This is a genomic window from Hoeflea marina (genome assembly GCF_003182275.1).
Lineage (GTDB): Bacteria > Pseudomonadota > Alphaproteobacteria > Rhizobiales > Rhizobiaceae > Hoeflea > Hoeflea marina.
Window position 1 is genome coordinate 229,877 of the sequence record NZ_QGTR01000003.1, and the last position, 112,763, is coordinate 342,639.

General features: G+C 64.9%; 109 protein-coding genes, 1 tRNA gene and 2 pseudogenes (2 of these 112 running past the window's edge). 61 read left to right on the forward strand and 51 right to left on the reverse strand.

The features are described 5' to 3' along the window. A protein-coding gene (locus DFR52_RS12305) for a UxaA family hydrolase (protein WP_110032276.1) crosses the window boundary here: on the reverse strand, positions 1-843 show its 5' portion. 684 nt of this gene lie to the left of the window's left edge; the window shows 843 of its 1,527 coding nt (coding positions 1-843); its start codon is at positions 841-843; the stop codon falls past the left edge of the window. Between the two features lie 82 nt (positions 844-925). On the opposite strand from DFR52_RS12305, the gene DFR52_RS12310 reads away from it, so the two are divergent. From DFR52_RS12310 to DFR52_RS12320, 3 genes are all read left to right on the forward strand, one after another. Then, positions 926-1,660: a GntR family transcriptional regulator gene (locus DFR52_RS12310; protein ID WP_110032277.1), complete on the forward strand. Its 735-nt coding sequence runs from the start codon at positions 926-928 to the stop codon at positions 1,658-1,660. Positions 1,661-1,785: 125 nt separating this feature from the next. Continuing rightward, positions 1,786-2,769: a TIM barrel protein gene (locus DFR52_RS12315; RefSeq protein ID WP_110032278.1), complete on the forward strand. Its 984-nt coding sequence runs from the start codon at positions 1,786-1,788 to the stop codon at positions 2,767-2,769. Next, positions 2,766-3,671 carry a ribokinase gene (locus DFR52_RS12320; protein WP_110032279.1) on the forward strand — a complete coding sequence of 302 codons (906 nt, stop codon included), beginning with the start codon at positions 2,766-2,768 and terminating at the stop codon, positions 3,669-3,671. The genes DFR52_RS12315 and DFR52_RS12320 overlap by 4 nt, the downstream gene beginning before the upstream one ends. Here DFR52_RS12320 and DFR52_RS12325 read toward each other — a convergent pair. Next, positions 3,653-4,492 (reverse strand): amidohydrolase family protein, encoded by an 840-nt coding sequence (locus tag DFR52_RS12325; RefSeq protein ID WP_210205827.1) that lies wholly within the window; start codon positions 4,490-4,492, stop codon positions 3,653-3,655. The two genes, DFR52_RS12320 and DFR52_RS12325, sit on opposite strands and share 19 nt — an antisense overlap. Before the next feature lie 10 nt (positions 4,493-4,502). Further along, complete coding sequence (locus DFR52_RS12330; RefSeq protein ID WP_170132281.1) at positions 4,503-5,522, reverse strand: aldo/keto reductase; 1,020 nt, start codon at positions 5,520-5,522, stop codon at positions 4,503-4,505. Positions 5,523-5,697: 175 nt separating this feature from the next. Between DFR52_RS12330 and DFR52_RS12335 the strand changes: the two genes are divergently transcribed. Next, entirely contained in the window at positions 5,698-6,243 is a 546-nt protein-coding gene (locus DFR52_RS12335) for a phosphoheptose isomerase family protein (RefSeq protein WP_110032281.1), read from the forward strand. Between the two features lie 19 nt (positions 6,244-6,262). On the opposite strand, the gene DFR52_RS12340 is transcribed toward DFR52_RS12335, so the two are convergent. The 3 genes from DFR52_RS12340 to DFR52_RS12350 are packed head-to-tail and all read right to left on the reverse strand — an operon-like array spanning position 6,263 to position 10,066. After that, on the reverse strand, positions 6,263-7,180 hold the full coding sequence (locus DFR52_RS12340; RefSeq protein ID WP_110032282.1) for a carbohydrate ABC transporter permease: 918 nt from the start codon (positions 7,178-7,180) through the stop codon (positions 6,263-6,265). 55 nt (positions 7,181-7,235) lie between these two features. After that, the gene (locus DFR52_RS12345; protein WP_110032839.1) at positions 7,236-8,354 is read right to left on the reverse strand and encodes a carbohydrate ABC transporter permease; all 1,119 of its coding nucleotides are present in this window, start codon (positions 8,352-8,354) and stop codon (positions 7,236-7,238) included. Positions 8,355-8,398: 44 nt separating this feature from the next. After that, a complete protein-coding gene (locus DFR52_RS12350; RefSeq protein ID WP_110032283.1) occupies positions 8,399-10,066 on the reverse strand; it encodes an extracellular solute-binding protein in 1,668 nt (555 codons plus the stop codon). A gap of 261 nt (positions 10,067-10,327) precedes the next feature. On the opposite strand from DFR52_RS12350, the gene DFR52_RS12355 reads away from it, so the two are divergent. The 5 genes from DFR52_RS12355 to DFR52_RS12375 are packed head-to-tail and all read left to right on the forward strand — an operon-like array spanning position 10,328 to position 14,472. Beyond that, on the forward strand, positions 10,328-11,392 hold the full coding sequence (locus DFR52_RS12355) for an ABC transporter ATP-binding protein (protein ID WP_110032284.1): 1,065 nt from the start codon (positions 10,328-10,330) through the stop codon (positions 11,390-11,392). 38 nt (positions 11,393-11,430) lie between these two features. Beyond that, the gene (locus DFR52_RS12360; protein WP_110032840.1) at positions 11,431-11,883 is read left to right on the forward strand and encodes an RbsD/FucU family protein; all 453 of its coding nucleotides are present in this window, start codon (positions 11,431-11,433) and stop codon (positions 11,881-11,883) included. Positions 11,884-11,893: 10 nt separating this feature from the next. Next, on the forward strand, positions 11,894-12,814 hold the full coding sequence (locus DFR52_RS12365; RefSeq protein ID WP_110032285.1) for a ribokinase: 921 nt from the start codon (positions 11,894-11,896) through the stop codon (positions 12,812-12,814). 53 nt (positions 12,815-12,867) lie between these two features. Next, positions 12,868-13,602: an SDR family oxidoreductase gene (locus DFR52_RS12370; protein WP_110032286.1), complete on the forward strand. Its 735-nt coding sequence runs from the start codon at positions 12,868-12,870 to the stop codon at positions 13,600-13,602. A 24-nt stretch (positions 13,603-13,626) separates the two neighbouring features. Next, on the forward strand, positions 13,627-14,472 hold the full coding sequence (locus DFR52_RS12375) for a fumarylacetoacetate hydrolase family protein (protein WP_110032287.1): 846 nt from the start codon (positions 13,627-13,629) through the stop codon (positions 14,470-14,472). A gap of 101 nt (positions 14,473-14,573) precedes the next feature. Here DFR52_RS12375 and DFR52_RS12380 read toward each other — a convergent pair whose 3' ends face one another. Both DFR52_RS12380 and DFR52_RS12385 read right to left on the reverse strand, forming a co-directional pair. Next, entirely contained in the window at positions 14,574-14,864 is a 291-nt protein-coding gene (locus DFR52_RS12380) for a putative quinol monooxygenase (protein WP_158284951.1), read from the reverse strand. A gap of 118 nt (positions 14,865-14,982) precedes the next feature. Beyond that, the gene (locus tag DFR52_RS12385) at positions 14,983-17,055 is read right to left on the reverse strand and encodes a bifunctional aldolase/short-chain dehydrogenase (protein ID WP_110032289.1); all 2,073 of its coding nucleotides are present in this window, start codon (positions 17,053-17,055) and stop codon (positions 14,983-14,985) included. 85 nt (positions 17,056-17,140) lie between these two features. On the opposite strand from DFR52_RS12385, the gene DFR52_RS12390 reads away from it, so the two are divergent. After that, positions 17,141-18,121: a sugar-binding transcriptional regulator gene (locus DFR52_RS12390; protein WP_110032290.1), complete on the forward strand. Its 981-nt coding sequence runs from the start codon at positions 17,141-17,143 to the stop codon at positions 18,119-18,121. A gap of 16 nt (positions 18,122-18,137) precedes the next feature. Here the strand turns inward: DFR52_RS12390 and mtnA are convergent, their stop codons facing one another. After that, complete coding sequence (mtnA, locus tag DFR52_RS12395; protein ID WP_110032291.1) at positions 18,138-19,241, reverse strand: S-methyl-5-thioribose-1-phosphate isomerase; 1,104 nt, start codon at positions 19,239-19,241, stop codon at positions 18,138-18,140. Then, positions 19,238-20,512, reverse strand: coding sequence for an S-methyl-5-thioribose kinase (gene mtnK / locus DFR52_RS12400; RefSeq protein ID WP_110032292.1), 1,275 nt, complete (start codon positions 20,510-20,512; stop codon positions 19,238-19,240). Before mtnK ends, mtnA begins: the two co-directional genes overlap by 4 nt. Positions 20,513-20,629: 117 nt before the next feature. On the opposite strand from mtnK, the gene DFR52_RS12405 reads away from it, so the two are divergent. From DFR52_RS12405 to DFR52_RS12415, 3 genes are read left to right on the forward strand one after another with little or no spacing between them, the layout of a single operon-like run. Continuing rightward, positions 20,630-22,156: a sugar ABC transporter ATP-binding protein gene (locus tag DFR52_RS12405; protein WP_110032293.1), complete on the forward strand. Its 1,527-nt coding sequence runs from the start codon at positions 20,630-20,632 to the stop codon at positions 22,154-22,156. A 2-nt stretch (positions 22,157-22,158) separates the two neighbouring features. Then, positions 22,159-23,235: an ABC transporter permease gene (locus DFR52_RS12410; RefSeq protein WP_110032294.1), complete on the forward strand. Its 1,077-nt coding sequence runs from the start codon at positions 22,159-22,161 to the stop codon at positions 23,233-23,235. Positions 23,236-23,265: 30 nt separating this feature from the next. Next, positions 23,266-24,321 (forward strand): substrate-binding domain-containing protein, encoded by a 1,056-nt coding sequence (locus DFR52_RS12415; protein ID WP_110032295.1) that lies wholly within the window; start codon positions 23,266-23,268, stop codon positions 24,319-24,321. A gap of 245 nt (positions 24,322-24,566) precedes the next feature. On the opposite strand, the gene DFR52_RS12420 is transcribed toward DFR52_RS12415, so the two are convergent. Next, the gene (locus tag DFR52_RS12420) at positions 24,567-25,055 is read right to left on the reverse strand and encodes a MarR family winged helix-turn-helix transcriptional regulator (RefSeq protein ID WP_110032296.1); all 489 of its coding nucleotides are present in this window, start codon (positions 25,053-25,055) and stop codon (positions 24,567-24,569) included. A 313-nt stretch (positions 25,056-25,368) separates the two neighbouring features. On the opposite strand from DFR52_RS12420, the gene DFR52_RS12430 reads away from it, so the two are divergent. Both DFR52_RS12430 and DFR52_RS12435 read left to right on the forward strand, forming a co-directional pair. Beyond that, positions 25,369-25,782: a hypothetical protein gene (locus DFR52_RS12430; RefSeq protein WP_110032298.1), complete on the forward strand. Its 414-nt coding sequence runs from the start codon at positions 25,369-25,371 to the stop codon at positions 25,780-25,782. Between the two features lie 147 nt (positions 25,783-25,929). Further along, the gene (locus DFR52_RS12435) at positions 25,930-27,327 is read left to right on the forward strand and encodes a bifunctional enoyl-CoA hydratase/phosphate acetyltransferase (RefSeq protein ID WP_110032299.1); all 1,398 of its coding nucleotides are present in this window, start codon (positions 25,930-25,932) and stop codon (positions 27,325-27,327) included. 149 nt (positions 27,328-27,476) lie between these two features. Here the strand turns inward: DFR52_RS12435 and DFR52_RS12440 are convergent, their stop codons facing one another. Then, positions 27,477-28,037 (reverse strand): hypothetical protein, encoded by a 561-nt coding sequence (locus DFR52_RS12440; protein WP_110032300.1) that lies wholly within the window; start codon positions 28,035-28,037, stop codon positions 27,477-27,479. A 314-nt stretch (positions 28,038-28,351) separates the two neighbouring features. Between DFR52_RS12440 and DFR52_RS12445 the strand changes: the two genes are divergently transcribed. Continuing rightward, positions 28,352-28,753 (forward strand): rhodanese-like domain-containing protein, encoded by a 402-nt coding sequence (locus DFR52_RS12445; RefSeq protein ID WP_110032301.1) that lies wholly within the window; start codon positions 28,352-28,354, stop codon positions 28,751-28,753. A gap of 86 nt (positions 28,754-28,839) precedes the next feature. Continuing rightward, entirely contained in the window at positions 28,840-29,568 is a 729-nt protein-coding gene (locus DFR52_RS12450; protein ID WP_110032302.1) for a type 1 glutamine amidotransferase, read from the forward strand. Positions 29,569-29,584: 16 nt separating this feature from the next. Here DFR52_RS12450 and DFR52_RS12455 read toward each other — a convergent pair whose 3' ends face one another. Continuing rightward, positions 29,585-31,366, reverse strand: coding sequence for a glucan ABC transporter ATP-binding protein/ permease (locus tag DFR52_RS12455; RefSeq protein ID WP_110032303.1), 1,782 nt, complete (start codon positions 31,364-31,366; stop codon positions 29,585-29,587). A 1,068-nt stretch (positions 31,367-32,434) separates the two neighbouring features. Between DFR52_RS12455 and DFR52_RS12460 the strand changes: the two genes are divergently transcribed. After that, a complete protein-coding gene (locus tag DFR52_RS12460) occupies positions 32,435-33,517 on the forward strand; it encodes a Fic family protein (RefSeq protein ID WP_110032304.1) in 1,083 nt (360 codons plus the stop codon). A 92-nt stretch (positions 33,518-33,609) separates the two neighbouring features. On the opposite strand, the gene DFR52_RS12465 is transcribed toward DFR52_RS12460, so the two are convergent. The 4 genes from DFR52_RS12465 to DFR52_RS12480 all read right to left on the reverse strand — a co-directional run bounded on the left by DFR52_RS12465 (position 33,610) and on the right by DFR52_RS12480 (position 37,597). After that, positions 33,610-33,686, reverse strand: a tRNA-Arg gene (locus DFR52_RS12465). 198 nt (positions 33,687-33,884) lie between these two features. Continuing rightward, complete coding sequence (locus DFR52_RS12470; protein WP_425351175.1) at positions 33,885-35,363, reverse strand: sensor histidine kinase; 1,479 nt, start codon at positions 35,361-35,363, stop codon at positions 33,885-33,887. Positions 35,364-35,384: 21 nt separating this feature from the next. After that, positions 35,385-36,815: a dihydrolipoyl dehydrogenase family protein gene (locus tag DFR52_RS12475; protein ID WP_110032305.1), complete on the reverse strand. Its 1,431-nt coding sequence runs from the start codon at positions 36,813-36,815 to the stop codon at positions 35,385-35,387. 35 nt (positions 36,816-36,850) lie between these two features. Continuing rightward, positions 36,851-37,597 (reverse strand): TVP38/TMEM64 family protein, encoded by a 747-nt coding sequence (locus tag DFR52_RS12480; protein ID WP_110032842.1) that lies wholly within the window; start codon positions 37,595-37,597, stop codon positions 36,851-36,853. A 455-nt stretch (positions 37,598-38,052) separates the two neighbouring features. Between DFR52_RS12480 and rpmH the strand changes: the two genes are divergently transcribed. From rpmH to DFR52_RS12510, 6 genes are all read left to right on the forward strand, one after another. Beyond that, a complete protein-coding gene (gene rpmH, locus DFR52_RS12485; protein ID WP_110032306.1) occupies positions 38,053-38,190 on the forward strand; it encodes a 50S ribosomal protein L34 in 138 nt (45 codons plus the stop codon). A 55-nt stretch (positions 38,191-38,245) separates the two neighbouring features. Then, complete coding sequence (rnpA, locus tag DFR52_RS12490) at positions 38,246-38,671, forward strand: ribonuclease P protein component (RefSeq protein WP_110032307.1); 426 nt, start codon at positions 38,246-38,248, stop codon at positions 38,669-38,671. Between the two features lie 3 nt (positions 38,672-38,674). Further along, positions 38,675-40,489, forward strand: coding sequence for a membrane protein insertase YidC (gene yidC, locus DFR52_RS12495; protein WP_110032308.1), 1,815 nt, complete (start codon positions 38,675-38,677; stop codon positions 40,487-40,489). A gap of 12 nt (positions 40,490-40,501) precedes the next feature. Next, positions 40,502-41,179 carry a ribosome biogenesis GTP-binding protein YihA/YsxC gene (gene yihA, locus DFR52_RS12500; protein ID WP_110032309.1) on the forward strand — a complete coding sequence of 226 codons (678 nt, stop codon included), beginning with the start codon at positions 40,502-40,504 and terminating at the stop codon, positions 41,177-41,179. 196 nt (positions 41,180-41,375) lie between these two features. Further along, entirely contained in the window at positions 41,376-42,281 is a 906-nt protein-coding gene (gene argB, locus DFR52_RS12505) for an acetylglutamate kinase (RefSeq protein WP_110032310.1), read from the forward strand. Positions 42,282-42,369: 88 nt separating this feature from the next. Further along, on the forward strand, positions 42,370-42,597 hold the full coding sequence (locus DFR52_RS12510; protein ID WP_110032311.1) for a toxin-antitoxin system YwqK family antitoxin: 228 nt from the start codon (positions 42,370-42,372) through the stop codon (positions 42,595-42,597). Positions 42,598-42,604: 7 nt separating this feature from the next. On the opposite strand, the gene DFR52_RS12515 is transcribed toward DFR52_RS12510, so the two are convergent. Next, positions 42,605-43,381: an isocitrate lyase/PEP mutase family protein gene (locus tag DFR52_RS12515; protein ID WP_110032312.1), complete on the reverse strand. Its 777-nt coding sequence runs from the start codon at positions 43,379-43,381 to the stop codon at positions 42,605-42,607. Continuing rightward, positions 43,378-43,863 (reverse strand): annotated as a pseudogene (locus tag DFR52_RS12520) (methylated-DNA--[protein]-cysteine S-methyltransferase); the annotation flags it as partial. The gene DFR52_RS12515 and the pseudogene DFR52_RS12520, both read right to left, overlap by 4 nt. Positions 43,864-44,164: 301 nt before the next feature. On the opposite strand from DFR52_RS12520, the gene DFR52_RS12525 reads away from it, so the two are divergent. The 3 genes and pseudogenes from DFR52_RS12525 to DFR52_RS25050 form a co-directional block, all read left to right on the forward strand. Next, a complete protein-coding gene (locus DFR52_RS12525; RefSeq protein WP_110032314.1) occupies positions 44,165-44,551 on the forward strand; it encodes a MerR family transcriptional regulator in 387 nt (128 codons plus the stop codon). After that, positions 44,548-44,709 (forward strand): hypothetical protein, encoded by a 162-nt coding sequence (locus DFR52_RS25045; RefSeq protein WP_342587904.1) that lies wholly within the window; start codon positions 44,548-44,550, stop codon positions 44,707-44,709. The genes DFR52_RS12525 and DFR52_RS25045 overlap by 4 nt, the downstream gene beginning before the upstream one ends. A 21-nt stretch (positions 44,710-44,730) precedes the next feature. Beyond that, positions 44,731-44,967: pseudogene (locus DFR52_RS25050) on the forward strand (carboxymuconolactone decarboxylase family protein); the annotation flags it as partial. 42 nt (positions 44,968-45,009) lie between these two features. On the opposite strand, the gene DFR52_RS12535 reads toward DFR52_RS25050, so the two are convergent. Both DFR52_RS12535 and DFR52_RS12540 read right to left on the reverse strand, forming a co-directional pair. Then, positions 45,010-46,275 carry an alpha/beta hydrolase gene (locus DFR52_RS12535; protein ID WP_110032843.1) on the reverse strand — a complete coding sequence of 422 codons (1,266 nt, stop codon included), beginning with the start codon at positions 46,273-46,275 and terminating at the stop codon, positions 45,010-45,012. Positions 46,276-46,443: 168 nt separating this feature from the next. Continuing rightward, on the reverse strand, positions 46,444-47,346 hold the full coding sequence (locus tag DFR52_RS12540) for a DMT family transporter (RefSeq protein ID WP_110032315.1): 903 nt from the start codon (positions 47,344-47,346) through the stop codon (positions 46,444-46,446). A gap of 101 nt (positions 47,347-47,447) precedes the next feature. Here DFR52_RS12540 and DFR52_RS12545 point away from each other — a divergent pair, with 101 nt between their 5' ends. Next, on the forward strand, positions 47,448-48,161 hold the full coding sequence (locus DFR52_RS12545; RefSeq protein ID WP_110032316.1) for a pyrimidine 5'-nucleotidase: 714 nt from the start codon (positions 47,448-47,450) through the stop codon (positions 48,159-48,161). A 63-nt stretch (positions 48,162-48,224) separates the two neighbouring features. Here the strand turns inward: DFR52_RS12545 and DFR52_RS12550 are convergent, their stop codons facing one another. Continuing rightward, a complete protein-coding gene (locus DFR52_RS12550; protein ID WP_110032317.1) occupies positions 48,225-49,079 on the reverse strand; it encodes an LOG family protein in 855 nt (284 codons plus the stop codon). A gap of 143 nt (positions 49,080-49,222) precedes the next feature. On the opposite strand from DFR52_RS12550, the gene dapD reads away from it, so the two are divergent. The 4 genes from dapD to DFR52_RS12570 are packed head-to-tail and all read left to right on the forward strand — an operon-like array spanning position 49,223 to position 52,337. After that, the gene (dapD, locus tag DFR52_RS12555; protein ID WP_110032318.1) at positions 49,223-50,077 is read left to right on the forward strand and encodes a 2,3,4,5-tetrahydropyridine-2,6-dicarboxylate N-succinyltransferase; all 855 of its coding nucleotides are present in this window, start codon (positions 49,223-49,225) and stop codon (positions 50,075-50,077) included. Between the two features lie 3 nt (positions 50,078-50,080). Continuing rightward, positions 50,081-50,470: a DUF805 domain-containing protein gene (locus DFR52_RS12560; protein WP_110032319.1), complete on the forward strand. Its 390-nt coding sequence runs from the start codon at positions 50,081-50,083 to the stop codon at positions 50,468-50,470. Positions 50,471-50,524: 54 nt separating this feature from the next. Next, positions 50,525-51,721: a succinyl-diaminopimelate desuccinylase gene (gene dapE / locus DFR52_RS12565; protein WP_110032320.1), complete on the forward strand. Its 1,197-nt coding sequence runs from the start codon at positions 50,525-50,527 to the stop codon at positions 51,719-51,721. Positions 51,722-51,734: 13 nt separating this feature from the next. Further along, positions 51,735-52,337: a hypothetical protein gene (locus DFR52_RS12570; RefSeq protein WP_146215609.1), complete on the forward strand. Its 603-nt coding sequence runs from the start codon at positions 51,735-51,737 to the stop codon at positions 52,335-52,337. Between the two features lie 219 nt (positions 52,338-52,556). Here the strand turns inward: DFR52_RS12570 and DFR52_RS12575 are convergent, their stop codons facing one another. The 5 genes from DFR52_RS12575 to def form a co-directional block, all read right to left on the reverse strand. Further along, positions 52,557-53,024, reverse strand: coding sequence for a chemotaxis protein CheW (locus DFR52_RS12575; protein WP_110032322.1), 468 nt, complete (start codon positions 53,022-53,024; stop codon positions 52,557-52,559). Continuing rightward, positions 53,024-55,411, reverse strand: a complete 2,388-nt coding sequence (locus DFR52_RS25000) for a methyl-accepting chemotaxis protein (protein ID WP_158284952.1) — start codon at positions 55,409-55,411, stop codon at positions 53,024-53,026. The genes DFR52_RS12575 and DFR52_RS25000 overlap by 1 nt, the downstream gene beginning before the upstream one ends. A gap of 177 nt (positions 55,412-55,588) precedes the next feature. Continuing rightward, the gene (truA, locus tag DFR52_RS12585; protein ID WP_110032323.1) at positions 55,589-56,338 is read right to left on the reverse strand and encodes a tRNA pseudouridine(38-40) synthase TruA; all 750 of its coding nucleotides are present in this window, start codon (positions 56,336-56,338) and stop codon (positions 55,589-55,591) included. Beyond that, entirely contained in the window at positions 56,338-57,282 is a 945-nt protein-coding gene (gene fmt / locus DFR52_RS12590; protein ID WP_110032324.1) for a methionyl-tRNA formyltransferase, read from the reverse strand. Before fmt ends, truA begins: the two co-directional genes overlap by 1 nt. 40 nt (positions 57,283-57,322) lie before the next feature. Next, entirely contained in the window at positions 57,323-57,841 is a 519-nt protein-coding gene (def, locus tag DFR52_RS12595; protein ID WP_110032845.1) for a peptide deformylase, read from the reverse strand. Positions 57,842-57,954: 113 nt separating this feature from the next. Here def and DFR52_RS12600 point away from each other — a divergent pair, with 113 nt between their 5' ends. Together DFR52_RS12600 and DFR52_RS12605 are read left to right on the forward strand one after the other, a co-directional pair. After that, positions 57,955-59,217, forward strand: a complete 1,263-nt coding sequence (locus DFR52_RS12600; protein WP_110032325.1) for a DNA recombination protein RmuC — start codon at positions 57,955-57,957, stop codon at positions 59,215-59,217. Positions 59,218-59,244: 27 nt separating this feature from the next. Further along, a complete protein-coding gene (locus DFR52_RS12605; protein ID WP_110032326.1) occupies positions 59,245-60,156 on the forward strand; it encodes a ribokinase in 912 nt (303 codons plus the stop codon). A gap of 165 nt (positions 60,157-60,321) precedes the next feature. Here the strand turns inward: DFR52_RS12605 and DFR52_RS12610 are convergent, their stop codons facing one another. Continuing rightward, a complete protein-coding gene (locus tag DFR52_RS12610) occupies positions 60,322-61,257 on the reverse strand; it encodes a nucleoside hydrolase (RefSeq protein ID WP_110032327.1) in 936 nt (311 codons plus the stop codon). Between the two features lie 164 nt (positions 61,258-61,421). Here DFR52_RS12610 and DFR52_RS12615 point away from each other — a divergent pair, with 164 nt between their 5' ends. Then, the gene (locus tag DFR52_RS12615; protein ID WP_110032328.1) at positions 61,422-61,853 is read left to right on the forward strand and encodes an Hsp20 family protein; all 432 of its coding nucleotides are present in this window, start codon (positions 61,422-61,424) and stop codon (positions 61,851-61,853) included. Between the two features lie 52 nt (positions 61,854-61,905). Then, positions 61,906-62,163 carry a BQ00720 family protein gene (locus tag DFR52_RS12620; protein WP_110032329.1) on the forward strand — a complete coding sequence of 86 codons (258 nt, stop codon included), beginning with the start codon at positions 61,906-61,908 and terminating at the stop codon, positions 62,161-62,163. 210 nt (positions 62,164-62,373) lie between these two features. On the opposite strand, the gene ptsN is transcribed toward DFR52_RS12620, so the two are convergent. The 6 genes from ptsN to lptC all read right to left on the reverse strand — a co-directional run bounded on the left by ptsN (position 62,374) and on the right by lptC (position 67,492). Continuing rightward, complete coding sequence (gene ptsN / locus DFR52_RS12625) at positions 62,374-62,835, reverse strand: PTS IIA-like nitrogen regulatory protein PtsN (RefSeq protein ID WP_110032330.1); 462 nt, start codon at positions 62,833-62,835, stop codon at positions 62,374-62,376. Between the two features lie 60 nt (positions 62,836-62,895). Beyond that, positions 62,896-63,468, reverse strand: coding sequence for a ribosome hibernation-promoting factor, HPF/YfiA family (gene hpf / locus DFR52_RS12630; RefSeq protein ID WP_110032331.1), 573 nt, complete (start codon positions 63,466-63,468; stop codon positions 62,896-62,898). Positions 63,469-63,704: 236 nt separating this feature from the next. Continuing rightward, positions 63,705-65,255: an RNA polymerase factor sigma-54 gene (gene rpoN / locus DFR52_RS12635; protein WP_110032332.1), complete on the reverse strand. Its 1,551-nt coding sequence runs from the start codon at positions 65,253-65,255 to the stop codon at positions 63,705-63,707. A gap of 170 nt (positions 65,256-65,425) precedes the next feature. After that, positions 65,426-66,232, reverse strand: a complete 807-nt coding sequence (lptB, locus tag DFR52_RS12640) for an LPS export ABC transporter ATP-binding protein (RefSeq protein WP_245415323.1) — start codon at positions 66,230-66,232, stop codon at positions 65,426-65,428. A 2-nt stretch (positions 66,233-66,234) separates the two neighbouring features. Next, the gene (locus DFR52_RS12645; protein WP_110032333.1) at positions 66,235-66,789 is read right to left on the reverse strand and encodes an LptA/OstA family protein; all 555 of its coding nucleotides are present in this window, start codon (positions 66,787-66,789) and stop codon (positions 66,235-66,237) included. Position 66,790: 1 nt separating this feature from the next. Continuing rightward, complete coding sequence (lptC, locus tag DFR52_RS12650) at positions 66,791-67,492, reverse strand: LPS export ABC transporter periplasmic protein LptC (RefSeq protein ID WP_110032334.1); 702 nt, start codon at positions 67,490-67,492, stop codon at positions 66,791-66,793. Between the two features lie 266 nt (positions 67,493-67,758). On the opposite strand from lptC, the gene sppA reads away from it, so the two are divergent. The 3 genes from sppA to DFR52_RS12665 all read left to right on the forward strand — a co-directional run bounded on the left by sppA (position 67,759) and on the right by DFR52_RS12665 (position 69,501). Next, positions 67,759-68,724, forward strand: a complete 966-nt coding sequence (gene sppA / locus DFR52_RS12655; protein WP_110032335.1) for a signal peptide peptidase SppA — start codon at positions 67,759-67,761, stop codon at positions 68,722-68,724. A gap of 12 nt (positions 68,725-68,736) precedes the next feature. Further along, complete coding sequence (locus tag DFR52_RS12660) at positions 68,737-69,027, forward strand: integration host factor subunit beta (protein WP_110032336.1); 291 nt, start codon at positions 68,737-68,739, stop codon at positions 69,025-69,027. Between the two features lie 114 nt (positions 69,028-69,141). Further along, positions 69,142-69,501, forward strand: a complete 360-nt coding sequence (locus tag DFR52_RS12665; protein ID WP_110032337.1) for a LapA family protein — start codon at positions 69,142-69,144, stop codon at positions 69,499-69,501. A 76-nt stretch (positions 69,502-69,577) separates the two neighbouring features. Here DFR52_RS12665 and DFR52_RS12670 read toward each other — a convergent pair whose 3' ends face one another. Continuing rightward, the gene (locus tag DFR52_RS12670; RefSeq protein WP_110032338.1) at positions 69,578-70,030 is read right to left on the reverse strand and encodes an SRPBCC family protein; all 453 of its coding nucleotides are present in this window, start codon (positions 70,028-70,030) and stop codon (positions 69,578-69,580) included. Positions 70,031-70,258: 228 nt separating this feature from the next. Between DFR52_RS12670 and DFR52_RS12675 the strand changes: the two genes are divergently transcribed. The 6 genes from DFR52_RS12675 (at position 70,259) to olsB (ending at position 77,375) form a co-directional block, all read left to right on the forward strand. Further along, positions 70,259-71,434 carry a class I SAM-dependent rRNA methyltransferase gene (locus DFR52_RS12675; protein WP_110032339.1) on the forward strand — a complete coding sequence of 392 codons (1,176 nt, stop codon included), beginning with the start codon at positions 70,259-70,261 and terminating at the stop codon, positions 71,432-71,434. Next, a complete protein-coding gene (locus DFR52_RS12680) occupies positions 71,431-72,294 on the forward strand; it encodes a TrmH family RNA methyltransferase (protein WP_110032340.1) in 864 nt (287 codons plus the stop codon). The genes DFR52_RS12675 and DFR52_RS12680 overlap by 4 nt, the downstream gene beginning before the upstream one ends. Beyond that, positions 72,291-72,806 carry a signal peptidase II gene (gene lspA, locus DFR52_RS12685; protein WP_110032341.1) on the forward strand — a complete coding sequence of 172 codons (516 nt, stop codon included), beginning with the start codon at positions 72,291-72,293 and terminating at the stop codon, positions 72,804-72,806. The genes DFR52_RS12680 and lspA overlap by 4 nt, the downstream gene beginning before the upstream one ends. Positions 72,807-72,867: 61 nt before the next feature. Then, the gene (gene acuI, locus DFR52_RS12690) at positions 72,868-73,863 is read left to right on the forward strand and encodes an acrylyl-CoA reductase (NADPH) (protein WP_110032342.1); all 996 of its coding nucleotides are present in this window, start codon (positions 72,868-72,870) and stop codon (positions 73,861-73,863) included. A gap of 333 nt (positions 73,864-74,196) precedes the next feature. Continuing rightward, positions 74,197-76,350, forward strand: coding sequence for an ATP-binding protein (locus tag DFR52_RS12695; protein WP_158284953.1), 2,154 nt, complete (start codon positions 74,197-74,199; stop codon positions 76,348-76,350). A gap of 155 nt (positions 76,351-76,505) precedes the next feature. Further along, entirely contained in the window at positions 76,506-77,375 is an 870-nt protein-coding gene (olsB, locus tag DFR52_RS12700; RefSeq protein WP_110032344.1) for a l-ornithine N(alpha)-acyltransferase, read from the forward strand. 63 nt (positions 77,376-77,438) lie between these two features. Here the strand turns inward: olsB and DFR52_RS12705 are convergent, their stop codons facing one another. Next, the gene (locus tag DFR52_RS12705; protein ID WP_110032345.1) at positions 77,439-79,721 is read right to left on the reverse strand and encodes an NADP-dependent malic enzyme; all 2,283 of its coding nucleotides are present in this window, start codon (positions 79,719-79,721) and stop codon (positions 77,439-77,441) included. 177 nt (positions 79,722-79,898) lie between these two features. Here DFR52_RS12705 and mutS point away from each other — a divergent pair, with 177 nt between their 5' ends. The 3 genes from mutS (at position 79,899) to DFR52_RS12720 (ending at position 84,423) form a co-directional block, all read left to right on the forward strand. Further along, positions 79,899-82,631 (forward strand): DNA mismatch repair protein MutS, encoded by a 2,733-nt coding sequence (gene mutS / locus DFR52_RS12710; protein ID WP_245415324.1) that lies wholly within the window; start codon positions 79,899-79,901, stop codon positions 82,629-82,631. Positions 82,632-82,781: 150 nt separating this feature from the next. Further along, positions 82,782-83,774 carry an adenosine kinase gene (locus DFR52_RS12715; RefSeq protein WP_110032346.1) on the forward strand — a complete coding sequence of 331 codons (993 nt, stop codon included), beginning with the start codon at positions 82,782-82,784 and terminating at the stop codon, positions 83,772-83,774. A 16-nt stretch (positions 83,775-83,790) separates the two neighbouring features. Further along, positions 83,791-84,423: a LysE family translocator gene (locus tag DFR52_RS12720; RefSeq protein ID WP_110032347.1), complete on the forward strand. Its 633-nt coding sequence runs from the start codon at positions 83,791-83,793 to the stop codon at positions 84,421-84,423. Between the two features lie 65 nt (positions 84,424-84,488). On the opposite strand, the gene DFR52_RS12725 is transcribed toward DFR52_RS12720, so the two are convergent. The 3 genes from DFR52_RS12725 to hrcA form a co-directional block, all read right to left on the reverse strand. Next, entirely contained in the window at positions 84,489-85,124 is a 636-nt protein-coding gene (locus tag DFR52_RS12725) for a trimeric intracellular cation channel family protein (protein WP_110032348.1), read from the reverse strand. Positions 85,125-85,197: 73 nt separating this feature from the next. Then, on the reverse strand, positions 85,198-85,818 hold the full coding sequence (gene grpE / locus DFR52_RS12730; RefSeq protein ID WP_110032349.1) for a nucleotide exchange factor GrpE: 621 nt from the start codon (positions 85,816-85,818) through the stop codon (positions 85,198-85,200). Between the two features lie 117 nt (positions 85,819-85,935). Then, positions 85,936-87,018: a heat-inducible transcriptional repressor HrcA gene (gene hrcA, locus DFR52_RS12735; protein WP_110032350.1), complete on the reverse strand. Its 1,083-nt coding sequence runs from the start codon at positions 87,016-87,018 to the stop codon at positions 85,936-85,938. A gap of 174 nt (positions 87,019-87,192) precedes the next feature. Between hrcA and rph the strand changes: the two genes are divergently transcribed. From rph to hemW, 3 genes are all read left to right on the forward strand, one after another. After that, on the forward strand, positions 87,193-87,909 hold the full coding sequence (gene rph / locus DFR52_RS12740; RefSeq protein ID WP_110032351.1) for a ribonuclease PH: 717 nt from the start codon (positions 87,193-87,195) through the stop codon (positions 87,907-87,909). 61 nt (positions 87,910-87,970) lie between these two features. Beyond that, positions 87,971-88,621: a non-canonical purine NTP pyrophosphatase gene (locus DFR52_RS12745; protein ID WP_110032352.1), complete on the forward strand. Its 651-nt coding sequence runs from the start codon at positions 87,971-87,973 to the stop codon at positions 88,619-88,621. After that, positions 88,618-89,820 (forward strand): radical SAM family heme chaperone HemW, encoded by a 1,203-nt coding sequence (gene hemW, locus DFR52_RS12750; RefSeq protein ID WP_170132262.1) that lies wholly within the window; start codon positions 88,618-88,620, stop codon positions 89,818-89,820. Before DFR52_RS12745 ends, hemW begins: the two co-directional genes overlap by 4 nt. Here the strand turns inward: hemW and DFR52_RS12755 are convergent. Together DFR52_RS12755 and DFR52_RS12760 are read right to left on the reverse strand one after the other, a co-directional pair. Then, the gene (locus DFR52_RS12755; protein WP_110032353.1) at positions 89,817-90,377 is read right to left on the reverse strand and encodes a GNAT family N-acetyltransferase; all 561 of its coding nucleotides are present in this window, start codon (positions 90,375-90,377) and stop codon (positions 89,817-89,819) included. The two genes, hemW and DFR52_RS12755, sit on opposite strands and share 4 nt — an antisense overlap. Continuing rightward, positions 90,374-90,715 carry a type II toxin-antitoxin system TacA family antitoxin gene (locus tag DFR52_RS12760; protein WP_425351176.1) on the reverse strand — a complete coding sequence of 114 codons (342 nt, stop codon included), beginning with the start codon at positions 90,713-90,715 and terminating at the stop codon, positions 90,374-90,376. Before DFR52_RS12760 ends, DFR52_RS12755 begins: the two co-directional genes overlap by 4 nt. 197 nt (positions 90,716-90,912) lie before the next feature. Here DFR52_RS12760 and rsmI point away from each other — a divergent pair, with 197 nt between their 5' ends. From rsmI to DFR52_RS12785, 5 genes are all read left to right on the forward strand, one after another. Next, on the forward strand, positions 90,913-91,839 hold the full coding sequence (rsmI, locus tag DFR52_RS12765; protein ID WP_110032354.1) for a 16S rRNA (cytidine(1402)-2'-O)-methyltransferase: 927 nt from the start codon (positions 90,913-90,915) through the stop codon (positions 91,837-91,839). Continuing rightward, entirely contained in the window at positions 91,836-92,216 is a 381-nt protein-coding gene (locus DFR52_RS12770; RefSeq protein WP_110032355.1) for a YraN family protein, read from the forward strand. Before rsmI ends, DFR52_RS12770 begins: the two co-directional genes overlap by 4 nt. A 472-nt stretch (positions 92,217-92,688) precedes the next feature. Then, positions 92,689-93,714: a TRAP transporter substrate-binding protein gene (locus DFR52_RS12775; RefSeq protein ID WP_110032356.1), complete on the forward strand. Its 1,026-nt coding sequence runs from the start codon at positions 92,689-92,691 to the stop codon at positions 93,712-93,714. Positions 93,715-93,776: 62 nt separating this feature from the next. Further along, positions 93,777-94,355 (forward strand): TRAP transporter small permease subunit, encoded by a 579-nt coding sequence (locus DFR52_RS12780; RefSeq protein ID WP_110032357.1) that lies wholly within the window; start codon positions 93,777-93,779, stop codon positions 94,353-94,355. A 2-nt stretch (positions 94,356-94,357) separates the two neighbouring features. Then, a complete protein-coding gene (locus tag DFR52_RS12785) occupies positions 94,358-95,671 on the forward strand; it encodes a TRAP transporter large permease (RefSeq protein WP_110032358.1) in 1,314 nt (437 codons plus the stop codon). 116 nt (positions 95,672-95,787) lie between these two features. On the opposite strand, the gene DFR52_RS12790 is transcribed toward DFR52_RS12785, so the two are convergent. Genes DFR52_RS12790 through DFR52_RS12805 form a run of 4 tightly spaced genes read right to left on the reverse strand, consistent with a single transcriptional unit; the run spans position 95,788 to position 101,820 of the window. Continuing rightward, on the reverse strand, positions 95,788-96,975 hold the full coding sequence (locus DFR52_RS12790; RefSeq protein ID WP_110032359.1) for a hybrid sensor histidine kinase/response regulator: 1,188 nt from the start codon (positions 96,973-96,975) through the stop codon (positions 95,788-95,790). After that, positions 96,972-97,544 carry a chemotaxis protein CheB gene (locus DFR52_RS12795; RefSeq protein ID WP_110032360.1) on the reverse strand — a complete coding sequence of 191 codons (573 nt, stop codon included), beginning with the start codon at positions 97,542-97,544 and terminating at the stop codon, positions 96,972-96,974. Before DFR52_RS12795 ends, DFR52_RS12790 begins: the two co-directional genes overlap by 4 nt. Continuing rightward, positions 97,541-98,374 carry a CheR family methyltransferase gene (locus DFR52_RS12800; RefSeq protein ID WP_110032361.1) on the reverse strand — a complete coding sequence of 278 codons (834 nt, stop codon included), beginning with the start codon at positions 98,372-98,374 and terminating at the stop codon, positions 97,541-97,543. Before DFR52_RS12800 ends, DFR52_RS12795 begins: the two co-directional genes overlap by 4 nt. Beyond that, a complete protein-coding gene (locus tag DFR52_RS12805) occupies positions 98,371-101,820 on the reverse strand; it encodes a response regulator (protein WP_110032362.1) in 3,450 nt (1,149 codons plus the stop codon). The genes DFR52_RS12800 and DFR52_RS12805 overlap by 4 nt, the downstream gene beginning before the upstream one ends. A gap of 691 nt (positions 101,821-102,511) precedes the next feature. Here DFR52_RS12805 and DFR52_RS12810 point away from each other — a divergent pair. Then, complete coding sequence (locus DFR52_RS12810; protein ID WP_110032363.1) at positions 102,512-102,856, forward strand: hypothetical protein; 345 nt, start codon at positions 102,512-102,514, stop codon at positions 102,854-102,856. Here DFR52_RS12810 and DFR52_RS12815 read toward each other — a convergent pair whose 3' ends face one another. Further along, a complete protein-coding gene (locus DFR52_RS12815) occupies positions 102,857-103,072 on the reverse strand; it encodes a hypothetical protein (RefSeq protein ID WP_146215610.1) in 216 nt (71 codons plus the stop codon). A 111-nt stretch (positions 103,073-103,183) separates the two neighbouring features. Between DFR52_RS12815 and gshB the strand changes: the two genes are divergently transcribed. Continuing rightward, positions 103,184-104,131, forward strand: coding sequence for a glutathione synthase (gene gshB, locus DFR52_RS12820; protein WP_110032365.1), 948 nt, complete (start codon positions 103,184-103,186; stop codon positions 104,129-104,131). A gap of 35 nt (positions 104,132-104,166) precedes the next feature. Here the strand turns inward: gshB and DFR52_RS12825 are convergent, their stop codons facing one another. Together DFR52_RS12825 and DFR52_RS12830 are read right to left on the reverse strand one after the other, a co-directional pair. Then, positions 104,167-104,865 (reverse strand): RES family NAD+ phosphorylase, encoded by a 699-nt coding sequence (locus DFR52_RS12825; RefSeq protein WP_110032366.1) that lies wholly within the window; start codon positions 104,863-104,865, stop codon positions 104,167-104,169. Beyond that, complete coding sequence (locus tag DFR52_RS12830) at positions 104,859-105,269, reverse strand: MbcA/ParS/Xre antitoxin family protein (protein ID WP_110032367.1); 411 nt, start codon at positions 105,267-105,269, stop codon at positions 104,859-104,861. The genes DFR52_RS12825 and DFR52_RS12830 overlap by 7 nt, the downstream gene beginning before the upstream one ends. 422 nt (positions 105,270-105,691) lie before the next feature. Here DFR52_RS12830 and DFR52_RS12835 point away from each other — a divergent pair, with 422 nt between their 5' ends. Further along, the gene (locus tag DFR52_RS12835) at positions 105,692-107,224 is read left to right on the forward strand and encodes a YifB family Mg chelatase-like AAA ATPase (RefSeq protein WP_110032368.1); all 1,533 of its coding nucleotides are present in this window, start codon (positions 105,692-105,694) and stop codon (positions 107,222-107,224) included. Positions 107,225-108,181: 957 nt separating this feature from the next. Then, the gene (locus tag DFR52_RS12840; protein WP_110032369.1) at positions 108,182-108,940 is read left to right on the forward strand and encodes an SDR family oxidoreductase; all 759 of its coding nucleotides are present in this window, start codon (positions 108,182-108,184) and stop codon (positions 108,938-108,940) included. 92 nt (positions 108,941-109,032) lie between these two features. Here DFR52_RS12840 and cysK read toward each other — a convergent pair whose 3' ends face one another. The 3 genes from cysK to dut all read right to left on the reverse strand — a co-directional run bounded on the left by cysK (position 109,033) and on the right by dut (position 111,583). After that, positions 109,033-109,992: a cysteine synthase A gene (gene cysK, locus DFR52_RS12845; RefSeq protein ID WP_110032370.1), complete on the reverse strand. Its 960-nt coding sequence runs from the start codon at positions 109,990-109,992 to the stop codon at positions 109,033-109,035. A gap of 167 nt (positions 109,993-110,159) precedes the next feature. After that, positions 110,160-111,104 (reverse strand): proline racemase family protein, encoded by a 945-nt coding sequence (locus tag DFR52_RS12850; RefSeq protein WP_110032371.1) that lies wholly within the window; start codon positions 111,102-111,104, stop codon positions 110,160-110,162. Next, positions 111,101-111,583 carry a dUTP diphosphatase gene (dut, locus tag DFR52_RS12855; RefSeq protein ID WP_110032372.1) on the reverse strand — a complete coding sequence of 161 codons (483 nt, stop codon included), beginning with the start codon at positions 111,581-111,583 and terminating at the stop codon, positions 111,101-111,103. Before dut ends, DFR52_RS12850 begins: the two co-directional genes overlap by 4 nt. Before the next feature lie 92 nt (positions 111,584-111,675). Here dut and DFR52_RS12860 point away from each other — a divergent pair, with 92 nt between their 5' ends. Continuing rightward, positions 111,676-112,763, forward strand: partial view of a peptide chain release factor 3 gene (locus DFR52_RS12860; protein ID WP_110032373.1) — the 5' portion only. 502 nt of this gene lie beyond the right edge of the window; only the first 1,088 of its 1,590 coding nucleotides appear in the window; it begins with the start codon at positions 111,676-111,678; the stop codon falls past the right edge of the window.

Consider the following 112,763-nt stretch of genomic DNA (forward strand, 5'->3'; position numbering starts at 1 on the left):
GCCGGAATAGCCATCGGAGCCGCCGCACTGCATGCCGATCATCAGTTCGCTGACCGGCGCAGGGGCGCGCGCCGTCTCGTTCACCCTGGCCGCCATTTCGACCAGCAGCTCGACGCCGCGCTCGATCGAGCGGCGGGTGCCGCCGGTCTGCTGGATTGTCATGTACTTGAAATTGCCGTCCGGGCGCATGCGGCCGCGCCCGACGATGTCCGGGATCTGCATGACCTCGCAGCCGAGGCCGATGAGCAGGATGGCGCCGAAATTCGGATTGTGGGCATAGCCCTGCAGCGTCCGGAACAGGGTCTCGTAGCCTTCGTCCTTGCCGGACATGCCGCAGCCGGTGCCGTGCACGATCGGCACCACGCCGTCGACATTGGGGAACCGGTCGAGCAGCCCCTGCTTCTCCACTGCCTCGGCGATGAAGCGGGCCACCGACCCCGAACAGTTGACCGTAGTGAGAATGCCCAGATAGTTCCGCGTGCCGACCTTGCCGTCGGCGCGGTGGTAGCCCATGAACGTGCGGGCCTCGTTCGGCGCCGGCAACTGGCGGTGCTCAGTGGCAAAGGCAAAATCCTGGCTGTGGTCGCCCATGCCGAGATTGTGCACATGAATGTGTTCGCCAGGGGTGATGTCGACCGTGGCGGTGCCGATGATCTGGCCGTAGCGGAAGGCCTGCTCACCCCTGGCAATGGCGCTGGTGGCGATCTTGTGGCCGCGCGGAATCGCTGCCGGCAAGGGTGCCGCCAGCTCGGCAAGGACTTCGCCGACGGCCAGATCCTTGAGCGCGATAATGAGATTGTCGTCGGCGTGCAGGCGTATCGTGGTGGGCTGTACGGTTGTCATCGAGCTTTCCATGAGTGTAATAGCCCAACCCCGCAAGCCGGCATCGGCTTGACAGAATGCAGGCGCTAGCTAACATATTAGTATGCTACAAGGTGAGGATACTCCTCTGCAAGAGCCAATTCCCCGCAGACCCCTGCTTTCCCCGCTTGATCAGTTCCCGGGGTCGCTGTCCAACAAGGTCTATCTGTCGCTCAAGCAGGCGATCCTGTCGCTGGTTTTCCGCCCCGGCGAAGTCCTGCAGAAATCCGAGATCTGCGATGAACTGGGCGTTTCGCGCTCGCCCGTGGCCGAAGCGGTTGCGCGGCTGGGTGCCGAAGGCCTGGTCGATATTGTGCCGCAGGCCGGCACCTTCGTGGCACGATTCTCGATGCAGGAAATCCGCGAAGGCGCCTTCCTGCGCGAAGCGCTGGAGCTTGCCGCAGTCGAGACGGTGGCCGAGACTATCACCGAGGAGCAACTGGTGCTGCTCCGGCGCAATATCCGGCTCCAGGAGGTGCTGCTGGCCGACGGGGACGTTCCCGGTTTCTACCAGACCGACGCGCAGATGCACGAGCTGATCCTTTCCTTCACCGGCTTTCGCCGGCTTGCCTCGCTGGCGGACACATCCTGGGTCCATGTCAACCGCGCCAGGCGTCTCAACCTTCCCTCGCCGGGCCGCATCCAGGCGACGCTCGAGGAGCACCGGGCCATCGTCGCCGCACTGGAGGCACGCGATCCGCAGGCAGCACGCGAGGCCACCCGGCACCATCTGCGGCAACTGATCACCTTCCTCGAACCGCTGATCAACGAGCGTCCGGAGCTATTCGCCGCCGGCTAGAACATTTCCGGAGAACGTGAATTTCATTTCGTCGCAGGACAATGCGACGAATCAGGAACCTGGAGAGCTTCTGCGGTTCAGTGAAAAGCAGAAGCGCTCAAGACTGAAGCCATCGAAAGGCGCCGATGACCGACATCCCCAATCGCCCCCGCTATGCGGCCCGGCTGAACGCCTTCAAGGTCGGCCTGCCGGGCAGACCGACCGTGGAGGACATGCTGGCGCGCGCGGCATCGGTGCCGGGACTGGATGCGGCGGACCTGAATTTTCCCGATCATTTCGAGCACCACACCCCGGCGGAGCTGTCACGGCTGCTGGCCGGTCACGGCATGGCGCTCAACGGGCTGGCGATGCGCTATTACACCGACCCCGGCTTCCGGCTCGGCGCCTTCACCCATCCCGACAGGGCCGTGCGGCAGGCGGCGCTGGACATCACGCGGCGTGGGCTGGATGCCCTGGCATCGATGGGCGGCAGCCTGATGACCCTGTGGATGGGACAGGATGGGGTCGACTATTCCTTTCAGGGCGACTACGGGCGGATGTGGGACGATACGATCGAGGCCCTCGCCGCGGTCGCCGACCATAATCCGGCGCTTTCCATCGCCATCGAGTACAAGCCCAACGAGCCGCGCGCCTTTGCCTTGATGCCGGATGTCGGGGCGACGCTGCTGGCCGTCGGCGAAGCCGGCCGGACCAATCTGGGCGTCACGCTGGACTTTGCCCATGTGCTGTATGCCGACGAAATCCCCGCCCAGTCGGCCAGGCTGGTGGCGCGGCATTCGAAGCTGATGGGCGTGCATCTCAACGATGGCTACGGCAAGCGCGACGACGGGCTGATGGTCGGCTCGGTGCATCCGGTGCAGACGGTGGAACTGCTCGTCGAATTGGAGCGGATGGGCTATGACGGGGTGATCTATTTCGACACGTTCCCCGATCATGGCGGGCTCGATCCCTGCGCGGAGGCGGCGACCAACATCCGCATGACCGACCGGCTGCGGGCGGTCGCCGCGCGCCTCGTCGACGACCCCGACCTTGCCGCGGCCATGGCCCGCCAGGACGCCACCCGGAGCCTCGCGATTGTTTCCGCGGCCCTGTACGGACGCGCCAGGTGAGCGTCTTCGTCTGCGGCTCGCTGCATCTCGACATCATTATTGATGCGCCGCATCTGCCGCGGCTCGACGAGACCGTGACCGGCGAGGCGGTCCGCTATGCCTTCGGCGGCAAGGGCGGAAATCAGGCGGTGGCGGCGGCGCGCATGGGCGCCATGGTGCAGATGGCCGGCCGGGTCGGCAGCGATGAATTCGGCACCACGCTGCTGGCCGGGCTGGCGGAAGCCGGCGTGGATGCATCAGCGGTGAGCCGGGATCCAGGCGCCTCCGGGATGAGCGTGGCCATCAGCGCGCCGGACGGAGGCTACGGCGCGGTGATCGTCTCCGCCGCCAATCTCAGGATCGACCCGGCGGTGCTCTCCCTTCCCCCGCACACGACGGTCGTGCTGCTGCAGAACGAAATCCCGGAAGCGGTCAATCTCGCCGTCGCCCGCAAGGCGCGTGCCAGCGGCAGCAGCGTGGTGCTCAATGCCGCACCGGCGCGCGGCATCGGCGCCGAGCTGATGGACTGCGTCGATGTGCTGGTTGTCAACCGTGTGGAGGCCGCGGACATGCTCGATCTGCCGGAGCCCGATCTCGATGCCGAGTCCGCGGCCAGGGCGCTTGCGGCATCGGGTCCGGCGAGCGTCATCGTCACGCTCGGCGGTCAGGGGCTGGTTGTCAGCGACAGCGAGGGGACGCATCGTTTTGCTGCCCATGCGGTCGGGGTGATTTCGACCCATGGGGCGGGGGACGCGTTTCTGGGGGCATTTGCCGCCGAGCGGGATCGCGGCGCATCACTCAGCGCCGCCGCCGCCTTCGGCCAGGCCGCCGCCGCACTGCATGTGTCGACGCCGGTGGCCGAACGCGGCCGGATCAGCCAAGCCTGCGTCGATGCATTGCTGGATCACGGCTCAAGGCGATAGAAGGCCGCAGCCGTGCCGCCGAAGATCAGCTCCTGCGCGTCCTCGCCAAGCCCGGACGTCAGTTGCCGTGCGGCGGCATGCCAGTCTTCGTAATCGGCGCGCAGGCGGCACACCGGCCAGTCCGATCCCCACATCACCCGCCTGGGTCCGAAAACATCGAGAATGTGGTCGGCATAGGGGCGGAGATCATCGACGGTCCAGTCCGCGCCGGCCTCGGTGATCATGCCGGAGAGTTTGCAGAAGGCGCCGGATTCGCCCGCAATGCGCGCCATGCCGTCGGCCCAGGAGGCGAAGCTGTCCTCGCTGTGATTGCCGATCTCGGGCTTCATGCCGTGATCGACCACCACGCGCAGCTCGGGATACCGCCGGATGAGGGCGAGAAAATTGGCCATGTGGCGCGGATAGCCCAGCGCATCGAGGCTCAGCCCGAGGTCGACGAGGGTTTCGAAGCCCCACTGGACGTCGGGCCGCAGCATCCAGCCCAAATCCTCGATGTCCTGGATCATCGGTCGGACCCCGAGGAATTTCGGGTTCAGGGACAGCCTCTCCAGTTCGGCACGGTCGGTGGCGCGCTCGAAATCGACCCAGCCCACGACACCGGCCACGAAGGGGGTCGTATCGGCGATGCCGAGCATGTATTCGGTCTCGTCCACCGTCGGCGCCGCCTGCACCAGCACGGTGCCGTCAATGCCGAGCTTTCGAAGCACCGGCTCGAGGTCCGCCGGGCGATAGACCTGCGAGAGCACGGGATCGTCCTCCGGCATCCAGCCGTAATCGCCGCGGGCCGGATTCCAGAAATGCTGATGGGCATCGATTTTCACGGTCATGTCCTCATACCGGCGCGTCGCCCGCAAGCAGGCCTTCAGATTTCAGGTCGATCCACAATGCCGGCGGAATTTCGGCTGCCGCGGCGGCAAGGTTGGAGGTCATCTCGTTGACCCCCTGTCCGCCCGGGATCACCGAGACCACGGCCGGGTGACGCAACGGGAACTGGAAGGCGGCGTCGACCAGCCGCACGCCGTGACTGGCGCAGATGGTCTCGATGCGGGCGACGCGATTAAGAACGGCTTGCGGCGCGGGGTCGTAGTTGTAGAAGGCGCCGGGGCGGGCGCCGGTGGCGAGCACGCCGGAATTGTAAGGCCCGCCGATGACAATGCCGATGCCACGGCTCGCCGCCAGCGGGAGAAAGCTCTCGAGCGATTCCTGCTCCAGCAGCGTGTAGCGGCCGGCCAGCAGGAACAGATCGAAATCGCCGCGTTCGGTCAGCCACTGACAGGGCTGCCATTCGTTCACGCCGGCGCCGAAGCCCTTGATGACACCCTGATCGCGCAGCGACAGCAGCGCCCTGTACCCTCCCGACATCAGTTCCTCAAGTCTCGCCTCAAGTGCCGCCTGGCTGCCGTGATTGAAGACATCGAGGTCGTGGGCGAAGAGAATGTCGATGCGTTCGACGCCGAGCCGCTCGAGCGAAAACTCGACCGAACGCATGACGCCGTCATAGCCATAATCGTAGACTTCCTTGCGCGCAGGCACCTCGAACCACTTTCCGATGCCGTCGCGCTCCTCCGGCCTGCAGGCCTCAAGCAGTCGGCCGACCTTGGTGGAGAGCACATAGGCGTCGCGCGGCTTGCCGCGCAGGAAGCGATTGAGGCGGGTCTCCGACAATCCCAGGCCATAGAGCGGCGCGGTGTCGTAGTAGCGCACGCCGGCCTGCCAGGCGAGATCGAGGATGGCATCCGCCTCGTCGTCGGAAATCGCCCGGTAGAGATTGCCGAGCGGCGCGGTTCCGAAGCCGAGTTCGGTGAAATCCAGACCGCCATTGCCGATCCTGTCCCAGTGACGCGTCCTGATTTGCATGGGATCCTCCAGTGACTAACATGCTAGTGTGATTCATGCAGTCGTCCACCCCCCTTGGGGAACCGTCCCGCGATTTCGTGCATGACATGAACAGTTTGGACCGGCAACGGTTCCAGTCCGAGGCTCGGGGATCGTCCGCCCCGGCCCCCGCCTATCGAGAGGAGACGTCATGGGACAGTACACGCAGGCGCTCAACGAGCTGGGTCGGGTGGCGGAAGCCATCGACCCTCGCGCCGTCGACCGGAGCCTCGGCCTGATCGCCGGCGCGGGCAGGATCCTGGCCTATGGCTGCGGCCGCGAGGGCCTGCAGCTGCGCGGGCTGGCGATGCGGCTCCACCATCTCGGCCTGAGCGTCGCCATGCAGGGGGACATGGCGGCCCCGCCGCTCGGACCAGGAGACCTGTTCCTGTGTTCGGCCGGTCCAGGGGACCTGTCGACGGTGACGGCGCTGATGCGGGTGGCCCATGACGCAGGCGCCCAAGTGCTGCTGCTGACGGCCGAGCCCGACAAGGCGCCCGGAAGGTGGGCCACGCAGATCCTCACCATTCCCGCCCAGACCATGGCGCGCGATGTCGGCGGCGCTTCGATGCTGCCGATGGGCTCGCTCTACGAGGGCGCCCTTTTCCTGCTGTTCGAGATCATGGTGCTGGAATTGCGCGACCGTCTCGGCGAGACAATGGAAACGATGCGGGCGCGGCACACCAACATGGAATGACCGACACCGGTCGCGGCAGCTACTTGACCGCGCCGGCGGCCATGCCCTTGATGATGTAGCGCTCCAGCACGATGCCGATGACGATCAGCGGCAGGATGGCGGCAAACGAGAGGGCCGCCATCGACCACCAGCTGATGCCCTGGCTGCCGGTCTGGCTCGCCACCATCACCGGCAGGGTATTGGCATGGGTGGAGGTCAGCAGCGCCGCGAAGAAATACTCGTTCCAGGTCAGCACCAGCGACAGGATGAAGGCGGCGACCATGCCAGGCAGGGCGATCGGCAGCACGATCGAGACGAAGGCACCCCAGATCGACAGGCCGTCGACAAGGGCCGCCTCCTCGAGTTCCGTGGGGATGCCGGCGAACTGGTCGCGCATGATCCAGATGACGATCGGCAGCACGGTCAGCGTGTAGAGCAGAATCAGCCCGATCTGCGTGTCCAGCAGGGCCAGCGAGCGGTAGAGCACCAGGAAGGGCAGCGCCAGCACCACCGGTGGCAGGATCAGCTGGCTCAGGAAGAAGAAGGAAATGTCGGAATTCTTCATGTAGCCGAAGCGGTAGGAAAACCGCGACAGGCCGTAGGCGGCGAGACTGCCGAGGACGACCGCCAGCGCCGAGGACGTCACCGAGGTGACGGCCGAATTGTAGAAGCGCTTGAGGAACTCGTCGCGCACGGTCGATCCGGCGCCGATGGTGTCCGGCGACAGGCCGAGCGACTTCCAGCCCAGCCATTTCGGCGAAAAATCCCACCACGGCACCATGTTGCCCTTCATGACATCGGGCGCCATCTTGAACGAGGTGGTGATGGTCCAGTAGATCGGGAACAGGCAGATGATCGCCCACAGCACCAGTGCGCCGTAGACGGCGATGCGGCCGGTCCACCACCTGGCCCGGTGCGCCAGATCCGTATTGGAATCGCGAAAGATCTGCTCGGTCATGTCGGTCCGTCGGTTGGGCCGGGATCTCGGCCGTGTCGTTGAGCTCGCCCGGTCGTCAGTATTGCGGCCGCATCCAGCGCTCGGCGATCTTCATCAGGATGGTCATGGCGATCACGATCAGCACCAGATAGACCATAGCCAGAAGCGTGCCGTAGCCGACATTGGAGCGGTCGCGGTATTCGCGGAAGATGAAACTCGTGACGCTGTCGGTGGCCCCGCCCGGCCCGCCCGACGTCACAGTGATGATGATGTCGGCAAGCTTGAGCTTGAAGATGATGCGGATCAGGATGGCGGTGATCGAGACCGGCAGCATCAGCGGGAACGTCACCTCCCAGAAGCCGCGCCAGGCATTGGCGCCGTCAACCTTGGCGGCTTCCTGGACCTCCTTGGGAATGGCCTGCAGCCCGGCCAGGATCATGATCATCATGAAGGGGATGAAGGTCCATGCGTCCATGATCATGATGCTGGCGCGCGCCAGTTCAGGACTGCCGAAGAAGGAAGGCTGCTCCCAGCCCAGTTCGCGCGCCAGACGCGCCACCGGGCCGAAGCGGACCTCCATCATCGACTTGCCGATCATCCAGCTGACCGCCACCGGTGACAGCATCAGCGGCATGAGGAAGGCGACACGGAAGAATTTCCGCGCCCGGATCTGGGAGTTGAGCAGCAGCGCCAGGCCGAAGGCGATGGCGTATTCGACCAGGATGGCAAGCGAGTACCAGACCATGTTGGTCAGCGCGTTCCAGTAGAACGGATCGCGCCACATCTGGCGAATGTTGTCGAGACCGTTGAAGGTGCGGCCGGTGGGCGAGGACAGGTTCCAGTCCGAGAACGCGATCACCAGTCCGAACAGCAGTGGAAAGACCACCATGGAAATGACGAACAGGGCCGCCGGCAGCACGAACAATGTGCGCTTGCCCTGCTCGCCGCGGATGAGAACCTGCGACCAGCACAGGCAGACCGCCCAGAGAATGTAGGCATAGAGCGTCGGCCGCCAGTTCGAGTATCCGAAACCGGCGAGGCCGGTTTCCTGCAGGGTTTGCGTGAGCCCGGTCAGCGCCAGGACAGCGGCGGAGCCCCAGACGATCGCGCGGCCGAAGGCGATGCGGCGGGTCGAGATGTTGTCGTTGGTGACGACGTGAAGAAGATCGCCTTCGTTGGCCAATGCCTGCCCCATGCTCAAACGGAGAAAGGCCGGCGGTTGCCCGCCGGCCTCGATGATCACATGCCCAGCGAAGCCTTGTAGAGCTTGACCTGGCTGTCACGGCCGATCTGATCGGTGATCTTCTCCCAGGCCGCGGCGATCGCGTCGGCGGTTTCCTGCGCCGACTTGTACTGGCCGGCAAATCCCTTGGCCAGTTCGTCCTCGGCCACCGAGTAGTACTGGAAGATGCCGGGAATGCGCGGTTCGATGGCGGCGTTGGGATGGTTGTAGCTGTCGAGGTTGGAGCCGAGATAGTCCTCGACGAAGGCCTCGTCGTAGCCCGCCGCAACCCATTCCGGATAGTTGAACTGCGAATTGCGATAGGGCTGGAAGCCCGACGGGTAGGCAGCCATCCAGAGCGCGATGTCCTTGCCGCCGAGATGGGCTGCGCAGGACCAGGCGGCCTTGTGCTTCTTCTCGTCGCTGTCGACCCGCGACATGACATAGACGCCCCAGCCGATATAGGCCATGTTCGGCGCATAGTTCGGTCCGGACGGCAGCGTGTCCCACTGGCCGGTGGCGTTGTTGTAGACATCGTCGGATCCGGGCAGGATCGAGAAGCCGACGACATCGCCGACGACGGAGCTGTCCGATGTCCGCGCGTTGGAACCGACATCGCCCCACCAGCTGATCATCGACCCGGTGCCGGCCAGGAACTGCTGGAAGGCGGTCGTGCCGGGATCGGCGTTGATCTGGTCGGCCGGCTGGGCTGGCATCACGTCCATGACGTCCTGGATGGCCCGCACGAAGGCCGGATTGTTGACGTAGGGCTTCATGGTGTCCGGATCGAACAGCCAGGCGGCGTTGTCGGGGTGCTTGGCATAGGCGGTGGCGCGGCTTTCCAGGAAGTAGAAGCCGAAACCGCCCCAGCCCTTGAGCGGATCGAGATAGCCGTGCGCGTCAAGTCCGGTGAGCGGATCCTTCTTCCCCTTGAGGAACTTGGTGGTGGCCTGCACCTGCTGCCAGGTCGCCGGCACGCCGAAGTCGCCGGAATTGCCCTCCGACGTCCAGGCGGCCTTGAAGTCGGCGTTGTCGAAATAGTCCTTGCGGTAGGCGAAGGTGTGGCAGTCGCCATCGATGGAGATGCGATAGGTCTTGCCGTCCCAAGTGCCGACCGGAGCCTTGAGATAGCCCACATAGTCGTCCATATCGATCTGCTGCTTGACCCAGTCCGGCATCTCGGAGAGCAGGCCGCGACCGGCCGTGTCGCCCTCGAAGGGGGCTCCCATTTCAATGACGTCGAAGTCGACCGTGCCCGTGGCGATCGATTGCTGCAGGCGGGCATTGTAGTCGGCCTGCGCCAGGTCAACCCAGTTGATCTTGGCGCCGGTGTAGGTTTCCCATGCCTTCAGGAACCCGCGGAAGAGCACGTTGTGCTGGTTCTGGTTGTTGAGCCCCATGAAGGTCAGTTCGACGCCAGCGAACTCGCCCTCGGCAACATTGGCCCTGGTCGCTCCAAGGCACATCTCGCCGACCTTCTGCCAGTCGGCATCGGTTGGCGACCCGGCACCGACGCCGGGTATCTTCAGAATTTCGGCCCGCAGATTGTCCTGGGCAAAGGCCATGCCTCCGCCAAGACCCAGTCCGCCCAGGGCGGCAACTCCGCCGATACCCGCGGCGGTCTGCAACAGGCGCCGCCGGGTCATACCCATGCTGACGGCCCGATTGTAATCCTCGATTTTCATGCAACTCCTCCTCCCAGTAGAGTTTCCGCCAAATGCTTCTGGCGGTCCGGCCAAAGCAGGCGTCAGCTCCGCCAGCGGAGCATGGAAGCCTGAAAATCCAAAGAACCGGGTCCGGATCCAACCCGGACTAAAGTTGAACATTTCAGCCTTGTTGCATGCTGTCAAGCATCTAACATGCTAGCATGCCCAGGCGATGGACAGGGGCTGCCGGCTGGGCTACCAATTGCATTGCGTGCCAGAATTTCGGCGACAGGGGGGAAGATGGCAGACGTCAGTATCCATGCGTTGCGCAAGGCCTATGGCGCGCTCGAAGTCATTCACGGCGTGGACGTCGAGATCCCCGACGGCGAGTTCGTCGTGCTCGTGGGGCCGTCGGGATGCGGAAAATCCACCCTTCTGCGCATGATCGCCGGGCTTGAGGGCATCAACGGGGGGACCATCAGCATCGGCGGCCAGGTGGTCAACAATCTGCCGCCGGCCGAGCGCAACATCGCCATGGTGTTCCAGAACTACGCCCTCTATCCCCACAAGACGGTGGCGGCGAACATGGGCTTCGCGCTGAAGATGCAAAAGATGGACAAGCCTCGGATCGAGGAAGAGGTCAACCGCGCCGCCGACATCCTCGGCCTCAAGCCCTATCTCGGCCGCTACCCGCGTGAACTCTCCGGCGGCCAGCGCCAGCGCGTGGCCATGGGCCGGGCCATCGTGCGCAACCCGAAGGTCTTCCTTTTCGACGAGCCGCTGTCCAATCTCGACGCCAAGCTCCGGGTGCAGATGCGCGCCGAGATCCGCGAACTGCACCAGCGACTTTCGACCACGACCGTCTATGTCACCCATGACCAGATCGAGGCGATGACCATGGCCGACCGCATCGTGGTGATGCGCGACGGCCATATCTCGCAGATCGGCGCGCCGCTGGAGCTCTATGACCGGCCAGCCAATGCCTTCGTCGCCGGCTTCATCGGCTCGCCGTCGATGAACCTGATCCATGGCGCGGTCAAGCGCTCCGGCGGACAAGTCACGGTCGAGGCCGAGGGCCTGTCGCTCCCGGCGCCCGACCTTGAGGGGATGACCGAGGGCCGCAAGGTGATCTTCGGCATCCGGCCCGAGCACCTCGATCTCGACAATCGCGGATTTGAGGCTTCGGTCGCCGTGGTCGAGCCGACAGGCGCGGAAACCCACGTGGTGCTTCGCGTTCCGGGCCGCGAAGTGGTCGCCGTGTTCCGTGAACGCCATGCCTTCCGGCCCGGCGATGTGGTTCGGCTGCTGCCGCAGCCCGCACTCGTGCACATGTTTGACGCAGACAGCGGCGCCCGAATCGGGTGAAGTCGGCTGCAATGAAGGCCAACGAGGAGGAGGACAGAATGCTCAAGGGGGTCGACCCGCGACTGAATGCCGAGGTGCTCTACGCGCTTCGGGCGATGGGGCATGGCGACACGCTGGTGATCGCCGACACCAACTTTCCCTCCGAATCCGTTGCACGCCAGACAGTGATCGGCGACCTGCTGCGGATGGACAACCTGACGGCTGCCGAAGCGGTCGAGGCCGTGCTCTCCGTGCTCCCGCTCGACACCTTCGTCGATGATTTCGCAGGGCGGATGGAGATGGTCGATGCGCCGAAGGAGATTCCGGCCGTCCAGGGAGAGGTGCAGAAGGCGATCGACGCGGCCGAAGGACGGCCGAGGCCGATGATCGCCATCGAGCGGTTTGCCTTCTACGACAAGGCCAGGGAGGCCTTTGCTGTCATCCAGACGGGCGAGCGCCGCTTCTACGGCTGCTTCATCTTCCGCAAGGGCGTCATTCCGCCAGAGGCCTGAGGAGACCTTCATGTCCCGTGTCGTCATTCTCGGCGTCTTCGTCGCCGACACCGCCTATCGCGCCGACCGCGCCCCCAGAATGGGCGAGACCATTCTCGGCCAGAGTTTTGCGCTCGGTCCCGGTGGCAAAGGGTCGAACCAGGCCGTGGCTGCGGCCAGGGCGGGGGCGGACACCCATTTCATCACCCGGCTCGGGCGCGACACCTTCGCCGACATGGCGCTCAAGACCTGGGCGGAGGCCGGCGTGACGCCCGCCGTCACGCAGCATGACGACAGCTATACCGGAGCTGCCTATATCTTCGTGGAGGCCGCGACCGGCAACAACGCCATCATCGTCTGCCCGGGCGTTGCGGGCCTGATCTCGGAAGACGACATCGAGGCGCGCCGCGATCTGATTTCGGGCGCCGCGGTGTTCGTGACCCAGCTGGAACAGCCGCTGCCGGCGGCGATGCGGGCCTTGCAGATCGCCCGCGAGGGCGGCGCGAGAACGGTGCTCAATCCCGCGCCCGCGGCCCCGCTGCCAGACGGCATGCTGGCGCTGTGCGACTATGTGACGCCGAACGAATCCGAGGCCGAGGCGCTGACCGGCCTTCCGGTGACCACCATCAACGAAGCCATCGAGGCGGCGAAGGCTCTGGTAGCCGCCGGCGCCGGTGCCGCCATCATCACGCTGGGCGAGAAGGGCGCGCTTTATCATGATGGCGGTGTGACCGTGCATGTGGACGCCTACAACGCGGGGCCCGTGGCCGAAACCACCGGAGCGGGCGACGCCTTCAACGGCGGCTTTGCCGCGGCTCTCGCCCGCGGCGAGCAGCCGGTGGACGCGGTGCGCTACGGCTGCGCCACCGCCGGAATCTCCGTGACCCGGCGCGGCACCGCGCCGTCGATGCCCTCGGCGGACGAAATCGCGGCGCTGATGGCGCGCGGCTGAACTGCAACCCCAGATATGGATCCCGGTCGACGCCGGACAGGAGACGGACAACCATGACAATGACGCTCTCGGGAAAGACCGCTCTGGTGACCGCCGCCGGCCAGGGCATCGGCCGAGCCACGGCGCTGGCCTTCGCCAAGGCGGGGGCCATTGTGCACGCCACCGACATCAACGAGGCGCTTCTCTCCGCCTATGCTGGGGAAACCGGCATCACCACCCGCAAGGTCGATGTGCTCGATTCCGCCTCGGTCAACGCCGCGGTGGCCGGGATCGGCGCGGTGGATATCCTGTTCAACTGCGCCGGCTTCGTCCATTCCGGCACGGTTCTGGAAGCGTCCGACGAGGATCTCGATTTCGCCTACGACCTCAACGTTAAGTCGATGGTGCGCACCATCCGCGCGGTGCTGCCGGGCATGTTGCAGCGCAAGAACGGCGTCATCATCAACATGTCGTCGGTGGCCTCGAGCATGACCGGCGTGCCCAACCGCTTCGCCTATGGCATGAGCAAGGCCGCGGTGATCGGGCTCACCAAATCGGTCGCCGCCGACTATGTCGGCAAGGGCATCCGCTGCAACGCCATCTGCCCCGGCACCGTCGAAAGCCCCTCGCTGCAGGACCGCATGCGGGCGCAGGGCGACTATGACACGGCGCGCGCCGCCTTCATCGCCCGCCAGCCGATGGGCCGGCTGGGCCAGCCGGAGGAAATCGCCGAGCTGGCGCTTTATCTCGCCGGCGCAAGCTTCACCACCGGACAGGCCTATGCCATTGATGGCGGCTGGACGATCTGATTTTCAAGGACGGGAGAGAGACGCATGAAATTCGTACGATACGGGGCCGAGGGCGCCGAGAAGCCGGGCATGATCGATGCATCGGGACAGTTGCGCGACCTGTCGGGCCACATCGCCGATCTGTCGGGCGCGACGCTGGATCCCTCGCGTCTGGCCGAGATCGGCGAGATCGATGCATCCAGCCTGCCCAAGGTCGACGGCATGCCCCGCCTCGGGCCCTGCGTCGCGGGCACTGGCAAGTTCATCTGCATCGGGCTCAACTACTCCGATCACGCCGCCGAAACCGGGGCCACGGTGCCGCCGGAGCCGATCATCTTCATGAAGGCCACCTCGGCGATTTGCGGTCCCAATGACAATCTCGTCATTCCGCGCGGCTCCGAAAAGACCGACTGGGAGGTCGAGCTCGGCGTGGTCATCGGCAAGACCGCCAAATATGTCAGCGAAGACGAGGCCATGGACTACGTGGCCGGCTACTGCACCATCCATGACGTGTCCGAGCGCGCCTTCCAGGCCGAGCATTCGGGCCAGTGGACGAAGGGCAAGTCGGCCGACACCTTCGGCCCCACCGGCCCATGGCTGGTGACCAGGGACGAGGTGGCCGATCCACAGAATCTGGGCATGTGGCTGACGGTCAACGGCGAGAAAATGCAGAACGGCTCGACCCGGACCATGGTCTACGGTGTGAAGTTCCTGGTTTCCTATCTCAGCCGCTTCATGTCGCTCAGGCCGGGCGACATCATCTCCACCGGCACGCCGCCCGGCGTCGGCCTCGGCATGAAGCCGCAACGCTTTCTCAAGCCAGGCGACGTCGTCGAACTCGGGGTCGAAGGCCTCGGCACCCAGAAGCAGACCTGCGTCGCCGACACATAGCCGCCCCTGAGTGGAAACGGACGGCCCGGCAGCGCAACCGCTCGCCGGGCCTCTTCATGCCCGCAATCGGTTCAGCAGTCGGTTCGGACCGAGATGCCCGCTCACGGCCGCGCGCCGTCCCAGGTCACGAGATTTCGGCCGACGATCATCGGCGCGATGGTGGCGCGGCAATCGGCCATGTGGGCGGTCCTGCCATGAGCCTCAAAGGCGGCAAGGTCGTCATAGACCTCGTGGAGATGCACCTGGCCGGGACGGGTGGAATCGGTCCAGACCTCGAAGGCCCGACAGCCAGGCTCCAACGCCAGGCAATCGGCGGAATGCTTCCCGATGCGGGCGAGAAAACGGTCGAACTCTTCCAGCCTGATCTCGAATGTGACACTGACGCAGTACATGGTGGCGCTCCTCAATGTTGTGCCTGTGACGGTGGCCAGCGACTGGCCGGATCGGCGGCAGGATTGCAGCAAACCCGCCCGGGCAAGCCCGGGCGGCCTGTTTCCGTCCGGCTCGGGTTCAGCGCAGCGCCGCCTCGATGTTGCCGCCATCGACGGTGATCACATGCGCGGTGGTGCGCTCGGACCGGGCCAGCGCCACGAAGGCGTCGGCGACATGGCTCGCCTCCACCTCGGCCTTCAACAAGTTGCCCGCCATGTAGGTGTCGACGCTGATGCCGCGGGCCTTGGCGCGCGACTCGATGAAATCGTCGGTGAGCAGGCCCGAGCGGATGCGGTCGGCATTCACCCCGTTGACCCTTATGCCCCGGTCGCCAAGTTCGAGCGCCAGTTGCCGGACAAGGAAGAATGTCGCAGCCTTGGGCAGGCCGTAGGCGCCGAAGCCCTTGCCGGGATTGACCGCCTGCTTGGAGACATTGAACAGCATCTGGCCGCCCCTGCCCTGGGCAGCAAACAACCTGGAGGCCGCGCGCGCCAGGGAGAGATGCGAGAAGAAGTTGAGCTCGAAGCTCGACCGGATGGCCGCCTCCTCCATCTCGAGGATCGAGCCGGCGATGGCAGCACCCGCATTGGAGACCAGGATGTCGAGACCGCCGAAGCGGGCCGCCACCTTCTGCAGGATTTCGTCGGCCGCGCCCGCGGCCGTGAGATCCGCCTCGATTGCCAGTGCATGGCCGCCAAGCCTTGCGGCAGCCTTGCGGCAGGCCTCGCCGTCCCGATCAACGACCGCAAGGGTGGCGCCGAGACCCGCGAAGGCCCTGGCGATGGCAAAGCCGATGGCGCCGGCGCCGCCGGTGACCAGCACCACCCGGCCGGCGAATTCCTTCGACTTGGCGCCCGCGAGCTTGGCCTGCTCGAGCGACCAATATTCCATCTCGAACAGTTCCTCTGAACTGACGGGACGGAATTCGCCGATTGCCTCGCCGAAGGTCATCACCTCGATGTTCTGCTCGAGAATGTCGGCGGTGGCCGATGCGATGTTGGCGTCCTTGCCGATGCCGACGACACCGACGCCGTAAATCCAGGCAGCACACGGATGTGGCTCCAGCATCACCTTGACGCCGCCCAGCCGTTTGTTCTGCGCTTCGAAACGATCCCGATACCTGGCGACGAAAGCATCGACCTTGGCCTCGATCGCCGTCGCGCCGCCCTCGACATCGGCGCGGTCCAGATTGAGCATCTCACCCTTGGCGCGGATGACATGGTCGGGGGAGCCAACCCCGCGGGTGGCGAGTTCGTCGAGATCGGTGCGGGCGAGGAATTCCTCGACCACCGGACCGCTGCGCACGTCCATGATCACCGGCATCGGGCCGGTGCCGTGATGGTCGCCGCGCACCCGGGCGACAGCGCCGCGCAGCACCGGCAGCACGTCCGCGGCGATGTCGGCGTCGATCGGCGCGCGCAGGCGGTGCACGGAGGTGGCGAAGCCGCGCCCGCCGGCCCGTTCGGCAAGATAGGCCTCGACCTCGTTGGTGTGGCTGATGACACGGTCATAGCTCTCGCGCGCCGTGGGACCGAAGGTGAAGTGACCGTGCTGGAGCAGCACCAGGCCCTCGACGTCCGGATTGGCGTCATAGATCTCCGCGGCTTTCCGCGCCAGGTCGAAGCCCGGCATGATGAAGGGCACGACCGCCAGGCGGTCGCCGAAGATCTCGGCGATCACCTCTTCCGCATTGGGCAGGTTGGCGATGGCCAGGAAGGCGCTGGCATGGGTGTGGTCGACATAGGTGTGCGGCAGATAGGCATGCAGCAGCGTCTCGACGGACGGATTGGGGGCGCCGGAATCGATCAGGTTGGCGCGCTGGATGTTGACCATGTCCTCGTCCGACAGCCGGTCGAGCTGGCGCAGTGCCATCAGCGGCTCCATGCGCACGCCGGGAAGGCCGGGCGCCAGGAGCGAATCGAGGTCCCAGCCCGACCCCTTCACATGCAGCACCCGGATCGGCTCGCCAAAGAGGTTGCTGCGGGTGAGCTTGACAGACGTGTTGCCGCCGCCATGCTGGACGAGGTCCGGGTCGGAGCCGATCAGGCGGGACGAATAGACCCTGAGCGCCAGTTCCCTGTCGGCCGGATCCCCCCCCGCCTTTTCCATCCAGCTCTCAGCTTCCTCAACATTCCACTTGTTCTGACGCATTGCGCTCTCCACTATCGATCTCAATTCGAATTTGACAAATGTCACTATGCATTGTCAAATGTGAAATCGGAGTGACGGAGCGAAAATGGCATCGACTGTGACAAGGCGATCCTCGAGACAGCTCAGCGGCGAAGACATCGTCGTCGAGACCGCATGGCTCTACTACCACGACGGCATGAACCAGAACGAGATCGCCACGCATCTGCAGGTCTCTCGCGCCACCGTGGTCAACTATCTGCAGGAGGCGCGGGAGCGCGGCTTCATCCACATCAGGCTGGCGCCGGAAGCCTTCACCGGCCACAGGCTGGCCACCGAGCTGTGCAGCCGGTTCGCGCTGAAGGCCGCCTATGTGCTGCCGGAAGGCGTCGAGAGGAGCGAGGACCAGGCGCAGCGCGTCACGCGCGGCGCCGCCGGCTGGCTGCCGGGACTGCTCGAGCCCGGCGACCGGCTCGGCGTCGCCTGGGGCAAGACCATCTACGATCTGGCCGAACAGCTTGAGCAGACGACCATTCCGGCGCTCACCGTGATGCAACTGGTCGGCTCCATGGCCACACCCTACGGCTTCTCGGCCGATGTCTGCTCGTCGGAAGTGGCACGCAAATTCTCCGCCACCTGCATCAACCTGCATGTGCCGGCAGTGCTGAGCACGGCGGAGATCGCCCAGACGCTGCGTCAGGAAGCCACCATCGCCCATCAATTGAGCGCCATCAGGACCTGTAACAAGACGCTGTTCGCGGTCGGCTCCTGCAAGCACGACAGCCACGTGGTCTCCAGCGGCGTGGCGACCGACGCCGAGCTCGACGACTATGTGGCGCGGGGCGCCGCCGGCGTGCTCTGCGGCCGCTTCATCGATGCCTGGGGCAAGCCCATCCACGGACCGCTCGACGAGCGGATGATGGGCATCGAGCTCGAGGAACTCACCGGCAAGGACATGGGCCTGCTGGTCTCCGTCGGCGTCGAACGGGTGGTCGCGGCGGTGGCGGCGCTGCGCGGCGGCTACGCCACGCATCTCGTCACCAACCTGTCCTCGGCGCAGGCCATTCTCGAGCTGTCCGAGCCGGCCTGAACCCCCACGGCCCGCTTCAGGCAGCCGTGCGGCGCTCGGGAAACAGCTTGAGCAGACCCTCGCGGCTGGCCTCGGCGACGCCGCGCTCGGTGATCAGTCCGGTCACCAGCCGCGCCGGAGTGACGTCGAAGGCGGGATTGGCTCCGCGGGTGCCGTCCGGAGAGATCTGCACCGAGGCCACCGAGCCGTCATCGAGCTTGCCGAAGACCTTCGTCACCTCGCCGTCGTCGCGCTCCTCGATCGGGATCTCGCGCACGCCGTCATTGACGGTCCAGTCGATGGTGCTCGAGGGAAGCGCCACGTAGAACGGGACATCGTTGTCGCGGGCGGCAAGCGCCTTGAGATAGGTGCCGATCTTGTTGCAGACATCGCCGGAGGCGGTGGTGCGGTCGGTGCCGACAATCACCATGTCGACCTGACCGTGCTGCATCATGTGGCCGCCGGCATTGTCGACGATCAGCCGGTGCGAGATGCCGTGGCTGTTCATCTCCCAGGCAGTCAGCTGGGCGCCCTGGTTGCGCGGCCGGGTCTCGTCGACCCAGACATGGATGTCGAGACCCGCCTCCACCGCCTGGTACATGGGCGAGGTCGCAGTTCCCCAGTCCACCGTCGCCAGCCAGCCGGCGTTGCAGTGGGTGAGGATGTTGACCGGCTCGCCCTTCGGCTTGCTGCGCGCGATCTCGCGGATGATCTCGAGCCCGTGCAGGCCGATGCGGCGGTTGGTCTCCACATCCTCGTCGGCCACGGCGTGCGCCCGCCGGATGGCGGCATCGGCGCGCGCGGCGGGCGCCAGCGGCGAAAGCAGCCCGCGCATGTCATCGAGCGCCCAGCGCAGATTGATCGCGGTGGGCCGCGTCTCGTGCAACACCTCCCAGGCATGATCGAGCGAAGCATCGGACGGATCGCGGGCCATCTCGATCGCCATGCCGTAGGCGGCGGTGGCGCCGATCAGCGGCGCGCCGCGCACCCACATGTCGCGGATCGCGGTGGCAAACTCGTCAAGCGTCTTGAGGCTGACGACGCGGAACTCGTGCGGCAGCCAGCGCTGGTCGATGATCCTGACCTCGCCGGTTGCGGACTCGACCCAGATCGAGCGGAATGCGGTATCTCCGACCTTCATGCCTGGTCTCCGGTTTCGCCCCTGCGGGCCAATGCGATGATGGCGCCGATGCCGGACAGCGACGCGCGGTTGTTGACCAGCGTCTGGCCGAGCTTCAGGCACCTGGCCTCGCAGGCTGCGCGGATGTCCGGGTCAGCGATGGTGTCGAGTTCAGCGACATGCGCAAGGCCCAGAATCCGGCGGTGCATCTCGATGCCGGCGAAGCCCGACAGGTCAACGAAGATCTCCGCCAGCAAGCCCTGCAGTGCCGCCTCCGAAGCCAGGCCGTGCCCCTGATCCTCATAGAGCGTGCGGGGATAGAGGATGCCGGTGCGCTCGGTGTGCCAGAGCAGCGAGAACTCGGCCACGAATGCGGCCCAGGTGTCGGCGATCACCTCGAGGATCCAGTCCTGGAACCCGGCGCAGGCGGCCGGATCGGCGATGTGGGCGCCGGCGGCGTGATAGGCCATCAGATAGTTGCCGACGAGCATGCCGATGTCGAAGCCGAACGGACCGTAGAAGGCGAATTCCGGGTCGATGACGCGGGCCTCGCCGTCGGTGACCATGATCGAACCCGCATGCAGATCGCCGTGGCACAGGGTCTCGCCGCGCGAGGTGAAGGCGCGCTTCATGTGCTGGGCGGAGATCTTCAGCGCCTCGTCGCGGCGCAACTCCGCCACCAGCCCGTCGAGCTGCGGACTGGTGTGGCGGTTGCGGGGCGCATCGAAATAGGGATCGGTGAAGACCAGCGATTCGGTGATGTCGCAGAGTTCGACATTGCCGGCGAACAGCGCGGTGTCGGCCTTCTTCTCCGGAGCGGTCATCGACAGGTCGGAGCCGCGGAAGGCGGTGCGGGCGGCAAATTCGCCGATCACCCGGCCGAGATCCGTGACCCGGCGGCCGGCCATCAACTGCTGGCGCAGGATGATGTGCGGCTGCAGCCGCTCCATGATGATGAGCGCCTGGCTCTCGTCGAAATGCAGGACCCGCGGCGTGCGGCCCGGATCGCGATCTTCCTGGCGGATGAGAGCGTTGTATTCGAAAAAGGCGCGCTTGAGCGGCAGCGGCCAGCTGTCGCCGACCAGTCGCACATAGGGCAGCGCCTGCTTGACGATGACGCTGCCCTCGCCGCCTTCGACGATGAAGACCAGATTGAGATTGCCGTCGCCGACTTCACTCACCGACCAGTCTGCGGCATTGCCGCCGATGGCGCCTCTCAGCGCCTCGACGCCCGCCAGCCGGGTTCCCAGTGTTTCGGGCGACAAAGCCTCATATTCGCTGCTCAAAACCATCCTCCCCGATCAAGTCCAAGCCTGTGACAACAGGACCGTACCGACCTAATCACTCATTTGTCAATCTATGTTGACTTTTGTCTTGCGGCCTGTTCTCATCACTTCAGGGAGGACATCATGCCAGCACTGTTGTGCCGATTGCAGGCGGTTGAAAAGTCGTTTGGCGCCAATCGCGTGCTCAAGCGGCTCAATCTCGACCTGCCCGCAGGCGAGGTGACCGTCCTCATGGGAGCCAACGGAGCCGGCAAGTCCACGCTGGTCAAGATCCTCTCCGGCGTGCACGGGCTTGACGCCGGATCGGTGGAGCTGGAGGGACGTCCCTATCAGCCGGCAACCCCGTCGGAGGCGATCCGCGCCGGCGTGGTCACGGTGCACCAGAGCATCAATGACGGCGTCATCCCCGATCTCGACGTGGCCTCCAACCTGATGATCGACCGGCTGGCGGAGAAATCCTACGGCTTTCGGCTCAACCGCACGCGCCTGTTCGCCGAAGCCCAGGCGATCGCCGATCGCATGGGGCTGGCCTTGAATGTGCGCCAGCCGGTGCGCGAACTCGGCGTCGCCGACCGACAACTGATCGCCATCGCCCGCGCCATGGCGCACCAGCCGAAACTCCTCATCCTCGACGAGCCGACGTCGTCCCTGTCGGCAGCCGAAGCCGAGCGCCTGTTCGGCTTCATCGAGCAGTTCACCGCACTTGGTGTCGCAGTCCTCTACATTTCGCACCGGATGTCCGACATCCGGCGCATCGGCGACCGCATCGTGTCGATGCGCGACGGCGAGGTTTCCGGGCTCTTCGAGGGCGAAGACCTCGATTACGAGGGCGCCGTCCAGGCCATGCTCGGCCACCGCATGACCGACGTCGACATCCGCATTCCCGATCCGAACAGGTGTGTGGTGGAAATCGACGCGCTGCGGCTTAAGGCAGGCAGCCGGCCGATTTCACTGGACCTCCGGGAGAACGAAATCGTCGCCGTCACCGGTCTGCTCGGCAGCGGCAAGACGGCGCTGGCGCAGGCGCTGTTCGGCATGAAGCCGGCGCAATCGGGCGGCGTGCGCCTCGACGGTCGGCCCTACGCGCCGACCAGCCCGCAGCAGGCGATCGCCAGCGGCGTGTTCATGTCTCCCAAGGACCGGGCAAGCAATGCCGTCGTGCCGCAGTTCAACCTGCTGCGCAACATGACGCTGCCCTTCCTTGAGCGCTATTCGCGGTTCTCCTTCGTAAGCCGGAAGGCCGAGAAGGCCACGGCCAATGCCATGATCGAAGCGCTGGCCATCGTCTGCCGCAGCGATGCCGACGAGATCGGCACCCTGTCGGGCGGCAACCAGCAGAAGGTGATGCTGGCCCGGTGGCTGGCGCAGGACTGCCGGCTGCTGCTGCTCGATGAACCGTTCCAGGGAGTGGACATCCGCTCGCGCCGCGACATCGGTCGCAAGATCCGCGAGACCGCGGCCAACCGCGCCACGCTTGTCTTCGTATCGGAACTCGACGAGGCGCTGGAAATCGCCGACCGGATCATCGTCATGTCCGAGCATGCCGTCAGCGCCGAGTTCCGCAACGAGAATGTCGACATCAACGAGATCCTGACCGCCGTGACCGGAAGGGCACCGGCGGCCCCGTCCCCCTCCACACAGGCCGCATGAGCATGAGTTTGGACCAGACCGAAACCGGACGACAGCAAGACCCGGGCGACAGCGGCGTTGCCCGCGCGCAGCGCAGCAACCGTATCCTTGACCTGGCCATCCGCTACGGCTTCCTGACGCTGCTTGTCGGACTGGTGATCTTCTTCTCCGTCTTCGCCAACGGATTCGCAGGTCCGCGCAGCGCCGTGTTCGTCTTCCAGTCGGTGGCGATCACCGGCATCCTGGCGCTCGGCGTCACCTGCACGCTGGTGGTCGGCGGCTTCGACCTTTCCATCGGATCGGTGGCGACCTCGGCCATGATGCTCTCGGCCTACATGATGGTGGTGCTGGGACAGTCGGCGGTGGTGTCCATCATCGCCTGCCTGGCGATGGGCGCCTTCATCGGGCTGATCAACGGGCTGCTGATCGTCAAGACCAGGGTGCCGGACCTCCTCGCCACGCTCGGAATGATGTTCCTGCTGGTCGGCCTGCAGCGCATCCCCACGGAAGGACGCTCGATCGCCACGGGGATGACGATGCCCGACGGCTCGACAGCCGACGGCACCTTCTCGCCGCTGTTCCTGCAGCTGGGGCGCCACCGCTTCGACTTCTTCCTGGAGAAGCTGCTGCCGGTGCCGGTGCTGTTCCTGATCGGCATCGCAATCCTGGTCTGGGTCTTTCTCGAGCTCACCCGCCACGGCCGGCTGATGTACGCCATCGGCTCCAACGAGCGCGCCGCCAGCCTCGCCGGCACCAATGTCAACCGCTACAAGATCCTGGCCTATGTAATCTCGGGCGTGCTCGCCTCGATCGCCGGCATGCTGCTGTCGGCGCGTCTTGGACGCGGCGACATCGCTTCGGGGACGAACCTCCTGCTGGATGCAGTCGCCGCCTCGCTGATCGGCTTCGCGGTGCTGGGTGCTGCCAAGCCCAATGCCTTCGGCACGGCCATTGGCGCCCTCTTCGTCGGCATCCTGCTGCAGGGCCTGACGATGATGAACGCGCCCTATTACACCCAGGATTTCGTCAAGGGCGCAGTGCTGGTCATCGCGCTCGTCTTCACCTTTTCGCTTTCGGCGCGACGAACCGGAAGCCACTGACGTCGACATCATGCAACAGGAGGATAAAACATGAAGCTTCTTCGCAGAACCACACTGGCGCTGTTTGCCGGTCTCGCGGCTTCCGCCGCCATCGGAGCTGGCGGCCTCGCCCACGCCGCCGACATGCCCGCCCCGTTCGACAAGCCCGGCGATGTCAAGATCGCGCTGGTGCGCTATCTGTCGACCGGTGACTTCTTCCAGGCCTATCTCTCCGGCGTCGAGGCCCAGGCCAAGGCGCTCGGCGTCGATCTGCGCGTGCTCGACAGCCGCCAGGATGCGGCGCTGCAGGCCGACATGGTGGACCAGGCCATCGCCCTCGGGGTCAACGGCATCATCATCCAGCACGGATTGACCGAATCGATGAAGGAGGCCGCCCAGCGCGCGGTCGACGCGGGCATCAGGGTCGTGGCCTTCGACGTCAATGTCGAGAACCCGAAGGTCCCGCAGATCGAGCAGTCCGACCGCGACCTCGCCCGGCTGGCGCTGGAGCAGGCCGTCGCCGACAACGGCGAAAGCTGGAAGGCCGGCTATGTCTACGTCGCCGGCATCGCACCGCTCGACCGCCGCGACGAGACCTGGAAGATGTTCAAGGAAAAGTATCCCGGCATCGAGGAAAAGGCGATGTTCGGCACACTCGACAACCCGATCGCCAACTCGGTGGCCAACCAGACCCGTTCGGTGCTGCAGGCCAATCCCGACATCCAGGTGATGTTCGCCCCCTATGATGAATTCGCCAAGGGCGTGAAGATCGCCGTCGACGAGGCGGGCCTGACGTCCGACATCAAGATCTATTCGGCCGACGTGTCGACCGCCGACATCTCTGCAATGCGCGAGCCCGACAGCGCATGGGCCGCAACGGCCGCCACCAACCCGGCCGTGGTCGGCGAAGTGTCGGTCCGCGCGCTCGCCATCCTGCTCACCGGCGGTGAACCGGGCGCCAGCGTCATCGTGCCGCCGACGCTGATCACCCAGAAGATGCTCAACGACAACGACATCAAGAACATGGAAGATCTGTCGGCGAAGCTGCCGCAGTTCGCCCATGCCGATGCCGCCATGACCGACTGGATGCCGCTGCCGCCGCGCTGACGCTGTCCGGAAGAAGTCAATTCCACTTCGTCGGCAGGATAATGCGGCGAAGCATCGCTCAGACAAGGAAGGGCCGCCCGGCGGGCGGCCCTTCCTGCAACGGACATGACACAATCACACCGGAAGACGATCACCGAGCTCGCTTGACGCCCATGAGCCGCGGCGGGTGCCTCGAAGCCCGCGCCGCTCCCTCACCGTCGGGACGCATCGCGCCTCTGATGGCCGTACAACCACCGCTGACTGTTTCAGTCGAACTGAGCCGTGATGCGGCGCAACAGGTCGAGAAGCACGTCCTTGTCGCTGCCGGCGATCTCTTCTATTTCGCGGTCATGCTGGATGGCATGAGTGGCGAGCACGGCCAGTTCGCATTTGCCTTTCGCGGTCAGGGAAAGGGTATAGCTGCGCTTGTCGCCCTTCAGCTCCTGCCTTTCGATCATGCAGTTGGCTGCCAGCTCGCGCAACACCGGGGTCAATGTGGACTTGTCGCGCCCGCTGGCCCGGCTGAGCGCCATCGGGGTGATGCCCGGATTGTCGCCGATCAGACTGAGCAGCGCAAACCAGCCCGGCTTGAGACTGCAGTCGCCGCTCCGGCGCTTGAAGGCCTTGAAGGACGCACATTGGGCCATGCGCAGATGAAAGGCGAGATAATGCTCCAGACTGCCCAGGCGGACGGACTCGTGCTGGTCCGGTGCCTGCGTGGCCACGGTATCTGGTCTGTTGGTGTCACTGCGCATTGGAACCTTGATTCACGACATTTCTCCTCCGGCGATCATCTCCTGATTAACAGGCCTCCGTTCAATTATCGAACCTTTTATTCAAATTGATCGCGGCGGCGAAAAAACCACCGGGTTTTCCCCAGTCTACCGACAGCAGAACCGGGCATAGCCGCCGAACGGCTCCAGTTGAGTGTCGACCATTTGCGCTCGGGATGCAATCGTGACCCCCTGCGCCGCGGCAACCGGCTGCCGGAACATAGAAGCCTTGCCGGCGTTGACTTGACTGCAGGCATTCAGCCCGTTGTCCAGAACGCCCAGACAGGAGCTATGCATGAACGATCCCGTTTCCCCAGAGGATACTGCACCTGACATTGTCGGGACGCTTGCCGGACAAGCGCCGGACTTCGGTTCCGATGCCGACGCCACCCTCCATGTCTACCGTCTTACCCCCAGCGCGCAACCGAACGACCCGCATTGGGACATCGCGCCCGACCACGGCGTCGTCATCGTCCGGGCGCTGTCGCCGGCGGATGCGCGCATTGTGGCCGCCGGGTCGGAAATCGACTTCCTCGACATCGAGGCCAAGCCCGGCGACGATGCCACCACGGACTTCGCCAGCGCCTTCCGGAATGAGAAGATGTACCATGTCAGCGAAGAGCCCGATGGCCGTTACTCCACGGTGGGCAAGCGGGGCGTTATCGATCAGCTTGGCGCCTTGACGGACGGGCCGCCGGATACGGAGTGAGGCGTCGGCTCCCGGCAGACACCTGCCGCGACCGCAGAACGCGCGGCGGGTGTCTGCCTCGTCTTTAGACCTGACAGCCCCGCATCGTCTTGCGTCTTGACAGACAAGAGCGCAACCGGCGTGATGTGGCCGCCAAGGGGACCAGCCATGCGCTACATCGAGAACCGGACTTTCGACGAGATCAATGTCGGCGACATGGCGGAGCTGTCCAGAACGCTTCAGCCGGAAGACATCGAGCTCTTCTCCGCCTTGTCGGGAGCGGTCAACCCCGCGCATGTCGATGCCTCGTCCCTTGGCGCCGACGGCTTCATCGGCCTGATCGCACACGGCATGTGGGGCGGAACGCTTATCGCCACGCTGCTTGGCACCGAACTGCCAGGCCCCGGCGCCATCTATCACAGCCAGAACCTGATTTTCGGAGCCTCGCTCGGGCCGGGCGACACCGTCCACGTCGAGGTCAGAGTTGCAGAGAAGCATGCGGATACCCGCATGCTGGTTCTCGACTGCCGCTGCACCAACCAGTCCGGCGACATCGTAATCAACGGCCGGGTCGAGGCAGTCGCTCCAAGCGAGAAGATCCGGCGTCCGCAGGCGGTGCTCCCGGACATGAAGCTCAGTCCGCAGGGTGCGCAGTACCAGAAACTGATCGGGGCAACGGCGCGGTTGAAACCGATCCGAACGGCCGTCGCCCATCCCTGCGACGATGCCTCCCTGACGGGCGCGCTGGAGGCCTCCAGCCAGGGTCTGATCGTCCCGGTGCTGGTGGGACCGCGCGCCAGGATCGAGGCTGCGGCGCTCGAGGCCGGACGCAGTCTCGACGGGATCGAGATCATCGACGTGGCGCACAGCCATGCGGCGGCGGCGCGATGCGTGGAGCTGGTCCGCGCCGGTCAGGCCGACGCCATCATGAAAGGCAAGCTGCACACCGACGAACTGATGTCGGCTGTGGTTGACAGCACCCTCGGCCTGAGGACGGGGCGGCGGATGAGCCACATCTTCGTTCTCGACGTGCCGCACCACCCCAAGCCGCTGCTGATCACCGACGCGGCCATCAATATCTATCCCGATCTCGACGCCAAGCGCGACATCGTCCAGAACGCCATCGACCTGGCTCATGCGCTCGGCATCGCCATGCCGAAAGTCGCCATCCTGTCGGCCACGGAAACGGTCGATTCGAAGATCGTATCCACCACCGACGCCGCCTCGCTGTGCAAGATGGCCGACCGCGGCCAGATCACCGGAGGCCTGCTCGATGGCCCGCTGGCTTTCGACAATGCGGTTTCGAAGGCGGCGGCTGCGACCAAGGGGATCGTCTCCCCCGTGGCGGGCGATGCCGATATTTTGGTGGCGCCAGACCTCGAGGCCGGAAACATGATGGCCAAGCAGCTGATCTATCTCGCGGGCGCGGAATCGGCCGGTATCGTCATGGGCGCCCGGGTGCCGGTGATCCTCACCAGCAGGGCGGACAGCACGCTGGCGAGGCTCGCGTCCTGCGCACTGGCGCAACTCTATATCGAACACCTGAAGGCAAAAGTCCGCCCCTGACGCAGAACACTTCCGGCGATGGCGGGATCGCCTGGGCGCGCCGGAACCTTCGAGACCTTGGGATATTGTGGACGAGACGGCTGTTGCCGGCCCGATGCTGCGGGCAACCGGCTCGCTGACGGCGCGCGGCCGGTTTAGGCCGTCCGCTGTCAGGCGGCCTTCATTGCCGGGACTTCCTCGCCCCGGACAGCCTTGCCGACTGCCTGGCTGGCCCATTCGCGGATCTGCCGCTCCAGTTCCTCGTTTCGCAGCCGCAGCGCTTCCATCTCGCCACCGACCTTCTCACGCTCGGCCTGGTGGATGGCGTCGAGTTCGGCCTTGAGTGCCCGGTTTTCCTCGAGAAGAGCCGCCTGATCCTGGCCGCTGAAGGAATCGATCTGGTTCTGCAGCGCGGAGAACCTGGAGGCCGCCTTGCTCTGGAATTCGACCAGCGCATCGAGCCGTGCCTCGTCGGCCGCCGCCGCGGTGACGGCGGCAGGCTTAGGACTGAGGACCACAGCCAGAATCGCCCCCAGACCGAAGATGGACACAGGGACGATGGAAAAGCCGTGAAGCAATTCGCCGAGACCCAGATGCATCGTGTCGTAGAGACCTGCAAGCAACGCCGTCCCGGCGAGGGCGGAGAGGATGGCAAGGCTCTTGGACACCAGGCCCATGACGCCGCCGCCGCTTCCGGCCTTCTTCACCTTGACCTTCTTGTCGCCCGCCATGGTCGTCTCCTGCATCAACGGCGCGCATGCGCCGTTCTCGTTGATAGGATTGGGACATGCCGGGATCAGCAAGATCGGACCGGCTTTTCGAGGCGGCATCATGCAGCCCGGAATATACGTCCCTGCACCCTATCCATCCGTGCTTAAGGATCGGTAAAACCGGCCGCACAATTCTTGCTCCGCCGCCCTGCAGGGGAACGTCTCCGGCCGTGCCAGGAAATTCTGGAACGTCCTTCAAGGCACGCCTGGCAGCTTGAGCGTCGAACACGATCATGCCAAGACTGGGCAAGATTTAGCAGCCGGGAGTCGACATCATGCCAAAGCTCAAGACATCCGCCGCCGAGATGGTCGCCGCGGCGCGCGCGCGGGTGGAGGAAATAGAGACCGCGGATGCCATCGGGATGGTCGGCAAGACCGATGTGGTGTTTGTCGATCTGCGCGACCCGCGCGAACGGGAGCGCTCCGGGTTCATTCCCGGCAGCTTTCACTGCCCGCGCGGGATGCTGGAATTCTGGGTCGATCCGGAAAGTCCCTATCACAAGGAGATCTTTGGAGAGGACAAGCGTTTCGTGTTCCACTGCGCGTCGGGCTGGCGATCGGCGCTTTCGGTGGCCACGCTGCAGGACATGGGCTTCAAGGCCGCCCATCTGAAGGAGGGTTTCTCCACCTGGGCCGCCCAGGGCGGTCCCGTGGCCTTTCCCGAGCAGAAGGACTAAGCCACTCCTACGGTCGCACGGCATCGGTCGCGTGCCCGCAAACGGCGGCCCGGCTGACTGGCGTCCCCCCATGACAGGACCCGACCATGGTTCGCATCGCCATCCTTGATCTGTGCAAGTATTCTCCGCCGCTCGACGACTGTGCGCCGACCAGCTCGGCCATCGCGGACTGGCTGCAACCGGCGATGCCGGAAGCAGAGCTCGTCCCGGTCATGGTCTGCGACGGCGCCGAGATCCCCGCGGCAGGCGAGTTCGACGGCTTCGTGCTCAGCGGCTCGGAGCAGGGCGTCTATAACGAGACCGAGTGGATGGAGCCGATGCGCGCCTTTCTGCTGCAGGCCAAGCTCGCCAGGGTGCCCCTGTTCGGGATCTGTTTCGGCCATCAGCTGATGGCCGACACCTTTGGCGGCAGGGCCGAAAAGGCCGATCTGGGCCATGTGATCGGGGCCCGGCGCTTCGACATCGAAGGCCAGTCCGTCACTGCGCTGGTCTGGCATCAGGACCAGGTCACGCAGGTTCCACCGGGCGCGGCGGTCATCGGATCGTCCGACTATTGCCCTGTCGCAGTGCTGGCCTACGACTTTCCCGCCCTGTCGGTGCAGTTCCACCCGGAATTCGCACCAGATTTCGTCATCGAAGCGGTCAACAGGCTCGACGGAGCCGAGCTCGATCCGGCCGAGGCGCAAAGAGCCCGAAAGTCGCTCGCGGGTGTCGGCGTGGCGGAAGACCTGATGGCGGCCCGGGTCGCGAACTTCTTCACACGGACACTGGCCGCCCGCAAGCACCTGGCGACCGCGCCGGGATTGCCGGCCTAATGGCCGGCGCGCGGGGTCAGGCCGACTCCGACAACAGCCGCTGACTGTCGACGGCGTGCAGCCGGTCCTTGCTCGCCAGCAGGCCGCTGGCCCGCAGCAGCGCCGCAAAGCGTCCATTGTCACGATCGGCAAGCTGCTGGAACTCACCAAACTCGACAATGCGGCCGTGGTCGACGAAGATCACCAGATCGGCGTCGCAGACCGTCGACAGCCGGTGCGCGATGATGAAGGTCGTACGGTCCTTGCGCAACCGGTCGATGGCGCTCTTGACCATCTGCTCGGTCTCGACGTCCAATGCACTGGTGGCCTCGTCGAGCACGAGGATCGGGGCATCCTTGAGCACGGCGCGGGCGATGGCGATGCGCTGGCGCTCGCCGCCCGACAGCTGGGCGCCGCGTTCGCCGACGACCGTATCGTATCCCGCGCGCTTGGACAGGATGAAATCCATGGCGGCGGCAGCGATCGCCGCCTGATGGACCTCGTCATTGGCCGCGTCGGTCTTGCCGATGCGGATGTTGTCTTCGATCGTGCGGTTGAGCAGGCCCGCATCCTGGAAGACGGCCGCAATCTGGTTGCTGTGCGACCGGCGGGTCATCTCGCGGATGTCGATGCCGTCGATGCGGATGGTGCCGCTGCAAGGATCAAAGACGCGCTGCAGCAGATTGATCATCGTCGTCTTGCCGGCACCGGTGGGGCCGACGATGGCGACGGTCTTGCCGGCGGGCACGTCGAAGCTGATGTTGTGCACGCCTTCGCCGCTGCCGGGGAACTGGAACGAGACATTGTCGAAGCTGACATGGCCCCTGAGCCTTTCGACGCTCAGGCTGCCGCTGTGATCCAGGTTCTCCGCGACCGAATCCTTGAGCGCGAAGAACGGCTCCAGCCGCGCACGGGCCTCGAAGATCTGATTGAAGAAGCCGGTGACCTGGTCGAGACGCCCGATCAGCAGGCCGGCAAAGCCGGTGAAGGCGACGATGTCGCCGATGCGCAATTCGCCGCGCTGCACCAGCAGCGAGCCGATGACGAGTACGATCATCATCGAGAGCGTCGCCGCCAGGCGCTGCAGCGCGCTGCCGAGCGCCCACCAGTTGAGGACGGGATACTGGGCATTGATCAGGTCGTCGGTGAAGCGCCGCAGCGCTTCGGCTTCCTGGGCGACGCGGCCGTAGCTCTGCATCACCGATACGTTGCCGATGGAATCGGCGACATGGGAGAAGACCCGATGGTAGTGCTGCTCGACCTGGGCCTGTCCGGCCTTCGTGCGCTTCATCACCAGACGGTTGATGGCCACATAGGAGACGCCGAGCCCGCCGAGCACCAGCGCCATCCGCCAGTCAAGCGTCAGCGCGGTGGGCACCAGCAGCACCAGCGTCACAACCGTGGCCAGATGCTGCCGCATGAATTCGAGCCAGAGCGTGAACAGGGTTTCGATGGCGCGAAGCAGCGTGTGCAGGACCTGCGACGTGCCATGGCCATGATGCCAGGCCATCGGCATGGACATGACCTCCTCGAAGGACTGGGTCAGCACCGATGCCCGACGCTTGTGCGCCAGCCTGTCGGCGCCGCGCGCCACCAGGACCAGCGCGACGATGTTGAAGCAGCCCAGCGCTGCCCAAAGCGCGATACGCGTCGCCAGTCCCTCGCCGCTGGCGATGGATTGGATGATTTCGCCGAACAGGATCGGCTCGGCGATCATGACGACCGCCAGACCGACATTGGCTGCGCAGATCGCGGCAACCTTCCAGCCTTCCGCAAAAAGCTGCCGCATCGCCCGCATGTAGATACCGAAGAGAGACAAGAAAATATCCTATCGTGCGCCGCACCATTGATTTCAGAAATTGCTGCATTGCGATTGAGGCTTAAACGCGGCCAACGCAAGTGGGGTTCATCAGGCTTTCGAAACTTTGGAAGAATGGCCGTTACAAAGCGTGATTAAACCGCCGAAAACCGGCTGTTTGGAAGCCAACTGCTTGTTTCTTGTGCAGGAAATTCCAGCCCTTGGTTCAACGCGGATCAGGGACAGGAAATGTAAGGCTCGAGCCATTCAAGTCCTTGGCGCAAAGCCTCGCCCGGGATCCTGTCGATGCAGGCCCCCCGTGGGGAGGAGATGGGGTGAGCGATCAGCTGCGTTGGAGGGTCGTCAGAAGATCGGCGTCTGCTTCCACACGATGCCGGCCACAGTCTGGTTGTAGGCATCGGCGAAGACGGCGCGCAGATAGTCAGGGTTGAACGGATCAAGCATCCTGTAGGGAATCTGCCGGTTGATCGATGCAACCCGCAGCCGGCCGCCTGTCCTCTCGCTGTGGGTATAGAGCGCCAGCAGACCCTGTTTCGTCTGCGATTCACCATTATCGCATAGGAACGGCCGACCACCGAAAGCGCAGAGTTGTTCGTGGTCGCGAACTCCGGAATGAGGGCGGTATTGATGATGACATAGATGTGGCATCCGTCAGGTCGATGGGTGCACCTTTACGGCTTGCGATGCAGCGAGGCGACAGCCGCGGTCACTCCGTACCACTCTTCCCGGATCTTTCGGGGTTCATCCCCGCTGGACCCTTGCCCCTCGGCGAGAATGGGAGTGGCGCGGGCAAGGATCCGCGCGGCGGGGCAAAGCCCCCTATTCGATTTATGAAGGAAGGCAGCAGCCGGAGCATCAGCATAGCGCCGGCCAAGGGCCGGGATGAGAAAGCTTCCGCCCGGGCTAGGGGTCGAAGCCCTAAGGACCAGACCTTCGGCTCGGTTTAAGAGAGCCCGGCCGCTATGGGACGCACCAAACAGAGCCATTTTTTGGGTATTTATGGGTATTTTTTTGGGTACTCACCGCCAATCATTGTCTATATGGGTATTTTCGGGTATATTTTTGGGTATGGCACTGAAGACCGACTCCCTGCAGCTCACCCATGAAATCCTGGCCCTCGTCTCCGAGATCGACGAATTCAAAGGCGCATGGCGAGCCCTTGGCACTCTGGCACCCGAGCGGCTATCCGCGCTGCGCCGCGTCGCCACGATTGAAAGCATCGGTTCATCAACCCGCATTGAAGGCAGCAAGCTGACCGACACCGAAGTCGAGCGTCTGCTTGCCAATCTTGAAATCAAATCATTCGACTCTCGTGACGAGCAGGAGGTCGCGGGATATGCGCAGGTCATGGAAACCATCTTTGCGCATTTCGCCGCAATCGACATCACCGAAAACCACATCACGCAACTGCACCGCGACCTCCTGGCTTTCAGCGATAAGGACGAGCGCCATCGCGGCGCGTACAAGACACTCGCCAATCATGTGAGCGCGTTCGATCCCGACGGAAAGGAAATCGGCGTTATCTTCGAAACGGCAACTCCCTTCGATACACGCGGCAGGATGCAAGAGCTTATCCATTGGACCCGAAGCGCGCTGAATGAGCAAAGCCTCCATCCACTGCTGGTCGTCGCCATCTTCACCGTGGTGTTTCTGGAGATCCATCCCTTCCAGGACGGCAATGGCAGGCTGTCGCGCGTTCTGACCACGCTCCTGCTGATGCGCTGCGGCTATGCCTATGTGCCCTACTCTTCGCTCGAAAGCGTGATCGAGACCAGCAAGGAGGGCTATTATCTGGCCCTGCGGCAAACCCAGCGAACAATTCGAAGCGCGAAGCCGAACTCGCAGCCGTGGGTGGTTTACTTCCTGCGCGCATTGCAGCAACAAAAGCGCCGCCTGGAGAAAAAGATCGAACGGGAGCATCTTGTCCTTGGCACCTTGCCCGAACTGTCGCTTCAGATCATCGAGGCGGTCAAAGAGCGCGGGCGCATCACGATTGGCGAGATCGTCAGCCTGACCGCTGCAAACCGCAACACGGTCAAGAAGCACCTGGCCACCTTGGTCGGCGCAAATCATCTAACCCAGCATGGAACGGGCAAGGGAACCTGGTATGGCCCAAAGTCACCGCGTGGGATAAATCATGGGAAATCGTAACGGGTTAGATTTCGCCGAAGCAGATTCCTTGTGGATCAAACACCATTTTGCGTAGAAACACCGAGAAACATGGCGGCCTGGTGAAAACAAAATGGCGCGCCCGAAAGGATTCGAACCTCTGACCCCCAGATTCGTAGTCTGGTGCTCTATCCAGCTGAGCTACGGGCGCGCATGCAAGCCAAATTGGCTGCGAGGCGCTCTCCTAAAACGTCGGCCGGCCGATTGCAAGCCGCATTGTCGAAAAATCGGCGTTTGCTCCGAACTTAATGCCTGACGCCTCTTGGCATCCGCCCCTGCCGGCCTGGCCCCCGACGGGCCCACCCATGTCGTTCCCGACAAACGCAGACAGCCGGCACAAGGGCCGGCCTCAGGCCCTGACGCGAAAGCGGCTCAGCGGCACGGGCTGATCCGGCAGTTCGATGCGGAAGGTGGTGCCGTGCGAACTGGTCTCGGCCAGCTCGATGCTGCCGCCATGGGCGATGACGATCTCGCGGGCGATGGCGAGCCCCAGGCCGGTGCCGCCGGCGCGCACGGCGCCGCGAAACGGCGCGAACAGGTTTTCGCGCGCCTTGGGCGGCATGCCGGGGCCAGTGTCGATGACGAAGATCTCGGCGACGCTGCCGGCGCGGCGGGCGGAGATGATGATGCGGTGGATGAGCGCCCTGTCATCGACAGGATCGCTCCTGAGCGCCTCCACGGCATTGCGGCTCAAATTGTAGAGCACGCGGAACAACTGCTCGCTGTCGGCCTCCACCTCAAGCTCCGGCGCCACCTCGACGGTGAAATCGATCGTCGGGCCGGCCTCGTCGACGAGAAGCTCCCGCACCTCCGAGGCCAGCTGGGCCAGCCGGATGAAGCGGCGCTTCGGATCTGCCTCCCTGGCCTTGCCATAGGCCAGCACCGCGCCGGAATAGGCGGCGGCTCGGTCGATGGTGCGCAGCAGTTTGGGGGCGAACAGCTTGACGCGCGGATCATCGACCATGGCCAGACGGTCCGACATCAATTGCGCCGAGGCCAGGATGTTGCGCATGTCGTGATTGATCTTCGACACGGCGAGCCCGAGGTCGGCCAGATGGCGCTGCTGGCGCAGCGTCGACTGCAGCTGCGTCTGCATGGCGGCAAGATGGCCCTCGGCGATGCCGAGCTCGTCGCCGACGGGGCGCGGCTTGATGATCCGGCCGGGATTTTCCGGGTCCGAAGAGAAGGCGCGCATGTTCTCGGTCATGCGCCGGACCGGATGGATCATGATGCGGTTGATGGCGAAGAAGACGAGACTGGCAGTGATCACGGAGATCAGCACCGAGAGCAGGAAGACATTGCGGCCATAGGCGAGCATGTACTGGCGCAGCGGCGCGTCCTCGAGCACCAGGTCGATGACCGTGTCGGCGTAGCCTTCCACCGGGCCGTAGACCCGGATGACGCGGTCGCCTCCGAAGAAGATGGTGTCGAAGGCGTCCATGATCGCACTGAACGGCGACATGTCGGCGAGATTGTACTGGTGGCTGACGGTCGGCGGCATGTCGGAGACGGCAATCAGCCGCGACATCCCGTCCTTCATCAACGCGATCGCCTTGGTGCCGGTGGCCATCAGAGCGTCGTCCTGGATCGGCTGCGGCACGTCCATCTCGTCGAGCCCCTGAATGACGACGCTCGCCGCCGCCGCGGTGCTCAATCGGTTCTCAAGCCAGCGCAGCCGCGTGTTGGCGATGGAGGGGACGAAGATGAGCACCTCGGCGATCATCACGAACAGGATGGTCAGCCACAGCAGCTTTGCCGACAGGCCGTTGAGGCGCAGGCGCCTGCCGGCGCCCTCCACGGTGTCATCTGCCGGCGGTGGGGTGTCCAAGAGCGAGCCTGCCTTCCAGCATCATCCGAATATGCGAAGCCAGCGCACCAGCGTTCGCACGAGCGGCTTTCGAGTCACCGGGCCATAATAGGAGATGGCGGCGCGTTTTCCAATCTCGCTCATTGTTGGATAGGGCGGCACGTAGCCGCGTACATCGCCGAGCTTCAGGCCATTGGTGATCGCCAGCGCCCACATATTGATCATCTCCGAGGCGCCTGCCCCGACAATGGTGACCCCGATGATGCGTGCCTTCCTGTCGACCACCATCTTGATCAGTCCGGTGGTCTGGCGCTCGGCCTGGGCGCGATCGTTCTCGGCATAGGGCCAGCGCAGGATGGAAATCCTGTCGCCGTGACGCTTGCGGGCGTCAGCCTCTGCGAGGCCGACATGGGCCAGTTCCGGGCTGGTAAAGGTGGCCCAGGGAATGATGTCGCGGTTTTCCTTCGCCGGAAGCCGGAACAGGATCTGCTGCACCACCAGACCGGCGTGGTAGCCGGCGACGTGGGTGAACTGCAGGCTGCCGGCGACATCGCCGATGGCGTAGACGCGGGAGTTGGAAGACCTAAGATTGGCGCCGACGGTGACGCCGCGGCGATCATATTTGATGCCGGCCTTGTCAAGACCGAGTCCCTCGACATTGGCGCTGCGACCGGTGGCGACCAGAATGTCGCTGCCATCGACTTGTCCCTTGTCGTTTTCCGATTCCCAGCAAACCCTGACGCCGGATGCGCCCTGTTTCTCAACGCCGGTCACCTTGGCGCCCTCGATGAGGGTAACGCCCTCGGCGCGGATCTGGTCGAGGACGATGGCTGTGAGCTCCGGATCGTCCTTGCCCAGCGCCCTTTCACCCTCGATGACGGTGACCTCGGCGCCGAGACGGCGATGGGCCTGCGCCATCTCCATGCCGATGGGGCCGCCGCCGATGACAATGAGATGCCGCGGCGCACTGGTGCGCTCGAACAGAGTCTCGTTGGTGAGGTAGTCGACCGAGTCGAGGCCGGGAATCGGCGGCACGAAGGCGGAGGACCCGGTGGCGATGACGAAGCGGCGGGCGGCGATCTCAAAGTCGCCGGCCACAACGGTCCTGCGGTCGGTGAAGCGGCCTTCGGCCTCGATCACAGTGACGCCGAGGGCGCGGAAGCGCTCGACGGAGTCATTGGGCGCGATGGCGGCGATCACCGAATGGACGTGATCATGGACCTTCCGGAAGTCGACCTTCACCGCGCCGGCGCTCACGCCGAAGTCCGGGGCCTCGGCGATGGCGCGGGCATGCTTGCCCGCCGCGATCATCGCCTTGGATGGCACGCAGCCGTAATTGAGGCAGTCGCCACCCATCCTGCCCTTTTCGATCAGCACCACATCCACGCCAAAGGCCGCCGCCGCGGCGGCCACGGTCAGGCCGCCGGAGCCGGCGCCGATGACGCATATGTCGGGTGTCAGTCGCCTGGTCATCAATCGTCCCCCATCTGGAATGGTCGCCATGCGGCTCAACGGGCGCGCTGTCGCCATTTGCGTATCACGGTCGGGATGGCGGCGACCAGAGCCAGCGCAGCAAAGGCGAGCGTGATCTGCGGCGTCACCAGATCGCCGATCGAGGCTTCTCGTCCGGACTCCGCAGCGGCGACCAGCACGCTATCCAGTCCCTGACCCAGCCAGGAATAGGCGAATGTGCCGGGAAGGATGCCGAAGAAGGTCGCCAACACATAGGTGCGAAGGCGAACGTCGAAGAAGGCCGGCGCGATGTTGAGGATGAAGAAGGGCAGCACGGGCGCCAGCCGGAGCACCAGGAGATAGCCGAAGGCGTTCTCGGCGAAACCATCGGCGAGCCGGGACAGGAAGGGCCCGGCCCTCCTGCGCAGCACGTCGCCGAAGGCGGTGCGGGCGACGAGGAAGATGATGGTGGCGCCGATGGTGGCCGCCACCGCGGTCAGGGCGCCACCCAGCAGCCAGCCGAAGAGAAAGCCGCCGAAAACCGTCAGCAACGACGCCGCCGGCAGCGAAAAGGCCACGGCCAGGATGTAGGCGAACACGTAGACACCGGCCGCCGCCAGGCGGTTTTCCGCCACCAGCCCAGCAAGCGCGTCGCGCTTGTCGGCGAGCACGGACAGCGACAAATAGTCCTGCAGTCCGAACCAGTAGCTCAGCGCCAGTCCGGCGGCGACCACCGCCAGAGGCAGATAGCGCCGCAACTGACCGCCGGCCGAGACCTCCGTCCTGCCTTTCGCGTTCTCCATTGCGACATGTGCTCCGTTCGTTGCGGTCCGGGTGGCCATGGGTCTCCGTTCCTTCTGCGTCTGCGTCTGCGTCACAGACCATCTAAACTGCCCGGATGCCAAGAGCCAATGACGATGGCTCGCGGTTTCCCAACTGTGCGTGATGACGGCGGGGACGGCGTTCACGCTGCCGTGACACCGGCACGGGCTGGTCGGGCCGACCGACCATCGCCGTCCCGCTCAGCCGATGGTCCGCCGCGCAGGCGGGGCGCCATTCGCGGCAGAACCGTCACCGCCAAAGCGGCAGCCCGCCTGAGTCGGATCGCCGCCGCCGGCGCTGATTGACTTTGCCGTCCGATCGCGTCTATAAGCCCCCCGTCCGCAGGCGTTCCTGTTTCGGGAGCCCACACATGCGGATTGAACGCTCCAATCGAAGATTGTTCCAAGAAGGGCCGCACACCGCGGTATTAAAATAAATGCCAAAGCGTACTTACCAACCGTCCAAACTTGTCCGCAAGCGTCGCCACGGCTTCCGCTCGCGGATGGCTACTCCTGGTGGCCGCAAGGTCATCGCAGCCCGCCGCGCCCGCGGTCGCAAGCGTCTTTCGGCCTGACCGTCGACGCCTGCCCGCGAAAAGAGGCAGTCGCGTGGCTCAACAAGACCCGAACATGAAACCCGGGCGGCTTCTCAGCCGGCCGGACTTTCTTGCTGTGCAGAAAGGACTGCGTCTCCGCGGCCCGCTGTTCCTGCTGGAAGCCATCAACCGCAATGAGCCCTCGCAGGCTCCCCGCATCGGCTTTACCGTCACCCGCAAGCAGGGCAATTCGGTGGAACGAAACCGCATGCGCCGACGCCTCCGCGAGGCGGTGCGCGTGACGGTGGGGGTTTCTTTCCTTCCCGGACACGACTATGTCGTTGTCGCCCGACGCGACATGCTGAACGCTCCCTTTGACCGCATCGGGATTGCCTTGGCTGCCCGGCTGGCCGAATGCCACCGCAAGCTGGCCGACCCAAAGACCCGCGCCGCCGACACGGCCCGAGATCTGCCCAACCCAAACGCGCCGAGCGAAAGCAGCAAAGGCGCCCAGGAATAAGTGATGGAAAACAACCGCAACTATTTCGTGGCAATCGCACTTTCGGTGCTCGTGCTGATTGGCTGGCAGTTTCTCTACATATCGCCGAAGATCGAGCGGGAGCGGGCCGCCGCCCAGATGGAACAGGCCGCCCAGCCGTCAACACCGGCCACCACGCAGGCGGGTGATGGCGCGACGCCGGGAAGCGTACCGGCCGCATCCTCCGGCACCTCGCTTCCGGCCGGCGACACCGCCGCTGTCGCTGCCCAGACCCGCGAGCAGGCGCTGGCGAGCAGCGGCCGAATCAGCATCGACACTCCGTCGCTCTCCGGCTCGATCAATCTGGCCGGTGGAAGGCTCGATGATCTCATGCTGAAGGAATATCACGAGCAGGTCGATCCCTCGAGCCCGCGCATCCGGCTCTTCAACCCAGCTTCGCAGGCTGACGGCTATTTCGCCGAAGTCGGCTTCGTCAGCGAAACGCCGGACATGAGGGTCCCCGGGCCGGACACCGTCTGGCAGGCGGCGCCGAACCAGACGCTGACGCCGTTCAATCCGGTCACGCTCACCTGGGAAAACGGCACGGGCCTGACCTTCACGCGGCAGATCTCCGTCGATGAGCACTACATGTTCAGCTACGCCGACACGGTTGCCAACACCGGGGACGCACCGGTCGATGTGTCCACCTATGGCCGCGTGACGCGCTTCTACAAGCCCAAGATCGCCGGCATCTATGTGTTGCATGAAGGCCTGATCGGCGTCGTTGGCGAAGAAGGCCTGCAGGAAATCAAGTACGCCGCCGTCGAGGAAGAGCCTCTCATCCAGCCAGGCCACGCCACTGCGGGCTGGATGGGCATCACCGACAAGTACTGGGCGGCCGCCGTGATCCCGCAGGGCGGCACCGGCTTCAACACCCGCTTCGCCCATTTCACCGACGGCCGCGCCCGTTACCAGACGGATTTCAAGGCCGACGCGCAGACCATCGCCCCAAGCGCCTCCGAGACCATCACCACACGGGTCTTCGCGGGTGCCAAGGAGGTGCCCGTCATCGACGGCTACAAGACCAAGTTCGACATCCTCAAGTTCGACCTGATGATCGACTGGGGCTGGTTCTTCTTCTTCACCAAGCCGATGTTCTGGCTGATCGACTTCTTCTACAAGCTGTTCGGCAATTTCGGGGTCTCGATCCTGATCTCGACGGTCATCGTCAAGACCCTGTTCTACCCGCTCGCCAACAAGTCCTACCGCTCGATGGCGAACATGAAGAAGGTTCAGCCCAAACTCGAGGAACTCAAGACCAAGCACGCCGACGACCGCATGGCGCTGCAGGCGGCGATGATGGAGCTGTACAAGAAGGAAAAGATCAATCCGGTGGCCGGCTGCTGGCCGGTGCTGCTGCAGATCCCCGTCTTCTTCGCGCTCTACAAGGTGCTCTACATCACCATCGAGATGCGGCACGCACCGTTCTTCGGCTGGATTCATGACCTTTCGGCGCCTGACCCGACCACGATCTTCAATCTCTTCGGCCTGCTGCCCTTCAGCGTGCCGGCGGCCATGATGATCGGTGTCTGGCCCATCATCATGGGCATCACCATGTTCCTGCAGATGCGCATGAACCCGACCCCGCCGGACCCGACCCAGGCGATGATCTTCACCTGGATGCCGGTGGTCTTCACCTTCATGCTGGCGACGTTCCCCGCCGGTCTGGTGATCTACTGGGCCTGGAACAACACGCTGTCCATCGTGCAGCAGGGCATCATCATGAAGCGCCAGGGCGTGAAAGTGGAACTGTGGGACAATCTTGCCGGCCTGTTCAAGCGAAAAAAGAACCCGGTCTGATCGGATCGTCTGATGACAAGTCCAGAAAACAGCGGCCTCGCCGCAGCCCATGAGGACGGCCGCTATGCAATGTTCACCCGCGGCTGGGTGTTCATCCGCGGCGTACCGGCGCTCAAGTTCCTGCCGCCGGAAGGCCCGCCGGAGATCGCCTTCGCCGGTCGGTCCAATGTCGGCAAGTCGTCGCTGATCAATGCGCTGGTGGAGACCAACGGACTCGCCCGCACGTCCAATACGCCGGGCCGGACCCAGGAACTCAACTACTTCGTGCCCGACGGCCACAGCGGCGAAGGCGACGACCTGCCGCCGATGGCGCTGGTCGACATGCCCGGCTACGGCTACGCCAAAGCCCCGAAGGACCAGGTCGACAAGTGGACCAAGCTGGTGTTCGACTACATGCGCGGCCGCTCGACGCTCAGGAGGGTCTACCTGCTCATCGATTCGCGCCACGGCATCAAGAAGAACGACGAGGAGGTGATGGCGCTGCTCGACCGGGCGGCCATGTCCTACCAGGTGGTGCTCACGAAGACCGACAAGATCAAGGCCGCCGGCGTGCCGAGGCTGATGAGCGAGACGCTGGCTGCCCTCAAGAAGCACCCCGCCGCCTATCCCGAAGTGCTGTCAACGTCGTCGGAGAAGGGTCAGGGCCTGACCGAACTGCGCGCGGCCATCATCACTGCCATCACCACCTGATCTCCTGCGGCATCCGGTGCCGCCTCCGACCGCGCCCGGGGCCGGGGGCCGGGTTTTTGCCGCGCGCCGCGCCGCGCCCGATTGATGCTGCGCCCGAATGCCGCTAGAGCAGTGTCCGTTGCATCGCCGACGTCCGCTTTCAATCGGCTGAGTTTCATCCACGCAGCGCCGGACCCGCAAACAGGACACCCGCCCCATGTCTGACAGTTCCACCGACCGCAAGAATGACGCCGCCACCCAGGCCAGCCTGCTGGCGCAGGCCCTGCCCTACATGCAGCGCTATGAAAACAAGACCATCGTGGTGAAATATGGCGGCCATGCCATGGGCGACACGGCACTCGGCAAGGCCTTCGCGCAGGACATCGCGCTGCTCAAGCAGTCGGGCGTCAATCCGATCGTGGTCCATGGCGGCGGCCCGCAGATCGGCGCCATGCTGTCAAAGATGGGCATCGAATCCAAGTTCGAGGGCGGGTTGCGCGTCACCGACCAGAAGACCGTCGAGATCGTCGAGATGGTGCTGGCCGGCTCGATCAACAAGGAGATCGTGGCGCTGATCAATGCCGAGGGCGAATGGGCCATCGGCCTGTGCGGCAAGGACGGCAACATGGTCTATGCCGAGAAGGCCAACAAGACCTTCATCGACCCGGATTCCAACATCGAGCGGGTGCTCGATCTCGGCTTCGTCGGCGAACCTGTGGAAGTGGACCGGACGCTGCTCGACCTGCTGGCCAAGTCGGAAATGATCCCGGTGCTGGCGCCGGTCGCGCCCGGCCGCGACGGCCACACCTACAACATCAACGCCGACACCTTTGCCGGCGCCATTGCCGGCGCGCTCAACGCGACGCGGCTGCTCTTCCTCACCGACGTGCCCGGCGTGCTCGACAAGGACAAGAACCTGATCGATGAACTGACCGTGGCTGAGGCGCGCGCGCTGATCAAGGACGGCACCATTTCCGGCGGCATGATCCCCAAGGTCGAGACCTGCATCGAGGCGCTCGATCGCGGCGTCGAGGGCGTGGTCATTCTCAACGGCAAGGTGCCACATGCCGTGCTGCTCGAGATCTTCACCGAGCACGGAGCGGGAACACTGCTGGTTCCCTGAGCCGGTTCAGCCCCGCCACAGCAGAAATTGATCGTCATCGCGTTTCTTGATAGTCTTCATGACCAACGCGCGGTGGAGACCCGTTGCCATGGCTGATACGATCGAGCATCTGCAGTATCACAGGGACGGCAGCCTGTGGGCGCGTGGCCAGATGATCGATGGCGTTGCCACCGGCCACTGGGAATGGTTCCGCAAGGACGGCACCAGAATGCGTTCGGGCACGTTCGTCAACGGCGAACAGGCAGGCGAGTGGACCACCTATGACCGGAACGGGGATATCTACAAGGTCACGCGGATCAAGCCGAAGGCTGGTTGAGACCGGTTCAACCCTTGGCAGCATTGAGGGCCGTGCGGGCTCCGTCCGTCAGCCATTCTATCATCGCACGATAGGGAAACGGTCCATGGCTGATGCGGCTGACGCCCAGGCTCGCCAGCGTGGCAGCGTCGGGTGCACCGGGCACCATGATGATGTTGACCGGCAACGGCGTGGACGCGCACAGCTCGCGTATCAGATCGCGATCGACGAGGCCGGGGGCAAAGAAACCGCTGGCGCCGGCCTGTGCATAGGCATCGGCCCGCTCGATCGCTTGGGGCAGCAACGAAGGATGGACGCTGCGATCCTTCTCCTTCAGGAACAAGTCGGTGCGGGCGTTGATGAACAGCTCGATGCCGCGCTGCCGTGCCATCGCCCGGATGGCTGCGATCCGCGCGGCCTGCTCGGCGACCGGATGCAGACCGCTGCCGCCGACCACCTGATCCTCAAAATTCAGCCCGATGGCGCCGGTTTCAACCAGCATGGCGACATTGCGAGCCCCCTCTTCCGGGTCGGTCGAATAGGCACCCTCGAAGTCGACGCTGACCGGCAGCTCGGTCGCCCCGGTGATTGACCGCGCCACGTCCAGCAGACGCTGCATCGGGATCTGCTGGCCATCGGCAAAGCCATTGGCGCTTGCCACCGGGGCGCTGCCGGTGGCAAGTGACCTGGCGCCCGCGGCAACGACGGCCCCGGCGCTGCCCGCATCCCAGACATTATAGAGGATGACGGGGTCGCCCTTTCTGTGCAGGCTGGAAAAGAGACGTGCTTTTTCATTCTGGTTCAATGTCGTTCCTCCGCGAACAATCCGACGGGCCGCATCCGGCCTTCATGCCGCAACAGCCATTTCTTGCGCCACAGGCCACCGCCGAACCCGATGAGCGATCCGTCCGAGCCGATGCAGCGGTGACAGGGAATCACCACCGGAACTCGATTGGTACCGCAATACCGGGCGATCACCCGCACGGATTCGATGTGGCCGACGTCGCGGGCAATGTCGCCGTAGGAGCATGTCTCTCCCAGCGGCACGCGGGCGAGCCGCTCCCAGACCTTGCGCTCGAGAGCATTGCCGCCGATCCTGAGCGGGGTGCGGAAGTCGGCGCTCTCGCCGGCGAAATAGGCCCGCAGTTCGGATTCGATCTGCCGCAGCGGCTCGGCGGACGCAGTCCCGGCGGTCGCGCCGGACGGCGGCTCATCATGGAACTCCAGCGCATGCAGGTGGGTCGCGTCGGCCAGCGCGCGCATCGGGCCGATCGGCGTGTCGAGCCACAACTCGGACAGTTCCTGGCACTCTCGGTCCATGCAACCCTCCTGGGTGAGGCCGGTTCATCCGCCCATGCTAGCCGCATCCGTCATGGCGCTCAATCCGGCCCGAGGGACCTCACTGACCGGCCCGGCCGGACCGGTCGACATATCCCTCCCGCACCGGGAGGCTTAAGATCCGGAAAAACGCAAACCCGCGCTTGACCTGGACCGTACTCCAGCTCGTAGGCTTCAACCCAGTTGCAATTGGAGACCAGGCGATGGCGCGGATTGAAACCGCAACAGGGACGAGAGAAGGCACAGCTGCATGAAGATCGGCAGGCTATCCGAACTGACCCGGCTCAGCATCGACACGCTGCGCTACTACGAAAGGCTGGGGCTGATCGATCCGCCCTTTCGCAAGGGCGGACAACGGCTCTACGATCCCGACGCCGTGCGCTGGATTGAATTCCTCAAGGCGCTCAAGGCAACAGGCATGAGCCTTGAGGACATGAAGCGCTACGCGCTGATGCGGGCCAGGGGTCACGGCACCGCCGCAAACCGCCGTGTCATGCTGGAAAACCAGCATGCAAAGGTGCTCAGCCGCATAGCCGAGCTGAGCGCGTGCGCGACACTGCTCGAATACAAGATCGCCAATTATCATGACATCGAGGCCAGCCACGAGCTTGCCGACAAGACGAGGCACGCGAAATGACCATGCAGACCACCACATCCTCGGCCACACCTGAAACTGCCCTCGAGCGCGGACGCACCATCGTTGCCGCAATCAACCCCGGCCTCGAAGAGGCTCTGGCCGCGAAATACGACACACTGGTCCCGGGTTTCGCCGAAACCCTGGTCGAATTTGCCTAAGGCAGGCTCTATGCGCGGGATGGACTTGACCTGAAGACCCGGCAGATCGCAACGGTCGCCGCGCTGTCCGCGCTCGGCGGACAAACCGGCCCGCAATTGCGCGTCAACCTCGAACACGCGCTGGCGGCCGGCGCAAGCCGGCGCGAACTGCTCGAGGTCATTCTGCAGATGTCGGTCTACGGCGGGATGCCGGCGGCCATCAATGGCATGAACACCGCCATGGAGCTGTTTGCCCACCAGGATGCGCAGGCCTGTTGACCCGCCTCCAGGCCGCCCGGAAGGCCGAACAGATGCCCTTCCTCAACGGGCCAGGACGGCGCCCGGGCACGCCTCGCCCTTCCGCGTGCAGCGGCGGGTGAGGTCCAGCTTCGGATCCACGAGTCCCTCGACCGAATTGCCGAGATTGCGGCCGAAGCGATCTGCCTGGGCTTCGAGCGTCTCGCGCGTCGAGGGATCGAGAATGGCGATCGGGACCGACACCGCCAGCCCCGCCGCCGAGCCCACCGTGTTGGTCACCGACAACGCTGTGGCGCCCAGTTCGGCGCCCAGGCCGATGTCCTGGTCGGTCACGGCCTGGCCGGCGATGAGGCGCTCGCCCAGGAGCCGCACCACTTCCGGGCTTTCGGCAAACTTCGAATGATTGAGCTTGTCACCGACCCGCAGCTTGGACAGGTCGAGCACGGTGATGCCTTCGGCTTCGAGCAGCTGACGGATTTTCGGGTCGTTGATGTCGACCTGGCCGAGCCGGTCGATGTTGCCGGAGATCCGGCGAGAGACTGTCAGCGCCCGGTCGTCGCGCGAGACGAAGACGGTGAATTTGGGCCGGTCCGGGCCCATGTCGGCCAGTTGCTGGCGAAACACATCGATGTCGAGGTCAGGGGCCGCCAGGATGACGTTGGAAATCTTCGGCGGGATGCGGCCGTCGCGGATCGCCATCTGCCTGAGCGATTCGATCGTCAGCCAGGTGCCCATCGAATGGGCAAGCACGGTGATGTCCTTGACTTCGCCGGCGCCGGCGGCGGCGGCGAGCACGCTTTCAAGCGCGGTGCGGGAATAGTTGGTGCTCTCCTTGTCGTAGCCATAGGCGAACACCGAACCGCGTGACGGCCAGGTGAACAGCAGGGGTGCCGCCCCCGTGCCGCTGTCATGGGCGATCTGGGCGAAGCGGTAGACTGCCTTTTCGTAGCGGTTGTTGAAGCCGTGCACAAAGACCAGCAGCCGGCCGGAGCTGCCTGCATGGCCCGTGAACCAGGTCCTGGCCGCCGGCGCGCCGATCAGCGGGCTCACCGAGAGGGTGGCGAAGTCGCGCGCCGGGTTGGGCGGCAGCTTTTTTGGCCACTGCACCTCGCCGACAATGCGGTTCTCCTCCGGCGGAATGGACACCACCACCTCGTTGAAATCCACGCTGGCACCGCGTTCGCCGGAATAGAGAAGGCCGGGATTCTCGGAGCTGGCGCGCGTGGTGGCCACCAGCATCGAGACCCGGGATGCATCCGGCAGGCCTGCGCCGATCGGACCCATCACGCCCTCCGGCGGGCTGGCGCAGGCGGCAAGCAGCGCGACCATGACGGCAAGGCCGCCGATGCACCGGCGCGTCAGTCCTGCCCGGGCGGCGGCGGAGTGCAAAGGCGCTGGCAAGGAGGCGAAGAGGTGCAAGCTGGACTTCCAAGGTGTTGGGCGAGACGGGCGGCCGAGGGAGACCGATGCGAGGCACTCACCATAACACAGGCGGCTTCAGGTCAACAGCAACACCAGGATCCCGGCGACAATAAGGATGCAGCCGATGATCTCGAGCCTGTTGATGTGCTCGCGGAAGATCAGCACCGACGATGCGAAGGTGAAGATCATCTCCACTTGCGCCAGGGCCTTCACCACCGCCGCCGTCTGCAGCGTCATCGCCATGAACCAGCCGAAGGACGCAGTGGCGCCGACGAGGCCGACCATGGCTGCAATCTTCCAGGCGGCACGGATTCGCGCGAATTCCTCCGGTTTCTTCCAGGCCATGAACACGAGCATGATCACGGTCTGGAAGATGATGGTCGTCAGCAGCGTGACGGCCGCCTGCATCATGAAGTTGGGCTGGCCCAGCGCCAGCGAGGCTGCACGGTAGGCCACCGCGGCAATACCGAAGGCCGTGCCCGAGGCAATGCCGAGACCGGCCGTGCGGCTGAAGATCGAGGTGATCAGCGCCCTGGGGCTGATCGGAGACCGCGCCACCGATATCAGCATCACGCCCAGCAGTGAAACAGCGATGGCAATCAGTGTCCTGATGCCGATCCTGTCGCCGACGAAGATCAGCCCGAAGAGCGCCGCCTGCGCCGGTTCGGTGCGCGAATAGGCCGTGCCGACGGCGAAATTGCGATGGCCGAACATCTGGATGAGCAAGGCCTGGGCGGTGATCTGGGCCAGGCCACCGACCACCACCCAGATCAGAAACGGCGTATTGAGCGGCGGCACAGGATAGCCGGCGCCATAGGCGAGCAACGCCACGAACATCGCCGCGAAGGGCACGCCAAAACCGAAGCGGACGAAGGTGGCGCCCGTCACACCCATCCTGCCCTTGATGTGTTTTTGCAGGACAGAGCGCATGTTCTGCAGAAAGGCGGCGCCAAGAGTGATGAGAATCCATGTTTGCATGCAGGGCGATTAGCACGCGCCGCCGCGGCGCGCATCCGGCTTTTTGCCTCACAAGGACGCTCCACCCTTTCCTTTCCGCGTCCGGTTGCCTATGCCGGGGCATGACCCAGAAAACAACCGCTCCCGATGCCGCAGCCTTTGCAGATGTCACCGAATGGGTGTTCGATCTCGACAACACGCTGTATCCGCGCCACACCGACCTGTTCTCGCAGATCGACAGGAAGATGACCCAGTTCATCCGCGACCTGCTCGATCTTGGCCATGACGAGGCGCGTGCGCTGCAAAAATCCTACTACCGGGACCATGGCACGACGCTCCAGGGCCTGATGATCCATCACAAGATCGATCCGAATGTCTTTCTCGAGCAGGTGCACGACATCGACTATTCCTGGGTGAAGCCGGATGAGGCGCTCGGCGAGGCGATCAGGGCGCTGCCCGGCCGCAAGTTCATCTTCACCAACGGCGACACCACCCATGCCAGGCGGGCGGCCACAGCGCTCGGCATCCTCGACCATTTCGATGACATCTTCGACATCATCGCTGCCGACCTCACGCCCAAGCCGGCGGCCGCCACCTATGACCGCTTCCTCGCCCGCCACGGCGTCGATGCGCGACGCGCCGCCATGTTCGAGGACCTGCCGCGCAATCTCAAGGTGCCGCATGACCTCGGCATGCGCACGGTGCTGATCGTGCCGCGCAATCTCGACACCGTGCTCGATGAAGTCTGGGAGCACGAGGGCCGCGACGGCGATCACGTCCAGCATATCACCGATGATCTATCCGGCTTCCTTCAGGCGGTGCTTCCGGGAGCGTGACCGCGTCGAAATGTTGGGCGACAATGCGCGTTGCGGAGGCTTTCAGCACCGTGGGCGAACTGATCAGCCGCCCTGGTCGAGGCCGTAGAACTCCGCAATCGCCGCCCAGGCATCCTCGGCGGTGTCAACGAAGCGAATCAGGTCGAGATCGGACGGCGCTATGGTGCCGAAATCGGCCAGCGCCTCGAAATTGATCATGGTCTTCCAGAACTCGGTGCCGAACAGCAGCAGCGGCACCGGCGCCATGCGGCCAGTCTGGATCAGGGCCAGCGATTCGAACAGCTCGTCCATGGTGCCGAAGCCGCCGGGAAAGATGGTGATCGCCTTGGCGCGGATGAGGAAATGCATCTTGCGGATGGCGAAGTAGTGGAAGTTGAAGCTGAGCTCGGGCGTGACATAGATATTGGGCGCCTGCTCGTGCGGCAGCACGATGTTGAGACCGATGGAGCGTGCGCCGACATCGTGAGCGCCGCGGTTTCCCGCCTCCATCACACCCGGGCCGCCACCGGTGACGATCACGAATTCCTCGCCCTTCATCGACAGCGAGTGCTCCGAACAGAGCGCAGCAAACTTGCGCGCCTCTGTGTAGAAATGTGACGCTCCGCGCAAGCTCTTTGCCTGGATCTCGTTCTTGGCCGCCCAGGGATCGCCGCCAGGTTCCGGGATGCGGGCTCCGCCGAACATCACCACGGTCGAACGGATGTTGTTCTCGGCCAGGATTGTTCCGGCCTTCAGCAATTCGAGCTGCAGCCGCACCGGGCGCAGCTCCTCGCGGCACAGGAAGTCATCATCGGTGTAGGCGAGCTGGTAGGATGGCGAAAGCGTCTGCGGCGTCCTGGGCTGGCGCCTGGCTCGGATCTTGTCCGAGCGGTTGTCGGCCAGCGGGTCCCATGTGTCCTTGTATTGGTCGGCAGTCATCAGTTTTTCCCCAGTCGTCCTCAAGCCGCATGCCGGAATTGACCCCGCCATCCTCCTCGCTTAGGACAAAGTCCATGTCGGATCTGGCGCCGTGTGCCATGCTCCTGTCCACGATAGTTGTCGAAACTTAAGGAATCGCCACGATGAAGCACGACCTGGCCCAATTGGCCGCAACGATCGAAACCGCCTTCGACAACCGCGACACTGTCTCCAGCTCGACCAAGGGCGAGATCCGCGATGCCGTGGAAACCTCGCTCAACCTGCTCGACCGCGGCGAGGCACGCGTCGCCGAACGCGGCGCCGATGGCGCCTGGACGGTCAACCAGTGGCTGAAGAAGGCAGTCCTGCTGTCATTCCGGCTCAATGCCATGGAGGTCATCAAGGGTGGACCCGGCGACGCCGTCTGGTGGGACAAGGTGCCGTCCAAGTTCGACGGCTGGGGCGCCGGCGAGTTCGAGGCGGCAGGTTTCCGTGCCGTTCCCGGCTCGGTCGTCCGCCGCGGCGCCTTCATCGGCAAGAACGTGGTGCTGATGCCGTCCTTCGTCAATCTCGGCGCCTATGTCGGCGAAGGCTCGATGGTCGATGGCTGGGCCACCGTCGGCTCCTGCGCCCAGATCGGCAAGCACGTTCACCTGTCGGGCGGCGTCGGCATCGGCGGCGTGCTCGAGCCGCTGCAGGCCGGCCCCACCATAATCGAGGACAACTGCTTCATCGGCGCCCGCTCCGAAGTGGTCGAAGGCTGCATCATCCGCGAAGGCTCCGTGCTCGGCATGGGCGTCTACATCGGCCAGTCCACCCGCATCGTCAACCGCATGACCGGCGAGATCAGCTACGGCGAAGTGCCGCCCTATTCCGTTGTTGTCGCGGGCTCGATGCCGACCACCAGCCTGATGGGCAACGGAGCCGCGGCGCCGAACCTCTATTGCGCCGTCATCGTCAAGACGGTCGACGCGCAGACGCGATCGAAGACCGGCATCAACGAGTTGCTGCGGGACTGAGCGATGGCAACAAGACCAGCCAGGCACATGCGCGGGGACATGCGCTGGCTGCTGTTCAGCGGGTCGGGACGGATCTGCCGGCGAACCTATCTGCTCGGCATCGCATTCTGGATGGCGGTGCTGGCCATTCCCGTGACGACGGCGGTCAATGCCGGCGAGAGCACAGCGCGGGCCGTCGCAGGCTTCGGCATCATCCTCGCACTCCTGCCGGCGATCGCCTCACTGGCAACGCTGAGCGTCAAGCGGCTGCACGATATCGGACTGCCGTCCGGGTTGGTCTTTCTGCTGCTCGTGCCCGGGATTGCAGTCGTCGTGCTCTTCGGCCTGGTGGTCTGGCCATCGGCAATCGGACCCAACCGCTACGGCCCGTCACCCGACAGGCCGGGCTACTGACCGCCTGCCGCGCGCCATGGTGACAGCCGGAATTCAATGAGCTAACAAATCAGCATGACCCTTACAGATCCCGTTCAGGTGTTGTCCGCCCTCATCCGCTGCCCCTCTGTCACCCCGCTGGAAGGCGGCGCGCTGGCAACGCTGGAATCGCTGATCTCCCCCCTCGGCTTCGAGGTTGAGCGGGTCACCTTTCGTGATCCCGATACCCCCGACGTGGACAATCTCTACGCCCGGTTGGGCGGCGGTGGGCCACATCTGATGTTTGCCGGACATACCGACGTGGTGCCGCCCGGCGACACCGCTGCCTGGAGCCGCGGACCGTTCTCGGCCGACATCGCCGACGGAATGATGTACGGCCGCGGCGCGGTCGACATGAAGGGCGGCATCGCCTGCTTCGTCGCCGCGCTGGCCCGCCATGTCGAGGCCCACGGCGCCCCCGCCGGATCGGTGTCGCTGCTCATCACCGGCGACGAGGAAGGCCCCGCCATCAACGGCACCGAAAAGCTGCTGGCGCATGCGGCCGCCAAGGGAGAGCGCTGGGATGCGGCGATCGTCGGCGAGCCGACCAATCCCGACGCGATGGGCGACATGATCAAGATCGGCCGCCGCGGCTCGCTGTCGGGCACCGTCACCGTGCAGGGCGTGCAGGGCCACGTCGCCTATCCGCACCTCGCCGACAACCCGCTGCGAAGCCTCATTGCCATGACAGCGGCGTTGTTGGACCCTCCGCTTGATTCCGGCAATGAGCGATTTCCGCCGACCAATCTGGAAATCACCTCCATCGATACCGGCAACACGGCCACCAATGTGATTCCGGCGCGCGCCACTGCGCAGTTCAATGTCCGCTTCAGCGACATCTGGGACGGCGACAGCCTGGGCGCGGAGATCCGCGCCCGCCTCGATGCTGCTGCAACCGCCTCAGCGCTGCGGCCCGGGCGCGGCGCGGCACACTACGAGATCGAGTTTCGCGAACGCCCCTCGCCATCGTTCCTGACGCGCGACCAGGCGCTGATCGATTCGCTTTCGGCGGCCGTTGCCTCGGTCACCGGCCGGACGCCCGAGCTCTCGACCACCGGCGGCACTTCGGATGCGCGCTTCATCAAGTCGCACTGTCCCGTCGTCGAGTTCGGCCTGGTGGGCAAGACCATGCACATGGTCGACGAGTGCGTGGCGCTCGACGATCTCGAGATCCTGACCCGGATCTATCAGGCGTTCCTGCAGGGCTGGTTCCATCGGGCCGGGGCGAATTGACTTGGGCCGGGACTTGATCCCTTCCTCCGACGAGGCGGCACGGTCGGTCGCCGGCGTCCTGATGCTCCTGCAGCGCCGCCCGCAGGGATTTGCCCTGCTCGATATCAGCCGTGACGGCTTCTTCCGATCCTTCGGCGCGTTCCTGTGGTGCTGGCCGGCACAGACATTCCTGTGGACCCTGGTCTGGCGCGACGCGCCGGAAATCCGTCCGGAAGGCCTGGCTGACTATCTGCGTTTCTTCGCAATCGTCGGCCTGTGCGACATTGCCGCCTGGATCGTGCCCGTGCTGGTGCTGATCCCCGCCGCCCGCATCTTCGGCTTCGGCAAGCGCTTCACGCCGCTGATCGTGGCGACCAACTGGTTCGGGCTGGTGGCGGTCTACATCGCCTTCATCCCGGGCGTCCTGCGCCTCTTCACCCCGATCCCGGTGGAAGCAGGTCAGCTTCTCGCCCTCGTCTTCTACGGCATGGTCATCGGACTGTACTACCGGGTGGCGCGGATGAGCCTCGGCAACGACCCGATGCTGGCGGCACTGGTGACCATGATCACACTGATTTGCGGGCTGTTCATCTCGGAATTCGCCTATCGACTGCTCGGCGCGGGGCTGGGCTCGTGATCAGATGCTCAGGGTCCGGGTTGCCCCGCGGCTGCCCTCATGCATGTCGCCCGAAAGTGTGCGGCGGTTTCGGGATCACGACATGCATACAAAGAGCTAAAGCACATCGCGTGAATCTGAATTCCCGCGATGTGCTTTAGACGGGCATTGCCGCGGTGCAAGACACCGGTTGCCTGACAGATTCCCGACTTCCATTGCCGAGCGGGGGCGGATGCCGTGTCAGGCCGCCATTTCCTCGCTGTCGGGGAACAGGGCATCGAGATCAAGATAGCAGATCATCTGATCGGCCACCGGGATGATGGCCTTGGTCAGGCCACGCTCCGCCGTCGGCATCACTTCCGGCGCCGGCTGCAGGTCCTCGCCCTTGACCGTGATCATGTCCGACACGTTTTCCACCAGCAGGCCGACGAGCTTGCCGGCGATGTTGGTGACGATGATGGCGCTGCGCTCGGTCGGCTTGATCGCCGGCAGGCCGAGGCGGATGGCCATGTCGATGACCGGGATCACCGAGCCGCGCAGATTGATCACGCCCAGAACATGCGGCGGCGAGTGCGGCAGCATGGTCGAGGGCGCCCAGCCGCGGATTTCGCGCACCGACATGATGTTGACGCAGAACACCTGCTCCCCGAGGTGAAACGAGATGATCTCGAGTGTTCCGGCCATCTTTGCCCCTGTCTTGTCGTTCATCAGAAATTCTCCCAGCCGTCATTCGAAGCGGCAGTTGCTGTTGCCGTCTTGCCGGCGCCGAAGGCGCGGGCGACGGAATTGACCATCTGCCGGGCGGGCGAAGGCACCGCTGCAGTGTTGGGCGTGATCGAGCGGACGCCGGTGACGGCTGCTCGCTGTCCCGCAAGGGTGAACTGGCCCACCAGTTGGGCCAGATTGGCCGCCTCGCCTGCCAGACGGTGAGTGACCGCGGTGGTCTCCTCGACCATGGCCGCATTCTGCTGGGTCATCTGGTCCATCTGATTGACGGCGGAATTGATCTCCTGCAGTCCGCTTGACTGTTCACGGGCGGACTTTTCGATCGAGACGATGTGGTCGTTGATGTCGACCACATGGGTGGCGATCAGTTGCAGTGCCTCCCCGGTCGCCATCACCAGGGTCACGCCGCTGGCCACCTCGGCGCCCGACTTGGTGATCAGGCCCTTGATGTCCTTGGCCGCATTGGCGGCGCGCTGGGCAAGCTCGCGCACCTCCTGGGCCACGACTGCGAAACCCTTGCCGGCCTCGCCCGCACGAGCCGCCTCGACGCCTGCATTGAGCGCCAGAAGATTGGTCTGGAAGGCGATTTCGTCAATGACGTTGATGATCTTGGAGATCTCGTTGGAGGCACTCTCGATACGCCCCATCGCATCGACCGCTTCGGAGACGACCTGACTCGACCGTTCCGTCGACGCCTTGGTCTCGCCGACCATCCTGGTCGCCTCGGTGGCGCGGTCGGTCGAGCTCCTGACCGTCGCGGTGATCTCGTCGAGAGCTGCGGAAGTCTGCTCCAGCGAGGCTGCCTGCTGCTCGGTGCGGGTGGCCAGACTGTCGGCGGCCGTGCGCATTTCGCCGGCGTCGCCGTTGATGGCCGCGATGTTGAGGCGGACCTCCGACAGGGTCGTCGAGAGCTTCTCGACCGACGCGTTGAAGTCCAGCCGCAGTCGATCCAGGCTGTCCATGAAGGGAGTGTCGATGCGGGTGGTCAGATCCCCTTCGGCGAGCCGGGTCAGGCCGCCGGCCAGCGCGTCGACGGCGGCCTGCATACGGGCGGCTTCGTCGGCCTTGAGGCGTTCGCGCTCGAAGCGCTCGCGTTCAGAGAGCGAAAGGGTCTCCTCCGCCTGGCGCTCGAGTTCGATCTTCTGAATGACCGCGTCGCGGAAAACGCCAACGGAGCGGACCATCTCGCCGATTTCGTCCCTGCGGTCCTCGCCCGACAGTTCAATGGTGGTGTCGCCGGCGGCAAGACTGCGCATGTCGGCGACCAGGGCGTCGATCGGCCTGGTCAGGCTGCGCGAGAACCAGATGCTCAACGCCATGGCTGCCAGGAGCAGCGCCAGCGCCAGTCCGAGAATTGTGTTGCGCATCATCACCATGCTGGCGCCAGCCTCGTTCTTGTCGATCAGCGCCGCCACCGTCCACTCCGCGCCATCGAAATCGACGCGTGCCATCGCCACATTGCTGTCCATCCCGCGATAGCCCCGCAAACTGCCAATGACGGCAGCTGCGCCGCTGGTCCTTGCGAGAAGATCGGTGTCGAGTTTGACGGCGAGGGTGTCGACCGCGGGCGTCCGGGCCGAATCGCTGATCAGGTAGCCGTCGGCGTTGAGCAGGACGGTTTCACCGGTGTTGCCCAGGCCGGACGTGTTGGACATGATTTCGGCGATCCGAGCGCTTGGCATGCGCACAATGACGACCCCGACGATGCCGGTCTCGGAATTGAGCGAATGACCGATGAAGGCTGCCGGAGCGCCGGCGGAGGCGGCATAGGGCGCGTAATCGGCGAACACCGTGCGGTCCGATACATTGCCGCCGACAATAGAGGTGAACACCTGGCCGAGGCCGGTGTCCTTGAACGGTCCGTCCTTCAGGCTGGTGGCGTAGTCGGGGTTCTTGTTGACCGAATAGATGATGTTGCCGTTCAGGTCGATGAGGAAGAAATCTTCCCAGCCGCGGCTGTCGGCCATGTCCCTGAACTGGGCGTGGTACCGCTCGTGCGTCTGGTCATAGGAACTGACCTTGGCCGTGTCGAGCTTGGCCTTCTCGCCCTCGGGATTGGGATTGTCGATGATGTAGCGCTTCTTCAACTCCTCGGTCACGCCGTCGCCGAGAAAGCCCCAGTCGAACTTGAAGCCTTCGAGCGCCATGCGGAGCAGGTTGTTCTGCGAGGTCGCGATCACGTCCTGCTCGACATTGCCCAGATAGGTCTGCACCTGATTGCGGCGACCGTCAGCGATTGCCACCAGGGTCTCCGAGGTCTTGGCGCCAAGCGCCCGTCCGGCAATTTCCAGGCTGGCGATGCTCGCCACTCCGATGGAGACAATGGTGAGCAAGGCTGCGGCAAGCGGCAGTTTTCGGGAAAGAAGCATGATGGGCCTGGCGTTCTTGTGTTTGCTGACATGCCAAGCGGCGTCAGGAAATCGCTTCATGCAGACCGCGTCACAGCGCAGCTTCCCGATCCTGCGAATCTGACCAAATTCAGTTACGAATAGGTTAAGTAACCGCGGCAAAATGGCTGCAGTTTCCTAAGGTCCGGATCGGACTCTTCAATAGTCGACAGAGAGGAAATACAGTCCTTGCGGCGGCGCCACCGGGCCGCATCTCTTCCTGTCCCTCGCCTCCAGTGCGACGGCGACATCATCGGGCGTCCATTTGCCGTCGCCCACCATCTTCAGCGTGCCGGCAAAGGAGCGGATCTGGTTGTGCAGGAAACTGCGCGCGCTGGCGCGGATCTCGATGGCGCCGTCATGGCCGCAGACCGAGACATCCAGTCGATCGAGTGTCTTGACCGGAGACCTGGACTGACAGCTCGTCGACCGGAAAGTCGAGAAGTCATGGTGCCCGACCAGCCGCTGGGCGGCCTCGTGCATGGCGGCGGCATCAAGCGGGCGCTTGACCCACCAGGCCCGCTCGCGCTCAAGCACCAGCGGCGTCCAGCGGGTGATGATGCGGTAGAGATAATGCCGTCGGAGCGCGGAGAAGCGGGCATCGAAATCCGGCGCGACAACGCTCGCATCGAGAATGGCGATGCGGGCGCCCATGGACTGCAGATGGGCGTTGACCGCGTCGCGGACCTTGTAAGTGGGCCAGTCGCGATCGACATCGACATGCGCCACCTGGCCCAGCGCGTGCACGCCGGCATCAGTCCGCCCGGAGCCGTGCACAGCGACGTCCTCGCCGCAGAAACGCTTGAACGCTGCCTCGATCGTGCCCTGGACGCTCTCGGCATCATCCTGGCGCTGCCAGCCGACATAGCCGGTGCCGGCATATTCGACGGTGAGGCGGTAGCGCGGCATCAGCCGATCACCGTTCCGGCGGCGACGGGCGTGCCGCGCAGGAAATCCGCCGCGGAAAGAGGCTTGCCGCCCGGCTTTTGCAGCCGGATGAGCCGCACCGCGCCTGGCAGGCAGGCGACCGTCAGCCGATCGTCGAGCAGTGCTCCCGGCGCCACGGAGCCGCCCCCTGCCTCCACAAGCCCGGCCTCGAGCACCTTGACCCGTTCCGGCCTCCCGGAAATCGGCATCTCGACCCAGGCTCCAGGAACCGGCGTCAGGCCACGGATATGGTTGCGGACATGCGGTGCCGGGGCGCCGAAGACGATCCTGGTCTCGGCCTTGTCGATCTTGGCGGCATAGGTGACCCCCTCATCGGATTGCGGCGTCACCGGCAGGTTGCCGTCGGCGAGCCTCGCCATGGCGTCGGTCATCAGCCTGGCGGTAACCGCGGCAAGCCTGTCGTGCAGTTCGCCTGCAGTCACGCTGTCCGAAATGGCGACCGTTTCTGTCAGGGCCACGGCGCCGGTGTCGAGGCCGCGGTCCATCTTCATGATCATCACCCCGGTTTCGGTGTCGCCCGCCATGATGGCGCGCTGGATGGGCGCCGCGCCGCGCCAGCGCGGCAGCAGCGAGGCATGGCCGTTCCACGCACCCAGCCGGGCGCCGTCGAGCACTGCCTGCGGCAGGAGCAGCCCGTAGGCGACGACAACGGTGGCGTCGGCGCGATGGGAGCGGAAGCAGGCCTGCTCCTCCTCCGATTTCAGACTGGTCGGGGTGAACACCGCAAGGCCGTGGGCGAGTGCCGCCCGATGCACCGGCGACGCGATGGTCTCGAGGCCACGGCGACCAGCAGGGCGCGGCGGCTGGCTGTAGACGGCGACGATGTCGTGACCGGCAGCAATCAGCGCCTCGAGCGTGGCGACCGCGTAGTCGGGTGTACCCATGAAAATGATGCGCAATGGCAGCTCCTGGGCGGCCCCTGTGGGCGACCGGGTTGACGCAGAATCATGCGGTCACGCGTGATCTGGCGAGCTTGGTGAACTTGCGCACCACCATGTCGCGCTTCAGCTTGGAAATGTGATCGATGAAGAGCACGCCGTTGAGGTGGTCGATCTCGTGCTGCAGACAGGTGGCGAACAGCCCGCTGGCCCGGGTCTCGTGCTCCTTGCCGTCGACATCGAGGTGGCGGAAGACCACCTCGGCCGGGCGCTCGACCTCGGCGTAGTAGTCCGGGATCGACAGGCACCCTTCCTCGTAGACGCTGACGGTGTCGCCCGTGGACAGGATCTCCGGATTGACGATCACCTGCGGATTGGGCACCTCGTCCTTGCCGGCGAGATCGAGCACCAGCAGGCGGCGCGGCTCGCCGACCTGGATGGCGGCCAGCCCGATGCCCGGCGCGTCATACATGGTTTCAAGCATGTCATCCGCGAAGCGGCGCAGCTCGGCGTCGAAGCGCTCCACCTTCAGCGAAGGCTGGCGCAGGATCGGGTCGGGCAGGAAGACGAGCGGCTTGATGGTCATGACGGTGAAATAATCATTCGGGCGCGGATCGTCAATTGCCCAGAGACGCAGCCAGGCGGCTTCGTTCCCGTTTTGATCTGACATTGCGTCAAGAATCAGTTAGTTGATCAGCGATGGACGCAACCGATCTTCCGCTCGAGACCAGATTGTTCGATCTCAACGGCTTGCCCGTCACCATCGGCCTGGCTGCCTCGGCATTGCTTGCGGTGCTGCTGCTGGCGCTGCTGCTTGCGGCGATCTCGCTGTGGCGCGCCGCCAGGACCCGGGCGGAGGAGCATGCGGAGGCGCGCCGCCGCGCCGAGCAGGCGGAGGCGCGGCTTGCCGAGATCGTGCGCTCGCAGGCCGAGATGCAGGGCCGAATGGGTGCGATGGCGGAGCTGTTCGGTGCCCGCCAGGCCGAGCTCAACCAGTCCATCAGCCAGCGCATCGACGGCATGACGCAGCGGCTCGGAACATCGATCACCGAACAGACGAAATCGACGCACGACAATCTCGCCAGGCTGCAGGAGCGGCTGGCGGTGATCGACACGGCGCAGAACAACATCCAGACGCTCGCCCGCGACGTCGTCGGTCTCCAGGCGATCCTGTCCAACAAGCAGACCCGCGGCGCCTTCGGCCAGTCGCGCATGGAGGTGATCGTCAAGGACGGGCTGCCCTTCGGCGCCTATGCGTTCCAGCCGACACTGAGCAACGGCAACCGGCCCGACTGCACCATCACCATGCCCAACGGCGCCCCGGACCTGGTCATTGACGCGAAGTTCCCGCTTGAGGCCTGGAACGCAATGCGCGAGGCGTCGGCGGGGGACACGGCGGAGGCGTCGGCCGCGCAGCAGGCGGCGCAGCGCTTCCGGCGCGACATGGACGTCCACATCAGGGACATCTCGGAGAAGTACCTGGTCAACGGGGAAACCCAGCAGACCGCCTTCCTGTTCGTGCCGTCGGAATCGATCTTCGCCGAGATCCACGAGAACTTCGAGGCCATCGTCGAGCGCGCCCACCGCGCCCGGGTGGTGATCGTCTCGCCATCGCTGCTGATGCTGTCGATCCAGGTCATCCAGGCGGTGCTGAAGGATGCGCGAATGCGCGAGCAGGCGCATCTGATCCAGGGCGAGGTGATCCGGCTGATGCAGGATCTTGGCCGCCTCGACGAAAGGGTGCAGAAGCTGAACACGCATTTCGGACAGGCCCAGAAGGACGTCGAGCTGATCCTGACGTCCACCGACAAGCTGGCCAAGCGCGGCGCGCGGATCGAGGAGATGGATTTCTCCCGACCGCTGGCCAGCGACATGCCGGAGGCATCCGGAAGCGAGAAGCCGGAGCCGCCGCGCAGCGGATCCCTGAAGCTTCGCATCGTTGACGATGACGACGGCGTCTAATACCACCTCCGCACGGAGGATTCGGTCATGATCATCACCATCGGTTCACTCAACATTGATCTCATTGCCGCCACGCCCAGGCTGCCGCGGCCGGGCGAGACCGTGCCGGGAACCGACTTCTCCACCGCGGCCGGTGGCAAGGGCGCCAACCAGGCCCTGGCTGCGCGGCGCGCTGGAGCGACAGTGCGTATGGCGGGCGCGGTGGGCAACGACCAGTTCGCCGCCCCGGCGCTGGAGCTTCTCAGCGGTGCCGGTGTCGATCTCGTCCATGTCGCCCACAGGCCGGTGCCGACGGGCACGGCGCTGATCCTGGTGGGCGGCGACGGCGAGAACATGATCACTGTCATCCCCGGCGCCAATGGCACAGTGACGCCGGACATGGCGCGCGCGGCCCTCTCCGGCGCCGGAACCGGGGACACGCTGCTGCTGCAGATGGAAATTCCCGCGGCGGCCATAGAGGCCGCCCTCGCAGCCGCCCGGGCGCAAGGCGTGCGCAGCATTCTCAATATCGCGCCGCTCACCGGCGAGGTGACGGGGCTGTCGGCGCTGGCCGACATCGTGGTGGCCAACGAGACCGAATTCGAAATGCTGTCGGGAAAGCCGGCAGGCAGTCCGGCCGAGATCCGCGCCTGCCTTGAAGCGCTGCACGGTGCGCGCGGCCAGACCTTGGTGGTCACGCTGGGCGCCGACGGAGTGCTGGCTGCCCACGACGGCGGGATCATCGCCGTGGCGGCCATTCCGATCAGCCCGGTGGACACGGTCGGCGCCGGCGACACATTCTGCGGTTATCTCGCCCAGGGGCTCGACGCCGGACTGGATTTCGCCTCGGCGCTCGGGCGGGCATCGGTTGCCGGAGCACTCGCCTGCCTCAGGCATGGGGCCCAGCCGTCGATCCCGCTGTCCGCCGAGGTGGATCGGCGGCTCGCCACCGCTGGCTGACCCATGACTCACCCGACGAAGCGAAATCCGCTCCGGCACGGAACAATGCGACCGCCGGTATCCTAATGCATGTCGCCCGAAAGTGTGCAGCGGTTTCGAGATCACCACATGCATAATTCAAAGAGCTAAAGCACATCGCGGAAATCTCAATTCGCGCGATGTGCCTTAGAGCCGCGCCACCCGTTCTATGAACAGGTCGAAGAACCCGTCGGCATCAATGTCGCCGGCGACGAAGGCGTTGGCCGGTCGTCCTGTCACGCGCCACCAGTCCACCACCGTGGCGCCGCGGGTCAGCTCGGAGACGGTCTCGATCTCGACATTGCACTGGCGGCCGGTGAACAGATCCGGCCGCAGCAGCCAGGCGATCACCGTCGGATCGTGCAGCGGGCCGCCGTCGGTGCCGTATTTCTCCTCGTCGAAGCGCTCGAAGAAGGCCAGCATGCCGGCCATGGCGATGGCGGGCCGGTTGCCGACTGAGCGGAGCCGGGCGCAGCGCGCGGCCGTGGTGAGGACCTTGTGGGTGACATCGAGCGGCATCATGGTGAGCTTGACCCCGGAGGCGAAAACGATGGCCGCCGCCTCGGGATCGACGAAAATGTTGAACTCGGCGGCCGGCGTGATGTTGCCGCCTTCGAAGTAGCCGCCGCCCATCAGCACGATCTCGGCGAGCCGGCCGGCGATGTCAGGAGCAAACTCAAGTGCTGTGGCGATGTTGGTCAGCGGACCCAGCGCGCAGAGCGTGACTGCGGCCTCAGGCTCGGAGCGTATCGTGTCGATGATGAAGTCGACCGCGTGGCCGGCTTGCCGCGCAACCGCCGGCTCGAAGAGCTCGATGCCGTCGAGACCGGTCTTGCCGTGCACATGCTCGGCGGTCACCAGTTGCCGGCGCAGGGGCCGCTCGCAGCCGGCGTAAACCGGAATATCGGGGCGACCGCAGATTTCCAGCACGATGCTGGCGTTCAGCGACGTCCGCGCCAATGGCACGTTTCCCGCGACGGCGGTAATGGCAAGGACGTGCAGTTCCGGGCTTGCCAACGCAAGCATGATCGCGGCTGCGTCGTCCTGGCCCGGGTCGGTGTCGATGATGATCTTGCGGCGCATGCATGGCTCCAGTGCGACGAATCGTCGGCGAACACGGGACACTACGGGCCTGACCATGCCGAGGGCAAGGTTCTTGCACCTGGGGTGACGAGACACCATATTGAATTCGAGACGGATGCCTTATCGGGTCCGGAACCTGTCGCTTGATTACGAGGACACACGGAATGTCGCGGATGACACCTTTCTCGAGCCCGCTGTTGTTGGGCTTCGACACCATGGAAAAGACCCTGGAGCGCATCACCAAAGGTGCCGAGGGATACCCGCCCTACAACATCGAACGCATCCGCGGATCCGAGGACGGCTCGGTGGGCGAACGGTTGCGCATCACCCTTGCCGTGGCAGGATTCTCCGACGAGGACCTCGATGTGAGCACGGAGGAGAACCAACTGGTGATCCGCGGCCAGCAGGCCGAGAGCGAAGACCGGGAGTATCTTCACCGCGGAATCGCCGCCCGTCAGTTCCAGCGCGTGTTCGTGCTGGCCGATGGAATGCATGTCATCAGCGCGGAACTGCGCAACGGACTGCTGTCGGTGGACCTGGTGCGGCCCGAGCCGGAGCGCATGGTCAGGAAAATTAACATTTCGGTCCGAGACTGAATGACGAAGGCAAGTCCGCTTGCATTCGCGCCCCTCGAAGGAGCAATGGACTATGATTGAAAAATCAGGAAAACAATCGCTGTCGGCGGCTGACCTCGCCCTGCTTGGCTCAGGCAAAATCGGCTATATCCGCAAGATGAGCTCGGAAGACGTCACCGCCCGTTTCCCGGAAGCACCGGCACTGGATCCGGGGCTGGAGCTCTGGGCGCTGTTCGGCGCGGATGGCACTCCCATCCTGCTGACCGACAACCGCTCGAGCACGTTCTACCGTGCCGCCGAGGACGAGCTGAAGACCGTCAGCCTGCACTGACCCAAGGTTCGTTCTGTCTGCCGCGCGGCGGGTCGCGCCGACGTCAGCTTGCGAAAATGCCGCCCATCCCCATGGATCGCGCGGCATTTTTCTTGAGGGCCGCCGATCTAAAGCACATCACGTGAATTCAGATCCGCGCGATGTGCTTTAGCTCTTTGATTTTGCATAACGTGGTCCCGCAACCGCTGCACGCTTTCGGGCGACATGCATTTAGGCAGCGTTGGACTGGGCCTGTGAAAAGAAGGCGTAGAGCGAGGCGGCATCGTCGGTCGCCCGCAGCTTTGCCACCATGTCGCTGTCGCGCAGCACCCGGGCGATGCGCGACAGGGCCTTGAGATGGTCGGCACCTGCGCCTTCGGGGGCGAGCAGCAGGAAAACCAGATCCACGGGCTGGTCATCGAGCGCCTCGAAATTCACCGGGTGGTCGAGGCGGGCGAAGATTCCGACGATTCGTTCCAGGGTCGGCAATTTTCCGTGCGGGATGGCAATGCCGTTTCCCACGCCGGTAGAGCCAAGCCGCTCGCGTTGCAGGATCACATCAAAGATTTCGCGCTCGGGAAGTCCTGTGACCTCCGAGGCTTTTGATGCGAGTTCCTGAAGCAGCTGTTTCTTGGAGTTTGCCTTGAGAGCAGGCAGAACGGAGTTCTGCGCAATCAGGTCAGCAAGCGCCATGATTCGTGTCCTTTTGGTCGTGCCCCAGGCCGGCGTCCACCCTCACCGGCCAGTTTGACATCAGGATTTCACACCACCGGCATCAATCCAGCCGATGTTGCCATCGTTGCGACGGTAAACGACATTGAGCGTGTCGTTGCCGGCGTTGCGGAACATGAGGATGCGATCATCCGTCATGTCGAGGGCCATGACCGCATTGGCCACGCTCATGGTCACCAGTTGTTTCGTGCTTTCGGCAATAATGGCCGGCGCGTAATCCTCGGGAACTTCGCCGTCTTCATCGGAATCGGTGTCAACGACGGAATAGGCAATCTGTGCCGACATGTTCTGCGCGTTGCCATGATGGTCCTTGAGCCGGCGCTTGTAGCGGCGCAAACGCTTCTCGACCCGTTCTGCGGCCGCGTCGAAGGCGGCCTGCGGCTCCTGGGCCTCCCCGGCGGCGTGCAGCACGATGCCGGTGTCGAGATGGATCTTGCAATCGGCAGCAAACCGGGAGCCGGACTTCTCGACAATCACCTGGCTGGAGAAGCCGCCATCGTAATATTTGCGGATGGCATCGCCCACATGATCTTCAATCCGGCTGCGGAACGCATCGCCGATTTCCATATGTTTTCCCGAGACTCGCACGTTCATGGGTTATCCCTTCTTGTTGTCGATTTGGGGATTCAGTCTAAGCCAAGCCGCACCTGCATCCAAGCGCCTGACCGAAGTCATTTGCCGGTACGAACGGAATAAATCTCTTGACAGGAAAGCCTTGGCCAATGTGGTCCTTTTACCCTGCCAATGCGGCCCGGCTTCTACGCCCGGCGTCCACGAATGTCAAGTTTGGCAGGCATTTGCTGCATATTTCGGCAAAATCACATGGGTTTTCATGCCATTGCGCTTCGCGCCCGCGCCCGCTTTTCGCGCCGGCGCTGCACCGAAGACGGGATCGACATGGATTCACGGTACTTGGCCACGGTGCGGCGGGCAATCTCGACATCGCCGTTCTTGAGCATGGTGACGAGGTCATCGTCCGACAGTACGGCGTCGGGCGTTTCCTGCTCGATCAGCGCCCGAATGCGATGGCGCACCGCCTCGGCGGAATGGGCATCGCCGCCCGATTCCGAGGAGGCAATGGAGACAGTGAAGAAATATTTGAGCTCGAAGACCCCGCGCGGCGTCATCATGTATTTGTTGGATGTGACCCGACTGACCGTGGATTCGTGCATGCCGATGGCTTCGGCCACGCTCTTGAGGTTGAGCGGCCGAAGATGATCGACTCCGTGCATCAGAAAGGCATCCTGCTGGCGGACGATCTCGGTGGCCACCTTGATGATGGTGCGGGCGCGCTGGTCGAGCGAGCGCGACAGCCAATTGGCCGTTTGCAGGCACTCGGCCAGGAAATCCTGACCCGGCGCCGATTTGTCCATTTTGCCCGCGACATGGGCGTAGTAGGTCTGGTTGACCAGCACCCTCGGCAAGGTCTCGGGGTTAAGTTCGATATGCCATCCGCCGTCGGAGGCAGGCCTCACGGTGACATCGGCGACCACCAGTTCGCTGTTGCCGGATTCAAACCGGGTGCCCGGCTTCGGGTCGAGCGCGCGGATCTCCGACATCATGTCGAGCAGATCCTCCTCGCCGACCCCGCAGATGCGCACCAGCGACTGGAAGTCCCGCCGCGCCAACAGTTCGAGATGATCGAGCAGGGCGGCCATCGCCGGGTCGAGCCGGTCCTTGCGCCTCAGCTGCAGCGCCAGGCACTCCCCGAGGGTGCGGGCAAACAGGCCGGGCGGATCGAACTCCTGCAGCCGGCGCAGCACCATCGAGACCCGCTCGCTGCTGGCCCCGAGCCGGTCGGCCGCATCGGACGGATCCATCACCAGATAGCCGGCGGCATCGAGGCGGTCGGCCAGCTCCACGGCGATCATTCGATCGGCCGCATCGGCGAAGCTGAAGGCGATCTGCTCGGCCACATGGTCGCGCAGCGTTGGCGCGCGTGCGGCAAAGCTGTCGAGATCATAGCTTTCCCCGGCAAATGCCCCGTCCGAGCCAGGCATCGACTTCCAGTTGTCGACAAACTCCGGCGCCTCGACACGGGCAGCCGTGTGGTCGTCCTGGAAGACATTTTCGTAGTTGGAATCAAGCTGGTCGGCGATCAGCGCCGTGGCTCCGTGGCTCTCCCCACCCCAGTCTGCCTCGCCTTCGGCGCCGGCGGCTGCAAGCCGCTCGGCACGCTCGGCCGCCTCCTCTTGACCATCCTCGCCGGGCTGGCCATCCCGAGGCACCAGTTCGAGCAGCGGATTGCGCTCAAGTTCCTGCTCAATGTAGTGAGTGAGTTCGACATGGCTGAATTGCAGCAGCCGGATGGACTGCATCAGTTGTGGCGTCATGACCAGCGATTGGCTTTGACGCAACTGAAGACTGGCAGACATTGCCATGCGACGCAGTACTCCCCGCTCAGACTGAATCTTCACCCCTGGGAAACGGCTTCCCCGCGCCGGCGGCGACGTTCCCCACAAAGGTTGCGCCCGCGCTTTTCAATCTGGCCCGAAAATTGCTTATTTCCGCTTTCGGGTCAAGTCCGGGCTGTCAGCAAGGTAAAGAGGCCTCAGAGCGAGAACTGCTCGCCGAGATAGAGGCGCCGCACATCCGGATTGGCCACAATCTCGGCGGGGCGGCCGTGCGTGAGCACGTGGCCGGCATGAATGATGTAGGCGCGGTCGATGAGACCGAGCGTTTCGCGAACGTTGTGATCGGTGATCAGCACCCCGATGCCGCGCCGTGTCAGGTGCCGGACAAGGTTCTGGATATCGGAAACGGCGATCGGATCGACGCCGGCAAATGGCTCATCGAGCAGCATGAAGGTCGGATCGGAGGCAAGCGCGCGGGCGATCTCGAGCCGTCTGCGCTCGCCGCCCGACAGCGAGATCGACGCGGCCTTGCGCAGATGCGATATCGAGAACTCCGACAGCAGGCTGTCGAGCTTGGCCTCGCGCGCGTCGCGGTTTGATTCGACCACTTCCAGCACTGCACGGATATTCGCCTCGACGCTGAGACCGCGGAAGATCGACGCCTCCTGCGGAAGATAGCCGACACCGAGGCGTGCCCGGCGGTACATCGGCAGCTTGGAGACATCATTGCCGTCGATCTCGATGGTGCCGGCATCCATGGCGACCAGTCCGGTAATCATGTAGAAACAGGTGGTCTTGCCCGCCCCGTTGGGCCCCAGCAGGCCCACTGCCTCGCCGCGCCGGACGCCAAGAGAAACGCCGTCGACCACTCGCCGCGACTTGTAGGCCTTGGTCAGGTTGCGGGCGATGAGCGTGCCTTCGTAACGGCTGGCAGCGCTGTCGCCGCCGAAACCGTTGCTTGGGCCTGCCGCGGGACTCGACTGATCGACGTCGGATCTCTTCATGGTCACTTCTTGGGCCGCGACTTGGGATCGAGCTGGATCATGACCCGACCGCCGCAGGCGTCGAGTTGAGCCTCCCCTGACTGCATCTGCACGGTCAGCTTGCAGCCGATGAAGATATTGTCACCGTCGGTGAGCACCACCTTGTCGCCGCTGAGCACCATGGTCTGGGCGCCCATGTCGAAGGCCCCGGTGTCCGCGGTCGCCGTCTGGGTGCCCGAGCGCAGCAGCACCTTGTTGGAAACGTTGATCCGGTCGATGTCGGAGGCTCCGGAGGCCACAGAGTCGCCACTGGTCTTGTAATAGACCGTCATCAGTCCCGCCTGCAGGAGCATGTCGTCCTGGGTGACCTTGACATTGCCGGTGAAGACGGCGCGCTTGTCCTTCTCGTTGATCTCGAGCTTGTCGCTCTCGATCTGGATCGGCTGGTCACTCTTGAGCGCCAGACCGGTCATGCGGCTGCCGGACTCCTGGGCCCAGGCCGGCTGCGCCGCACCAATGCCCAGAGCAAGCGCAGCCGCCAGCAGCAGCGCGGATCGTGAAGTGTGAATGAAACCCATCTTATTGTGCCGCCGTGCCTGAATCATTGGTTGGTGCCTCTGCCGCCGCCCGGACGGCATTGGGTGTAATCGTCATCCGGACGCCGGTCTCGAAGACCACACTGCGCCCCTTATCCTGCATCCGCATGGATTGCGCAACAATGGATGCCTCCGGCGACGTGACCGAAACCGGGCTGTTGCTGACCATGCTGCCGGCGGCGATATCGACTTCGGCCGTCTGCAGCTCCGCCGACATGCCCGACGATGTCTCGATCCGGAAAGGCTCGGTGAACGCCATCCGCTCGGCGGCGCGATCATAGCTACCCCTGGGCGCAGTCAGCGTGGCACTGACCGAATCCGACACCGGCATGTCGGCGACGATATCCTCGAGCACGATCAAATCGGGGGTCGCCAGATCCTGCACCGCGCGGCTCGCCTTCAGGCTGTAGGGCTGCTCGGAATTGTTCTGCCCGGTCATCACCGGATTGCGCATGACGATCTTTCCGTCCTCGATGGCAGTCGACTGGATGGCAATGCCTTCGGGCAGCACCGTGCCGATCCATGAGACGCCAGCAAAGCCGACGATGACGATGACAGACAGCACCGGCAGGAGATATTTGAGAATCCGCACGCGGCGCGAATGGCTGAGCGCCCGCGCATATTCGACATGTGACCGGCCGTGAGGATAGGCGGCGGCCATCTCGGGCTGAACTGACATTGCCATGGGTTCCCATCGATCGTGTTTGCGAGTCCCGCCCCGCTCTGGAACGCCGTTGCGGTACCAATTGCATGCCAATATGGTGATATTGCGGTATTTTGCCAGTCTCAATTCTCATTCAAGGGTATGAGTCCGCGAGCAGTTGAGTTATGAGTTTCCGACAGGCGGGACGCTGCGTGTTCTGGTCACAACCACGCGGCGGCTCGCGCGCCGCCGCCAACGGATGAAGTGGACCGGGGCGGACGCCCGGTTATTGACGGAGAAGAGCAGACATGGACGGCCAAGCAATCGTTGACCGGCGCCGACTGAGACGCAAGCTTTCCTTCTGGCGGGTCTTCGCGCTGGTCGTCGTCGTCGCTGCCATTGCGATGCTGACCTACGCGGCCCTGCCCGGTCTGCGGAGCAGCGAGCAGATCGCGCGCATTTCCATCACAGGCCTCGTTCAGGACGACGACGATCTCATCAAGCTGATAGATGACGCCGGCGGGAACGAGGCGGTGAAGGCGCTGGTGATCACCATCTCGACGCCGGGCGGCACCACCTACGGCGGAGAACGCATCCACGACGCGCTGCTGCGCGCCGGAGAGAAGAAGCCGGTGGTGGCCGACGTGCGCACGCTGGCGGCCTCTGCCGGATACATGATTGCAGCCTCGACCGATTACATCGTTGCCGGCGAAAGCTCAATCGTCGGCTCCATCGGCGTCATCTTCCAGTATCCGCAACTCAAGGAGCTGCTCGACAAGATCGGCGTGCGGATGGAGGAGATAAAATCCTCGCCAATGAAGGCCGAGCCGTCACCGTTTCATGACGCCAGTCCGGAGGCCAAGGCGATGATCCGGGCTCTGGTTCTCGACAGCTATGACTGGTTTGTCGATCTCGTCGCGGAGGGCCGTCGGATGGATCGGGCCAAGGTGCTGGCGCTGGCCGACGGGACAATCTTTACCGGGCGCCAGGGCCTGGCAAACGGCCTGGTGGACGAACTCGGCGGCGAGGCGGAAATCCGCGCCTATCTGGAAAGCAGGAGCGTAGCGCCCGGCCTGAAGATTATCGACTGGGAGCCCTCGCGCGAGACGGGCGGCCTGTTTCTGCCGCGCATCTCCGGACTGCTTTTTGAACGGTTGACCGGCATGCCGATTCAACTCAGCGATGAACTGCGCGAGCTCGGCGGCGGCAAGTTGTTCCTTGACGGTCTTCTGTCGGTTTGGCAGTTTGGACACAATGATATGAAGAATGACTAGGGGGAAAATGGCATGATAAAATCGGAACTGGTGCAAGCTGTCGCGGCGCGCAATCCGCATCTTTACCACCGCGACGTCGAAAACATCGTCAATGCGGTGCTGGACGAAATCACCGACGCGCTTTCGGAGGGAAACCGCGTCGAATTGCGAGGCTTCGGGGCGTTCTCGGTCAAGAACCGGCCGCCACGCTCGGGCCGCAACCCCCGCACCGGCGAACCGGTGTTCGTGGAGGAAAAATGGGTGCCCTTTTTCAAGACCGGCAAGGAACTGCGCGAGCGGCTCAACCCGGGAGGCGCCGACTGAACGGCGCGCCGTCCCCTGCAGCTAAGACCGGCGGCTTTCGTCCTGCCTTGAAAGCGCCCGCATGGGGAGGCTTGACTGCATGACATTCAGATTCGAACGGAAACCGACCACGCCATGTTCAAACGCATAATCACTCTTGTCATCCTCGTGCCGGTGGCGATCGTGCTGATCCTGTTGTCCGTGGCCAACCGGCAAACGGTGACACTGGCCTTCAACCCTTTCGAGCCGTCGGACCCGGTGCTGTCGCAGTCGGCGCCGCTGTTCGTGTTCCTGTTCGCCGCGTTGATGCTCGGGATGATCATCGGCTCGCTTGCCACGTGGTTCAACCAGGGCAAACACCGCAGCCGGGCGCGCAACAAAGCACAGGAAGCGGTGAAGTGGCACTCGGAAGCCGACCGTCAGAAGGCCAAGGCCACCGAACTGGCCAGGTCCAGCACGCTGCCGCCGCCGGCGGAGTCCGCGCCCCGCGGCTGACAAAGCTTCCGCGCAGGCCGGAACGGCAGGTCACACGAGCCTTAAGCCGACAGCGCCATGGGAACCGCGGTCCCGTTCAGCCGGCTGACCCGGCGCTGACCACCTCGTTGAACCGGGTGAAGAACTGGCCGGCCAGCTTCTTGGCCGACGAATCGATCAGCCGCGAGCCGAGCTGGGCGATCTTGCCGCCGACCTGGGCCTTGACCTCGTAGGCGAGCAGCGTGGTTTCACCCAGATCCGTCAGCGTCACGTCGGCGCCACCCTTGCCGAAGCCGGCGATGCCGCCCTTGCCTTCGCCGGCGATGGTGTAGCTTTCCGGGGCAACGATGTTCTCAAGCGTGACGTCTCCCTGAAAACTGGCGGAGACCGGGCCGATCTTGACCTTCACCACGGCGGTCATGTCTGTCGGCGAGGTCATCTCCAGTGACTGGCAGCCTGGAATGCACTGGCGCAGGATGTCGGGATCATTGAGTGCCTCCCAGACTTTCTGGCGCGGTGCTGCGATGGTTTCTTCGCCCTTCATTTCCATAGGCTGCGGTCTCCAGGTGGCTTGCCGACACTCCGCCCGGCCGGCCCGAGCGGTCGCGTGCGGTTGCCCTGAGCGGGTTCATGCTGTCGAAACGCGCAAAAGGCTGCGGAATTGCCCGGGCGCGCAGATCGAAAACGGCTTTGCCAAGAGCATAACGGGTTGCTATGTGCTCGGACAACGAAAAATGCAGCGCTCCAGCCGATCGCTCCCCAGTTTCCGGAAAGCCCCGTGACCGACAAGCGCAAACAACAGCCAGGACGACGGGGCGGCAAGCCCGGCGCGGCTACTCCAGCCGGGACCGGCACGAGGGCGGCAGCGGCAAAGCCCGGCCGGCCGGCCTCGGCAAAGCCGCACCGGTCGCCGTCCCAGGCGCCGCGCGCCGAGCACCGGCAGGGCGTCAATTCCGCGAAATCGAGATCCGCTCCCGCCGAGGCCGCCGTGCCGGTGGAGACGTCGGGGCCGGCCCGGATCCTCAACACGCATGCAGGCTCCCTGCCCGACGGGCGGGCTCCGGTGATCCTCGAAACCGCGTCGACGCCCGGCTACTCGCTGATCGACAGCGGCCATGGCGAGAAGCTCGAACAATACGGCCCCTACCGCATCGTCAGGCCGGAGGCCCAGGCGCTGTGGCCGCGCAGGTTGCCCGCCTCGGCCTGGTCGAATGCCGATGCGATCTTCACCGGCGACACAGAGGAAGACGGCATCGGCCGCTGGGCCTTCCCGAAGACGCCGCTGGGCGAGACCTGGCCGATGAACCTCCTTGACGTCGATTTCTGGGGCCGGCTGACCTCGTTTCGCCATGTCGGCGTGTTTCCCGAGCAAATCGCCCACTGGCAGTGGATGGCCGACAGGATCGCCGCCTCCAGGCGACCGATGAAGGTGCTCAACCTGTTCGGCTACACCGGGGTGGCCTCGCTGGTGGCAGCCCGCGCCGGCGCCGAGGTCACCCATGTGGACGCGTCGAAGAAGGCCATTGTCTGGGCGCGCGAGAACCAGGCGCTGGCCGGCCTCGAATCAAGCCCGATCCGCTGGATCTGCGACGACGCGATGAAGTTCATCCAGCGCGAGGAGCGCCGCGGCAACCGGTACGATATCATCCTCACCGACCCGCCGAAATTCGGCCGCGGTCCCAATGGCGAGGTCTGGCAGCTGTTCGAGCACCTGCCCCTGATGCTCGACATCCTGCGCGAACTGCTGACGCCGCAGCCGACCGGACTGGTGCTGACCGCCTACTCGATCCGCGCGTCGTTCTATTCGATCCACGAGCTGATGCGGGAAACCATGCGCGGTGCCGGCGGTCTGGTGGAGTCGGGCGAACTCATCATCCGCGAAAGCCGCGATGGCGACCCGGCGGACTGCCGCGCCCTCTCCACGTCCCTGTTCAGCCGCTGGATCCCGACATGAGCGAAGACCGCCCCCACAGCCGCACCGTCCGCGTCGGCCAGGTCAAGGACGTCACCAGCCTTGCCAATCCGATCGTCAAGGACATAAAGGCGCTGTCGCAGAAGAAGCACCGCGACGAGACCGGCACCTTCCTGGCGGAGGGCATGAAGCTGGTCATCGACGCCTTCGAGCTGGGCTGGACGATCCGCACCCTGATCTACGCCAAGGAGCAACGCGGCAAGCCGGCCGTCGAGCAGATCGCCACCCGGACCGTCGCCCGCGGCGGGCTGGTGCTGGAGGTGAGCGAGAAGGTGCTGGCCTCGATTTCGCGCCGCGACAACCCGCAGGCGGTCATGGCGGTGTTCGACCAGCGCTTCGGCCATTTCGAGTCGATCCGCCCATCCCCCGGAGAGACCTGGGTGGCGCTCGACCGGGTGCGCGATCCGGGCAATCTCGGCACGATCATCCGCACCGCCGACGCGGTCGGCGCATCCGGCGTGATCCTGGTGGGCGATTGCGTCGATCCGTTCTCGATGGAAACGGTGCGGGCGACGATGGGCTCGATCTTCGCCGTGCCGCTGGCGCGGACCGATGTAGCCGGATTCCTCGCCTGGAAGAAGGCCGCCGGGTGCTTCGTCGTGGGCACCCACCTCTCCGGCAGCGTCGATTTCCGGACCATCCCCTATGCCGGCAAGGCGACCGTCGTGCTGATGGGCAACGAACAGGCGGGATTGCCCGAGGCGCTGGCCTCGGCCTGCGACGGGCTGGCGCGGATTCCCCAACAGGGGCGAGCCGATTCGCTCAATCTGGCTGTCGCCACCGGCATCATGCTCTATGAAGCCCGCCGCGAACTGCTCCATCTCGATGGTGAAACCCGATGACCGCATCGCGCCTGTCCCGTGTCCTGCCCATGGTTCTTGCGGTGGGCGTGACCATCGGGCTCGACCAAGCGATCAAGTGGCTGGTCGAGGCCTATCTGCCGTTCCATCAGCTGATACCGGTGGCGCCGCTGCTGGCGCTCTACCGCACCTGGAACACGGGCATCGCGTTCTCGATGCTGGCCGGACTGCACGATGTCGGGCTGCTGCTGATGACGACCGGCGTGGTCACACTGGTGATCTTCCTCTGGTGGCGCACCCCGCCCGAGCGGCGGATGTCGCATCTCGGCTACGCGCTGATCATCGGCGGCGCACTCGGCAACATGATCGATCGCGCGGTGTACGGCCATGTGGTGGACTACATTCTGTTCCACACTACCAACTGGTCGTTTGCCGTGTTCAACCTGGCGGATGCCTGTATCAGCGTCGGGGCGGGACTGATCGCGCTCGATGAAGTGCTGGTTTGGCGCCGGCAGAGGGTCGAGGACAGACGCGAGCAGGACGAGCGGCGCTGAGACTTGATCCTGCAGCCGCACAGCGCCAGTTTGGCGCATGAATTGAAAAGGGAGCCATTCGATGAAGAACCGTTTCAAGGGCATTCTGCTCGACCGCGACGAAGCCAAGGTGCTCAGCGTCACCACTGCCGAGCTGTCGCTCGATGATCTGATGGACGGCGACGTGGTGGTCGAGGTCGAATGGACCACCGTCAACTACAAGGACGGCCTGGCGATCACCGGCAGGGGACCGGTTGTCCGCCGCTGGCCGATGGTGCCAGGCATCGACTGCGCAGGGACCGTGGTCAGCTCCGACAACGCCCGCTTCAAACCGGGCGACAGGGTGATCCTCAACGGCTTCGGCGTCGGTGAAACCCATACGGGCGCCTTTGCGGAATATGCGCGGCTCAACGGCGACTGGCTGATCGCCATGCCCGAGGGCATCGACGGCCGCGCCGCCATGGCGATCGGCACGGCCGGCTACACCGCCATGCTGTCGGTGATGGCGCTGGAACGGCACGGCCTGACGCCCGACCGCGGCCCGCTCATCGTCACCGGCGCCAATGGCGGCGTCGGAACCGTGGCGATCGCGCTTCTCGCCAAGCTCGGCTACCATGTCATCGCCTCCACCGGACGACCCGAGGAAGGCGATTTCCTCAAGGGCCTGGGCGCGGCCGAGGTCATCCATCGCGACGAACTCACCGGGCCGGCCAAGCCGCTCGCCAAGGAGCGCTGGGCCGGTGGCGTGGACTGCGTGGGCAGCCATACGCTGGCAAATGTGCTGGCGATGACGTCCTACGGCGGCGCGGTCGCCGCCTGCGGCCTGGCCCAGGGCATGGACCTGCCGACATCGGTGGCGCCATTCATCCTGCGCGGCGTCTCGCTGCTGGGAATCGATTCGGTGATGGCGCCGCGGGCCCTGCGCGAAGAGGCCTGGGCGCGCCTGGCCCGCGACCTCGACATGGACAAGCTCAATGCGCTTGCCACGGAGATCGGCTTCGATGACATCATCGACGCGGCCACCGCCATTCTCGATGGACGCGTGCGCGGCCGCGTCGTCGTCAATATGAAGGCCTGAATCGGAGGCTTGGCGCGGTGCTCCGCGCCGATCCTTCACCCGTCGCGTCCCGATTTGGCACTATCTGCGGTTTCGATAAAATTCGAACAACTCATTCAAGCGTTTCATTACCGATGACGTGCTAAGTCTCTCGGCATGCCCAAACACTTGCAACTCCAGATCGCCCTCGAACACGCTTTCACCGAAGCCCGCAGTCGGGACCATGCGGAGTCACTACCGCCTGGCGAGCAGACTCCCGAACAGGAGGGGCCAGCACCCGCGCGGTCTCTCCGCGGGCCGTCCCACGCCGCCGCTCCGCATCCCTCACTGCTGCTGCTCTCCAGCGCTATTGCCATGGCCGGAATCGCCGCATCGCTTGCGCTCGGCTCACCGTTGCTGCTGGTGGGCACGCTCATGACCGTCGGGCTGGTGGCAATCCTCCCCTTCGTCGGACGCGCCGCCGTCCCGGTGACGGCGCCGATGCGGGTGGTTGCCCCGCCGCTGGTGCCCGGGACTGACGAGCCGCAGCCCTCCAACTCATTCGACGAGTACAGCATCGACCGCAATTGGGAGATAGACGAGACAGCGGTGCAGATCGTCACGGTCTTCGACGCGCTGGGCGACATGTTTGCCGCCTGCTCCATGGACGGCGAGATCGTTTTTGCCAACACCGTGTTCCGCCAGTTCACCGGCGTTGCAGACCCGGTCGGTCTGACGCTTGCCGATATCGGCATCCACCCCCACGCCGTGGAGAACGGCCGGGAAGTCTGGTGCGGAGAAGGCGACACGGACTCGATCTGGACCTGGCACGAGACGGCGGCCCGCGATCCCGCCAGCGGTCTGCTCTACATGCATTGCATCGGACGCGACGTCACGGCGGCGAGACTTGCAGGGAACGAGCTCGAGCAGGCACGGGAACGCGCTGAAGCCGCAAACCGCGCCAAGACGCGGTTTCTGGGCACCGTGAGCCACGAAATCCGCACGCCGCTCAACGGCATCCTCGGCATGACCCATCTGCTCGACAACACCGAGGTGACGCCGGAGCAGGCGAGCTATCTCAAGATCGTGCGCGAATCCGGGCAGTCGTTGCTGGCGCTGATCGAGGATCTCCTTGATGTGACCTCCATCGAGGCAGGACGCTTCCACCTGCGCCATGAGGAAGGCGACCTGTACGAACTGGTGCACGGCGTGACCGAGCTGATGGCTGCGCGGGCACACGAGAAGAACATCGAAATCGCCGTCCACATTGCCCCGGACGTTCCGCACAGGATCTTTTCCGACATGGGACGGCTGCGGCAGGTGCTGTTCAACCTGATCGGCAATGCGATCAAATTTACCGAGAAGGGCGGCGTGCTCATCGAAGTCGCCTGCGAGGACAGCATGCTGCGCTGCTCGGTGGCCGATACCGGACCGGGGCTCAGGGCGGAAGACCGCGAACGCGTGTTCCTGGAGTTTGAACGGGCCGATGACGGCGCCACCCGTCGCCATGGCGGGGCCGGTCTCGGCCTGTCGATCTCGGCCCGCATCATCGAGGCGCTCAAGGGCACGATCAGCGTCGATTCCACCATCGGCAAAGGCAGCACATTCGAGTTCCGGGTGCCTATTGAAGCGCCAGCGGAACAGACATCCGACCGGGCCGGTCTGCCGGGCCGACGCGCGCTGTCCAAGCACGCCGTCCTGGTGCTTGCTCCGAAGGGACCCGTGGCCACGTCGCTCGTCTGGACCGTGCGGGACCTGGGGGGCCAGGCCGAGGCTGCCGACACGCTCGACGACATGATTGCGGCGCTGACCCGACTCAATCTTTCCGGACGGCTCGTCACCGACATCCTGATCGACCGGCGCATGGCCGACCAGGCAGCGCAACTGCTGGAGTCCACATCTGCCATGTTCGGGCCCGGCGTCGAACAGACCCTGGTGATCGCGCCGGAGGATAGCCGCGACATCAGCCAGACTTCCGAAACCGCCGCCACGGCCTGGCTGGTGCGCCCGGTGCGAGCCCGCTCGCTTGTCGATGTGCTGACCAGCCGCGACGATCGGGAGGACCGCAACCGCCTGAGCAATGCGATCTCGGTCGAAAAGCTTGCCCGCCCCGGCAACGAATCGACCCTCGACATTCTCCTGGCCGAGGACAACCCGGTCAATGCGCTGGTCGTCCGCTCGATCCTGGCTCGCGAGGGACACCGCATCACCGTCGTCGAAAACGGGAGCATGCTGGTCGACGAAGCGATGAACCGACCCGACGGCAAGAACCCCTTCGACCTGATCATCACGGACCTGTCGATGCCGGTGATGGACGGAAAGTCGGCCATCGTCATGATCAGGGCGCGTGAGGAAACCGACAATCTTTCCCGCCTGCCGATCATCGTGCTCAGCGCAGATGGCCAGGCCGAGACCCGCGACGAATTGCTGTCCATCGGCGCCGATGGACATGCCGAGAAGCCGATCGACCCGGCCTGGCTGCTCTCGCTGGTCAGCATGACCGTCCGCGCCGGCAAGGCCAGGGCCTGAGCCCGGCTGGAGACCGCGCACCCGGATCCGCGCTTCCGCCAGGGCAAAACACCCGCGTAGCGGCAGGTTTCCGGGCAGGCGCTATGGTCAACGTCACCAAAATGTCGCAGAATCATGGTTATACACCGCACAGACAACCAGCGGGGTTCGCAGCCATGGAAACCAATCTCGACAGCGTCAGATTATCCGGCCCCATCAATCCCGGATACAGGCCTTCACCGCGCGGCCCGGTTCTGGGCCGCATCGGAAGTCTGGATGTGCGGCTCGCCGCCAACCGCAAGGAAGTAGATGCGGCGCAGGCGCTTCGATACCAGGTCTTCGTAGAGGAAATGGGCGCCACCCTGCCGGCGGATGCCATGCGGGCGCGGCGCGATTTCGATGCTGTCGACAGCTATTGCGACCATCTGCTGGTGCTCGACACCGCGCGGGACGGCGATCCGGAAGACCAGATCGTCGGCACCTACCGGCTGCTGACGCAGAGTTCGGCGGAATGCCACAGCGGCTTTTATTCGCAGAGCGAGTTTGATGTCGGCGCCCTGGTGGCGCGCAATCCCGACAAGCGGTTTCTCGAACTCGGCCGCTCCTGCGTGCTGCCCGAATACCGCACGCGGCGGACCATCGAACTCTTGTGGCAGGGCAACTGGGCCTACTGCCTGGCCAACGGCATCGACGTCATGTTCGGCTGCGCGTCGTTTCCGGGCGACCGACCCTATGCGCACGCGCTGGCGCTGTCCTTCATCCATCAGGTGGCGGCCGCCGATGCGGACTGGTCGGTGAGAGCCGTGGCCGGCCGCGGGCTGGACATGGACATGATGCCGAGCGAAGCGATCCAGGCGCGCGCGGCGCTGGCCATGATGCCGCCGCTGGTCAAGGGCTATCTCCGGGTCGGGGCCATGACCTCGACCGAAGCCGTGGTCGACCCCGCGTTCCGGACAACAGACATCCTGGTGATCCTGCCGGTCAAGCGGATCGCCGAGCGCTACGTCAACCACTACGGCGCCGACGCCGGGCGCTTCGCCGCCTGACGTCGCTAGCTTCCAGCCCGACAATCCCGGCCGCCCGGATTGCACCCGGGCTGCCGATCGCTGTCAGCCGGCGTTGTAGGCGGCGATCGCCGCCATGTTGACGATGTCGGTATCCTTGGCGCCCATCGAGACGATCTGCACGGACTTGTCGAGGCCGACGAGCAGCGGGCCGATGACGGTGGAGCCGCCGAGCTCCTGCAGCATCTTGGTGGAGATCGAGGCGGAGTGGAACGCCGGCATCACCAGCACGTTGGCCGTGCCCGACAGGCGGCAGAAGGGATACTGCTCCTGGACGGTGGCGTTGAGCGCCACGTCGGCGGCCATCTCGCCGTCATACTCGAAATCGACCCTGCGCCGGTCGAGGATCTTGACCGCGTCACGCACCCTCTCGGCGCGTTCGCCGGTGGGATGGCCGAAGGTGGAGTAGGCCAGCATCGCCACCCTGGGCTCATAGCCGAGCCGGCGAGCCATGCCGGCGGCCTCCACCGCGATATCGGCCAGCTCCTCCGAATTCGGCATGTCGATCACCGCAGTGTCTGCGACCAGCACGGTGCGGCCGCGGCATAGTGCCAGCGAGACCCCGATCATGCGGTGGCCGGGCTTGGTGTCGATGCAGCGGCGCACGTCTTCCAGCGCGGTCGAGTAGTTGCGGGTCTTGCCGGTGACCATGGCGTCGGCATCGCCCAGCGCCACCATGCAGGCGCCGAAATGGTTGCGATCGGTGTTGATCAGTCGCTGGCAGTCGCGGTGCAGGTAGCCCTTGCGCTGCAGCCGGGCATAGAGATAGTCGGTGTAGGCCTCGAGGCGGTGCGAGACGCGGGCATTGATCAGCTCGATGCCGGGGCGGTCGAGGTCGATGCCGGCAAGCCGGGCGGTCTCGCGCATCTGCTCCTCGCGGCCGAGCAGATAGGCGGTGCCGAGCCGCTGATTCACATAGGTGACGGCCGCGCGCATCACCTGCTCCTCCTCGCCCTCGGCAAAGACCATGCGGCGCGGATGGCGGCGGACCTTCTCGAACAGCCGCTGCAGCGTCGAGGCGATCGGGTCGCGGCGGGCGGAGAGCTCGTTTGAATAGGCGTGCAGATCGATGATCGGCTTGCGGGCCACGCCCGAATCCATGGCCGCCTTGGCAACGGCCAGCGGAATGGCGGAGATCAGCCGCGGATCGAACGGCACCGGGATGATGTATTGCGGGCCGAAGCGCGGCCGGTTGCCCTGATAGGCGGCCGCCACGTCGTCGGGCACGTCCTCGCGGGCGAGATCTGCAAGCGCATGGACGGCGGCGATCTTCATCTCCTCGTTGATGGTCGAGGCGCGGACATCGAGTGCGCCGCGGAAGATGTAGGGAAATCCCAGCACATTGTTGACCTGGTTGGGATAGTCCGAGCGGCCTGTGGCCATGATGGCGTCGTCGCGGATGCCGGCCACTTCCTCGGGCGTGATTTCCGGATCCGGATTGGCCATGGCGAAGATGATGGGCCGCGGCGCCATCGAGCGGATCATCGCATCCGACAGGGCTCCCTTGACCGAGAGGCCCAGAACCACGTCGGCGCCGTCCATGGCTTCCGCCAGCGAGCGCGCCGTGGTCACCGTGGCATGGGCCGACTTCCACTGGTTCATGCCTTCGGTTCGGTCCTTGTGGATGACGCCCTTGGTGTCGCACATGATGATGTTCTGCGGCGAGAAGCCCATCGCCTTGATCAGCTCGACGCAGGCGATGGCGGCCGAGCCCGCGCCGTTGCAGACGAGCTTCGTGGTCTTGAGATCGCGGCCCGTCAGGTGCAGCGCGTTGATCAGGCCGGCGGCGGCGATGATGGCGGTGCCGTGCTGGTCGTCATGGAAGACGGGAATGTCCATGATCTCGCGCAGGCGGCTCTCGATGATGAAGCAGTCGGGCGCCTTGATGTCCTCGAGGTTGATGCCGCCGAAGCTCGGCCCGAGGAAGCGGACGCAGTTGATGAACTCCTCCACATTCTCGGTGTCGACCTCGAGGTCGATGGCGTCGACATCGGCGAAGCGCTTGAACAGCACCGCCTTGCCCTCCATCACCGGCTTGGAGGCGAGCGCTCCTAGATTGCCGAGACCGAGGATGGCGGTGCCGTTGGAGATCACGGCGACCATGTTGCCCTTGGTGGTGTAGTCGTAGGCGCGCGAGGCGTCTTCCGCGATCGCCAGCACCGGCACGGCGACGCCGGGCGAATAGGCAAGCGACAGGTCTCCCTGGGTCGCCATCGGCTTGGTCGGCGAAATCTCCAGCTTGCCGGGCCGGCCGCGCGAATGGAAATCGAGCGCCTCCTGTGCCGCGGACGCGGACAACTTGCGATCGGACTTGTCTTTTCCTGCCATGACGTTTCGTTCCCTTGTGGGCGACCGTCATGCGGCGCCTCGTTGCTGTTGTCTTAGAGCCCTCCTCACCGTTAGGGTGCTTGCCTGCAGCTGTAAAGAAGCCCATCGGGTGAAGCTGACTATCCAAACCGTTGAAGACCCCCGAGGCAAGCGAAGAATTTGACCCATCAGCCCCCCTTGTCCCAGGAGACGCTCAGCACCGCCGAGCTCGCCACCAGCGAGAGCCGCGCCTCGGCAACGCCGATGATGGAGCAGTTCATCGAGATCAAGGCGGCCAATCCAGATTCGCTGCTGTTCTACCGGATGGGCGATTTCTACGAGCTGTTTTTCGGCGACGCCGTCGATGCGTCGCGGGCGCTCGGCATCACGCTGACCAAACGCGGCCAGCATCTGGGCCAGGATATTCCGATGTGCGGGGTGCCGGTGCATGCGGCGGACGACTACCTGCAACGGCTGATCCGGCTCGGCTTCCGGGTGGCCGTCTGCGAGCAGGTCGAGGACCCGGCGGAATCGAAGAAGCGCGGCGGCAAGTCGGTCGTCAAGCGCGACGTGGTGCGGCTGGTAACACCGGGCACCCTGACCGAAGACAAGCTGTTGTCGCCGTCCGAATCCAATTTCCTGATGGCGATGGCGCGGGTGCGCGGATCGGGCGAGGCGCAGTTCGGGCTTGCCTGGATCGAGATCTCCACCGGCGCCTTCCATGTCACCGAGAGCAACCAGACACGCCTGTTGTCGGATATCCTCAGGATCGAGCCCAGCGAGCTGATTGTCGCCGAAGGCGTGTTCCACGATCCGGAGATGCGGCAACTGATGGACCAGCTCGGCCGGGTGGCAGTGCCGCAGCCGCAGGTGCTCTTCGACAGCGCCACGGCCGAGGGCCGGATCGCCCGCTTCTTTGACGTCGCCTCGCTCGACGGTTTCGGAAGTTTTTCGCGCGCCGAACTCGCCGCCGCCTCGGCCGCCATCACCTATGTGGAAAAAACCCAGTTCGCGGAGCGACCGCCGCTTGGCCGGCCGGAGCGAGAGCGCGACGGCGCCAGCCTGTTCATCGATCCGGCCACCCGCGCCAATCTGGAGCTCATCCGCACGCTGTCGGGCGAACGCCAGGGCAGCCTATTGAAGGCCATCGACCGCACGGTGACCGGCGGCGGCGCACGGCGGCTGTCGGACTGGCTGATGTCGCCGCTCACAGATCCGGAAAGGATCAATGCCCGGCTCGACGATGTGAGCTGGCTGATGAGCGAACCCGGCTTCACCGATAATGTGCGCCTGGCCTTACGAAGCGTTTCAGACATGCCGCGGGCGCTGTCGCGGCTGGCGCTCAACCGCGGCGGGCCGCGCGACCTGCAGGCGATCCTGGCCGGCGTGGAGGCCGCCACAGCGATCGCTGCAAGCTTCGGCGACCGACGGCCCCCCGCCGGCATCCAGGCCGCCGTGGCGGCGCTCGAGGCGCTGCCCGACATGCTTCGGACCGAGCTGTCGGCCTGCCTTGCCGACGAGACTCCACTCTTGAAGCGCGACGGCGGCTTCGTCCGCGCCGGGCACAATGCCGAACTCGATGAGCTCCGGGCGCTGCGCGACGAGTCCCGCCGGGTGATTGCCGGCCTGCAACTCGCCTATGCCGAGGAAACCGGGGTGCGGGCGCTGAAGATCCGGCACAACAATGTGCTGGGCTATTTCATCGAGGTGACGGCACCGAACGCAGGTCCGCTGACCGAGGGGGACGCCGCGCGCGGCCGCTTCATCCATCGCCAGACCATGGCCAACGCCATGCGCTTCACCACGACCGAACTTTCGGATCTCGAAACCCGCATCGCCAATGCCGCCGATCAGGCGCTGGCGATCGAATTCGAGCTGTTTGACAGCATGCTGTCAATGGTCGCTTCGCAGGCCGACGCGATCAAGGCCGCCGCCGACGCGCTGTCGGCCATCGACGTGCTGGCGGGACTCGCCGCGCTGGCCGAGGAACAGGGCTACGTGCGACCAACGGTGGACACCAGCCTCGCCTTCGACATCGTCGCCGGCCGCCATCCGGTGGTCGAGCAGGCGCTCAGACGCCAGGCGCAACAGCCCTTCGTTGCCAATGATTGCTGCCTGTCGCCGCCCGGCACAGAGAAGACCGGCGCCATCTGGCTGCTCACCGGCCCGAACATGGGCGGCAAGTCGACCTTCCTCAGGCAGAACGCGCTGATTGCGATCATGGCGCAGATGGGCTCCTTCGTGCCCGCCGGCTCTGCCCATATCGGCATCGTCGACCGGCTGTTCTCGCGCGTCGGCGCCTCCGACGATCTGGCGCGCGGCCGCTCCACCTTCATGGTGGAGATGGTGGAGACTGCTGCTATCCTCAACCAGGCCAGCGAACGCTCGCTGGTGATCCTCGACGAGATCGGCCGCGGCACCGCCACCTTCGACGGGCTGTCGATCGCCTGGGCGGCCGTCGAGCACCTGCACGAGACCAATCGCTGCCGCGGGCTATTCGCCACCCATTTCCACGAGCTGACCGCACTGTCGGAGAAACTGCCTCGGCTTGCCAAGGCGACGATGAAGGTCAAGGAATGGGAAAACGAGGTCGTCTTCCTGCACGAGGTCGGACCGGGGGCTGCCGACCGATCCTACGGCATTCAGGTGGCCCGGCTTGCCGGCCTGCCGGAGGCGGTGGTGGCACGCGCCAAGCACGTGCTGGCGCAGCTCGAATCCTCCGAGCGCGAAAACCCCGCCGACCGGCTGATCGATGAACTGCCGCTGTTTGCCGCCCAGGTGAAGCGGGCGCAGCCGCCCGCGCCGCCGAAGGGGCCGTCTCCGTTCGAGGAGCTGGTCGACACGCTCAATCCCGACGAGATGACGCCGCGCGAGGCGATGGAAGCGCTCTACACCCTCAAGCGGCTGAAGGCGGACGGCAGCAGGCCGTAGCGGGCCCGAGTTGATGCGGACCCAGCCGTCACAGCTCGCCGCCAAAGCGGGGCCGGAAGCTGTTTCTGCCGAGCGAGGTTTGCCATCGTCGGTCAAACAGCTATTAACTATTCCAATCCAGTATGCCGCGATCCCAACCGAAAGCTTTCCATGAGCCAGTTCGACGTCCTCTGCATCGGCAATGCCATTGTCGACATCATTGCCCGCTGCGACGATGCCTTTCTCGATGACAACAACATCATCAAGGCGGCAATGAACCTGATCGACACGGAACGAGCGGAACTGCTCTATGTCGCCATGGGCCCCGCGATCGAAACATCGGGCGGCTCCGCCGGCAACACGGCTGCGGGCGTGGCGAGCCTCGGTGGCCGGGCTGCGTTCTTCGGCAAGGTCTCGGAAGACCAGCTCGGCAAGATCTACACCCACGACATCCGCGCCCAGGGCGTGCACTTCGAGACCCGGCCGCTGAAGGACGCGCCGCCGACGGCGCGGTCGATGATCTTCGTCACCCCGGACGGCGAGCGCTCGATGAACACCTATCTCGGCGCCTGTGTCGAACTGGGTCCCGACGATATCGAGGATGACGTCGTCGCCGGTGCGCGGGTGACCTATTTCGAAGGCTATCTGTGGGACCCGCCGCTCGCCAAGGACGCTATCCGCATGGCGGCGAAGATCGCCCACGACAATGGCCGCGAGGTGTCGATGACGTTGTCCGACCCGTTCTGCGTCGGCCGCTACCGGGCCGAATTCCTCGACCTGATGCGCTCGGGCACGATCGACATCGTGTTTGCCAATTCCGACGAGGCGAAGTCGCTCTACGAAACGGCGGATTTCGACGAGGCCGCCACCCGGCTGGCGGCCGACTGCAAGCTCGCCATCGTCACCCGTTCCGAACATGGGTCGGTGGTTCTGTGCGGGCAGGAACGGATAGAGATCCCGGCCATCGAAGTCACGGAAGTGGTCGACACCACCGGTGCCGGCGATCTCTACGCCGCGGGCTTCCTGTTCGGTTACGCCACCGGCAGGCCGCTCGAGACCTGCGGCCGGCTCGGCAGCCTCGCCGCGGGACTGGTGATCCAGCAGATCGGACCCAGACTGCAGCTGTCATTGCAAGAGGCTGCCGAGGACGCCGGCCTGATCTGAACCGGACGGGGAAACCATGCCATCGATCGACCTGCTGATCACCTTCCTCGTCACCACGGCGATCTTCGCCTATATCCCCGGGCCGGCGATGCTGTATGCGGCGGCGCAAACCCTGGCGCGCGGACGCAAGGCGGGGCTGCTGGCCGCCCTCGGCATCCACCTCGGCTGCTACGCGCATGTCGGCGCCGCGGCGGCTGGCCTGTCTGTCCTGTTTCACGCGGTGCCGTGGCTCTACATGGCGGTCAAGCTCGTCGGCGCCGGATATCTGGTGTGGCTGGGTCTTTCCATGCTGCGCTCGCCTTTTGCTGATGTGGCCGCCGCCGCTGGTTTCGTGGCAAGATCCGGACGCCGCGCCTTCGCCGAGAGCATCACGGTCGAGATTTTCAATCCAAAGACCGCGCTGTTCTTCCTGGCCTTCCTGCCGCAATTCGTCGATGCCGGGGCGGCTTTTCCCGTCTGGCTGCAATTCCTGATCCTCGGCGCCATCGTCAACCTGGTCTTCTCGTCGGCCGACTTCGTCTGCGTGATGCTGGCCGGTGCGATGATGGCCCGGCTCAGGCGATCGACGGCGGCGCAGCAGCTGATGCGGCGTGTCGGCGGCAGCCTCCTCATCGGGCTCGGAGCGCATCTCGCCCTGCAGCGGAGCTGAGAGCCGGTCAAATTGTCCTGGACAAAGTGCGGTTCCGTCGTCCGGACTGCCGCAACTCCGGCAGATCACATGATGTCTTCCGGGCGGCGGCCGGGACGCGAGCGGTAGGGCGAGAAGGCCCAGCCGAAGCGCAGTGCGCCGCCGCGAACGATGAAAGCCGCCAGCACGCCGATGCCCGAGGCTGCGACCAGCGGCAGGCCGGCGAAGGTCGCCGCCACGAAGGCGCCGGCGCCAACCAGCGCCGCGGTGACATAGACTTCCGGCCGCATCAGGACCGAGGGTTCGCCCGAGAGCACGTCGCGCAGGATGCCGCCGAGCGTCGCCGTCAGCATGCCGGTGACGATGGCGACGGTGGGCGAGCCGCTGGCGGCCAGCCCCTTGGCCGCCCCCATCACCGAATAGGCTGCAAGGCCTGTGGCGTCGAGCCAGAGCAGCAGCCGGTAGCGCGATTCGAACAGGTGGGCGGTGAAGTAGACGCAGATCGCCACCGCGGCGGTGATCAGCAGGTAATTGGGGTTGCGCACCCAGAACACCGGCGCCTCGCCCAGAACCAGATCGCGGACGGTGCCGCCGCCGATGCCGGTGACGGCGGCGAGGAAGATGAAGCCGATCATGTCGAGCTGCTTGCGCGAGGCGGCAAGCGCGCCGGTGGCGGCGAACACCGCCACGCCGGCATAATCGAGCCATTCAAGCACCGGCATGGCATCTCTCCCGTTCTCCGACCGGCACTCCGGGCGGCGCGGCGCCGGGCCATGCCGGCGTCCGCCTCAACCGTCACGCGTCCTTTTCGGATTCCGCGATCGGCGCGCCGGGCTCGGCTGCCACTTCCTTGGGGCCGCCCTTGGCGACGCCGACCATGGCCGGGCGCAGCATGCGCTCGCCGAGCACATAGCCCGACTGGACCACCTCGACGACTGTGTTGTTGGGCAGGTCCGGATTGGGGATCTCGAACATTGCCTGGTGGAAGTTCGGGTCGAACTTCTGGCCCTTCGGATCGACCTTGCGCACGCCGTGGCGCTCGAGGGCCGACAGCATGGCGCGTTCGGTCAGATCGACGCCTTCGACCAGCGCCTTGAGGCCGGTGTCCTCGGCGTCTGCAGCCTGTTCCGGGACGGAATCGAGCGTGCGGCGCAGATTGTCGGAGACCTGCAGCATGTCGCGGGCAAAGCCGGCGATCGAGTAGCTCTTGGCGTCCTTGACGTCGCGGGCGGTGCGGCGGCGCAGGTTTTCCATGTCGGCAGCGAGACGGAGATAACGGTCCTTGAGTTCGGCGTTCTCTGCCTGGAGCCGCTCGATCAGGTCCAGCGCGTGCTCGTCATTGTGCCGATCGGTGCTCGCTTCGACATCGTCGAATTCCGTATCGTCCGGCTCGTTGCCGTAATGCTCATCGCTCATGGGTGAGTATCCTGTGCTTGCAAATGATGGATGGTGTCGAGTTGCCCCGGATATCGACGTTCGGGACGCAAAAATCAAGGGCCGCCGGCATATCGGGCGGCTTATGGAGGTACCAACCTATTTGCGCACCAGCCGCGAGACCAGTTGCGCGGTGTAGTCGACCATCGGCACGATGCGGGCGTAGTTGAGCCGGGTCGGCCCGATGATGCCGACGGCGCCGATCACCTTGTCCTCGCCGTCGCGATAGGGCGCGACGATCACCGAAGAGCCTGACAACGAGAACAGCTTGTTCTCGGAGCCGATGAAGATGCGCACGCCCGAACCGGCGTCGGCCAGCGACATCAGCTCGATCAGGCTCTCGTTGCGCTCGAGTTCGTCAAACAGCAGCCTGAGCCGGTCCAGGTCCTCGCCGGCGGAGACGTTTTCCAGGAGATTGGCGCGGCCGCGGACGATCATCCGGGTCGATCCCGACGCGCTGGAGGCACCCGCCCAGGCGGCCAGGCCGCGCTCCACCAGATCGCGCGAGAGCGCATCGAGCGCCGACCGGACCTCGCCGTGCTGCCGTTCGAGTTCCTTGCGGACCTCGTCCATGGTGCGTCCGGCGAGATGGGCGTTGAGGAAGTTCGCCGCCTCCGTCAACTGCGAGGCGGTGACGCCGGCGGGCAGTTCCATGATGCGGTTTTCCACCTGGTCGTTGCCGCCGACGAGGACGACCAGCGCGCGCTGCGGATCCAGCCGGATGAACTCGATGTGGCGGATGGTGGACTCGTTCTTGGCGGCAATGACCAGGCCGGCGCCGCGCGACATGCCCGACAGCATCTGGCTGGCCTCGGTCAGCAGTGTTTCGACCGGACGGTTGAGCTCGTCGGTGCGAACCTGACGCTCGATGCTCTCGCGCATCTCCGGCTGCAGGTCGCCGACCTGCATGAAGGCATCGACAAAGAAGCGCAGCCCCTTCTGGGTCGGCAGCCGTCCGGCGCTGACATGCGGGGCGTAGATCAGGCCGAGGCCCTCGAGATCGCTCATCACATTGCGGATCGACGCCGGCGAGAGCGCCACCGGCAACAGCCGCGACAGGCTGCGAGAGCCGAGCGGATCGCCCGACTCGAGGTAGGATTCGACAATGCTGCGAAATATCTCGCGCGAGCGCTCATCCAGAGTGGAGAGCAGGTCGACCGCCAGCGGATTGTTGATGGTCATGGTTGAGTATCCTTCGGACCCGTCAAGGAGGCCGTCGAGCCGAATATAGGCACCCGGGACAGATCGGGGAAGGGGGAAAGCGGCAGGCGCGGCAAAGGCCACGCTGTGGTTTTCCTTTGCATGCAGGGTGTCGGACCGATAGAAGGCGGCCAGACCATCACCGGGAGACACAGCATGCGCCCTTCAGGCCGGAAACTAGACCAGATGCGCGCCGTCAGCTTCGAGCGCGGCTTCTCGAAACACGCGGAAGGGTCCTGCCTTGTGCGCTTCGGCGACACCCATGTGCTGTGCACGGCGAGCCTCGAGGAGCGGGTGCCGCCGTGGCTGCGCAACGGCGGCAAGGGCTGGGTGACGGCCGAATACGGCATGCTGCCGCGGGCGACCGGCGACCGGATGCGCCGCGAGGCCTCGGCCGGCAAGCAGGGCGGACGCACCCAGGAAATCCAGCGGCTTATCGGGCGTTCGCTGCGCGCCGTCGTCGACCTCGAAGCGCTGGGCGAACGCCAGATCACCATCGACTGCGACGTCATCCAGGCCGATGGCGGCACCCGTACCGCGGGGATCACCGGAGCCTGGGTGGCGCTGCATGACTGCCTGAAGTGGATGGAGGCGCGGTCCATGGTCAAGGTCGACCGCGTGCTCAAGGACCATGTGGCGGCCGTGTCCTGCGGCATCTTCGCCGGCCAGTCGGTACTCGATCTCGACTATCTGGAGGATTCGGCCGCCGAAACCGATTCCAACTTCGTCATGACCGGGTCGGGCGGCATCGTCGAGATCCAGGGCACGGCCGAAGGCGTACCGTTTTCGCAGGAGCAGTTCCTCGAACTCATGCTGCTGGCGCGGAGCGGAATCAGCGGATTGGTGCAGATGCAGAAAGACACCATCGCCTGAGCTCAACGACCGGCGCATTCCAGCATGCGCCGGCGCGCTTCGGCCGGAAACAGGACCCACCATGCAGACGCCTCCCAAGACCATTCTCGTGGCCAGCCACAATGAAGGCAAGATCCGCGAGATCACCGACCTGTTCGGTCCGCTCGGCATCACCGTGACCTCGGCCGCCGAGCTCGGACTGCCGGAGCCGCCGGAAATTGGACATACGTTCGAGGAAAACGCGGCACTGAAGGCCGTCACCGCCGCGCGCGCCGCCGGCATTCCGGCGCTGTCGGACGATTCCGGCCTGGTGGTCGACGCGCTTGACGGGGCGCCAGGCATCTACACAGCCGACTGGGCCGAGATGCCCGGGGGCGGCCGCGATTTCGCCATCGCCATGCGCAAGGTCGAGGACGCGTTGCGGGCGCGCGGCTTCACCGATCCGGAGAGGCGCAGCGGCCGCTTCGTCTCGGTGCTGTGCCTGGCCGATCCCGACGGGTCGACCCAGTTCTTCCGCGGCGAGGCAGAAGGCCATCTGGTCTGGCCGCCGCGCGGCGGTCTCGGCTTCGGCTACGATCCGGTGTTCCAGCCCCAAGGCCACTCGCGCACCTTCGGTGAAATGAGCGCCGAGGAAAAGCACGGCTGGAAGCCCGGCGACGCCCACGCGCTCTCGCACCGGGCCCGCGCCTTCAAGCTGTTCGCCGAGGAGTGCCTGGGTCTGGGCAGGCCGTGAGCACGACATCAACCAATGTGGTGGGCCTGCGCCCCGGCGTGCTGCCCGACAGCGGCCGGCCCGGCTTCGCGGTCTATCTGCACTGGCCGTTCTGCGCCGCCAAATGCCCCTATTGCGATTTCAACAGCCATGTTCGCCACCAGGGCGTCGAGCAGCAGGCCTATGTCGCGGCGTTCCGGGCAGAGATCGCCCATATGCGGCAGCTCTCGGGGCCGCGAACGGTGAGCAGCATCTTCTTCGGCGGCGGCACGCCGTCGCTGATGGAACCCTCGACGGTCGACGCGATCCTGACCGCCGTCGGCCGGGCCTGGGACATGCCCGACGGCATCGAGATCACGCTCGAAGCCAATCCGTCGAGCGTCGAGGCGGAGCGCTTCCGCGGCTATCGCGCCGCCGGCGTCAACCGGGTCTCGCTCGGGGTACAGGCGCTCAACGACGCCGACCTCAGGGTGCTCGGCCGGCTGCACAACACCGCCGAGGCGCTGACAGCCATAGGGCTCGCGCGCGACATCTTCCCGCGCATGTCCTTCGACCTGATCTACGCCCGGCCGCAGCAGCGCCCGGACGACTGGGCGCGCGAACTCGAATACGCCATCGATCTCGCCGCCGACCACCTCTCGCTCTATCAGCTGACCATCGAGGAAGGCACGCCGTTCTGGGGCCTGCACAAGGCCGGCAAGCTCGTGGTGCCCGACGGCGACCTGTCGGCCGAACTCTACGAACTGACCCAGGAGGTCACCACCGCGCACGGGCTGCCGGCCTACGAGGTCTCCAACCATGCCCGTCCCGGCGCCGAGAGCCAGCACAATCTCACCTACTGGCGCTATGGCGACTATGCCGGCATCGGCGCTGGCGCCCATGGGCGGCTGACCATGCCGCAGGGCAAGGTGGCCACCGCCAATGAGCGCAACCCGGAAGCCTGGCTTGCCTCGGTCACCGAGCGTGGCCACGGCATGGTCGAGACCACGCCGCTGGAAACCTCAGAGCAGGCCGACGAACTGCTGCTGATGGGACTGAGGCTGCGCGAGGGCATGGACCTCAAGCGCTGGCGGGCGCTGTCGGGCCGGACGCTCGACGCAGAACGGGTGGCGTTTCTCGAAAGCCACGGATTCGTCCAGCCGATGGGTCCCGACCGGATCCGCTGCACGCCCAAGGGCATGCTGGTGCTCGACGCCGTGGTCGCCGACCTCGCGTCTTAGAAGTGTCCGTCCGATTCCCGCAAGAACTGCCGCACGGTGGCGACAGGCAGGAACAGACGACGCGGATTTGAAGGCAAGGGCTGGAAGCCATATGCCGCATAGAGCGCTGTCCGCCGGGCAACCAGAGCCGGATTGCCGTCGTCCAGCACATCAAGAACGACCATGACGATGCCAACACGCTCGGAAGCCTGTGCAATCCGCAACAACGCATCGGCGATAAGATCGCCGCCATAGCCCTGACCGGCGTAGCGCTTGTCGATGCCGATCATTGACAGGAACGCCGCCGGAATGGAGCCGTTGGCGGGGCGGGGTCGGGCATATTTCCCCGGCAATTCCCGATAGTGGATCGCATGGGCGTTGAGTGCGGAGAATCCGATGGTGGCGCCGTCCGGGGCAACCATCACATAGATGCGGGTATTGTCGGCTTTCGCGAGTTTATTCGCGGTCTTCCTGAAGAAATTGTCGACCTGATCGACACCGCAGCAAAAAGCCGTCCGATCATGCTTGTCCGGATCGAACGGCTCTATGGCGTTTTTGTCGATGTTGCCACCGGTCACTTCGACAGAACACGCGCCTGATGACGGGCAAACGCATCGCGTAGGTTAGGTGTCGCAGACGACGGCGTATCGAGCGCGTCAAAGAATGCGGCATGATCGATCGGCTCAAGAAGTGTTCGCTCATGCGCGGCTATTGTTTCGAGCGCGGAAGCGTAGGCCGCAGTCATCGTGAAGACACTGTCATCGACGCCGCTGAGCGCCGCCGCCCGCTGGATCGCCTGCTTGATATGCGGCTTGGTGCGGAAATTCATCCGCTCGCTTGCGCGCTCGGCGATATTGCTGGTGCTTTTGTCTGAGGTGACCATGGCCATCAACATGTACGCCGGAATGACGTACATTTTATGTTCCATGCTCGCTTGCGGCACGGCTTGGACATCGGACATCGGCCAAAGACCGGGACGTGCCGAGGCAACGACCGGTGCGTGCCGGAAAAGCCGAATTCATGCCTCTCGGCAGTCGTCATTGGCAGCACCGCCCGCCTTGTCAAAGCGGCGCAAGGCAAATACTCCAGTGTGAGCAATTCGAGCGGGGCCAAATGGCAAACGAGACACCAAGCAATGACGGCGACACCGGGCACCAGACGAGCGGACGCAGCTACCGCATCGGTCAGGCGGTGATTGCGGCGCGGCCGCTCGACCCCGGCCTGCATCTGGTGGCAACCCCGATCGGCAATCTCGGCGACATGACGCTGCGCGCCCTGGAGACGCTTGCCTCGGCCGACATCATCGCCTGCGAGGACACCCGCGTCTCCCGCGTGCTGCTCGACCGCTACGGCATTTCCACTCGACCCTATGCCTATCACGAGCACAACGCCGACACCGTCGGCCCGAAGCTGATGGAGGCGCTAGCCGCCGGCAAGAGCGTGGCGCTGATCTCGGACGCCGGCACGCCGCTGGTCTCCGATCCCGGCTACCGGCTGGCGCAGACGGCTATAGCCGCCGACATTGCGGTGATCCCGGTGCCGGGCGCCTCGGCGCCGATGGCGGCGCTCGTCGCCTCGGGCCTGCCCAATGACGCCTTCCTGTTCGGCGGCTTCCTGCCGGGCAAGGACAAGGCGCGGCGCGAGCGGCTGGCGCAGTTCGGCGCGGTTGCTGCGACGCTGATGTTCTTCGAAAGCCCCAACCGCATCGGCGCGACGCTGAAGGCGGCGAGCGAGGTGCTGGGCGGAGACCGCCGCGCGGCCGTCTGCCGGGAACTGACCAAGACATTCGAGGAAATCCGCCGCGGTACGCTTGCAGAACTTGCCGCGCACTACGCCGACGAGAATGTCAGGGGCGAGATCGTGCTTGCCATCGGCCCGGGCATTGCCGCGACGGTGACCGAGGACGACATCGAGGCGGTGCTCGACAAGCTCGCCGCCTCACTATCTACCGCGCAGGCAGCGACGGAAGCGGCCCGGCTCACCGGCCTGCCGCGCAAGGACCTCTACCAGCGCCTGCTTGACCGCAAGGCAGCGGGGTGAGCGCGGGCGGCGGCAAGGGGCAATTCGACCCGCGCCGGCGCAAGGCCGAACGCCGCGGCCATCGCGCCGAAACCCTCGCCGCCCTCGCACTCATCGTCAAGGGCTACCGCATCGTCGCCCGTCGTTACAAGACGCCGCTGGGCGAGATCGACCTGATCGCCCGTCGCGGCGATCTCGTGGCCTTCGTCGAGGTCAAGGCGCGGAGCGACTGGCAGGCGGGCTTCGACGCCGTCTCGCACGCGACGCAGCGCCGCATCATCGCCGCCGGCGACCTCTGGCTCGGTCGCCAGCGCGACGCCGCCCGGCTCAGCCTGCGCAACGACATCGTCGTCGTCCGACCCTGGCGCTGGCCGCTGCACTATCCCGATGCTTTCTGACGCTCCTGCCGGCCATCCCGACCTTCCACCTCCGCTTGATACCGCTACCACGAGGAGAATCACCACTTCTCATCCATTTTTCACCTGAGCCACAATTGTGGACGCTGCATAATTTCAATGCAATCCGGCGCGGCCCATAGCCTGCGAAGGGCGTCTGCCGGTTTTTTGACACCGCTACCATGGAACGAGGCAAGCCTTTCCATTAGTCTTTCGTCTAAGCTGCCGGGTTGACGAAGAGGCCGGCAACCCGCCCTGACGGGGAGCGTTGCCCCCCGATAATACAATGTTTTTTCGCTTTAAACCGACGCCTTGACACCGACCGCGCCAGACGAAACCGGCGGTTCCGATGCCAGAAAACGGCGGCCGCATTGTTGAACATGGATGTGATCCATGCGCATCATCGGCCAGCAGCCGGGGGGCTTGATGCCCCTCCCGGCAAATCGACTGTGCATCAACCGATGGGAGAGAGAGAATGAGATTCATCAACACGCTTGCAGGGCTGGCCGTCGTGACCGCTTCGGTCCTGACGCTGTCCGGCGCAGCACTTGCCGCGGACTATGACTGGACATTCCAGACTTCGGAGACAGCAGGCGAGCCCGGCTTCATCAACAAGCAGAAATGGGCAGAAAATGTCGGCGTTCTGTCCGGCGGCCGAATCAACATCGAGATCCTGCCGATCGGCTCGGTCGTTCCGCACACCGACACGCTGGAAGCGGTGGGCTCCGGCATCCTGCAGGGGCATCTGACCGATCCGAGCTACTTTGCCGGCAAGGACCCGGCCTTCGCGATGATGGGCAACCTGGTGGGCGCATGGAGCGATCCGTTCGAACTCCTGGGCTTCATGCAGTCCGGCGGCGGCAACGAGCTCTATTCGGAGTTGGTCGAGCCCTATGGCGTCCACTTCATCGGCGCGGCGGCGACCGAACCCGAGGCCTTCGTGTCCAGCGTGCCGATCCGCACCGTGGAAGACTTGAAGGGCGTCAAGCTGCGGGCTCCGGAAGGCATGGTCTTCGAGATCTTCTCCAAGGCCGGCGCCTCGCCGGTGGCCCTTCCCGGCTCGGAAATCTTCTCCGCGCTCGACAAGGGCGTGGTCCAGGCAGCCGACAACACGGTGTTTGCCACCAACCAGGCGCTGGGCATGAACGACATCGCCCACTACCCGCTCTATCCGGGCTTTCACTCGCTGCCGCTGATCGACATCTCCATGAACAAGGAGATCTGGGACGGGCTGCCCGAAGACCTGAAGGCGATCCTGAACGCGTCGGTCAACAAGTTCTGCTTCGATCACATCTATTCCGTGCGCAAGCTTGATGCCGAGGCGGTCACCAAGGCGAAGGCCAATCCGGAAATCGAGATCATCAACTGGTCCGGTGACGAACGCGCCAAGTTCCGCCGCATCGCACAGGACGAGTGGAAGGTCTGGGCCGGCAAGTCGGATATGACCCAGCGCTACTACGACGCGGTCACGACCTACCTCACGGGCCGCAACCTGCTCTGAACCTGACTTCCGCGCCCGGCGATCATCGCCCGGGCGCGGTTCACCGATACCGGGAGATAAAGATGGCCGACATTCTCGAGTTGGAAGAGCGCGCCGAAAGCGGGGAGATCGAAACCCGCAGCGGGCTCGACAGGGCGGTTGCCGGCTCCACCAAATTCTTCGCCTGGGCCATCTTCCTGGCCTTCCTGGTCACGGTCTTCGAAGTGATCTCGCGCTATGTCTTCGACGCCCCGACATTCTGGGCCCACGAAAGCACAACCTTCCTGATTGCGGCCATCTTCCTGGTGGGCGGTCCGATCGCCCTGGCCCGCGACAGGCATATCCGCGTGCGCATGTTCTACGACACCGTGTCGCCGGCCGGCCGCCGCTGGCTCGACATCGTCAACTCCGCCATCGCGCTCGTGTTCTTCGCGGGCCTCGCCTACGCGGGCTGGATCATGTCCTGGAAGGCCACCCACACGCCCACGGGAGAGATTCACCTGGAGGGAACGGGGACATCGTGGAACCCGCCGACGCCGGCCCTGCTCAAGATGCTGGTGCTCATCTGCGTCGTGGTGATGTTCGCCCAGACCGTCATGCACCTGATCGCCGCATTGCGCCGCGATGTTTCGCCGCCGACCGACTCCAGCGGAGAGAATTGATCATGGGCCTGAGCGCGCTTGGCATCGAATACGGATCCTACGTCCTGGTGGCCGCGATCTTCCTGCTTCTTCTCACCGGCCAGCCGCTGGCCTGGGTCACCGGGCTGGTGGCGCTGATCTTCACGTTCGGCTGGTTCGGCGGCAGCGCCCTGCCGCTGGTCACCGCCCGCATCTTCGGCTTCATCACGGAATACTCGCTGGTCGCCATTCCCATGTTCATCCTGATGGCGGCGCTGCTCGACCGGTCCGGCATCGCCAAGGACCTGTTCAACGGCATGCGCGTGCTGGCGGGGCGACTTCCCGGCGGCGTTGCCGTGCAGACGCTGATCGTCGCGATCCTGATGGCAGCCATGTCCGGCGTCATCGGCGGAGAGATCGTGCTGCTCGGCATCCTGGCGCTGCCGCAGATGCTGCGGCTCGGCTACGACCGCAACCTGTCGATCGGCGTGGTCTGCGCCGGCGGATCGCTCGGCACGATGATGCCGCCCTCGATCGTGCTGATCATCTACGGCCTGGTGGCGAGCGTCTCGATCGCCGATCTCTTCGTCGCCGCCATCACGCCGGCGCTGCTGCTCCTGGCCTTCTATGTCGGCTATGTGCTGATCCTCTGCCTGCGCAATCCGCAGCTCGGTCCGCCGATGTCGAGGGCGGAACTGGCCGAGGAATCGGTGGGAAGCGCCATCCGCTCGATCATCGCGCCGATGTTCATCGTGGTGGCCGTGCTCGGCTCGATCTACGGCGGCGTTGCCTCCATCACCGAAGCCGCGGCGCTCGGCGTCTCGGCCGTGCTGGTGATTGCCCTGCTGCGCCGCGAATTGACGGTGAAAACGCTGCAGGACAGCCTGGTGCACACGCTTGAAACCTGCGGCATGATCATCTGGATCGGAATTGCCGCGGCCGTGCTGGTGGGCGTCTACAACCTTATGGGCGGCAACCGCTTTGTCGCCGCCGCCATCCTCGGCATCGACGCGCCGCCGGTGGTGATCATCATGGTGATGATGCTCATACTGCTGGTGCTCGGCATGTTCCTTGACTGGATCGGCATTGCACTGCTGACGCTGCCGATCTTCGTGCCCATCGTCGTCCAACTGGGCTACGATCCGATCTGGTTCGGCATCCTGTTCGCGGTCAACATGCAGGTGTCTTACCTGACACCGCCCTTCGGGCCTGCCGCCTTCTACCTCAAGAGCGTTGCACCGAAGGAGATCACGCTCAAGCACATCTACACCGCGCTGCTGCCCTTCATCGCGCTGCAATTGGTGGTGCTGGCGATCATCCTGTTCTACCCGCCGATCGCCACCTGGCCGGTGAACTGAGGAGACGAGCGGGCTGGCGAGGGAAAAGGGGCCTCAGCCCCGGCAGAAAGCTGAACGGCGGCCCGCCCGAGCCTGCGCAGCGGCATCGATCATGCATTGCCGGGCCGGCCGGCGACCTACCCCTCCAGGGTTTCAGCCGAAAGGACCGTTACCGGCGGGAGATCGTGATCCGGCGGGCTGCCCCTGGGTATTTCCAGCGCGAACACGCTGCCTCTGCCCGGGCCGTCGCTCCAGACGGCGACATCGCCGCCGTGCAGTTCCATGAGCTGCTTGACGAGAGCAAGACCGATCCCAAGCCCGCCGTGGGCGTGATGGCGATGCTCTTCGATCTGCTCGAACATCCGGAAGATCGCCTTTGACCCCTCGGGCGACAGGCCCAGCCCATTGTCGGCCACAGCGACGCGGTAGGTTTTTTCCAGCACCTCGACAGAGACCTGGATACGGCCACCGCTCGGCGTGTACTTGGCAGCATTGTTAAGCAGGTTTGAAACGCATTGGGTTATGCGCACCCGGTCGGCCCAGACTTCGCAGGGCTTCTCCGGCGCGGTGAGCTCGACCGTGTGCTGCTTTTCCTCGATCGTCGCCCTCGTCATTTCCAGGGCTATGGAGACGGCGGCCTTGAGGTCGAACAGACTTTTTGACAGATTGATCTTGCCCTGCGTGATCCGTGAAATGTCGAGGAGATCATCGACCAGCCGGATGATGTGCGACATCTGCTCCTGCATCAGGCCGCTGATCTGCTCAGCCTTCTCGGAATCGGGCCTGCGGAAGAGCAGCTTCATGCCGCCATGCAGGGCGGCAAGCGGGTTGCGCAATTCGTGGACGAGAATGGCAAGGAACTCGTTTTTCCGCGTGTCGGCCAGTTGCAGGGCCTGCGCCTGTTCCTGCAGGATGTCTCGCTGCTCGGCGATCATCTGGCGCTGGCGGTAAATCTCGACAAACACCTCCGCCTTGCTGCGGAGGATGTCGGCCTCGATCGGCTTCTGGATGAAGTCGACCGCACCTGCCTCGTAGCCCTGGAAACGACGCTCGGCGCTATGGCTCCCCGCTGTCACGAAGATGATCGGGATCCGGCGCGTTCGCTCGTTGCCGCGCATGAGCTCGGCGAGCTCGAAACCATTGAGTCCCGGCATCTGCACATCGATCAGCGCCAGGGCGACGTCATGGTGCAGCAGGAGTTCGAGGGCTTCGTCGCCAGACCTTGCCATCAGCAGCGTGAGGTCATCGCGGCGCAGCAGTGCCTCGAGAGACAGGAGGTTCTCGGAGAGATCGTCAACGAGAAGAAATTTGACGGGCGTTGTCATTTGAAGTTGCTCGACAGGTAGGATGGGATTTCAGGCAGCGCAAGAATGCGGGCTTTGGGGCATGCCAGGATGGCTGCATCCGGCATGGTCCTTGCAAAAGCGGTCGAAGGGTCCTGGACGATGGCGGTGCCGCCGGAGTTTTCGATGGCCTGCAGGCCCCGGGCGCCATCATGGTTGGCGCCGGTCAGCACGATGCCGGTCAGACGATCGCCCCAGGCTTCCGCAGCGCTCTCAAAGGCCACATCGATGGAGGGACGTGAAAACAACACCTCCTCCTCGTTGGAGAGCGCGATGCTGGATCGGCCCTCCAGCAGCAGGTGATAGTTGGGCGGCGCGAAGTAGATCACGCCGGGTTCGACGGGTTCCTTGTCTTCGGCCTCTATGGCCCGAAGGCGGCATTTTTCATTGAAAATCTCGGCCAGCACACTGCGCTTCTTGGGTGGCAGGTGCACGATGACAAAGATCGGAAAGGGATAGCCGGCGGGAAGTGCCGGCAGAATAGAGGACAGCGCCTCGAGCGCACCGGCCGACGCGCCGATGATCACTGCCCCTTCCGGCGTTTTGCTCATGCCCGGGTCCTCTGGTAGATCTTTTCCTCACGCACGAATTCGCGGAAGCTGTCCGCATGGGTGGAAAAGCGCAGCGTCTCCTTGGCGCCGAGGCCCAGAAAGCCGTTGTGGGGGAGGGAATCCCGGAACAGACCGATAGCCCGGTCCTGCAACGGCCGGTCGAAATAGATCATCACGTTCCTGCAGGAGACAAACTGCATCTCACCGAACACCTGGTCGGTGACCAGGCTGTGATCGGAGAAGACCACATTGCGGCGGAGGCTCTTGTCCAGCGCACAGCGATTGTAGGCGGTGGTGTAATAGTCGGACAGGGAGGACTTTCCTCCGGCCTGCCGGTGGTTCTCGGTGAAGAGACGGACGCGCTCGATGTCGTAGACGCCGGTCTCCGCCTGGGCCAGGGCATCCGGGTTGATATCCGTCGCGTAGAACAGGGTCCGTTCTTCCAGCCCCTCTTCCCGGAACAGGATGACGAGGGAGTAGAGCTCTTCGCCGGCGCTGCATCCGGCAACCCAGATCTTGAGGGACGGGTAGGTGCGCAGATGCGGCACCACCTTCTGCCTTATCGCCAGGAAATAGGATGGATCCCGAAACATCTCGCTGACCTGGACGGTCAGGTAGCGCAGCATCCGCGGCAACATGTCCGGATCATGAAGAACATGCTCCTGCATGGCCGAAATCGTCGAGAAGCCCAGCTGCTCGCGCGCCTGGCGCAGCCGCCGCCGGATCGACGACATCGCGTAGTTGCGAAAATCGTAGTGATAGCGGTGATAAAGCGCCTCGAGCAGCAGGCGGATCTCGATGTCCTCGACCTTCTCGTACGTGTCGATCATTGCGGAATCCAGACGCGCACCAGGGACAGAAGCTTCTCGACGTCGAGCGGCTTTGCCATATAGTCGTTTGCACCCGCCTCGATGCAGCGCCGCTGATCGTCCGGCATCGCCTTGGCGGTCAGTGCAATGACGGGAAGCTTGGCCCAGGCGGAGTTCTTCCGGATGTGGCGCGTGGCGGTCAGTCCGTCCATTACCGGCATCATCACATCCATCAGCACCAGATCGATACGCCCTTCCGGCGCGCTGAGCGACTGCTCAAGCTTGGCAAGCGCTTCCTCCCCGTTCCGGGCGATTTCGATGATCGCCCCGCGCGGCTCGAGAATGTTGGTCAGGGCATAGACATTGCGGACATCGTCTTCGACGACGAGAATGCGGCGTCCTTCCAGCAGCGCATCGCGGTTTCGAGCCTTGCGGATCATCATCTGCTGCTCTTCCGGCAGTTCCGAGACGACCTGGTGCAGGAAAAGGGTCACCTCGTCCAGGAGACGTTCGGGCGACTTGGCGCCCTTGATGATGATCGACCTGGAGTAACGGCGGAGCTTCTGTTCCTCTTCGCCGGACAGGACGCGTCCGGTGTAGACAATGACCGGCGGGAACGAATGCGCGCCATCCTGGCTGATGGTTTCGAGCAGCGCAAAGCCGGACGCATCCGGCAGGGACAGATCAAGCACCATGCAGTCGAAGGTCTGCTCCTTCAGCAAGGCGAGGCATTCGCCCGCCGTGCCTGCGCCGATGGTCTCGACATCGTGCGACGCAATCAGGCGGGACACGGCCTCGCGCTGCACCGCATTGTCCTCCACGATCAGCACGCGGCGCACATTCTGGGAAACCTTTGCTTCCAGCGTCTCCAGCATGCCGACAAGCTGATCCCGGTCCACCGGCTTGAGGGCGTAGCCGACGGCTCCCAGTGACAGGGCGCGATCCGCGTAATCCTCCGCGGAGAGGATGTGGATCGGAATGTGACGCGTGCGCACGTCGCGCTTGAGGCGGTCGAGCACCGAAAGACCGGACTGGTCGGGAAGCCCCACGTCCAGCACGATTGCATGCGGGACGAACTGGATCGCCATTTCAAGCGCTTCCTGTGCGGTTCCGGCCACCAGGGCGCGGAATTTCAGCTCGCGCGCCACGTCCCGCAGGATCGTGGCAAAGGACGCGTCATCCTCGACGATGAGAAGCTTGCGCGCCTGTTCGCCAGCCAGGAAACGGTCGTCCTCGACGATTCCCGGAACCGCCAGCTGCGGCGACGGACGCGCCTGCGCCTGCGGCTGAGCGGCGAGCGGTGCCGGCGCGGCGGGCAGCGCGGCCGGGTCCGGAGCCGGCTTGCGGGCGAGCGAAGCCGTGAAGACCTGCGGAATGACGACGGTGAAGGTGCTGCCGGCGGACGAACTGCTCTCCAGCTGCAACGTTCCTCCCAGCAACCTTACCAGCTCGCGCGAGATGGAGAGGCCCAGGCCTGTGCCGCCGAACCGGCGGCTGATCGTGCTGTCGGCCTGGTGAAAGGCGTCGAAGATGCGTTTCTGATGGTCTTCGGCAATGCCGATCCCGGTGTCCTTCACCGAGATTGCCAACTGGGCTTCCCCATGGGCGCGGACGGCGAGCGCGACACTGCCGGTCTCGGTGAACTTGATGGCGTTGGCCAGAAGGTTCTTGAGGACCTGCTCCAGCCTCTGCGGATCGGTCTGGATGACTGCCGGCGCATCGGCCGAGGCCGTAAGCGACAACTCCAGTCCCTTGTTGGCGGTCAGCGGCTCGAAGAGATGGCGCAGCGAGCCCAGCATGCGCTCGACCGATACCGGTTCGGGGTGTATCTCGACATGGCCCGCCTCGATCTTCGACAGGTCCAGGATATCGTTGATCAGGTTGAGCAGGTCATTGCCCGACGACTGGATCGTCTGGGCGAACTTGACCTGCTCCGGCGTCAGGTTCTCATCCGCGTTGTCCGCCAGCAGTTTCGCGAGAATGAGAGACGAATTCAGCGGAGTGCGCAGTTCGTGCGACATATTGGCAAGGAAGTCCGACTTGTAGCGGCTGGCCTGCTCGACTTCCCTCGCCTTGAGCATCGTTGCCTCGTTTGCCCGCTCGAGATAGTCCCGCTGTTGCTCCAGTTCCTGCGCCTGCTCCTCGAGCTGGGAATTGGTCTGCTCGAGCTCCGCCTGCTGCTGCTCGAGACGGCCCTGGGATTCCTTCAGCGCCCGGCTCTGCTCCTCCAGTTCCTCGTTGGAAACCCGCAGCTCCTCTCCCTGCAGCTGCAGCTCCCCCGATTGCCGTTGCGTTTCTTCGAGGAGTGTCTGGAGCCGCGCCCGAAACTCGGCCGACCGTATGGCAACTGCGATCGCCCCGGAAACCTGTTCGAGAAGAACGAGGACCTGATCGCCCACAGAGGACAGGAAGCCGAGTTCGAAAAGACCCTTTACTTCACCTTCAACGATCGCCGGCGCCAGGGTGAGATAGCTGGGCTTGTTCTGGCCCAAACTCGATCCGAAACTGATGTAGCCGTCGGGGACCTCGCCGACGACGATGGGCCGGTGATCCCTGAGGACGTGGCCGAACAGGCTGTCGGTCCGGCCGAAATGCGCAGGAAGCGCGACATCGGAGGGTACGCCGTGAGCCGCGGTGCGCACATACCTGCCTTCGCTCTCGGTGTAGAGGGCTCCGGCAACAGCTCCGAGATAGCTCGTCAGGAAGCTCAGGATATTTTCGCCCAGCTCCTCGAGCGACTGGTCTCCGGAAACGGCGGTCGCCAAACCGACCTGGCCGTCCCTCAGCCACTGTTCGCTTCGCCGCGCCAGCGTCGCCTTGCGCATCAGCGCGCCTATGACCAGTGTCAGAACTACGCTGAGGGCACCCGACACGAGGCTGGTGAGGAAAGCGACCTTGTAGGCGTCGTTCATCTCCGCGACGCGCACGGTCCGCTCGGCGGTTTCAGCGTCGCGGAGCTGGTCTACGACATCGCGGATGCTGTCCATGTCGGTTTTGCCGCGATCCGATGCAACAAGAGCCAGCGCCGCGCTGCGCCCCTGCTCGCGGTAGATCCTCAGGGTCTCGTCCATCTCGTTCAACTTGGAATCGATGTAACCGCGCAACTGCTCCAGACGCCCTTGCTGCGAGGTTTCGCCTGCGATCAGCTCGTCGACAGCCCTCAATCGGTTCTGCACCTGGGAGAGCGCCCGGCGATAGGGCTCGAGATACTCCTCCTCGCCGGTCAGCAGATAACCCCTTTGCCCCGTCTCCGCGTCCTGCACGTCGAGCAACAGCAGGTCGATCGCGACGATGATCTTGTGGGTCTGGACGACGCTTGCATTGCTCACCCGAAGCAACTGGGTGGTGTACACCGCCACCGTCGTGCTCAGGATGAAGAACACGAGCGCGACCCCGAGTCCGATCAGGACGGCCGGTTCCAGTCCGAGCGCAGTCTTGTTACCGAGGGCAGAGGTTCTTCTGTGCATGTCAATCACTTGGATCTGTTGTTACCGGATGGCGGCGCGGCTGGACGTCAACTGCAGGAGCAACTGTTACTGCTCCCCTTCGGTATTGACCAGCCTGCGGAAAAGGCGAAATCTGCCCCCTTGCGTGGAGTGCGCGACATCGGAAAGCCGTCTGTCCTCAACGGCCTCCATGGCTGATTTTCCGATCCGCATCTTCTTACAGCCCTTTGCAGCACTGACCCGGCCCAAGTGGTGGGGCAAACCGCTGTTTTGGCAGCGCCATCGAACATCAGAGGTGGTTGCTAGATAGCAAGAGCACAACCCGAATGGCAAGGTCGCACCTTGCCTGAATGTCGCAAACCATCCCGCTCTTGCGATATGGCGCATCCGGCGGTCCGCCATGGGCGGAGCTGACGGCTGCAGCATCGATTGCGCCGCTCCCGCACGCGGTTGCCCGTTCAGCCGCGAAGGGACGGGTGATCGGCGCTCCGCGCCGGTCACGATGTCGTTCCGGATGACGGCGGATTGCAGGCCGGGGATGGCCCGGAAGATAATCGAACCGACCCACGCTCGCAATGCACTGCGGGGCACTGCGTGGCGCCCAGGTCGCGAGCCCGCCCGGAAACATCCGGGGCAATCATTTGCGTCGACTTTGCATACGGATAGTGCCAGAAGATTCGCTGCAGCACTCATACTCGTCCGAGGACAGAACATGACTTTCAACAGCGCACGCATCGCTTTTGTTACCCTCTCTTTCAGTATCGCGGCAATCGGCATGATCGCCACTTCCGCCCACGCCGACGAGTTCTCCTTCACAGCCACCAACACGACCGATTCGGCCATCACCGAGGTCCTGGTGTCCGAAAACAAGAGTGATTGGGGCTATTTCGACATTGGCAGCGGCATCAAGCCGGGCTCCACTGTCAATCTCCTGTGGGACCAGAGCACAAACAACGAGAGCTGCACGCAGTGGGTGAAAGCCAGCTATGCGGACGGCAGCGAATCGGAACCCGCCAAATTCGATTTCTGCGAAGACGGGCTCGAGATCGATTTCTGATCAGGCCCGCGCCAGCGCGCGACCATCCTCCGGCAGGTGGCCTGCGGTGACCTGCCGTTTGTTCTGTCCGGCGCAGATGGCACCGGCCGGAAGGCCCTCGTCGCCCGGCTCAGGCGCCATGGTGCCCGCCTCGGCGTCGATGGTGATGACGGCCCCGCTGCGAACATGCGCTGCGCCCGGCCGGAGCCCCGCTTGCGGTCCATCACCTCCGCTCAACACCGTCTGACGCCTCGTCGGCGACCCGTCCCCTGAAATCCCCATCTCCCCCGTTGCAATCATCCCCCCGGCATCCTTATGTGCGACTCCAACCGAACGGCGGAGACGGAGATGGCTAAGATCAGGAATGTGGCGGTGCAGATGGACCATGTGTCCGGCATCAGCATCGAGGGCGATTCGACCTTCGCCATGTCACTGGAGGCGCAGGCGCGCGGCTACAATCTGTTCCACTACACGCCGCAGCAACTGTCGATGCGCGACGGCCGCATCGAGGCGGTGGCCGAGCCGATGATCCTGCGCGACGTCAAGGGCGATCATTTCGAACTCGGCCCACAGGAGAAGATCGACCTGTCGACCATGGATGTGGTGCTGCTGCGCCAGGACCCGCCCTTTGACATGGCCTACATCACCTCGACGCATCTGCTCGAGCGCATCCATCCGAAGACTCTGGTGGTCAACGACCCGGCCTGGGTGCGCAATTCGCCGGAGAAGATCTTCGTCACCGACTTCCCCGACCTGATGCCGAAGACGCTCATCAGCCGCGATCCGAAGGCCATCGCCGCCTTCCGCGCCGAACTGGGAGACATGATCCTCAAGCCGCTCTACGGCAATGGCGGCGCCGGCGTCTTCCACATCAAGCCCGACGACCGCAACATGACCTCGCTTCTGGAAATGTTCGCGCAGATGTACCGCGAGCCGTTCATAGCCCAGGAATACCTTTCCGCCGTCCGCCTCGGCGACAAGCGCATCATCCTCATCGACGGCAAGCCGGTGGGCGCCATCAACCGGGTGCCCGCCGAGCACGATTCGCGCTCCAACATGCATGTGGGCGGCCGCGCCGAGCATTCGGAGCTGACCCCGCGCGAGGAGGAGATCTGCGCACGCATCGGCCCGGCGCTGAAGGAGCGCGGCTTCATCCTGGTCGGCATCGACATCATCGGCGACAAGATGACCGAGATCAACGTCACTTCACCCACCGGCATCCGCGAGGTGAAAAAGTTCGGCGGCGCCGATATCGCCTCGCTGTTCTGGGACGCGGTGGAAGCAAAGCGCGGCTGAGACCGGACCGGGCTGGCTCCGCCTGTCGCCGGGCCTCAGTTCACCGCCAGCACCAGTCCGGTGTCGTGCTGGCGGACGTAATCGACGCGGTTGCCATCCCAGTGGTAGCTGTAGTGTCGGCCCTGGACCGGCACGGGAACGACGTCCGGCCAGAAGACGCCGACGCACAGGCCGCCCGGCATGCGTACGCTCGGCCAGGTCAGGCCGTCGCTGCCCGCCGCCCGCAAGGCCGCGCCCTCCGCCTGGGAGCTGGCGTAATCGTCCGGCTCGAGCGCGCCCGGCACTGCGCCGACATCATCGAGATCGCGGTCGACGCTGCCTGCCAGCACGCGGAAATCCGCGGTCCAGCCCGGTGCCTCGGCGGTGGCGCGCATGAAATTCTGGTGATGGTGGACGGTCTCGGCCAGCGCCACGTCCTCGCTGTCGCCGGCATAGTAGACCCCGTAGCTGCCGTCGCTGAAGCGGCTGGGCCGCAGCCGGGAGCAATGCACGAAGGGCGCCATCACCAGGCTGGCGCCGGGACCGGAAACCCGCCGTGCCGAGGGCACCTTGCCGAGATCCCCCATTTCAAGCCGGATGCGCGGATTGGTCTTGGCCTCGACGGCGGCCAGCGCTTCCCAGTCGCGCGGGTCGGCGATATCCTCGAACAGATTGATGGGCGGGAAGATGGACCGGATGATGCGGTAGGTCCGCGGCCAGTTCACGCGCCGGCGGGCCGCCAGCCCGCTCACCATGCGCCGCGCTCGGCATCGATCCATTCGCGGAGCGCGGCAAGGTCAGACACTTCGCCGCGCAGCATCAGCTCCAGCGCCGACAGGCCGCCGAAGGCGGCATTGCGCTTGCGGATCCAGTCATAGCCGCGGGCCGGCTGCCGGAACAGATAGCGCAGTCCCTTGTGAATGCCGATCATATGCGCCATCCGCATGCGCAGATCGCGGTCGATGCGGCCGAAGCCGCCGTCCTTCCAGCGCGCCCAGGTGCGCGGCGACATGCCGCCGAGCAAAGTGCAGGCCTCGGCGTCGGACAGCGCCCACGCCCTGAACAGATTGACGACGGTGCGGGCGAGCGCGCCCGCCTCCGCTTCGGTGATGGCGGAATCGGCCTGTGTCGGGGTCGCGATGACGGGCTGGAGCTGCAACTCATTCTCCTTTTGGCAATAATATAAGATAAATCTGCCAAATGGCAATACTTGAAACCGGATCCGCTCTGTCAGCGTGGCGCCAGCGGGCCACCGACCGCACCCGGCAGATGGATCGCCTGAATCCGGGGTAAAATGCCGGTGCAAGAGTCGGTCACCGCAAATGCCGTCCCCGGGCCCCACTGGCGCTGCCCGCACTGTGCTCGGTGCGGCGCATCGAGGTCCGCACCGTGCCGGCGCCGGCGACAGTGGCGCTTGTTTATCCGCGCCCACCGGCCCATCGGCCCGCCTCGACTTCACGCCGGCGATTGTTTGTTGCCTCTCTGTTCTTGTTTTATTCTTCGTTTCATGCATTATTGCCTGATCGCGGAAGACGGGCGGTGACGGGCCGCGCGGTTCCTGCAGGTTGGAGGGACAGGCACATGGTGGCACGGGTCAACACGGTGGCATTCCATGGCATCGACGCGGTGCCGATCGACGTCCAGGTGATGGTGGCGCCTGGCAAGGTCAACATGCAGATTGTCGGCCTGCCCGACAAGGCGGTGGCCGAGAGCCGCGAGCGCGTGCAGGCGGCGCTGCACGCTTCCGGGCTGACCCTTCCGGCCAAACGCATCACCGTCAATCTGGCGCCGGCCGACCTGCCCAAGGAGGGCAGCCATTTCGACCTTCCCATCGCGCTCGGCCTGATGGCCGTGCTGGGGGCGATTCCGGGCGATGCCTTGAGCGGCTTCGTGGTGCTGGGTGAACTCTCGCTCGACGGCACCATTGCCGCCGTCGCCGGGGCGCTGCCGGCGGCCATCGGCGCCAACGCGCTCGGCAAGGGGCTGATCTGCCCGGCGGAGAGTGGCCCCGAAGCGGCCTGGGCGGGCGAGGAAATCGAGATTCTGGCGCCGCGCTCGCTGATTGCCATCGCCAACCATTTCCGCGGCACCCAGGTGCTCTCGCGGCCGAAGCCCGCCATGCGTGCCGCGGGCGCCAACCAGCCGGACATGGCCGACATCAAGGGCCAGGAGAGCGCAAAGCGGGCGCTGGAGGTGTCCGCCGCCGGCGGCCACAATCTTCTGATGATCGGACCTCCCGGCTCCGGCAAGTCGATGCTCGCCGCCCGGCTTCCGTCGATCCTGCCGCCGCTGTCGCCGGCGGAACTGCTTGAAGTGTCGATGATCCACTCCATTGCCGGCCACCTGGCCGGGGGCAAGCTTTCGGACCGGCGGCCGTTCCGCGCCCCGCACCACTCCGCCTCGATGGCCGCGATGGTCGGCGGCGGCCTGCGCGCACGGCCGGGCGAAGTCTCGCTGGCCCACAACGGCGTGCTGTTTCTCGACGAGTTTCCCGAATTCCCGCCCGCCGTGCTCGATTCGCTGCGGCAGCCGCTGGAGAACGGCGAGAGCGTCATTGCGCGCGCCAACCACCGCGTCTCCTATCCCGCCAGTATCCAGCTGGTGGCGGCGATGAATCCCTGCCGCTGCGGCATGGCCGGTGAGCCCGGGCACAGCTGCGCCCGCGGCCAGCGCTGCCAAAGCGAATATCAGGGGCGGATCTCCGGACCGCTGATGGACCGGATCGACATCCGAATCGACGTGCCGGCGGTGTCGGCCGGCGACCTGATCAGGCCGCAGGCGTCAGAGACCAGCGCCGAAGTGGCGGCCCGCGTGGCGCGCGCCCGGCGCATCCAGACCGAGCGCTACCGGGCGGCGGGCCGACCCGACATCCGCACCAATTCGCAATGCCCCACGGCGTTGGTCGAGGAGGTCGCAATCCCCGATGCGGGCGGCCTGGCGCTGCTCAGGGACGCGGCGGAGAAGATGAAGTTCTCGGCGCGAGCCTATCACCGCATCCTCAAGGTGGCGCGCACACTGGCCGATCTGGACGGCGCGGAGGCGGTGGGCCGCATCCATCTCGCGGAAGCCATCTCCTACCGCATCACCACCGAGCGCTTCGCTGTGGCGGCTTGAGCGGGCGGGTCGGCGTGACCATCGGAATGGCGGCAGAGCGCTGCCGGCGGACGGCATGATCGCCATCGGCTTGGCCGCCAGGCAATCCGACGGCGCACACCCTGCGCGACCATCGGTCGGCCGGCCTTGTCGCCGCAGGGCCGGGGATGACGAGGTGGCGCTGATAGGCCGGGAATGCGCGAGCAGCCCGAGGCCAGGCAAGCCTGTCGCGTCGGTTGAGCGGTGAGTGGCGAGGGGAAGATGGTTGGGCACTGGCTGTTGGGGGCGCATGTCGATGAAACGCGCAGATCGGCGACGCAATCGCCGCCACCTGAACCGGTACCGCCGCGCGCGTCTCGACGCGATCCGCGCCGCCCGTCGCGGCAAGGTAGCACCCGGAGGCTCCACACTGCCAGGGCGGGCCGGGACGGCGGAGCCGCTCGGGCAGATCGACCCGGAAACGGACAGGGCCGCGCAACCCGGCAGGGGCACCGCCCGGACACCCGGTGTCCCCGGCAGGGCGGCGGCGCGGCGGCGCAAGCGGCGGGCCCGGCGCCGACGGCAGCGGCGCGGACGGAAACGGCAGGGCGCACTGGTCTGATGTACCCCGTCCGATGTGCAGCTCGCGCAGTGGACGATGAGGATCACGCAGTGGCGGCGGCACTGCCGACGCGATCCCGGTGAGAGGGAACTTCGGTGGCCGCGCCCCTGGAGCAGCGGTTATGAGATCGGCATCATCGGTTGGGGCGGAAAGGCTGCAGGCAGGCTGCAAGCCGCAGGATCCGCACCAGCGCCGCTGCGGGTGGCGGGTCGCCACCCAGCGGATCGCAACCATGCGGTTGGAAGCGCCGGCTTGGGGCCCCTTAGCCGGCGGAGGTAAGTCCGCGTCAGGCCGCCGCCGAGCGACCGGCGGGAATCGGGTGGCCTCGCGTCGCGCCGATCCCTTAGACAGGCTGCATCGTGACCCAGGAGCCTGACATGGAACTTTCAGACAAGACGATCGTCATCACCGGCGCCAGCAGCGGCATCGGAGCGGCAGCGGCGAGGCTGTTTGCGGCCGAAGGCGCAAATGTGGTGCTCGGGGCGCGGCGAGCACGGGAGCTGCGCAGACTGGTCGATGAGATCGGCGGTAAAGGCGGAAAAGCCGTCTGCTTGGCGGGTGATGCTGTCGACGGCTCCTATGCCGGGGCGCTGACGCAATTGGCCATCGACAGCTTCGGATGCCTCGATGGTGCTTTCAACAATGTCGGAATCGTCGGCGACATGGTGGCTCTCCCGGACATGCCGATCGAGAACTGGGATCAGGTCATCGCCGTCAATCTGACCAGCGCTTTCTGGGCGGCCAGGTCGCAGATAGCCGCCATGAAGAGGCAGGGCTTCGGCTCCATCGTCTTCACCTCCTCGTTCGTGGGCTTCAGCAATGGCGGCCTGCCGGGAATGGCGGCCTATGCGGCATCCAAGGCCGGGCTCAACGGGCTGGTGCAGTCCTTGGCGGCGGACCACGCCGCGGATGGCATCCGGATCAACGCCCTCATGCCCGGCGGGACGATCACGCCTGCGGGTGGGGAGGGAAACCAGGAGGCGCTCGACTTCATCGCCGGCCTGCACCCGGTCAAGCGCATGGCGGCGGCCGACGAAATTGCCCAGGCGGCGCTGTTCCTGCTGTCGGACCGGTCGCAGTTCATGACCGGCAGCCCGATGATCGTTGATGGCGGCATGTCGGTGCGGCTGCTGTAGCGTCGGCCCGATAGCCCCCCCGGCGGCCCGGTGGGCAGTCCGGTGAAGGCTTCCCGGGGCGGCCCGGTCGGAGCCTTCGGAAGGCCGCCGGCTCAGCCGAGGCCCTCGAACAGAGCGGTGGAGAGATAGCGCTCGGCAAAGGAGGGGATGATGACGACGATGGTCTTGCCGGCATTCTCATCGCGTTGGCCGATCTTTATCGCTGCCTGCAGCGCCGCGCCCGATGAAATGCCGACCGGCACGCCCTCGAGCCGCGCCACCTTGCGGGCCATGGCGAAGGCCTCGTCATTGGTCACCTGCACCACCTCGTCGTAGATCTTGGTGTCGAGAATGGCGGGCGCGAAGCCGGCGCCGATACCCTGGATCTTGTGCGGGCCGGGATTGCCGCCCGACAGGACCGGCGAATCCGCAGGCTCCACGGCCACGACATGCACGCCGGGCTTGCGCGCCTTCAGCACCTGGCCGACGCCGGTGATGGTGCCGCCGGTGCCGATGCCGGAGACAAAGATGTCGACGCCGCCCTTGGTATCGTTCCAGATTTCCTCGGCGGTGGTCTTGCGGTGGATCTCCGGATTGGCGGGGTTCTCGAACTGCTGCGGAATGACGCCGCCCGGCGTCTCTGCGGCCAGTTCCTCGGCCCTGGCGATGGCGCCCTTCATGCCCTTGGGGCCTTCGGTCAGCACAAGCTCGGCGCCGAGCAGCGCCAGCATCTTGCGGCGCTCGACCGACATGGTCTCGGGCATTGTCAGGATCAGCCGATAGCCCTTGGCGGCGGCGGCGAAGGCGAGCGCGATCCCGGTGTTGCCCGATGTCGGCTCGATGAGCACTGATTCGCCCGGCTTGATTCTGCCATCGGCTTCCATCGCCTCGATCATGGCTAGACCGATGCGGTCCTTGACGGACGAGATCGGGTTGAAGAATTCAAGCTTTGCCAACAGGTCTGCCTTGACGCCGTATTCGGCGGCGAGCTTGCCAAGCCGGATGATCGGCGTGTTGCCGATGGTGTCGAGGATGGAATCGTAGATGCGGCCGCGGCCGGGGGTCTCTGTCATGGTCTTCTCCTCTGAATTGCTGGCGTCACTCTAGACCTGCAAGATGACGTGGGCGAGGCAAAACGGGTGCACGATCGGCGAGCCGCCGAAATCTGAGTTCGCAATAATCCTATCTAAGGAAATATATTTCCAATCGGCAACCTTTCCGACAACCGTGACGTGCCGCGTCAGCGGACCAGAAAGCCGCCCGCCAGCGGGTCATCCGCTTCGAAAGTGAATTCGGCCCTGCCGGAGTAGAAGGCGCGGCCGGCGAAGCGGGTGCCGATGATGCTCTCGAACAGCCGCTCCTGCCCCTCGGCAATCTGGCCTCTGGCATGCATGGCCGCCAACCGTGCGGTAACGCCGGATCCCGTCGGGGAGCGATCGACCTGGCGCTCGGCAAAGACGCAGACATTGCGGGTGGGCTCTGCCGAGAAGGCGTGGCGGCCGTCGGTAAGGATGGAGCCATAGAGGAAGGCCAGGTCCTCGGCATCGGGATGGCTGAGCGGCACCGCCGCGGCTGCCGCCTTGGTCAGCCGGTCGGCGGCCTCGACGAAGGCGTGCGCCGGGTCGCGTCCGAATTTCAGGCCGAACTGGCGCGCATCGGCGAGCGCATAGAAGGCGCCGCCATAGGCGATGTCGAACGTGATTTTCCCCCAAGGCTGCAGGTCCAGCACCCGCTCGCGGGCAAACAGGAAGGACGGCACGCTCTCGAAGCTCACCTCCGCGGCCCTGCCCTCGCGCATCGCCACCTCGGCCGTCACCATGCCGCAGGGGCATTCGATCTTGACGACCGTGGTCGTCCCGCCGGCCTCGACGAGGCCCTCGTCCACCGCATAGCGGCCGAGCGCGATGACGGCGTGGCCGCACATGGTGGAATAGCCCTCGTTGTGCATGAACAGCACGGCGAGATCGGCGCCCGGCAGGTCGGGCTCGACCAGCAGCGCCCCATACATGTCCTGATGACCGCGCGGCTCGAACATCAGGATCTGCCTGAGATGGTCGAGATGGTCGCGCACATAGGCGCGCTTTTCCAGAATTGTTCCCTTGGGCAGATCCGGGTAGCCGCCGGTGACGATCCGGAGAGGCTCGCCGGCGGTGTGCATGTCGATGACGGTGAGCGGGCGGCTCATCCGGTTCCCGTCGAGCCGAAACCGCCGGCGCCGCGCACGGTCTCGCCCGCCGCCGATCTCAGCTCGATGCGTGCCTGGGTCACCGGCGCAATCACCATCTGGGCGATGCGCAGGCCGCGGCTGATCTCGAAGGGCGCCTCGCCGAGATTGATCAGGATCACCTTCACCTCGCCGCGATAGTCTGAGTCGATCGTGCCCGGCGTGTTGAGACAGGTGATGCCGGCCTTCGCAGCCAGGCCGGAGCGCGGGCGGATCTGGCCCTCGAAACCGTGCGGGATCTCCATGATCAGCCCGGTCGGCACCAATACCCGGGCCCCCGGCGCCAGCATCAGCGGCTCGCCCTCGGACACCGCGGCGCGCAGATCCATGCCGGCGGCACCCTCGGTTTCATAGGCAGGCAGGGCCAGGCCAGCGCCATGCGGCAGCTGGATGAGGCCGAGCACGGGAGCGGCGGCGACGGTATGTAGCGATGCGGTCATCGGCCGAGCATTTACCCCTGCGGGGCCAAGGTCAATTGCATGCCGGGCGGCAAGCCGCTAGAAGGTGCCGCAATCAACAGGAATTCCAGAAGATGTCCGAAACGATCGCCGAGGCCGTCGCCCGCCGCAGAACCTTTGCCATCATCTCGCATCCGGATGCCGGCAAGACGACGCTGACCGAGAAGCTGCTGCTCTTCGGCGGCGCCATCCAGCTCGCCGGCGTGGTCAAGGCCAAGAAGGACAAGATCCAGACCCGGTCGGACTGGATGAAGATCGAGCGCGAGCGCGGCATTTCGGTTGTCACCTCGGTGATGACCTTCGAGTACAATGACCGCGTGTTCAACCTGCTGGACACGCCGGGCCACGAGGACTTCGCCGACGACACCTACCGGACGCTGACCGCAGTGGATGCCGCTGTGATGGTGATTGATGCCGCCAAGGGTATCGAGCCACGGACGCTGAAACTGTTCGAGGTCTGCCGGCTCCGCGACATCCCGATCATCACCTTCGTCAACAAGATGGACCGCGAGGCGCGCAACCCGTTCGAGATCCTCGACGAGGTGGAGCAGAAGCTGGCGCTCGACACCGCGCCGATGACCTGGCCGATCGGCCAGGGCAAGTCCTTCTGCGGCACCTACCATCTCGCCGAAAACGCGGTGCGCGGCTCCGACACCGAGACCAAGACCACCAAGGTCAACGGGCCGGAATCCGACCTCGCCGCCGGCCGCCTGCCGGAAAACGAGCGGGCCACCTTCATCGAGGAATGCGGCCTGGCGGTGGAAGCCTGCAAGCCGTTCGACCGCACCGCCTTCCTCGAAGGCCATCTCACCCCGGTCTATTTCGGCTCGGCGCTGAGGAATTTCGGCGTCCGCGACCTGATCAATGCGCTCGGCTCGCTGGCGCCGCAGCCCCGCGCCCAGGTGGCCGACATCCGGACGGTGGAAGCCACCGACGAGAAGATGACCGCCTTCGTCTTCAAGATCCAGGCCAACATGGATCCCAACCACCGCGACCGCATCGCCTTTGTCCGGGTCTGTTCGGGCAAGCTCGAGCGCGGCATGAAGGCACGGCTGGCGCGCACCGGCAAACCGATGGGCCTGTCGGCGCCGCAGTTCTTCTTCGCCTCGCAGCGCCAGCTTGCAGACACGGCCTATGCCGGCGACGTGGTCGGCATTCCCAA

Bases quoted from the DNA above. Each gene is read 5' to 3' on its own strand.
- DFR52_RS12310 (WP_110032277.1), top strand. From the start codon at position 926: ATGCTACAAGGTGAGGATACTCCTCTGCAAGAGCCAATTCCCCGCAGA.
- DFR52_RS12315 (WP_110032278.1), top strand. From the start codon at position 1,786: ATGACCGACATCCCCAATCGCCCCCGCTATGCGGCCCGGCTGAACGCC.
- DFR52_RS12335 (WP_110032281.1), top strand. From the start codon at position 5,698: ATGGGACAGTACACGCAGGCGCTCAACGAGCTGGGTCGGGTGGCGGAA.
- DFR52_RS12340 (WP_110032282.1), bottom strand. From the start codon at position 7,180: ATGACCGAGCAGATCTTTCGCGATTCCAATACGGATCTGGCGCACCGG.
- DFR52_RS12345 (WP_110032839.1), bottom strand. From the start codon at position 8,354: ATGGGGCAGGCATTGGCCAACGAAGGCGATCTTCTTCACGTCGTCACC.
- DFR52_RS12350 (WP_110032283.1), bottom strand. From the start codon at position 10,066: ATGAAAATCGAGGATTACAATCGGGCCGTCAGCATGGGTATGACCCGG.
- DFR52_RS12355 (WP_110032284.1), top strand. From the start codon at position 10,328: ATGGCAGACGTCAGTATCCATGCGTTGCGCAAGGCCTATGGCGCGCTC.
- DFR52_RS12360 (WP_110032840.1), top strand. From the start codon at position 11,431: ATGCTCAAGGGGGTCGACCCGCGACTGAATGCCGAGGTGCTCTACGCG.
- DFR52_RS12365 (WP_110032285.1), top strand. From the start codon at position 11,894: ATGTCCCGTGTCGTCATTCTCGGCGTCTTCGTCGCCGACACCGCCTAT.
- DFR52_RS12370 (WP_110032286.1), top strand. From the start codon at position 12,868: ATGACAATGACGCTCTCGGGAAAGACCGCTCTGGTGACCGCCGCCGGC.
- DFR52_RS12375 (WP_110032287.1), top strand. From the start codon at position 13,627: ATGAAATTCGTACGATACGGGGCCGAGGGCGCCGAGAAGCCGGGCATG.
- DFR52_RS12380 (WP_158284951.1), bottom strand. From the start codon at position 14,864: ATGTACTGCGTCAGTGTCACATTCGAGATCAGGCTGGAAGAGTTCGAC.
- DFR52_RS12385 (WP_110032289.1), bottom strand. From the start codon at position 17,055: ATGCGTCAGAACAAGTGGAATGTTGAGGAAGCTGAGAGCTGGATGGAA.
- DFR52_RS12390 (WP_110032290.1), top strand. From the start codon at position 17,141: ATGGCATCGACTGTGACAAGGCGATCCTCGAGACAGCTCAGCGGCGAA.
- mtnA (WP_110032291.1), bottom strand. From the start codon at position 19,241: ATGAAGGTCGGAGATACCGCATTCCGCTCGATCTGGGTCGAGTCCGCA.
- mtnK (WP_110032292.1), bottom strand. From the start codon at position 20,512: ATGGTTTTGAGCAGCGAATATGAGGCTTTGTCGCCCGAAACACTGGGA.
- DFR52_RS12405 (WP_110032293.1), top strand. From the start codon at position 20,630: ATGCCAGCACTGTTGTGCCGATTGCAGGCGGTTGAAAAGTCGTTTGGC.
- DFR52_RS12410 (WP_110032294.1), top strand. From the start codon at position 22,159: ATGAGTTTGGACCAGACCGAAACCGGACGACAGCAAGACCCGGGCGAC.
- DFR52_RS12415 (WP_110032295.1), top strand. From the start codon at position 23,266: ATGAAGCTTCTTCGCAGAACCACACTGGCGCTGTTTGCCGGTCTCGCG.
- DFR52_RS12420 (WP_110032296.1), bottom strand. From the start codon at position 25,055: ATGCGCAGTGACACCAACAGACCAGATACCGTGGCCACGCAGGCACCG.
- DFR52_RS12430 (WP_110032298.1), top strand. From the start codon at position 25,369: ATGAACGATCCCGTTTCCCCAGAGGATACTGCACCTGACATTGTCGGG.
- DFR52_RS12435 (WP_110032299.1), top strand. From the start codon at position 25,930: ATGCGCTACATCGAGAACCGGACTTTCGACGAGATCAATGTCGGCGAC.
- DFR52_RS12440 (WP_110032300.1), bottom strand. From the start codon at position 28,037: ATGGCGGGCGACAAGAAGGTCAAGGTGAAGAAGGCCGGAAGCGGCGGC.
- DFR52_RS12445 (WP_110032301.1), top strand. From the start codon at position 28,352: ATGCCAAAGCTCAAGACATCCGCCGCCGAGATGGTCGCCGCGGCGCGC.
- DFR52_RS12450 (WP_110032302.1), top strand. From the start codon at position 28,840: ATGGTTCGCATCGCCATCCTTGATCTGTGCAAGTATTCTCCGCCGCTC.
- DFR52_RS12460 (WP_110032304.1), top strand. From the start codon at position 32,435: ATGGCACTGAAGACCGACTCCCTGCAGCTCACCCATGAAATCCTGGCC.
- DFR52_RS12475 (WP_110032305.1), bottom strand. From the start codon at position 36,815: ATGACCAGGCGACTGACACCCGACATATGCGTCATCGGCGCCGGCTCC.
- DFR52_RS12480 (WP_110032842.1), bottom strand. From the start codon at position 37,597: ATGGAGAACGCGAAAGGCAGGACGGAGGTCTCGGCCGGCGGTCAGTTG.
- rpmH (WP_110032306.1), top strand. From the start codon at position 38,053: ATGCCAAAGCGTACTTACCAACCGTCCAAACTTGTCCGCAAGCGTCGC.
- rnpA (WP_110032307.1), top strand. From the start codon at position 38,246: ATGAAACCCGGGCGGCTTCTCAGCCGGCCGGACTTTCTTGCTGTGCAG.
- yidC (WP_110032308.1), top strand. From the start codon at position 38,675: ATGGAAAACAACCGCAACTATTTCGTGGCAATCGCACTTTCGGTGCTC.
- yihA (WP_110032309.1), top strand. From the start codon at position 40,502: ATGACAAGTCCAGAAAACAGCGGCCTCGCCGCAGCCCATGAGGACGGC.
- argB (WP_110032310.1), top strand. From the start codon at position 41,376: ATGTCTGACAGTTCCACCGACCGCAAGAATGACGCCGCCACCCAGGCC.
- DFR52_RS12510 (WP_110032311.1), top strand. From the start codon at position 42,370: ATGGCTGATACGATCGAGCATCTGCAGTATCACAGGGACGGCAGCCTG.
- DFR52_RS12525 (WP_110032314.1), top strand. From the start codon at position 44,165: ATGAAGATCGGCAGGCTATCCGAACTGACCCGGCTCAGCATCGACACG.
- DFR52_RS25045 (WP_342587904.1), top strand. From the start codon at position 44,548: ATGACCATGCAGACCACCACATCCTCGGCCACACCTGAAACTGCCCTC.
- DFR52_RS12535 (WP_110032843.1), bottom strand. From the start codon at position 46,275: ATGGTCGCGCTGCTTGCCGCCTGCGCCAGCCCGCCGGAGGGCGTGATG.
- DFR52_RS12540 (WP_110032315.1), bottom strand. From the start codon at position 47,346: ATGCAAACATGGATTCTCATCACTCTTGGCGCCGCCTTTCTGCAGAAC.
- DFR52_RS12545 (WP_110032316.1), top strand. From the start codon at position 47,448: ATGACCCAGAAAACAACCGCTCCCGATGCCGCAGCCTTTGCAGATGTC.
- DFR52_RS12550 (WP_110032317.1), bottom strand. From the start codon at position 49,079: ATGACTGCCGACCAATACAAGGACACATGGGACCCGCTGGCCGACAAC.
- dapD (WP_110032318.1), top strand. From the start codon at position 49,223: ATGAAGCACGACCTGGCCCAATTGGCCGCAACGATCGAAACCGCCTTC.
- DFR52_RS12560 (WP_110032319.1), top strand. From the start codon at position 50,081: ATGGCAACAAGACCAGCCAGGCACATGCGCGGGGACATGCGCTGGCTG.
- dapE (WP_110032320.1), top strand. From the start codon at position 50,525: ATGACCCTTACAGATCCCGTTCAGGTGTTGTCCGCCCTCATCCGCTGC.
- DFR52_RS12575 (WP_110032322.1), bottom strand. From the start codon at position 53,024: ATGAACGACAAGACAGGGGCAAAGATGGCCGGAACACTCGAGATCATC.
- DFR52_RS25000 (WP_158284952.1), bottom strand. From the start codon at position 55,411: ATGCTTCTTTCCCGAAAACTGCCGCTTGCCGCAGCCTTGCTCACCATT.
- truA (WP_110032323.1), bottom strand. From the start codon at position 56,338: ATGCCGCGCTACCGCCTCACCGTCGAATATGCCGGCACCGGCTATGTC.
- def (WP_110032845.1), bottom strand. From the start codon at position 57,841: ATGACCATCAAGCCGCTCGTCTTCCTGCCCGACCCGATCCTGCGCCAG.
- DFR52_RS12600 (WP_110032325.1), top strand. From the start codon at position 57,955: ATGGACGCAACCGATCTTCCGCTCGAGACCAGATTGTTCGATCTCAAC.
- DFR52_RS12605 (WP_110032326.1), top strand. From the start codon at position 59,245: ATGATCATCACCATCGGTTCACTCAACATTGATCTCATTGCCGCCACG.
- DFR52_RS12610 (WP_110032327.1), bottom strand. From the start codon at position 61,257: ATGCGCCGCAAGATCATCATCGACACCGACCCGGGCCAGGACGACGCA.
- DFR52_RS12615 (WP_110032328.1), top strand. From the start codon at position 61,422: ATGTCGCGGATGACACCTTTCTCGAGCCCGCTGTTGTTGGGCTTCGAC.
- DFR52_RS12620 (WP_110032329.1), top strand. From the start codon at position 61,906: ATGATTGAAAAATCAGGAAAACAATCGCTGTCGGCGGCTGACCTCGCC.
- ptsN (WP_110032330.1), bottom strand. From the start codon at position 62,835: ATGGCGCTTGCTGACCTGATTGCGCAGAACTCCGTTCTGCCTGCTCTC.
- hpf (WP_110032331.1), bottom strand. From the start codon at position 63,468: ATGAACGTGCGAGTCTCGGGAAAACATATGGAAATCGGCGATGCGTTC.
- rpoN (WP_110032332.1), bottom strand. From the start codon at position 65,255: ATGGCAATGTCTGCCAGTCTTCAGTTGCGTCAAAGCCAATCGCTGGTC.
- lptB (WP_245415323.1), bottom strand. From the start codon at position 66,232: ATGAAGAGATCCGACGTCGATCAGTCGAGTCCCGCGGCAGGCCCAAGC.
- DFR52_RS12645 (WP_110032333.1), bottom strand. From the start codon at position 66,789: ATGGGTTTCATTCACACTTCACGATCCGCGCTGCTGCTGGCGGCTGCG.
- lptC (WP_110032334.1), bottom strand. From the start codon at position 67,492: ATGGCAATGTCAGTTCAGCCCGAGATGGCCGCCGCCTATCCTCACGGC.
- sppA (WP_110032335.1), top strand. From the start codon at position 67,759: ATGGACGGCCAAGCAATCGTTGACCGGCGCCGACTGAGACGCAAGCTT.
- DFR52_RS12660 (WP_110032336.1), top strand. From the start codon at position 68,737: ATGATAAAATCGGAACTGGTGCAAGCTGTCGCGGCGCGCAATCCGCAT.
- DFR52_RS12665 (WP_110032337.1), top strand. From the start codon at position 69,142: ATGTTCAAACGCATAATCACTCTTGTCATCCTCGTGCCGGTGGCGATC.
- DFR52_RS12670 (WP_110032338.1), bottom strand. From the start codon at position 70,030: ATGGAAATGAAGGGCGAAGAAACCATCGCAGCACCGCGCCAGAAAGTC.
- DFR52_RS12680 (WP_110032340.1), top strand. From the start codon at position 71,431: ATGAGCGAAGACCGCCCCCACAGCCGCACCGTCCGCGTCGGCCAGGTC.
- lspA (WP_110032341.1), top strand. From the start codon at position 72,291: ATGACCGCATCGCGCCTGTCCCGTGTCCTGCCCATGGTTCTTGCGGTG.
- acuI (WP_110032342.1), top strand. From the start codon at position 72,868: ATGAAGAACCGTTTCAAGGGCATTCTGCTCGACCGCGACGAAGCCAAG.
- DFR52_RS12695 (WP_158284953.1), top strand. From the start codon at position 74,197: ATGGCCGGAATCGCCGCATCGCTTGCGCTCGGCTCACCGTTGCTGCTG.
- olsB (WP_110032344.1), top strand. From the start codon at position 76,506: ATGGAAACCAATCTCGACAGCGTCAGATTATCCGGCCCCATCAATCCC.
- DFR52_RS12705 (WP_110032345.1), bottom strand. From the start codon at position 79,721: ATGGCAGGAAAAGACAAGTCCGATCGCAAGTTGTCCGCGTCCGCGGCA.
- DFR52_RS12715 (WP_110032346.1), top strand. From the start codon at position 82,782: ATGAGCCAGTTCGACGTCCTCTGCATCGGCAATGCCATTGTCGACATC.
- DFR52_RS12720 (WP_110032347.1), top strand. From the start codon at position 83,791: ATGCCATCGATCGACCTGCTGATCACCTTCCTCGTCACCACGGCGATC.
- DFR52_RS12725 (WP_110032348.1), bottom strand. From the start codon at position 85,124: ATGCCGGTGCTTGAATGGCTCGATTATGCCGGCGTGGCGGTGTTCGCC.
- grpE (WP_110032349.1), bottom strand. From the start codon at position 85,818: ATGAGCGATGAGCATTACGGCAACGAGCCGGACGATACGGAATTCGAC.
- hrcA (WP_110032350.1), bottom strand. From the start codon at position 87,018: ATGACCATCAACAATCCGCTGGCGGTCGACCTGCTCTCCACTCTGGAT.
- rph (WP_110032351.1), top strand. From the start codon at position 87,193: ATGCGCCCTTCAGGCCGGAAACTAGACCAGATGCGCGCCGTCAGCTTC.
- DFR52_RS12745 (WP_110032352.1), top strand. From the start codon at position 87,971: ATGCAGACGCCTCCCAAGACCATTCTCGTGGCCAGCCACAATGAAGGC.
- DFR52_RS12760 (WP_425351176.1), bottom strand. From the start codon at position 90,715: ATGTACGTCATTCCGGCGTACATGTTGATGGCCATGGTCACCTCAGAC.
- rsmI (WP_110032354.1), top strand. From the start codon at position 90,913: ATGGCAAACGAGACACCAAGCAATGACGGCGACACCGGGCACCAGACG.
- DFR52_RS12775 (WP_110032356.1), top strand. From the start codon at position 92,689: ATGAGATTCATCAACACGCTTGCAGGGCTGGCCGTCGTGACCGCTTCG.
- DFR52_RS12780 (WP_110032357.1), top strand. From the start codon at position 93,777: ATGGCCGACATTCTCGAGTTGGAAGAGCGCGCCGAAAGCGGGGAGATC.
- DFR52_RS12785 (WP_110032358.1), top strand. From the start codon at position 94,358: ATGGGCCTGAGCGCGCTTGGCATCGAATACGGATCCTACGTCCTGGTG.
- DFR52_RS12790 (WP_110032359.1), bottom strand. From the start codon at position 96,975: ATGACAACGCCCGTCAAATTTCTTCTCGTTGACGATCTCTCCGAGAAC.
- DFR52_RS12795 (WP_110032360.1), bottom strand. From the start codon at position 97,544: ATGAGCAAAACGCCGGAAGGGGCAGTGATCATCGGCGCGTCGGCCGGT.
- DFR52_RS12800 (WP_110032361.1), bottom strand. From the start codon at position 98,374: ATGATCGACACGTACGAGAAGGTCGAGGACATCGAGATCCGCCTGCTG.
- DFR52_RS12805 (WP_110032362.1), bottom strand. From the start codon at position 101,820: ATGCACAGAAGAACCTCTGCCCTCGGTAACAAGACTGCGCTCGGACTG.
- DFR52_RS12810 (WP_110032363.1), top strand. From the start codon at position 102,512: ATGACTTTCAACAGCGCACGCATCGCTTTTGTTACCCTCTCTTTCAGT.
- gshB (WP_110032365.1), top strand. From the start codon at position 103,184: ATGGCTAAGATCAGGAATGTGGCGGTGCAGATGGACCATGTGTCCGGC.
- DFR52_RS12825 (WP_110032366.1), bottom strand. From the start codon at position 104,865: ATGGTGAGCGGGCTGGCGGCCCGCCGGCGCGTGAACTGGCCGCGGACC.
- DFR52_RS12835 (WP_110032368.1), top strand. From the start codon at position 105,692: ATGGTGGCACGGGTCAACACGGTGGCATTCCATGGCATCGACGCGGTG.
- DFR52_RS12840 (WP_110032369.1), top strand. From the start codon at position 108,182: ATGGAACTTTCAGACAAGACGATCGTCATCACCGGCGCCAGCAGCGGC.
- cysK (WP_110032370.1), bottom strand. From the start codon at position 109,992: ATGACAGAGACCCCCGGCCGCGGCCGCATCTACGATTCCATCCTCGAC.
- DFR52_RS12850 (WP_110032371.1), bottom strand. From the start codon at position 111,104: ATGAGCCGCCCGCTCACCGTCATCGACATGCACACCGCCGGCGAGCCT.
- dut (WP_110032372.1), bottom strand. From the start codon at position 111,583: ATGACCGCATCGCTACATACCGTCGCCGCCGCTCCCGTGCTCGGCCTC.